The sequence below is a fragment of the Mucilaginibacter ximonensis genome, assembly GCF_042686265.1.
Lineage (GTDB): Bacteria > Bacteroidota > Bacteroidia > Sphingobacteriales > Sphingobacteriaceae > Mucilaginibacter > Mucilaginibacter ximonensis.
The window spans coordinates 1-115,343 of sequence record NZ_JBHUPD010000004.1; the positions used below are offsets into that span (position 1 = coordinate 1).

A 115,343-nucleotide genomic window follows, 5' to 3' on the forward strand; every position below is an offset into this window, starting at 1 on the left:
CGTAAATTTTATGCTTTTACTGTAATTATATCGTATTTATTTCAATCCCAATTATAAAACCATTGCTATAAGCTTGCTTTTTACAAAAAAAATTAAATCGGCAGTGCCTTCAATTATGATATTCCCTCCTGCGCGCCGCTTAGTAATTTATGTTATTAGCGCTGTGAATATTAATACATTTTTCATGGTTTCGACTCAAAAATTGATGTCAGCATTTTATCCATATCCTCTTCTGTACCGCCATAACTATCACCATAGCGGCCTATGATCTTTCCATTGGGGTCAATTAATATCTTTGTCGGGATAGATGCTATTCCGTATTGCTGGTCTAAATCCTCCGGGTTTTTTACACCCTTCATGATCATGTCCATATTAAGGCCCCGTAATATATTATGCCATATACCCACACCATCTTTAACTACTGCAGCATTCCATACATCAAGCTTTCTGTCATCATCTGCTATACCTATCACATCAAGCCCTTTGCCTTTATATTTTTTATAAAGCTCAATCATATGCGGGTTGCTTTTTCTGCAAGGAACGCACCAGCTTGCCCAAAAGTCAAGTATTACATATTTACCTTTAAAATCAGCTAACGAAAGTTTTTTCCCGTTGATATCTGTCTTGGTAAATAGCGGAGCAACAGCGCCCGGTGAACCAGCTTCTATCTGTTTAATGTGGTCATCAATATCTTTGCCTCCAGCCGTAGCTTTCATTTCAGCATTAAATGCGTTGTAGATATGTTTAGCCGAATCAAGGCTCATGTTTGAAGTATAGTACCTCATCATATCCAAAGTTACATAAGAGTTTGGATGATCAAGAAAAAACTGATAAGTGGCTTTTTTTATCCTTGCGTTAAAAGGTTCAAACTCATCATGAATAGCGGCTGCTATATACTTCAGCGAATCTAACGTAGCTTCAGGCTTTTTAGCTTTTTCAGCGGCGATATAAGCCTCATTCGCTTTTTGATATTTTAATTCAAGCGGCTTCTCTTCCTCACGAATAGATTGAGTCTTTCTGTTCAGTACTTCATATTCGCCTTGTGTTTTTGAACCTGTAATTACTAAGGTTTTTACATTTATCGGATCGCCTTTAATGGTAATAACAGCCGGCTCGATATAAAATTCTCGCATACGTTCCTGTTGCTGTTGATATGGGATCACTTCGCCCTTTTTCTTAAAAATAATACGCGCGCTGACAGCGTTAGGCACGTTACCTGTAATAGTAAACTGATTGCCTTTAATGGCTACAGTCTGATGCATATACTTCTGGCCAGCGCCCTCATAATAAAGTGTTGCCGAGTCTGCCTTATCACCTGTTATTGTGCCTTTTATGACAAATGGCTTTGCCCCTGGTGCGGTTTGTGCAAGGCCGTGCTGTAACAACCCCAGCACCATAGCAGTACATAATATTGTTCTTATTTTCATGATTTTAATAATTATATCTGTAATAATTTATTGTCTTTATTTATTAAAAATTGATGCCAGCATTTTATCCATATCGTCATCTGTTCCGCCTAAATTGTCGCCATACCGGCCAATTATTTTACCCTGGGGGTCAATTAATATTTTAGTTGGTAGTGTGCGTACACCGTAACTTCCATTAATATCATTTTTACTGCCGGCCGACCCGGTAAGAACATGGTGCCAAATGCCTATATTATCCTGCAATACAGCCGTTTTCCAGGCTGTATCGTTTTTTCCATCATCAGAAATACTGATAACATCAAATCCTTTACTTTTATAGGTGTTGTATAATTCAATCATGTGCGGATTACCTTTTCTGCAAGGCACACACCAGCTTGCCCAAAAATCAACCATAATATACTTGCCTTTAAAATCTGCAAGCGCTAATGGTTTACCATTAATATCATCAGTTTTAAAGTTTGCAGCGATGGTGCCCGGCGTGCCCAGGCCCGATTCAATTTTTTCAATCTCTTTTTTTAGCTTTTTACCGTAGTTACTTTGTTTGAGCGCCGAGTTATAATTGTTATAAACCTGTTTAATAGAATCAAGCCCCATTACATCTATTAAGGAAGGAATGCTGTATAATATTTTATATGCAGTTACATATGAATTATGATGCGTTAAAAAAAACCGGTATTCTGCTACTTTTTCCTTGTCTTCGCAAGCGGCATACTTTACGTGTGTTTCGGCAATTTTTGTTTTGTTTTTTTCTTTAAGATATTGATCAAACAGCGCTGCCAATTCATCTTGCTGCTGATGAATAGGACTGGTTACCTTTTCAAGGGCGAGATATTCATCTTCGGTTTTTGACCCGGCTAATACCAGGTTAGCCAGATTAACAGGATCGCCTTTAAGTGATAACACACCTGCTTCAAGAAAAATTTCTTTATTAATTTCCCAATAACCTTTTTTAGATGTTATACCCGGTTTGTATTTAAAATGTATTATGGCGCCTGTTGGCTGCTTAAGTGTACCCTTTAAAATAAACTTTCCATTAAACACTTTTGCCGAAGCGCTTTGATATTTACCGGTATCGCTCAAATAATTAATAAATACAGAATCGGCCTTATCAACATAAACACCCCCCTTTATAATAAACGACCGGCCAGCGTTTATTTTTTGAGCAAAAGAATACTGTAAAGTAAAAACCAACACAACTACGCATACAATCTTAATTGCTTTCATAGATTTAAAAGTTAAAACAGTTACGATATTAAGGAAAGATTAAACCGGCAAGCCGGATATATCCGACTTACCGGTTTAACATATTTAACTGCCGAAAACTTCTTTCAGCTTGGCATCAATTTTGGCTTCATCGCCGCTGTAAACCAGTATCTTTCCATCCTTATCTAACAGCACATAAAAAGGGATAAAGGTGGTCATGTATAAGCTGCCAACTTTTGCGGGCATATTCTTTACCGGGAACTCGTCGTCAACCTGGTTCCATGGCATTTTTTCTTCGTCCATGGCTTTGATCCAGTCTTTCCACTTGTTATCATCAGAAACGCTCAGGATATCAAAGCCCTTGTCATGGTATTTTTGGTAAACTGATTTCCAGTGAGGGATAGCCTGTCGACATGGATGGCACCAGCTGGCCCAGAAATCTATCATCACATATTTTCCGCGGAGCGATGACAAGGAAAGCTTGGTGCTATCGCGCTTTAGCAAAGTAAAATCAGGAGCGACCTCGCCAGGTTGCACAGCTTTAAGCATAGTACGCGATTTATCTAAACTTGCATAATAGGTTGATGCCTTTGCCTCGCCGGTAAACTTGTTTAACATACTGTCAAGTGTACCATAACGCATGGTACCCTTAACAAACATGTACAACTGGCTGAACATATAAATACCCGCTACAGACGACGGATCTTTGTCTACATATTCATCGATCTTCTTTTTCTGCCAGGCCTGCAATAATTTTTGCACCGAGTCCATTTGGTCCCTCACCTTATATTCGGCATCAACATCTTTACCTGCAGCTTTGAACTTTTTATCCAGTTGGGCAAATACAGGTTCATATTGCTTCTGTCCCGGATCATTTTGATACTTCATCCAATCATCATAGTTTTTTGAACCGGTTTCGGTGTAGTTCTTTATAACCGCACCTTTGCCCATACCATAAGCAGTGTAATCATAATGCGCAGAGCCGGTAGTATCAGCAGTAAGGGTGATGGGTGCATTTTCAACAAACGCGCTAAAGCTCCAACCACCTGGCTCAACCATAACCGTCACCATTTTTGGCGTACCGATATCGCCCTTCAGTTCAAACTTACCATCGGTAACTTTGCCACTATCAATAGTTTTTAATGTACGGTCGTCATCATTCTGATAAACCAATTTTACGGTCCCGGATGTTACACCCTTTATTGATCCGCTTATTACATACTGCTTATTCTCTGCTTGCTTACACTGCGTAAACGACGCCATGATAACAGAAGCTATCACGCAAATCATAACATACTTTTTCATACCTATAATTTTTCAGACAGGAGATCCTGCGGTTTAAGGGTTTTGTATAACGTTGCCGTTTGTGGTTATTTCACTATTTGGTATCGGTAAGATCAGTTGGTTTACCGACTTAGCAGCGGTTTGAATCTTTGAGATCGCATCGATATTCGGCTGCCCGTTTGTAATTCCAAGCCGGCGCAACGCAAACCAGTCCTGACCAGCTTCGGCAAAAAAGTTTTTAATTTCTTCTTTCACTACCAATTCTTGTAAAGCCGTAGCTGTGGTAGCCGCGTCAATAGCCGAAAAGTCGGTAATACCCGCGTGGCCTTCTATAGTTTTTAACAAATCTTTTGCAGTTGCCAGGTCCCCGCCAGATAAAGTGATCGCTTCGGCCTCAAGCAGATATGCTTCTGTTAACCTGAATGCATAGCATGTTTCAGAAAGTGGAGTTTGACTTGGGTTGGCGGTATCGCCCGAATAATATTTGGTAATTTCATTAAGGCTGCCATAATAGCCGCCATAAACAGTACCTCCCTGATCATCGCGATATAGCCATTGGTTACGAGGATCATTAGCCAATAAGTTAACGAAACCGCTGGAAGCCGGATATTGGCCATAATACTGATTAGTCTGGTATTTCCAGGTTTCTGTGGCAAAAGGCTGTACACCTAAAATTACTTCAGTACTTGTAAAGCCTTTAGTAAGGAACAGGTCTTTTAAGTTAGCTTCGAGTGAAAAACCGCCATTGGCAATAACATCCTTGGTGAGGCTTATCACCTTTGCATAATCGCCGCTGGCGCCACGATTAATTAATACACGCGCCTCTAATATTTTGGCTGCTGAGGCATTTGCATAATAGGCTTTTGTATTAGTTTTTGGCAAATCAGGGATAGCAGCCTCAAGGTCGGCCAATATTGACGTGTAGGTTTGCGCTACAGTGGAGCGCGGTAAAGTAATATTTGTAGAAGTTACAAACTCGTCACGCAAAATTATGCCGTATTTACTTGCCGGGTCATAATACTGTCCGAAATAAAGCAATAAATGAGCATCGCCAAAAGCGCGCAGGAATTTTGCCTCGGCTATCATTTGCTTTTTTGTTGCAGACGGGATAGTTGTTACCGGAGCTACGTTTTTAAGGAAACCGTTAGCCGCGTTTACCAGCTGGTAACCATAATTCCACATGTCAGATGCAACCACGCTTTTAGGATCAGCACCAAGGGAATACACTCTATCGTCGCCACTTGAATTAGATAGTGAGCCGGCAAATTCTGATGGGTAAATTTCATTTATGTCGCTCCATTTTACCGACGGGATTTGGTTATAATCAACTCCGGCATTAGCAAAACGGTAATAAACACCGTTTAACACCGTAGATGCGCTTTTAGCATCAACTATAACATTGCCATCAACTTCTGAAGTTGTGGGGTATACATTTAACTGCTTTTTGCACGACCATAAAAATGCGATGGCTAAAACTGCAAAAATGTATTTAAGATCTTTATGTTTCATTTTACTAGTTATTAAGATGGTAAATACTAAAAACCGGCTTTTAAGCCTACTGAAAATGACCTGATAGTTGGATAATTACTTACGTCAAAGTAACCGCCCTGCACACTGTATGGATCATCTGACGTTTCAGGATCATTACCAGGGTATTTGGTGATAGTAAACACATTGGTAGCTGATGCAAACACCGTAATATTATTAAAGCCGGCCTTCTTCATCCATGGCTTTTTATTAAAGTGATAGTTAAAGGTTAGCGTACGCAGTTTTAAGTAAGATGAGTTAAACAAATCCTGTTGTGTTTTATAATAAAACCCATTGTCATTATTTAATACTAAACGTGGCTGATTGGTGTTTGTATTGGTTGGCGTATATCTGTTAAGCATAGATACGTTAGCATTTGACGACCCAACAAACTCAACGCTTGATACGTGATCGCCCCATAATAATTTACCGCCTTCTGAAAACGTAAAGTAAAATTGCAGATCGAAGTTTTTATAGGTGAAACCCTGGGTGATACCGCCATAATATTTAGGTGCTGCATTACCAATAATGGTATTAAAGTTAGGGTAATGATAACCACCGCCCTCATCCTCTAACTGGTACATCGGGTCGCCTATTGACAGGTATGGAAAATATGCAGCATAACCGCCTAATGCTTTCTTATAAGCATCAAGTTGCGCCTGGTTTTTAATAACACCGGTCATGGTAATACCTGTAATTAACCCTAGCGGTTTGCCTTGTATAAGCGTTGTATTACCGTATTCCATACCGGTAAGGTCGCCTATTTGAGTAAGGTCAGCTTCTGAGCTTAATTTGGTTACCACAGAATTATTCCAGGTAACGTTAAAGCCTGCGTTCCATTTAAAGTTAGGCGTACGGATAATGTCTCCATCTACAGATATCTCAACACCTGTATTTTTAATACCAACAGCATTACTTAGCAATGAACCATATGAACTGCTTGGTGCAACAGGCAATGACAACAGGTCGCCACTGGTTTGCCTGTTGTAATAATCAAAAGTTGCAGTCAAGCGGCTATTAAATAACGATATATCCAAACCACCGTCGGCTTCTTTCGTAGTTTCCCATTTGATATCTTTATTACCTAATTGTGTTGGTACCAACGCGCTTACGCCGCCGTATGACAACGGACTATAAAGCGTGCGGTACATTTGGTCGCCAATGCTTTGCGTACCGGTTAAACCGTAACTACCGCGTATTTTAATATCATCTATCCACTTAACGTTTTTCAGGAATTCCTCCTGTGATATGCGCCAGGCCGCAGCACCTGAGGGAAAATAACTGAATTTATTGCCCGGGCCTAGTTTTGATGACCCGTCCGTACGACCGGTAAAGGTTAACAGGTATTTATCCATCAGACTGTAGTTTGCCCTTAAATAAAATGACAGCAAATAGCTTTGCGGTGCAGATGGGTCGTCACCCCTAACTAACAATGGCGATACAGCTGATGAAAGACTGGTTAACACATTATCATTAGGGTAACCCGTGGCCGTAGCGCTAAAAAAGCTGGTTTTACGGGTCTCGTATGATTGCCCTGCCAATACATTAAGTGTGTTATTTTGATCGAGTTTTTTGTTATAGCTTAAGGTATTTTCAAATATCCAGTTGGTTAAGCGGCTGTTTGAGTTACTGCCTATACCACCATCATTAGCAACACTACCGTAAAAGCTGCCAATTTGTATAAAGCTTGGTGTAAAGTTACGCTGGTTGTAAGCTTGCGAGTTAAGGGATAATGAAGTTTTAAATTGCAGATCCTTTGTAATATCATATATGCCCGATATAGTTCCAAGCAAACTAAATGTTTTGGCATTGTTAGTAGCCTTGAGCAAAGCAACCGGATTTTGGAAACCCAGATATGAATAGCCGACATTTGAAAAATCTGTCAGGTTACCATTCAAATCATATGGTGCATAGTCAGGCCTGGCTTTAAGCGCCTGATCAAACGCACCATCACCTATATTCTGATTTACATAACCTAATATCAGGTTGGTAATAACCCTGAACTTCGGGCCAATTTCATTTTCCAGATTGATCTTTCCTGATATACGGTGATAGTCTGTATTCTTAACCACACCTGGTGTTGAGTTATAAGATATAGAGCTGAAATATTTTGATGAATTACCACCACCTTGTATAGCAACCTCTACATTGTTTGAAACCGTATTGCGGGTTACTTCTTTTATCCAGTCAGTATTTGCTGTACCAAAAAATGATGAAGGATTATTTAATATAGCTGTTGTATTTGCAGGGAAAGTTGTTTTACCTGCTGCTACGCGCGAATCCTTGTCATTTTGTGCAGCTTCGGTAATTAACATCCTGTATTGCTGCGCATTTAAAACTGTAGGTGTTATAGGCGTGCTTACTGTGTTGTAATAGCTTGCAGTAATTACCGGCTTCATATCTTTTTTACCTTTTTTAGTGGTAATAATTACTACGCCATTAGCCGCCTTTGAGCCGTATATAGCCGTAGACGACGCATCTTTCAATATAGTGATAGACTCAATATCGTCAATATTTAAACCTCCCAGACTGTTTAGGCCATTAACAAATGACGTTGACAAACCGGTGCTTACGCCTCCGTACCCTGTAACGTCATTACCAACAGGGCTGCTGACGTCATAACCAGGAGCCTGGAAATTACTTGATACCTGTACCGGGATACCGTCAATTACATACAATGGGTCATTACCACCCAAAATTGAACTTGAGCCACGTACTCTGATACGTACGGCCCCGCCCGGCGAGCCATCACTTTTAGTAACCTGTACACCGGCGGCTTTACCGGCTAAAGCGTTATCGATTGTAGCAAACGGCACATCCTGAATGTCACCAACATTTACGGTAGACACAGCTCCGGTAAGATCCTTTCTTTGGGTTGAACCATACGCTACCACCACAACGTCCTGTAAGCCGGCAACATCTTTTTCCATCTGTACGGTAACTATACTGCTTTTAATAAAAACTTCCTGTGTTTTATAACCTACATAGGTAAACACCAGTATGTCCCCGTCTTTTAAATTTCTGAAAGTAAAAGCACCCCGATCATCTGTTGATGTCACGTTATTTGTGCCTTTAACTCGTACAGAAACACCTGCAAGGGGGCCATTTCCGTCATGTACAGTGCCAAATACATCTTTTGGCGGGGTTAGCATAGTAGTCAGCCTTTCCAGTAATGAGGACTCTTTTTTCTTTAAAACAACATTGTTTTCAATCACTTTAAAGCTTATGGGCAGGTCTTTAAAACATATTGAAAGCGCCTGGTCTAACGATACATTATTTACCTTGATGCTCACCCTGGCATCCTGCACATCGTTGATATCATAAAAGAATGAATAGCCTGTTTGGTTTTTGATAGACTTTAAAACCTTAGATAAGGGCGCGTTATTTTCATTCAAATTTATCTGACTGTAGCTTTTGGCACTTACCTGTACCAAAAATGCGAATAATAGAAAGGTGGTTATCTTCATCGCCAGTATTACTTTAGGGGGTAGCCATCCGCCAAAGGGGCGAACTGTTTTTATAAAAGCATTTAATTTCATTACTTTTGCAAAGTTTGGGTTAATACACTAAATAGTTGTCCAAATTATTTTCCGGCCCGATGCACACCGAGGCGGAGGGTTAACCTGAATATTTTCCGCAGGAGTAGGTCCAAGTACTTCTGCGGTTTTTTATTCCGGCCACCAATAAGCGCTGATTCTTTACTGTTGTAAGTTTTTCTTCATACCTTTCTTTTTTAGGGGGTTGATGATTTGCGTTGATTAATTGTTATTGCGTTATGATAATTTTTCTTCCGTCTACCTTAAAATTCACATCTGCATAATTGAGCAGTTCTAATGCTTTTAAAAGGCTCAAATTCCTGTGTATTTCACCAGAAAAAAGCCTTTTATTTGTGTTGCCATCAAATTCTGCTTCGACATTATACCATCTTGCAAACTGGCGCATAACAGTTTTCAGGTCGGCATTTTCAAATTGAAAAAAACCGTTTTTCCAGGCTACAGCTTCTTCGGTGTTAGCATTTTTTACAATACTTATCTGAGGGTAGCTGCCACTGCCTTTACCAATTTGTGATTGTTGCCCGGGCGCTAACAAAGCAGTATTGTTGCCTGCTAATATCCTCACACTACCTTCAAGTAAGGTTGTTTTAACCACATTTTCATCATCGTAAGCATTGATGTTGAAGTGAGTACCTAAAACTTCGACTGTCTGGTTGTGAGTAATTACATGAAATGGCATTGCTTTATTATGAGCAACCTCAAAATAAGCCTCGCCGGTTAGTGACACTGTACGATACTTGCCCGAAAACGCTGCCGGGAAACGTATGGAGGAATTTGCATTGAGGCACACTGTACTGTTATCAGACAGTACAACAACAAACTGCCCGCCGCGCGGAGTAGTTATAGTGTTGTAACCTGTATCACTATTAGCCGCAACATTTTTAATTTGGTATACCAGTTGCCCACTACTTGCTTTATGAATTTGTATCCCGCCCTGCTGCGCTAAAAAACCGCTTTTTGCATTATTTAAAATAATTTGCCTGCCATTAGCTAACATCAATACCGCCCTGTTACTACCAGGAGCCACGTCATTATTGGAGACAAGATTTACCTTCTTGTATTTGTTAAAGGTTAAAATACCCGCCAGAAAAAATAGCAACACAACGGCGGCCAATTTTAGCCAATAATAAAATTTGTTTGGCTTTGGTGCAGGCTGCTGCTGGGGTGAAGATATTTTTTCTTTAATGTTATCACGGATCTGATTCTTAAGAAAATCTATTTCATGATCATTCAACAATTCAGTAACATCAGGTTCGCTGTCAAATAAATTATAGTACGCAGCCAGGTAAGCTTCCTCCTGTTCAGTAGTTTCACCCAGGCGATGTTTCTTTAAAATGGCTAAAAATTGCTTCTTTTCCACAAGCGGTTTGGTTTGCTTTTATATACATGACAGCCCAAACCAAAAAAGTCCCACGCATTTTTTACTTTATTTCATTTTTTAGTTTATGGAGCGCTTTAGCATCAATATGTCGCATTACCGCACCGGCGCAAATCATAATTAGTAATTAATGCAAAAAACCTAAAGGCAGGCTCTATATAATTTCACTTAAAAATCAACAAAGATTTAGTTTGTAAGATTGTAAATACCTATTGAGATTTTAAGCCGCTTTGGCTATAAATATTGGCAGGCTATTGTCTATTAGTTTATAAAGCAAGAAACTATGAGAAGACGAATAATTATTGGCCGATGAGTATAATTATTGATAGTAATAATAAAGAAGCTCTTAATTGGGCTACCGCCTTGCCTAATTGGTTTTGAACAGTTTTACGCGATATGGATAACACATCGGCAATCTCGCTGGTTGACATATCTTGCTGGTAACGCATGCGAAAAATATGTTGCTGAGAGGTGGTTAAAGTATTAATCAGCGCCTCGCAAGCCGCTTCAAAATCTTTTCTGATCAAGTCGGCATCGGTCTGGTCGCGTGATGATTTAAGTTGAAGCATCAACTCAGGCACTGGTACAAACCTGCGCTCTTTCTCCATACAATTGTAGACTTTGTTCCTGGTAGCAATGTGTAAATAAGCAGGGAGGTTATCAATCCGGCTTTCTTCCCGTTTTAGCCAAAGCTGTAAAAATATATCCTGTGTAATATCTTTTGCTTGGTCTGGGTCTTGAAGACGCTTAAAAGCTGCTGAATAAACGCTTTTCCAATGCTTATCATAAAGCGCGTCAAAAGCTTCAATGCTTCCCTCTTTTAATTTTAAAAGAAGGAGTTTATCCTGAATTCTTTCGTCATCGCTTTTAAACATTAGATCAGTTATGTTTAAATCAAATTTAATAAAAATGAAACATTAAACTAAATTTAATATCACATTCATAATTTTTTATCATTCCTGTTTGCTAATCCTTAAAAAATTACGAAAAAAAAACCGAATAATCCCGGTATGAAACATAGCGCACAATCTTAGTTTTTATATATTATTTGAAATCGGAAATAAATTTCAAATCAACTGATATAATACGCTCCCAGTATAACAGATCAATACAAATTGTAAACTTGTATAAGTACCAAGTTTCATTGTTAGCGTGACCAGTTCCACATCATTTTTATAAAAATCATTATTACAGATATTTATAACAACGTTTTTTTCAATAACCGAAAATTTTATGGAATTTATATTAAAAATTATTTCTATTTACAGAAGGCAACTGCCTATTTTGAGATAATCACTTTAATTTCTCTATACTAATTATTGGTGCAGCGGTCCAACAGACCATGCAGGGGCCATAAGGTCAACCAAGAGCAGGCTAGTGTAAACTGGCGAACAGGCAGTAATCGCGGATGGTTTTAAGCAATGATTGTGGGCATTATTAACATAGCACTGCCATTTATCCTTTCCCGGGCGTTTCCGGTAAATTGGATAGATAGACCTTAAATCTGCTTCGATTTAATCTTTAAATCATTATAAAGTAATTCAAATAACATCGGTGCACCATACGAGATATTAAAGCATAAAACACCCCGGTGCCGATTTCGAGGGTAAAAATTAGTCTAGCTGATCATAGAAAAAGCCTCTCTAAAATCAATTAGAGAGGCTTTCTACTTTTAGATGAACTACAAATAAACGCTCCGATAGTGCAGGAAAGATAAACCCTAAAATCGGTTCGACAGGGATCTTGCTGACTATTGTTAAATTTAATCATCGTCGTCTTTGAAGTGCGGGTCTGCTTTTAGGCCCAAAGCTTTCAGACCTTTGCCATGCGGACCGAAATATTGTTTAGGGAAAGGCACATCGCCATGCACTGTTGACCATAAATATTCGCTGAATAATAACGCATCCTTGTCATTGAGGTCAGGTTTAGAAAAATCCATCCTCGCCGTTAATGGCGCTAATCGTAACGTTGTTTTACTGGTCATTTTTTTCTTTGGCGGGTTCATTTCATTAATGGCAATAGCCGGTGTCAAAAAGCTGTAACCCGTATAATCAGGATTTTCCTGAAAACACTCGGTCATTAAAGGGGCCATAGCCACCATTTGGTTCATAGGCTGAACGCCAAAGATCTGGCAGATGGTATGGAGAACCGACGATTGGTTATAAAACTTGCTTATTAGCGCGTGGCGCTTTGCATAAGGGCTTGCTACAAAACATACCGACCGATGGCCGTCTACGTGGTCTGTTCCGCTTTGCGGATCATCCTCGTTCACAAAAATTGCCATGTCCTTCCAAAATGAGCTTTTAGAAAGCGCATCTATTACCCTGCCTGTAGCCTCGTCGTTATCAGCCACATAAGCGCGAGGTGTAGGTAGGTTTTCACCGTAACCACTGGTATGGTCATTGGGCAAATAAATGATGGTAAAATCAGGAAAACTACCTTTTGCTTCATATTCTTTTAAGGCCTTCACAAATACATCGGCTCTAATCTGATCCGGTATTGTTAAGTTCCACCCGGGGAAACGCAAATCGCTGTAACTTTCCAAACTTTTAATCGGATAGGCGCACTTGTACCATATGGAGTCTGTTTGGGCTTTCCATCCGTTATATAAGTCGGTCCATGATTTTCCTTTCGTTACATCTGCCAGGTCAAACTCGCCAAAGTTCCGAAAGGAAATTCCCTTGCGCAGCAGATGATTCCAGATAAAACCGCAACCGGCAAAACACAGTGGGTCTGTACCGAAATCATAGGCGCAACGCCCGCTCGAAAAATCCTTTTCGTGGTAAGGGGTAGATATGCCCTCTGTGGCCCATTGATGGCCGTCACTGGAGTTAACGCCGTTGCAATAATAATTATCTAACAAAACAAATTCTTCGGCAAGACGGTGTGCGTTGGGCGTTACCTTTCTTGAATATTCCACCAGCGTAGAATCACAATTACCTTTTCCGATATCCCCAAGCTCCTGGTCAAATTTTTTGTTTTCCCTGATAATATAAACAACGTGTTTAATAGCTGAAGGCTCCCCCACCTTTGCCGGCACCGGTTTTGATTTGGCATTAAGATTACCTTCAGACTGTGCGCGCAACATTTCTATAAAATGAAATCCCTTTTTTGCATTGGCAGTATAGGCGTCCAACTGTGCTTTACTGGTGGGCAGCATTACCTTTTGTAAAGAACCTTGTTTCAATGGGGTGACATTACCAATAAAGAGATCATGAGCTGTTACACATACCGCACCGGGGAAACCGCCACCAGCTATAAAACCATACGGGCCTTTCTGTGGCTGTTTAGGGTTGATAAGGGCGATGGCATTATTACCAGCATTAGCTGCATATAACACCTTTCCATCGGGACTAAATGCCAAGCCTGTGGTCAGGCTGCCGTAAGGCAGCAATGGATCAGGTTTGGTATTGATTGTTTGTACTACCTTAAAGCTTTTAACATCTACTATACTAATACCGTCACCGCTATCATCGCTTACGTAAAGCAAGTTACCGTCGGGCGATAAAGCCATAGACTCAGGATAGATACGGGTTTTAATGTCATGGACTACTTTTCTTGTCTGAATATCAATTACCGTAACAGAACCTCGTAAGGCAACTGAACGCTCATCTACGGCAACTTTTGTTCCCGCTGACATTTCAGTTTCGTCTCCGCTTTTGGCGTCAGGACCACCAAAATTGCTAACGAAGGCATATCTCTTATCTCTGCTGATCACGACGGCATAAGGACAAACTCCAACCGGTATTTTGGCTATTACTTTTCTCTTATCAATAGCCACAACGGCAATTTGGTTAGGGATGGCTAATGCAACGTAAGCGGTTTGGTCGTCCACCAATCCAATTCCCAACGGTGTGGTTGTTTTCTTGTTGACTGATAAATCAATCTTTTGGGTTAGTTTAAATTCGCCTGACCGGCCGATCTTTCCAATATAAAGATTTCTTTGGGCGCCGGTAAAATAAACAGTTGAATCGTTGCTGCCAATAGCCAGTCCATACATAGAACCCGACTCGCCTTTTTCATAATCATACTGGTTAACCACCTTAAAGCTGTCTGCCTTGATCACAGCAATCCCACGGTTGCTTTTTGAAACCAGGAATTTACTTTGCCGGGCCAATTCTACATTCATAATACGGGTACCTTTGTCAAGGTCAAGGCTTTTCCCCGCAGGGTTAAACAGCTCGCTATTTGCAAACATTTGATTCCCCGCCGAAGCCTGGTTCCAGGCTGTGTCTACAGGAGACTTGACATCCCGCCTTTTTTCCGGAGTTTTTTTTGATTGAGCATGCAGGTCCTGATAGCCTGATAACAATACGGTTACGCAAAAACCTATAAATAGCTTGGACGATGGGACTTTCATTGCAAATGGATTAGTTTTTTTGGTGTTATACATTTTCGAAAAGGCATGCCTGTCTCCAGTCAATGTAGTCGAAATTTTTCATCTTTAAGTTAAGGTGAGCAAACTTAATAAAACCCGCCAACCTTAATTTTGCCATTGTTAGCAGTTCATACAAATTGGTAATTACTAATGTCTGGTAATTGTTCCGCTAAATCACCCCGTTTGAAGCCGTTATAACGCAAAATTTCAAATTTAAAAGCGGCTATCCATATCGGATAGCCGCTAATCGGTGATTTTTGAAGCAATTTTAATTACACTGTTAATATTGTGTAGTTTTTAAATAAACTATTACGGCTGTATTAGCCACATCATCCCGTTAATGTCATCGCCACCCGGATACTGGCGCTTAATGGCGTCGCTTACATTTTGCTGGTTCAATTGCAGTTCAGTCTGAGGATACATAAAACGCTTAGGTATCATTTTGTTATTTAATACGCCATCGCCCGAAACATCAAAAACCGGGAATCCAGTGCGGCGGTTTTCGTAAAAGGGTTGCCACCCGCTGTTCATAAAAGAGGCAATGTACTTTTGCGTAATGATTTGCTGAATATTATTTGAACCGTTTAATTGCACTGCCGGTTGAGCAATATACGTCGCAATTGTTGTAGCATCAATTGCATAAAAGCTCATGGAGGCCTGAATGCCGTTCTTATAATAGGTATTGGCATCACCGCTTATCCAACCCCGGGTCACCCCTTCTGCCAGGATAAACTGAAGTTCGGGGTAGCCTAAGGCGATACTCGGCTCATTAGTTGGGCTATTGTAAAACCGGGGGTTGATCCTTGATATTTCTCCGCTTACCTGCTGTTTTGCGTTTACATCAACCGGATCACTGCCCTTTATACCACCGTACGCAGTAAAGTCGCCATCAGGTGCCGTTGCGTGGTTTGGCGCTTTTTGAGCAAAACTAAAAAGGCGTGCATCCTTCAACTGCTGCAATAAGGTCACAAACGACTTTTCCATGTAATAAGCGGTTTGAATGCCGTTGCTGTTAAAATAAGGATAACGGTCATTATCCAGATCATAAAATTTCAGTTGAGCGTTATCTGTATTGCTTGTAAAAATGGGGTACTGCGAAGGGTTATTCACAATCTCTGCAAAACGCTGCTTAAAATCGTAAGAGGCATTGCCTGCTTTGATTGAAAGGCTCATCAACACACGCAGGGATAATGAATTGATAGCTTTTTTCCATTGCTGCATATTGCCCCCATAAACTATATCACCCTGAACAGCAGGAGTTGCAGCGGTGATCATGCTGTTGGCAGTCTTCAGGTCGTTTAAAATGGCGACATAGATATCCTGCTGTTTGTCATAAACAGGTTTAAACACATTGCTTTCGCCCATCAGCGCCTGGCTATACGGAATGTCGCCGAAGGTTTGGGTAAGCTGTAAGAAATACCATGCTCTGAAAAACTTAGCAATGGGCTGGTATTGGCTCTGATTCAACAATGCGGCAGATTGTTCCATTTTCAGCACCTGGCGCAATTTGTCATAATTGCCGTAATCGCCACGCTGCCAATTGTAATATTGGTATGAGGATGCCTCCTCTGTCACCACCATCTGCCGTACGGCCAGTGTGATATCCAAACTGGTAGATTGAAAAGCAGATTGTTCGACGTTATTCAACAGCAAATCGGGCGTTGCCGTGGTTGATTTATTAGGATCTGTTTGAAAGTCGCTAAACTTTTTGCACCCGGCCATGGTGATGGCCAGCGCTGTCAGCAACGCAAATATGGATTTTTTCATAAGAATTGGCATTAAAATTTCAAGTTAAGATTTAAACCAAAAGTGCGGGTTGACGGTGTCTGCAGATTGTCAAGGCCTGTATCAGGGTCAACATTTGGGATTTTTGCAAAAAGCAACAGATTGCGTCCAACAGCCGATACATTAAGCCCCTTAACAAACGATTTGCCCAACCACTTATTAGGCACCTGATAGGTTAGGGTAACCTCGCGCAATTTCAAAAAGGTTTGTGAATAATAGTTGTAATTGGTATTAGCCGCGTTGCTGGTGTTAGTCATGTAGTCGATATAGTTAACAGCCTTGGCGTTTGGCGCATATTTCCTGGTATCACTGGTGATGTTGCCATTAGAATCGTAGATAACTGTACCCGATGTGACAACTACGCCCTGGCCAACATAAGTAGCCTTACCTGCATTGGCCTCGTCGCGGTAATGGTTTAAGGTTCCCATATTGGTACCCCCCCACCACATTTTTTGATTCGTGGTTGAATACATCAAGCCGCCTACCTTGCCGTCAACCAATACTTTCAGCGAGAATTGCTTGTAGGTAAAAGTATTTTCCAAACCGTAAACAAAATCCGGATCGCTGTAACCCACAGAACGCTTGTATGGATCATTAACCGGTAAACCGTTGCTGCCATAAATAATCTGGCCCTGGCCGTTGGTTTGATAAACAGAAGCGTAAATCTTATCTGTTCTATCGCCCGCCTTTAAGTAGTTCAAAGTTGGCGCATTGCCATAAATGCCAGTCAGGTAGCGGTGATAGGTGCTGAAGTTTGCGGCTACATCCCACCGGAATCCCGGGATTTTAACAGGTGTACCTGTTAAAACGATCTCAATTCCTTTACGTCTGTAATCATTTCCATTTTCGAGAATAGAGCTGAAACCACTGGTGTTGGAAATCGGAACATTGGTAATATTGTTAAAATCGCTTGTCTGGTAATAGGTTGCTTCAAACCCGACGCGATTCTTAAAGAACTTAGTATCCAGGCCAACTTCCCAACTGTTGGAAGTTTGCGGGTGCACATCCGGGTTCTGGATGGCTGAACCGTAGGTAAGTGAAGGGATGTTATTCCAGCTGGAGCCTTTAGTGTAAGTTGGTAAATAACTATAGGTGTAACCTGAGCCTATTGTACCGCTGGACACCTGCGACCATGACCCTCTGACCTTCAACAAGGTAAACCAATCAGGCAGTTTAGTTAATTCAGAAACTACTACCGAAGAACCAAATGATGGATAGAAGAAATTGTTGTTTTTTACCGGGAGGGTTGAAATCCAGTCATTACGCCCGGTAGCTGTGAAATAGATTGCGTTGAGGAATTCAAGGTCTAAAACTCCATAAACACTGCTCGTACGGCGTTCTTCCAGGGCATTTGTCGCGATAACCGGGTTGGTAGAGTTGCTCAGATTATAAAAACCCGGGATAGTTAAGCCATCAGTCTCTGCGCTGCCATATTTGTCATTGCGGTAATAGTTTGATCCGCCTAACTGTGCATGTAGCTTAAATTTGTCTGTAAAGGTGTGGTTATAATCACCTATCAAATCAGATTGAATATCGAAGTAACTGTCGTTAGTCACCGTAAAATTACCCCTCGATTTATCACCATAACCGATGTAGCTTTTCGGCTCATTATAGGTTCTGTTCAACCCATAACTATTGATACCGTTTCTAAACTGAATGCTGAATGCCGGGCTAACCTTATATGTCAGGTTTAATGATCCAAAAGTATTGTTCTTATCGTACCCCTGTAAATATTGATAGGCCTGAAAATAAGGATTGTTATAATAAGAAGTATTGTAATTTTTCTGCTGAATGCCGACCTGGCCGGGAGCCCAGTAATCTTTAAGATCCCTAACACTAACATCAGCACCGGTCCACAACTCCAGATTGTACAGGTAATTCGTCGGGCCATAACCAACGGCAGGAAAATTCTTGGTATACTCCTTATTATAGCTCAGTCTGCCATCCATAGTCAGATTTTCCGAGAGATTATAGTTGCCGGAAATGCTAAAAGACGAATTGTTCAAATTGGTGTTAGGTACGATACCAGACTGGTAAATATTAGCAGCCGAAGCGCGGAATGATCCTTTATCTGAACTTTGCGTAATACTGATACTGTTAGAGGAAATAACGCCGGTCCTGAAAAAGTCTGGTACGTTATCTTTACCGCGTGAAATCCAGGGAAGCGGTATGCGCTTGCCCGTATTTGGGTCAATCGGGCTGTTATATTGCGGCAACTCAACAAACCCACTTTTAGTAGAAGGGTCTTTCTGATCCAGTTTAGGCCCCCAGATCCAGCCACCGCCTTCCGGGCCGCCGCCCGAGCCATCGACGTAACTGTATTGACCTTTAAAACCGTCACCATATTCAGTTTGCACTTTAGGAATCCTGATAAAGCTTGGCTGAATTTCCATTGTCGAATTGATATCAACCACTAAGTTCTTGCCCTTGCCGCGCTTAGTTGTAATCATTATTGCACCGTTTTGCCCGATTGAACCATACAGAGCAGAGGCATTGGCGCCCTTCAGGATAGACATGCTTTCAATATCATCTGCGTTGATTTTCCAGATATCGGCTGACTGATCAGGAATACCGTCAATAACAATAAGCGGGGTTACGCCACGCAACGTGATTTTAGGATCTTGAAACAGGTCGGTTGAGCTTTGAACGTTAAGGCCGGCGACACGACCGGTAAGGCTCGAAAAGACGTTAGGTTCGCGCGCTTTCACCAAATCTTCCCCTTTAACTTCCTGAACGGCGTAACCCAATTTGGCTTTTTCTTTTTTAATACCTAATGCTGTTACCACCACTTCAGAAAGACCTTTTGCATCTTCTTCTAAGATAATTTGATATACTTTACTTCCTGTTACAGCAACCTCTTTGGTTTTAAAGCCTATGAAAGTAATAACCAATACGTCGCCAGATTTTGCTTTAATAGAGAAATCGCCATTCTGATCGGTAGTTGTTCCGCTGTTCGTTCCTTTCACAAGGATGGATACGCCTGGCAAGGCAACATTTTTTTGATCAGCAATATGTCCTTTGATCACTTCGGCAGGTGCTTCCTTATCGTCTGCAGTTATGTTTGAGGTACTGATAACGGGTTTGTTAGCCGTTAGTACCGGGTGGAGATTTCCTGCAAAAGCGGTATTTACACACAGGTTAATGAGCGCGAAACCGACAAATAATGTTTTGCAAATGCGAGGAAATTCAAAACTTGAGTTAATATTTTTTTGCATATATTAGCAATTCGTTGTTTAAATACTTTGTGATTAATGACGATTTTTAACCGGCATCTTGTCCATGCCGGTTAAGCTTTTCCCCGATGGCCTTGACCGGATAAAACCTTTATATTTTGCTCTTCTTTTGAGGTATTGAATAATTTTAATTAAAGTTTAAAACAGTTTATACTATAGCTGCTGATCAAGCAGCATCATCCCGGCATATTTGTTTGTTCGGTCGCACAGTACCGCCGTGTTATGTTGCCGGTTTATTTCTTTTCCATTTATCCGTGTATATGCCGTATACCGCAATAAATCCCCAAAGGATATTGATGAAGGCCGACGCGAAAGAACGGTCTATATAAGCATTACACCCCAGCAGAAAACCTCCAAGCAGATTGCAAACATGGTATGCATACGAGGTTGATTTCCACTTTTTGGCAATAAGCAATAAGTATGAAACTAAAAAAAGCAGCACGCCGAGCCAGCCTATAGCTTCGTTGACCAAGCTGTTGTGAAACGGATTCATTATGATTGGATACTAACTGTATAAAACATTCCCGGCGCTTTCAAAATCATTCAAAATAACTGATCGAATATTAAGCCCTTGTAAAGGGAAAATTAAATAAATTGAATATTCAGTAAATTTATCTTTACGTTATTTTTTCAATGTTTTTGAATTAGCTTTGAGAAATTTATGGGTAGAAAAAGTTTAAAAGAAGATCAGCAAAAGAAGATCATCGAAGCATTTTATAACATCGCTATAAGCGAAGGGATTGAAAATATCTCCTTTGGAAAAGTAGCTAAAGAACTGGATATGCACCCGAGCCTGGTGGTCCACTACTTTTCTAACAAGGAGGAGATGCTGCTTGGTTTAATTGATTATATAATTGCAAGTTACGCGCAGATTTATCAACCGGTTGATACCAACGTTGACTCGCTGGAGAGATTAGTAGAGATATTGAACAATATATTTTCCAGAAAATGGAATACCTATATTGACGATAGTGTTTTTTACAACTGCTTTGCATTGATCTTTAGAAACCCGCAGATCAAATCGCGCTACAGAGAATTACATTTGTTACTTAGGGAATGGCTTAAGTCTATAATTCAAGAATGTGTTGACAAGAAACAGCTTTTATGTGATGACCCTGCCCTTGCTGCTGATTTAATCTTCGTGATATCAGACGGAGCTTACTATTTTCTCAGTATGGTGGACGATCCACTAGAGTTTGATCGACATTCGCAAAAATATCGAATAGAAGCATTTAAAGTTTTAGGGCTTTCACCAAATTGATTTGCACACTGCTTAATGACGTTTAAACTTCGCAATCTTGCGGAGTTTTTCTATAATGGTTCGATATTGGCACCCCAGAGCTCACGAAAGAAAGCCTAGACTAACTTCAGGCTAAAATAGTGTAATGCGAAAAATCTGTCTTAATAAATTATCATTCAGGTTTATCTAAAGCGCCTTTTACACACATATCTTTATATCAGCTGATTATTTATAGACCGTAGATGTTCTTTGAAACTATAATGCTTTATTGTAAATTAGACACCCATTAACCTAAGAAAATTTAGCTTTTCAAGCCAAATAATAAACCGTTAATTACTGGTGCTTAATTTATACGATAGAGCATACTTATCAACATGAGATTTTTTTTATCAGGGATTGTCGCAACTGTTATATTAACCTTCTACACTTTATTGCCAGCCTGCGCACAATCATACGGGTTGGGCTTTTATAGCCATGAGGTTGTTCAGGATAAACGTACGGCCCTGGAGTTAAACCTGAATAAGGTTTCTGATAAAGACAATCTCGAACTTTCCTTTGATCTATCCTTCTTACCTAATTATCCTGTTTATTTCGGTTACATTTTCCGCCTTATCGGCGACGATAAGCAAAATATCGACCTGGTCTATGACAACCAGGCTAACATTCGCCATTTTAAGATCATCGTAGGCGAACGGCTCTCAAAAATATCATTTAATATTGATGATAAATTACTATTTGAAAGATGGAATAAACTGCGATTGCTGATTGATTATAAAAACAATAAGCTTACCGTTTTTTCAGGCAATGATTCGTTTTCTGAATCGGGACTTCATCTTCAACGTAGTAAAAACTATAAGCTGCTTTTCGGAGCTAATACCTACCGCAGGTATCAAACAACCGACCTCCCGCCGATGAAGCTGCGGGATGTAAATATTATGCAGGAAGGGACCTTGCTTGCTAATTGGCCGCTAAGTGAATATGAGGGTAATGTGGCTGGTGAAACCATAAATCAAAATAACGGCACGGTAGTTAACCCGCTCTGGGTAAAAGCGCATCACCGCAACTGGCAGCTGGAAAAAGAGTTTACCGTACGGGGCGATGCGAGCTTAGCTGTTGATGCCGGCAAAGAAGAGATTTATATAATTTCGCCTGATTCGCTGTTAACTTTCGCCATAAACAACACGCCGCAGTTAAGAAGCGAGGCGTATAGCTTGGGCAAGCAATCTTTGGTGCCCGGCGACCAGGCAATATATGCCAATAACAAGCTGTATTATCTGTATGTTGACCAAAAAGCGGTTGCCACATTTGATTTGAATAGCAAAAGATGGAATAAAGCCTTTAGCAACAACGCCACTGACAATGGTCATCTTAACAAGTTCTTCAGCAAGGCCGATAGCTCGATTTACACAATTGGTGGATATGGACAACTAGTTTATAAAGACAGCGTTAAGCGGTACAACATTGCTTCAGATAAATGGCAGAATATCAAAACTACGGGCGATTTTTTCACGCCCAGATATCTCGCCGGTTTAGGAACCAATGCATCGGGTGATACTGCTTACATTATCGGCGGTTATGGAAGTTCGACAGGCCAGCAGATAGTGAGCCCCAGGAATTTGTACGACATGGTTCGGTATACGGTGAAAGACCGAACCTTTAAAAAGCTATTCGACATCAACACCCATAATAACGAAGATTTTGTTTTTGCAAATTCTATTGTCATCAGCCAAAAAGATAAATCTTATTACGGGCTTATCTTCCCCCAACATAAATTTAACTCTCGTTTGCAGCTTATTCATGGCTCGTTGAGCAATGGCACATATACCTTAGTTGGCGACACGATCTCTTATAAATTTAACGACGTCCACTCATTTGCCGACCTGTATTATATCCCCAAAAGCGGCAGATTTTTTGCCGTAACGCTATTTAGAGAGGCCGAACAGACCCGCATCAAAATATATTCGTTGCTTAGTCCACCTGAGCCTTTAGCCGGCAATTCAAAAATTGCGGCTCACAGCTTCTATTGGCTAATAGCAGGAGCTTTAGTTGTACTGATGATTTTCCTGATTATTTATAGCCGTAATAAAAAGCCTGCAGCTTACTTACAGACAAAAAGGCCTTATCAACCCCTATCGCCTGCTGCTAACCAACAAGACCCGCATGAACTGAATGCGGACGATGACCAAGCCAGGCTTATGCATAAAAACACCATATTTTTATTTGGCGATCTTCAATTATTTACTCCTGACGGCAACGAGATAACTAAATATTTTACGCCGCTGCTTAAGGAACTCTTCCTGCTGATTGTTTTATATTCGATTAAACTGGACAGGGGCATAAGTTCAGAAAAGTTAAATGAAATACTGTGGTTCGATAAATCAGAAAAAAGTGCGCGTAATAACCGCTCTGTAAACATCGCGAAGCTGAAGTTGCTGCTTGATAAAATGGAACATTGCCACCTGTCAAAAGATACGGGCAACTGGAAAATTGAGATCGACTACAGCAAAATAATGGTCGATTATCATAATTACCTAAGCATCGTCTCCAACAAAAACAAGCTGAGCAAAGAAAAGATCATTCAGCTTACACATATCACGCAGCGCGGCAACTTTTTGTCAAACGCTGAATATGAGTGGCTGGACGGATTTAAATCAGAGATATCCAACGAAATTATTGATACCTGCATTCAATTTGCCAATAGTGTGCCGATAGCTGAAGACCCGGAGTTTTTAATCACAGTGGCTAACAGCATCTTTTATTTTGATCCGGTTAACGAGGAAGCTATGATCATTAAATGTAAGGCATTGTCGCAAATTGGTAAGCACTCCCTCGCTAAAAATACTTTCGAGACCTTTAGCCGCGAATATAAAACCATTTACGGTGAAGCCTTTAACCGCGACTTTCATTCAATCCTGGAATAGTTGAAAATCCTCATCTTCTAAAACAGAAAACGGGCGCGATCAATCTGACCGGCCCGTTGTTGTTTGGACGACGCTTTAGAAGAGATATTGCCCCAATTATAGCATAGGTTTAGTTGGCCTTATCGCAGTGAGTTGAATTTGGCCTTTAAACATTTTAGCGCCATCGCCAGTTAGCCGTAGGTAATAGTCAGATGAGCATGGCGTACCGTCTTCGTCAAGCGCTATGAAACCTGATCCGGCCGGTACAAAAGCCTGCGACTCCGCTGTTTTGGCTATCTGATTGCCCTCATTATATTCATCAAACATGGAGATATAAAGTCCTTGTGCGCCAACTCTTTTCATGTTATAAAATTGTCGCCACATAAAGTCGCCATGCGCGCGCTGACGGCTCTGCAGGTCGCCGGGTAATACGCAAGGCTGGTAGTCAATACCATTGCCGTTGCAATAAGCCTGGTCGCCTTTATTTACGTTCACAAAAAATCCATCCGAATCATTAACATTACTAATACGCCCCACCATCCATGGCGAAAGCATATTAAAAGCTTTATAAGTATTCAGAAATTCTGGTCGTGAATCGCTGGTTTGGTCGCGCCAATGGGTGGGCACACCGCCGATCACGTAGCAACCCTGTGCCTGGAACCACTTGATCACATCCAGACAAACGGCTGCACTAAAGTTGTGGTTATCGTCATTGAAGCCAAATCCCCAGATACATACCACTGGTTTGCCATTTTGCTTTGCATAGGCTGACGAGGAAGTATAAGCCGACATTTTACTGGTCCAATCTGCCTTCATTTCGGTTTGCATGTTCGTCCAGCCGCTTACATCATACATGATGTAAAACTTCACGCCATTGGCTTCGGCGGCGGTTTTTACTTTAGCGGCCATGGCATCGCGTACGGGCCCTTCCAGCCCGCTTGGATTAAAGCGCTGCAAGGCGGCACCGTCCATGCCGTATTGCTTCATCCATTTAAACTGCACGTCCACAGTTTGGTCACTAAATGATGAGAAAACCGTAGCTGGCTGACCATTATTTAAATTAGCATACTGCGTTGGGAAAGTGGTGGTGTAATCGCGTACGTCAGGCCAGGACCTTATGGCTGTATTGGTTGGCGATGGTTGTTGTTCCCAGGTTTGCGACCAGTGCCAGTACCGGTTAATAGGCGAGCCGTCACCAATGGCGGCGAACCATCCCTGGTAACCAACAATCACCTTCCCTACTACATCGCCCGGCGGCGATGGCGTGTGTGTGGTGCTGCCACCGGTGTTGGTATCCTGTGGCGCAGCCGGGCCAGCCGATTTTTTGGAACAGCTATAAGCCGTTAAAAACATTGCTGCCAATGCAAAAACTTTTAAACTATTTGTTTTCATAATGGTTATTGAATTGAAATAATTAGGTACTTATTTAGCCGCTATCGGCCCTGTCGGGATAACTTTTTTGATGGTGCCATCGGCATTGTAATAAAGCTTATCCACACAGATAGACCTTAACCAATCCTGGTGCGACAGTGAACTATTGTGATAAAAAGCATACCACTGCCCTTTATATTTTACTATCGATCCATGATTGGTATAGCTGTCGGTTGGGTCCATATATACTCCTTTTGATACCCACGGCCCCAGCGGGCTTTTACTCATGGCATAGCGCATCTGATTATGCTTGCCGTTAACATCGTGATTGTCTGAATAAGAAAGGTAATAAATGCCGTTGCGCTTGTGTACCCAGGTAGCTTCGTGGAAATCTTCAAGGCCTTCCATTTTTTTCATCTCGCCGTCAATCTCCACCATATTGTCCTTCAGCTTGCCGCCTTTACAGGTACCGCCCCCGCCATAGTAAAAATATGCCTGGCCATCATCGTCAATAAAAACACACGGGTCAATCATCGATTCCAACCCCTTGATATAACCTTGCGATTTAAACCCGCTTGCCGGGCTCTTGCTGGTGGCTATGCCGATCTTCCAGGTGTTGTTCCAATCGGTACCGCTTGGGTGCGGGAAATAAAAATAGTAAGTACCGTTTTTATAAGCGCAATCGGGCGCCCACATAAAGCCGCCCTCCTTACGCCCCCACTCAACCTGCGACGAGTTGAGTATTTCACCGTGGTCTTTCCAGTGTACCATATCGTCAGTCGAATAGACGTGATACCTGTCCATCAAATCGCAGCCGCGTGGCGGCGCAACATCATGCGATGGGTAAACATACAAACGGCCATCTTTCCAAACATGCGCCGATGGGTCGGCCGTATAAATATCAGTTACAAAAGGAGTTCCTACCGGAGCAACTTTCTCCTGAGCAAAGCTGTTTATGGACGACATTAGTCCCACACCCGCAATCAATGCAGCAAGCCATCCTTTAGCGTTTAATAGATTATAAATTTTCATCAAAGTAATTTAAAGCGCCGGGCAGTGAAAGCCGGCCGGCGCTAATTATTGAATTGTGTTTACCTGTAATTTAGTTTGCCCCTACGCGTACATCGTCAATGCCATAAATTTGGTCGGATGTAGTGTTGGCTGCTGTCCAGAAAAATATCTTGAAGTAATTCATTGCCGCCAGGTCAGGACCGCCATCGCTGGTGGCCTGTCCGTCAGAAAATTTCAGCTCCAGGTGGTTCCAGCCGTTTTTAAGCGTTGGGATAATCTTATCCATAGCCCAGCCGATGCGGTTTTTATCCGGATCGCCGGAACTGCTGAACTGGATCTGCCCATCTAATTTCAATAAAGAAACGTCCTGAACATAAAGCCAGAATTTCAATTTGCCGCTGGCTACGGTTTCGTTGGTGTTTACCGGGGCAGGCAGCGTTTTGATAAACTGCATAAAGTTATTGCCACTGGTAATAGTGCCTTTAATGTAACCGGTTCCTTCTTTTTGGCCCGTTGTTACTACTGAAGGCGTGCCTACAGTTGCCCATCCGTCTGCTGCGTCGCAATTGTCAATTACAACATCAGGCGGTGGAGGTACTGCCGCCACACGGATATCATCAATACCATAAACCTGGTCGGTCGCGGCATTTGCCGCTGTCCAGAAAAAGATTTTGAAAAAGTTCATGGCGGTAAGGTCGGGGCCACCGTCGCCGGTAACGCCGCCGTCTCTGAATTTTAGTTCCAGGTGGTTCCAGCCGTTTTTCAGCGTTGGGATGATCTTATCCATACCCCAGCCAACACGGTTTTTGTCAGGATCGCCTGAGCTGCTAAATTGGATCTGCCCGTCCAGTTTCAATAAAGAAACATCCTGAACATAGAACCAAAACTCCAGCTCGCCGATGCTCATGGTTACTTTAGAATTAATTGGAGCCGGCAAGGTTTTAATAAACTGCATAAAGTTACTACCCGTTTTAATAGCGTTTTTGATATAGCCAGTGCCTTCCTTTTGACCAGTAGTGGCCAAAGAAGCGTCGCCGGCGCTCGACCAGCCGTCCAGCTTATCGCAATTATCAACTACTACTGATGTGTCAATCACAGGCGGCTTTGTGGTATCAACCGGCGGTGGCGGTTTCAACATCGAGGTATCTCTCGATTTATAGGTTTCCTTTTTACAGCCGATAGCTGTTATAGTCATGATGATGGAACAGGCCATCATTGTCTTTAATAATCTCATTTCCTTTCAGATTTAGGGTTAATTATTTAGGAATGGTTATCTCTATAATGTCAGAAAGATTGGAGCTCTTGTAGCTGTCATTCAGCCTCACACCTACCCTTACAAAAAATATTCGCCCCGGTAAAAGGTTAGGGACGGTTAGGGTAATAGATTTATCAGCCGAGGTCATATCCACAAACTCTTTGTTGATGGTCACTGCATCCACATCCGAGAAATCGCGAATCGAAGCACCCGGGCCAACCAGCTTGGTGGTGTTAACATAAGGTTGCGCATCAATAATAGTTGGTAAACCGGCCACAATGGGTGCATCGATATCAAAATGCAGCGTAAGCGTGGTGCCGTTTAACTCATGGCTGAAGTTTTTGATAGTAAGGTATGGGGTCAACTCAAAATCATGTGAGCTGCCTTGATTGATAGCCATTTTTAAACTATCATAAATTGGCCAGAAAGCGCCGCCTTTGGGTATAATACGATAGGTGCCCTTAAACAGCTTGGTATCTTCAAACGTACCGTCAAATTTACTTGGGATAAATTGGGGCGTTGGGTTTGCGCTCCAGCTAATTTGCTCCAGTTGAATTTGAACACTATTTGATGCTGTTTCAAAATTATTATGCGTTGTAGCGTCGATCAGTCTGCCTTGAAACGAGGCGTTTGGCCCACCATAGTTATCTATCTTTGTACAGGCCGCACCGGTTAATATTACGGCACCTAACATTAAATTTCTAAATATCTTTTTCATCTCTTTTTGTATTAATAGTTAGGATTATTAGGCAATAGATTAGGGTTTTTGCCGATCTCGCCACCCGGAATGCCTTCGTAATAAAATTGCTTTTGGAAAGTATACTCCCGGTTAAAAAGCTCAGGCTCGGCCAGGAAGATATACTTGTTTTCATTGAATACATAGTAAGGCATGAGGCCTTTAAAATGTGCGCGGTCAAGCACTACGTCGGCGGTGCGCCATCTTTTTAAATCCCAGTAGTATTGGTTTTCGAAAGCGAGTTCCATGCGTCTTTCTTTACGCACTTTATCAAGGTCTATAGAACTATAAGCCGCAGCGCCTGCCCTGTCCCTGATCTGGTTAATACAGGTTAATGCATCGCCCGTGTTACCCAGTTCAATAGCGGCTTCTGCCCGGTTCAATAAAATTTCGCCGTAACGCAGATCGATCCATGGTTGCTCGCTGCGGTTTAGGTCGACGGTTGCCTGCGGTTTATTATAGTCGACATACTTACGCACGTAAAAACCGGTTCGGGTTAATTCATCGCCGCCGGTCCATGGGCCGGTGAAGCCGATGATTTGCTTACCCTGATAAAGTGATTTGGTGTCGCCCGCCAGAATGTAAGAGCGTGAGTTAGGTTGTTTAGCTACCTCGGCAGCAGCAGTACCGCTAAAAGAAGGGTAAATGCCTCTTTGCATGTCAAAAGTCAGGCCTCTTAATGTAGCGCCGGGAAAGTAAACCGTAGCCAACAAGCGGGGTTCTAAGCCCTGCATTAAATCGGCACGATTATTAAAGCGTCGTGGTGTACCGTCGGCATTAGTTACCGGCAAATCACCCCAAAGGCTAACCTCATCCAATGTGGGGTATGAACGCGATAAAGCGTTAGCGGTAAAATAGCGCGGCGACATGGTAGCATCCCAACTATGTGCAGTATGGTTAGCAATTGAATATTGTTTTACAAAAATATCCTCATTGTTAGGTTTCAAAAACAGGTCGACATAGTTCTGAACCTTATCAGCATTAGCATTATACAACGAGTATTTGCCGTCCAACAGTTTAGCAGCATCATAAGCAGCCTGGAAATATTTATTTGCCTGATCGGCAGGAATACCTACCAAACCCAGTGCACGGGCCTGTCCGTCGACGAAGTTAGTTGCACCATATTTGGCTACGCAAGCTGCATATAGCATAGCTCTTGATTTTAGCGCAGCAGCTACGTATTTATTTGCACGGCCCACATCGCTGGTTTCAGGCATCATCTGGTAGCCCTGATCAAGTTCTGTGCTGATGAAATCCCAAACGGCTTGCTCTTTGTCGCGATGTACCCGCAGGCTTTCTACACTGGCGCCCGGGTCTTGCGGGACAGTGATAATAGGTACACCACCATAACGTTTAGCCAGGGCGAAGTAATAATACGCTCTTAAAAAATGTGCCTCGCCTAAAAGTGCATTTACGGTTGGCTGGCTTAGGGTTGATACGTGTTTAGGCAATTCGGCTATCAGCGTGTTTACATTTCTGATATCGGCATAGGGCCAGTAACCAAACCCTCCTGCAATGTCGACACCACCCCACGGGCCCACCTCTTCGCCGGTTACACCGGCCGAGTTGTAGAAGTTTTCCCAGTCATTTGAGCCGGTTTTAAATCCCTGATCGGGTCTGTATTTAAAATCCTCAATAGGTAAATTTTGATATATCGTAGCCAGGAACGACTTTACCCCAGCTTCGCTGCTGTAAATAATGTCGGGCGTAACGATGTTGGTTGGCGGGATGTTAAGCTTTTGGCATGAAGACACCAAAACGCCCGCTGCCACACCAAATACAGTAATTATTTTATGTATACTTTTCATATGTCAAATGGTTAAAAGGAAACATTAGCTCCAAAGTTGAAGGTCCGGTTCATTGGGTAAGTGTAACCGCCAAGTGCTACGCCAAAGTTGCCGCCGTCTGTCGGATTTGGTCCCTGATGCTCCGGATCGTAATTTTTAAGGCCGGTAAAGGTTAACAGGTTATAGCTGTTAACAAACACCCTTAATTTTTTGATACCGGCAACTTTTAAAAGGTTCGGCGAGAATGAATAACCAAACTCCAGCGTTTTTACACGCAGGTAACTGGCATTCTGGATAGCTTTGGTACCCTGTGCATCGGGCGAACCCATTGCCGGATAGAAACCAGGCACCCACTGCGTGTTCGGGTCAAACACGTTTGCTGACGGATCAACCGTATGCCAGCTGTCCAGGAAGCGGGTAAGCGCACTCCTGTTATACATCAGCGGCGAGGCAAATTGCTCGCCGTATTGTACATAAACACCGGCAGCGCCTTGCAGCAATAAGGTCATATCAAAACCTTTGTAACTTAAGCCAATGTTTAAACCATAGTTATACAGCGGAATGTCGTTTGTAGCAATCGGGTGGCTGTCTTTATCGTCAATAACACCGTCATTATTCCAGTCTTTGTAATAATAATCGCCCGGTACCACATTGTTGTTACCGCCACCGGTGTTTACACCATAATTGTAGATTTGGTTGTAATTGGTAAACTGACCGGCATATTCAGGCCCCCACCAAATATTTTGATAACGGTTGCTTTGGCTGTTTTTCCAGTTCAGGTATTCGTTACCGGCACGGGCCTCAAGTACCTTAATGCGCTCTAAGCGGGTTGTACCAATGTTACCGGCAAGGTTAACCACCAATTTACCGAAGGTAGTGTGGTAAGCCAGGTTAAAGTCAACACCCTGAGTTCTGTCGCTGCCGTAGTTGATCTGGGGTACATCGGCACCTACAGTGCCGGGCAGTGCCACGGCAGGTTGTGCAGGCAAACCGGTGCGGTCATTTCTGAACACTTCGACTGTGCCATCGATTGCACCATTAAACAAACCAAAATCTAATGCAATGTTTTTGATAGTGCTTACAGACCAGGTTAAGCCTGCGTTTCCTAATTTCGGCGCCGAACCGTTAACCGCGCTGCCGCCAAAAATATAGGTATTGATTGGATAAGTATAACCGTCGACATAGTTAAACGCCGGAGCATTAGCTTCGTCACCTACCTGACCGTAAGACGCTCTCAGTTTTAAGTTGCTGATGATTTTTGGCGATACCAGTTTATTAAAGAAATCCTCTTTAGTAATTACCCAACCTACTGACCCGCCAGGAAAAAAGCCCCATTGATCAGCGCCTGGTTTATACAAGTTGTTACCATCACGGCGGAAACTAAATTCGGCCAGATATTTTCCTTTAAAATCATAATTAGCACGACCGATGATACTTTTGTGTGCACGATCTGACAATGCACCTGCATCCATACCGCCCGACATGTTTGAGTTTTGCAAACCACCAAACAGGTAATTAATCGGGATTTCGATATCGCGATAAGCATTAAAGTTATCAGCCGTTTCATGACTTTGCTCGTAAGCGATAGTTGCCGAGATATTGTGACTTTCGGCAAAAGTATGGGTATAGTTTAAGGTGGCCTGGCTTAAAGTATTCAGGTGCGTATAATAAGCACGGGTAATGCCGGCGGGCGAGTTAACCACACTTGGAATATAAGTTTGGGCGGCGGCATTATAGGTGTATAGTGAATATGACCTTTTGATTTGATTAAAATCATTCACCCCATAGTCAATATTGTACAATACCTTCGCATTAAGCCCCGGAACCCCAGGGATGTCATAAGTTAGGTTCAATTGACCCACAAAGCTTTTATTCTTGCTGGTTTTAAAACCTACTTTATCATCGTCAGTAATTATAGACGGGTTCATATTGTCGTCCATTACTGCCGGATATAGCGGGTTGTCGTTAGCGTAAATCTGGTGTGTAGGGATTTGGTTCCAGGTATATTTGTAAACGGTCCACTCGTCGGTATATGGCTGATTTTTCTGATCCATATAGCCGGATGTTAATACTTGCGCTTTTAAACCTTTAGTAACGGTAGCGGTAACGTTAGAGCGGAAATTATATTTATTATAGTTCAGATCGCCGGTTTTGAAAACACCGTCCTGGCGCTGGTAACCAAAGTTGAAGAAGTAACTGATCTTGTCAGTACCGCCGTCGATATTCAGGTTGTGTGAGATTTGATTAGCCGTTTTGTTAAACACCAAGCTCGACCAATCGGCAGACTTACGTGTACCGTTCAGATAAGGCAACATATCGTTGTATGAAAACTGAGGCGTAACGTTCGATACGAAGTTGTTGGCAAAATCGCGTTTAACTTTTTCGTTGGTCAGCATCATAAAATCAACCGCGCCTACGCCTTGCGGCATTCCCAAAAATGTTTGAACAGCCTCATCAACCGAGTAGTTAATGTTTACCTTGCCGTTTTTCGAGCCTTTTTTAGTAGTAACCAAGATAGCGCCGCCTGCAGCACGCATACCATAGATAGAAGCCGCAGCGTCTTTAAGTACCGAAATGTTTTCGATTTCGTTAGGATCCATTTTACCAATGATAGCCTGATCGTTTCCGGCAATTACCCCATCCACAACGATCAAAGGACTTCCCTGATAGCCGCGGATGTTTAATTTATTAGAAAATGAGCCCGGTTCGGCAGTGGTCTGCACAATACGTACACCCGGTATTTTACCGGTTAGCATATTGGTTACGCTCTCGTTCTTGGTGGTGACAATGTCCCTGCTTTGCAACGTCGCGATAGAACCGGTTACCGTTGCTCTTTTCTGAACACCGTAGCCTACCACTACCACCTCTTCCAGACTTTTATTTGTAGCCGTAAGGGCGATGGTGCCCGATTTAATATCTTTCACCGCCACTTGCTGCGTTTGGTAACCGATATAGGATATTTCCAATATAGCGTCGGGGCTACCAACGGACAGGGTGAATTTACCACTCACGTCGGTGACGGTACCGTTGGTGGTACCTTTTTCATGTACACTTACCCCCGGTAGCGTCGACCCATCGGTGAGGTCGATTACTTTTCCGCTAACCGGTGTTTTTTGTGCAAACACCACCAGCGGAGAAAGGAGGATAAGTATCATTAAGTATTTAATTTTTTTCATATCGTCTCTTTAATGTTTATTTAAGGTTAATTGGTTTGATTGGTTTATGCGTATTGCGGCGCATACCTACGGCGGATTAGGATCATGATTGTACATAAGCTTAATAAGTTTTTCGAGTAATAACGCCTGGCAGTTTTGGCGGCTGACAGGGGCTAATAATTGGTTTTAATAATGACACAAAAGAAGACCTGCGCATTAATAAAAAATAAATAATTGATTAATTTCAAGTATAAAATGGCCCCAAAGACTGGTTTTTTAATAAAAAATGCAATCGATTGCATTTTTTATTAAAAAACAGAGCCATTTCAAGAAATCATAGAAGTTGAACTTCGTACTTTTAGATATGAAGAGATAGGAGGGTAATAAATTATGAAGCAAGGTGCTCTACATCCGAGTCATGAATAGCATACACTGATATTTATTGTTTTAGTTGTAATATCCATCTTACTGGTTGTAATGTTCCAAGCGTGCATTGAGGTTAAACATTTGAATTTTTTTAATCAAACCCATTCAAACCGCGCGGTAAAGTGTCGTAAGAAAGGGGTTTCATACACCATTTTCAAGCCGCGTACCTCATGCCGCTTTGCATAAACGGCTATAATAACTTCTGCCAGGTAATCCATGTGGCTTTGTGTATACGTACGGCGAGGTATAGCCAACCTCACCAGTTCATGTTGTGCATGCTCGCCGAACATCACTGAGCCGATCTCCACGCCCCTTACCCCTCCTTCCAGATACAAGGCGCCACACAAAGCCTGTCCGGGGAACTGATGTGCTGGTATATGCGGCAGAAAAGCTTTAGCGTCCAGGTATAGTGCATGGCCACCCGTCGGTTTCAGGTAAGGGATGCCGCAACCGTCCAGCTGCTCGCCAATATATTCAATGCTGCGTATACGATATTTCAGATAATCTTCGTCTACAATTTCCTGTAAACCTATGGCGATGGCTTCCAGATCGCGGCCTGCCAGGCCCCCATAAGTGGGAAACCCCTCCGTAATAATTAAAAGGTTGCGACATTCTTCGGCGAGCTGTTGATCGTGCACGGCAAGGAAACCGCCAATATTAGCAAATGCATCCTTTTTGGCGCTCATCGTGCAGCCATCAGCATAGGAAAACAACTCCTGAGCTATCGCTTTGATAGTCATTCCCTCAAAACCGGGTTCACGTTGTTTAATGAAATAACAGTTCTCAGCAAACCGGCAGGCATCAATAAACATTGGTATTTGATATTTAACACATATAGCCTTAACTGCCTTTATATTGGCCATACTTACCGGTTGACCGCCGCCCGAATTATTGGTAACGGTAATAATAACCAATGAAATATTTTCCGCACCCTTCTCCAATACAAAAGCTTCCAGTTTTTCCGTATCCATATTCCCTTTAAAGGGCGCTGAAACAGCGGAATCTTTTGCCGCATTGGTTAACAGATCAATACCGGTAGCTCCTGAAAATTCAATATTGGCACGGGTGGTATCGAACAAGGTATTACTGAGCACGTACTTGCCTTCGCCACCTTTAATGGTGAACAATATCTTTTCGGCAGCACGCCCTTGATGAACGGGGATGATGAAAGGCATGGCCGTCAACTCTTTTACGGCGCTTTCAAACCTGAAAAAACTGTCGCTGCCGGCATAACTCTCATCGCCGCGCATCACACCGGCCCATTGCTCGCTGCTCATCGCGCCTGTGCCACTGTCGGTTAGCAGGTCAATAATAACGTCTTTGGCTTTTAATAAAAATGGATTATAATAGGCTTGTTGCAGTAACACTGCACGCTCATGCGCAGTAGTGAAATGAATCGGCTCAACCGATTTAATTTTAAAGGGTTCTATGATGGTTTTCATGAAAAAATAAATAAAAAGTGACTAATAAAACGCTGTTCAAGCGCATTATCAATCGGGCTTTTTAATGATATTTTTCCAGTTCGAAGTCATTAGGTCAAATATAAACATTCGTATAACATCAGCAGAAATTAATTTAGTTATCCTTCAATATACAGTATCAATAGCTTTCTGAATCCTGTCGAACCGGCCAACGGGCTCTACCTTTCGTTTATGACAATTTAAAGTCAGCCTTAACGGCCCGTAGCCATCTTAAACAACCTAGCGTAGTATTCTTGTTACCATCTTGCTACCCAACTGTTCTTTTTATTAGTTTTAGATTTCGAAAAACCTCCAATTTATAAGACCTGTATTAAGTTATCACTAAGTAGCAATGAAAAAAATAAGACGTCTTATTTGGGTTGGCTGCCTTTGGCCGGCCTTTATTTACGGACAAGCCAAAACCCGGCTTACCAATTATGTTAATCCGCTAATTGGTACAACCGTTTTGACAGACTCAGCCGAGCTTGGCTATAACCCGCCCTGGCGCACCTGGAACGGCCTTGTAGGGCCGGCAGCTTGTGTTCCTTTCGGTATGGTAGAAGCTGTTCCGATAACCACTTATGGCAGTGGCAGCGGTTATGAATATGAAGTAAATACTATTAAAGCTTTCACGCAAACCAGCGGGACCGATTGGGAAGCACAGAACATACCGATAATGCCTTTGGAAGGAAAAAACTTTACAGCCGATGATTTTGCTTCGCCCTACACGCATGCCAAAGAAACGGCACGCCCCGGCTATTACCAGGTATTGTTGAGCCGGTACCATATTAACGCAGAACTTACAGCGACGCCACGCGCAGCCTATTATAAATTCACTTATCAAGCCGGCCAGGATAAGAAACTGGCATTTGACCTGGTGCATGCCGGTGGCGGCAGCAGCACCTGGGAAATTAACAAAGCCGGCGACTACATAGTTACGGGTAAACAAGGTAATTTATACTTCTACGCCGTAATGAACCATAAGATAACCAGCATTGACACCTATAAACGCAATCCAAACCAACCGGACATTCCGCGTAGCGGACAGGGCGCCGGCGGGCAGCGGAAACTTACCGGGAACATCGATGTTCCGGTCATCAGCTTTGAAAAAGCCAGCAAGCCCCTTGAACTCAAAATCGCCATTTCAAGCGTTAGCCCTGAAGGCGCTAAGCTTAATTATACCACAGAGATAGCCAACAAAACGTTTGATCAGGTTTATAAAGAAGCAGATGCCAGCTGGGAGAAACTCCTCGGGAAAGTAAAAGTTACCGGCGGGACACCAAAGCAAAAAGTGATGTTTTACTCCTGCCTTTACCGGCAGTTTTGGTACCCGTGTATCACCAGCGATGTAGATGGTAAAATAGCTTTTTATGACCGAAGACGCCGCAGCCCCGGCGAAGTGACAGCTTCGCCGGCTATACGAACCTCAAGAGATACCGTCCCTGGATTTGAAGTGTATCAAAGCCCGGGATTATGGGACGTTTTCCGCACCCAACTTGTTGTTTTGGATATGCTGCTGCCGAAGGTAAGCAATAACATCATTAAATCAATGATCTTAACGGGCGAGCATTCGGGCGGATTTTTGCCGACTTCATTCCACGGCGATTTTGCATCATCTTATATTGCCGGCTCATATTTACGGGGCATTAAAGATTACGACGTGCGTAAAGCTTACCTGCTTATGCTAAATAACGCAAACACGCCTATCAGCGGCAGTGTAAGGACAGCCAGGCCCCACAATGCTGATTATTTGAAGCTGGGTTACGTTCCCGAAGCTGATATTCAGCATCCGACAACTGAAACCGTATCAACTGCAGGCACCACCAAAACGCTTGAGTTTGCCTATTCAGATTACTCAATAGCTTTACTAGCCAAAGCCTTAGGCGATAACGATACTTACGACATCATGATGAAGCGCAGTAAAAACTACAAGAACGTTTTTGACCCGCAGACTGAATTGATGCGCGGGCGCCTGGCCGACGGGAAATGGTGGGGACCATTTGATCCTAATTATCCATATTATGAGTTTATGTATCGCGAAGCAAACGCCTGGCAGGCATCATTTTTTGTACCGCAGGATACCAAAGGCCTTATATCGCTTTATAAAAGCCCTAAAGATTTTGAGTTGAAAGTAGATTCGCTTTTCAGTATCCCTTGGGGCGGCTACGCAAAAGATAACCTTTCATGCTTCCTAGGGCAGTTTTGTATGGGCAATCAGCCCGACTTTAACTATCCTTATCTTTATTACTTTGTCGGCAAACCGCAAAAATCGCAAGCTATTTTGAATAAGCTGATGTCGGATTATTTTGGGATGGGTCCTGAACATCTGGCGCTAGCCGGTATGGACGATCACGGTTCGCTTACCGGATGGTACGTATTTAATGCCATGGGGGTATTTCCTTATTCGCCGGCCGATCCGGAATACCTGGTGTCGGTGCCTGTTTTTGATAAAATTGAAATGCAGCTTGGCGATGGTAAAACGTTTACCATAACCAAAAAAGGTAAAGGCAAAAATATCAGTAAAATCACCGTCGGCAGCCAACCGCTTAAAGGATGGGCGATTAACTACGATGATATGCGCAAAGGTAAAGCGCTGGATATTTATACAAAATAAAGCATTATTGAGGCAAGTTCCCCATATCAGGAACTTGCCTTATAACCATACCTGAAACGATACGCTACACCACCCTACCCATAAACGGATCGGTATAACTGGTTTTACCGGTTTCAACCCTGCCGGCAAAACGTTTTTCAAAACCATTGGCGCCGCTTATTTTCAGGGTAAAATCATACCAGCCCATACTTTTGCTCAGGTCGACAACAATGGCCGACTGTGATTTGGACAGGATGATTTCCTTCTTTGTACCGGTTTTATAAGCATTATCTGTAATGGTTACAGCATGCTGGCCTTTGCTCAGATTTTTAATATATAACACTACATTGCCGGTCAGTACTTTTTTATGGAGGCGATTGCGTTGATATTCCAACCGCGTCTCAATCTCCGGGTCGGCATGGCTGCCTTTAAACTCGCGGTAAAAGCCGTTTGGCCCGTACAGGCGCAGGTGGTAACTGCCATTTTCAAAATCGTTTATCGGCCAGCTGTCACTTAGCGTGTCACCGGACTTTACGCCATAGCTCCAGTTGCGTAATAGCTCATAGCCATCGCCTTTTAACGACTTATAATTATCGGGGGCGTAAACAATAAAAGGCGCGCCTATGGTCCTACTGCCCCAAACTTCGGTAGCGGCGTTTATATCCAGGTCAAAAGCAGTTTTGTCAGCATTTAGCTTACCATCGGCATATAACTGGTAAGGTATAGCATTTGCCGGTTTGATACCCTTTTCCTGTTGCGGTAATAAAGCCGAGCCATGCGGATTTTGCTTTACCTGTTCAATGTCCTGCGGGGTAAATAACTTAAAATTGGCAGGCACATCTTTAAATTTGGCTTTATGTATTCCTTCTAAAAAGCTATCGCGCCCCAAAAAACCAGGCAATGGTGATTGTTTAGCTTCGTACGGACGAAATACCGAGGTCAGGTCGCCGCAAACGGTACGGCGCCAATCGGATATATTGGGTTCAAAAATTTTCTTACCGGTTTTGTGCGACAGGAATTTTTCCAGGAATTGCAAGGTCGACGTATGGTCAAAAACCTCAGAATTCACCCACCCGCCCTTGCTCCATGGCGAGGCGATCACCATCGGCACTCTATAACCCAGGCCTATCGAGCATTCGCGGTCATATTTCACCGGGAAACCCTCGCGGGCCTGCTCCTGCTCCAGCGTCACATAATCAGGGCGGGTATCTATACCGGCCGAAACTTTGCCGGTTCCGGCTTTGTGCGAGTGCGGAGGGGTAAACGGCGGCACGTGGTCAAAATAACCGTCATTCTCATCATAAGTTAAAATAAAGATGGTCTTTTTCCATACCTCGGGATTTTGGGTCAGGATATCCAATACTTCAGACACATACCAGGCCCCATACCACGGCGCCGATGGGTGGTCAGAGAAATTCTCGGGCGCAGTAAGCCATGAAACTGTGGGCAGCTTACCATGCTTCACATCTTCGCGAAACTGGTATAGCACATCGCCTTTAGGGGCTTTCATTGTGCGCTGTGTGCCGTTGTCGTCGTAAGTAAGGTCGGTTAGTTTGCCAAACTCAGGATCGGCATAGTTAACGGTAAAAGCTCTTTTATGCAGGCTTTGCTCACGCTGGGTCAGGTCGTCAAACTTACGGCTGTTTATAAGATTAACTTGCGCCTGTACATTTTTAAGCTCCTTTTGGCGTTGCTCGATTTTCTTTTTCAGGGCAAGTCCGCTGTCTGTCTCGGCTTGTTTTTGCAGCCCAGCAATTTCTTTATTTAAAGCCGCTAATCGCTTATTCATCTGGGCCACATGGCGCGGGTGCAGCTGGATGTTATACTGACCAAAAAACTCCAGGTCGTTATCCTGGAAATTGGATAGCCATGAGTCTTCTTCGCCCTCTAATCCGGTATCAATGCTCATTTCGTTTTGATAGCATCGCCAGTCTATACCCGCATCCTCTAAGCGTTCAGGAAAGGTGGTCCAGTTCAGCGTACCGTAATCCATATCTTCGTTCCAAACCAAAGCACGCGAATTTTCATCTTTATGATCGCGGATGGTACCGGTCCAGAAAAACAAGCGGTTAGGGTTAGTGCCCGTTAATGATGAACAAAAATTCTGGTCGCAAACCGTAAAAGCATCGGCCAACGCATAATAAAAAGGCACATCGCTGCGGTTATGATAACCCAGCGTAAGCGGCATGTTGCGGTAAGCCTTTTCGCCCGAGTGTTTTTCGTCAAGCCATTTGTCATGCCGGCCGTCATTACGCGCATTTACCTGGTTGGCCCACGAGTGCGGCAGCGAGTGCATCCAGGTGGCCCTGGTATTTTTAATATCTAAATGGAACGGTGCATAAGTTTGCCCTTCGGCATTGGTTTGCAGCCATACCGGGTTTTTATCAGCCAGCTGTAATGCACGCGGATCGTTATAACCCCTCACCCCACGCAAAGTACCAAACACGTGGTCGAAAGACCGGTTTTCCTGCATCAGTATCACTACATGTTCAGCATCCAGATAAGTGCTGCCCTCGGCTGCGTTAATGCTCATGGCTTTGGCTATTGATGATGGCAAGCCCGCGGCCAAACCGGCGCTCCCGGTTAATAAAGCGGCTTTTTTGATAAAATCTCGTCTGTTATCCATTAGTGCTAAACTAAGCTTTTTCTGATTGACAAGGATAAAAGTTACATGTAAATAGTCGGGAAAGTTTGGGTTATGATTTGGTTAAGACCTCTCCCCGGCCCTCTCCTTTGGAGAGGGGGATAATTGCGGGTTGACTTTTCGCTGTTGGTCCGGATTTGTAATCCGGACTCGCTTGGTGGGGATTTGAAATCCCCCTCCAACTCGCGGATTGCAAATCCGCAAATAATATAGTCCGGATTACAAATCCGACTAACAAAATCAAACTTACAACGCCAATGTTCCCTCTCCTTCGGAGAGGGCTAGGGAGAGGTCAACTTTTTTACAAATATTTTTAAAATACTAATATTTTTAGCATTATGTTTGTAATGTATTTGTTATGGAAGAGTTTTATATAGATGTAAAATTAAACCAGGGCATGGTTAGGCTACAGGTTGACGAGATCCCGCCCGAGCAGTGGGATCTACCGTTTGTGCCGCAGTTTATTGTAGAGTATCATAACGGACATGAGTTTGTTACGCTCACTTTACGTTTGGAACAGGGCAAGTGGTTTGACAACAATGTAAGTTCTGAAGATGATGCTTACTACATGCGCTATTTTGACGGCCGGCCCGACAGTTGGGACCCGCATTATCAAAGTCCGCTTGAACAGGAGGAGATCAACAACGTCGGCGGCGCCATTGCGCGGCACATGATTGTGCATTTACAGGCCTATATGGCTTTGTTTGTGCCTGTGTTTCCATGCCCGGAGGTTAATTAAAATAAAAGTACTCCCTACCGGGGAGGATTTAGGTGGGGCAAATTGACAGCTATGGAGAGCAGTAAAAAAGATATCATCAGCAAACTGCAAAAAGATATTTTGCTTTGGCAGGGCTTTACCCCGCCCCCAACGGGCGAGGCTAAAGGCATTGGGCTCGGCGAGCTGGAAAATGCGTTTCCGAACGGTGTTTTTCCTACTGGCGCCATACATGAAATGCTGTGCCCAACACCTGAGCATACGGCCGCGACAGGGGGCTTAGTGGGCGGACTGCTTTCATCGCTCATGAAACAAGGCGGGGCCTGCATCTGGATTAGTACCTCACGCAGGCTTTTCCCGCCGGCGCTGAAAGCTTTTAATGTTACGCCCGACCGTATCATTTTTATCGACGTACAGCGCGACCGCGACGTGCTTTGGGCTATGGAAGAAGCGCTGAAATGCCAGGGCCTCGCCGCAGTGATTGGCGAGGTACGCGAGATTAGCTTCGCCCAATCGCGCCGCCTGCAATTAGCCGTTGAAGACAGCAAGGTAACCGGATTTCTATTGCGCACCGATTTGAAAAAGCTGAGCAGTACCATTTGTGTAGCACGCTGGCAGATAAGTCCGCTGCCCAGCGCAGCCGAGCCGGGATTGCCCGGGGTAAGTTTCCCGCGCTGGCAGGTTGATTTGCTGCGGGTGCGCAACGGCAACCCCGGCAGCTGGCAACTGGAATGGATAGAGGGCCGGTTTGTGCCGGTTATGGAGGAAAAAGAAGAACGGGTATTTATTCAGACTGCATAATAACGATAGGTTTAAAACCCATCGCTATAAAATTAAAATCACCGCCTTGTCATCCTGAACGTAGTGAAGGATCTTATACGAATGACAGGTAAAGCGTATAAGATCCTTCGCTCTCGCTCAGAATGACAAATCAAAAAAGGGGGCTGTCACCCTGAGCCTGTCGAAGGGCACGCGTTGGGAATTAAAAGCATTCATTCGACCACCGCCCTCACGCTTCGAGTGCCTCAGCATGACAGCCAATAAAGACAGATTATACAATGAACAGGCGCTTTATTTCTTTATGGTTCCGCCACTTAACCACCGACTGGTTTACCCTGCGTCGGGAGGAACTGAAAGACGTGCCTTTTATTTTGACGACGCCTGTCCGCGGGCGAAATACCATTACTGCGGCCAACCTGCTGGCCGAGCAGCAGGGCATTACCGTTGGCATGGCTGCCGCCGATGCCCGGGCCATCATCCCCGACCTGGAAGTGATTGACGATATCCCGGGGCAAGATTATAAATTACTTAAGGCCCTGGGCGAGTGGTGCATCCGCTACACCCCCATGATTGCCATTGATATGCCCAACGGCCTATTGCTTGACATTACCGGCTGCGCCCACTTATGGGGCGGCGAGCGCGAGTATCTTAAGGATATCGTCACCCGGTTGCGCAGTAAGGGCTATGATGTACGTGGGGCCATGGCCGATACCGTCGGCACCGCCTGGGGCGTGGCCCGGTTTGCCAAAGCTAAACCCATTATTGAGCCCGACGGGCAGTTGAATGCTTTATTATCGCTCCCCCCCGCTGCTTTGCGACTGGACCCTATCATACAAGATCGCCTGCAAAAACTGGGCTTTTACCAAATTAAAAGTTTTATTGGTTTGGGCCGGTCGGTTTTGAGGCGACGTTTTGGACAGGAGTTTTTAACCCGGCTTGATCAGGCTTTGGGTAATGAGGACGAGCCGTTAGAACTGATCCAACCGATTGAACCTTATACGGAGCGACTACCCTGCCTGGAACCCATACGTACGGCCACGGGAATCCAGATTGCCATTCAAAAATTACTGGAAAGACTTTGTAAGCGCCTGGAAGGTGAAAGTAAAGGTGTCCGTACGGCGGTTTTAAAGTGTTATAGAGTAGATGGCGAGGTGATCCAAAAAAGCATTGGCACTAATCAGCCTTCCTATTATGTCGACCATCTGTTTAAATTATTTGAGCTGCAGATAACCAGTATAGAGCCACGACTGGGCATTGAACTTTTTACACTCGAAGCCCCTAAAGTTGAAGATGCCGACCCCGAACAGGAAATACTTTGGGGAGCCGATAGCTGCGGATTGGAAGATACCAGCCTGGCCGAATTACTGGACCGCCTGGCCAACAAGATCGGCGCGGGCAATATACACCGCTACCTGCCGCAGGAGCGTTACTGGCCCGAGCATTCGGTTAAACTGGCTATGTCGCTTAAGGACAGGGCCACCACCACCTGGCGCATGGACAGGCCAAGGCCATCGCTGCTATTAAATCATCCTGAGCGCATTGAGGCAGCCTTTTTAACGCCCGATAACCCACCCATGTGGTTCATTTACAAAGGTGAGCGCCACAATGTTAAAAAAGCCAACGATGCCGAGCGTATTGAACCCGAATGGTGGCTGAAAGACGTACCGCACCGTGACTATTACATAGTTGAAGATGAGAAAGGCCGGCGGTACTGGTTATTCCGCTCAGGACACCACGATGCAGAGAACAAACCCGAGTGGTACATTCACGGATTTTTTGCTTAAGAAGCTATGGAGTACGCAGAATTACAGGTCACTACCAATTTCACCTTCATGCTGGGCGGCTCGCACCCAGCCGAATTAGTTGAACGCGCAATTGAGCTGGGCTATACCAAAATTGCTATAACCGACTGCAATAGTGTAGCGGGCGTGGTGCGCGGGCATATGCGTATAAAAAAACTTATAGCTGAGGAAACCGATCCTGCAAAAATTAAACGCTACGAAGCCTTTAAGATCATCCCCGCTTGCCGGCTGGAACTGGTGGACGGAACGGGCCTGCTGGCCTACCCTACGGATATTGAAGCCTGGGGACGCTTATGTGCCCTGCTTACCAAAGGCAACCTGCGGACAGAGAAAGGCAAATGCGAGCTGTACAAACAAGATGTTTATGAGCATAAGGAAGGTATCATCTTTATCGCGATAGCGCCAAACCAATTGAATGCCCGTTTTGATTTTGATGATTATTTTAAAGATTGCCTGCACGAATACCATACCCAATTTGCTGACAAGCTTTATATAAGCGCCACCCGCTCCTACTTAGGCAGTGATGATAAACGCTTTTATCGCCTCTCAAAATTAGAAGTGCCTATGGTGGCTACCAATGATGTTCACTATCACTCGGCCGAGCGCCGGCAGTTGCAGGATGTGCAAACCTGCGTGCGAGAAAAATGCACCATCACTACGGCGGGCTTTAAGCTGCATGCCAATGCCGAACGGTATTTAAAGCCGCTGGATGAATTAGAGCGCCTGTTTCGCCAGTATCCTGAAGCCATTCACCGCACTATTGACATTGCCGAAGCCTGCACTTTTTCATTAGACACCCTGAAATACCTGGAGCCTGAATGGAAAAGCCCCGATGGGCGCACGGCTGACGAGCATTTGGCTGAGCATACGTGGAAGGGTGTTAAAATATTCTTTCCCCAAGGTATATCGGGTAAATTGTGCGCACAACTTCATACCGAACTGGCTTTCTTTAAAAAGCGCAAGCTTGCTCCGTATTTTCTGCGGATATACGAGTATGTGAACAAAGCCAAAGATTTAAAGATATTGCATCAGGGTCGTGGCTCGGCGGCTAACTGTGCCGTTTGTTATTGCCTGGGCATTACACCTGTAAATCCTGAAAAATCAAATCTGCTGTTTTCCCGGTTCATGTCAGACGCCCGGGATGAATGGCCCGATGTGGATGTAGACTTTGAGCATGAGCGCAGGGAGGAAATTATGCAGTGGATCTACAACACCTACGGACGCGAGCATGCAGCCATCGTAGCCACAGTAACTCAGCAAAGACACAAAGGCGCTATCCGCGACGTAGGTAAAGCCATGGGCCTGTCTGAAGATACCATTAAAAGACTGGGCGGCGCTATCTGGAGTTTTTCAGAAGAAGGATTGGACCGCGAGCGTATTATCTCGCAAGGCCTCAATCCAGACGACCTGCAGTTAAAAAAAGTATTGGAGCTTACCCAACTGATGATGGGTTTCCCGCGGCAATTGGGGCAGCATTCAGGCGGCTTTGTGATTACGCAGTGTAAGCTGTCAGATATTTGCCCAGTAATGAATGCCCGAATGGAGGATCGCACTCAACTGGAATGGGACAAGGATGACCTGGAAGACCTCGGGATTTTAAAGGTAGATGTTTTGGCCCTGGGCATGTTAACCTGCATCCGCAAAGCTTTTGATTTGATTGAATTGCATTATAACGAAACTTACACCCTAGCAAACGTTCCTGAAGAACTACCCGAAGTTTATGATATGATCTGCAATGCGGATACCTTGGGCGTTTTTCAAATCGAAAGCCGTGCGCAAATGTCTATGTTACCTCGGTTAAAACCTCAAAAGTTTTATGATCTGGTAATTGAAGTGGCCATTGTACGTCCCGGCCCTATCCAGGGAGATATGGTACACCCTTACCTGCGTAGACGCGATGGCATTGAAGATGAAGAATACCCTAATGATGAGCTTATACCAGTTTTAAGCCGAACCAAAGGCGTCCCCCTGTTCCAGGAACAAGCTATGGAAATAGCCATGGTAGCCGCTGGGTTTAGCGCTGCCGAGGCCGACCAACTTCGCCGCAGTATGGCTTCATTTAAAGCAAAAATTGGCGAGGTAAAAAAGTTCAGGGAAAAATTGATCAAAGGCATGCTGGCAAAAGGATATGAACTTAAATACGCTGAGCGCATCTTCAAACAGCTCGAAGGCTTTGGTAGCTATGGTTTCCCTGAAAGCCATGCGGCCAGCTTTGCGCATTTGGTTTACATTTCTTCATGGCTCAAATGTTTTTATCCAGATGTTTTTGCGGCATCATTGCTCAACAGTCAGCCCATGGGCTTTTATCAACCTGCACAGATTGTTATTGATGCCGAAAAACATGGCGTCGTGGTTAAGTCGGTAGATGTTAACCTTTCTATGTGGGATAACACGCTTGAAGAAAAGGATGGCAAATACCGGGCATTACGCCTGGGTTTCAGGCAGGTAAAAGGTTTAAACAGAGAGGATATGGAGAAACTCATTGCTGCCCGCGGTCCGGGCTATACCAGCATCCATCAGCTGAGCGACGCCGGCGTGCCGCAATTTGCTATTGAACGATTAACAGATGCCGATGCCTTCCGTTCCATGAACCTCGACCGGCGTCAGGCGCTTTGGGAAGTGCCGGCTTTGAGTGATAAACCTATCGGACTTTTTGCCGGCCAGAAATCTGAAAGCGCAACGGAGGGCCAGATCAGTCTGCCATTTATGTCGCAGGGCGAGCATGTGGTGCAGGATTATGCGGTTACCGGCCTATCGTTGAAAGCGCACCCGGTAAGTTTTGTGCGCCGTGAGCTTGATTTGCTGCATGTAACACCTAATGGTAAACTATCTGAACTTAAGGACGGCGCCCCGGTAAAAGTTGCCGGACTAATCACCGTACGCCAGCGCCCAGGTACGGCAAAGGGCATTGTATTTATTACCATTGAGGATGAAACCGGTTTCTCTAACCTGGTAGTTTGGGAAAAAGCCTTTGCTACCTTTCGACGAGAGATACTGCAGGCCCGCTTATTGATGGTTGAGGGTAAGGTACAAATTGAAGGTCAGGTGGTGCATGTTATTGTAAAGCGCTGCCATAATCTGAATAAGCTTTTAAGCTCGATCACCAAACTTCATGACGAAAATGTCCCGGTGTTAACCTTATCGCGCAGCGACGAAACCACATCCCCGGCTCCTGTTGACAGTAAACGCAATTGGCAAAATGAGCCTTTTCATAAAGGGCGAAATTTCAAATAAGCCCTTCATCGCCATAAAATTACACGTTTCTAAAAATGACTTAAAAGTCATTTTTAGAAAGTAACTATTGCTACAAAGCAAACAAGTTGTTTAAATTAGTTGTACCAATAATCGGGCAGCCTATTTATCAAGACGTCAGCATTTTACAATTGTAGCAAAATCGCTTGCATCTGCGCTAAAAAACTACTTACCCCTATTTTTTGCCGATATGAAAAACAAACGTAAACTAACTATCTCGCTGCTGCTGGTTGGCCTGATTGGGCTAACGCTAAGCTTCATTAATAAAGACGATGATCCGGTAGACCGTATTGTTGCGGCACTGCAAAAATGGGCAGACACCAATCCGCAGGAAAAAGTATACCTGCAAACCGATAAACCTTACTATTTGGTGGGCGATACCATTTGGTTTAAAGCTTATGTAACTACCGGATCCAGGCATCAGCTTTCTGCTATCAGTGGCGCCTTATATGTTGACCTGATCAGCGAGGGCGATTCGCTCACCAAACAGCTTAAGTTACCCATTACTACAGGTATGGCGGTGGGCAATTTTATTTTAGATGATGACCTGGTGCATGAGGGTAATTATCGCATTAGGGCCTATACCCAATGGATGCGCAATGCCGGCCCCGAATATTTTTATGACCGTACGTTTAGCGTGGGCAATTCTATAGCCAATACCGTATTTGCAAAAATTGACTATATATATACCCAAGATGGCAATAAGGTAAAGATTAAAGCAGTACTGAAATATACCGACCAAAACGGGCAACCCCTGGCAGACAAACAGGTAAGCTACCTGCTTCGTAAAAGCTGGGATGTTATTTCATCGGGCGGAGGCAAGACTAACGCTGCCGGCGAGCTAAGTATAAACTTGCCCAACAACAAGCCTAATGAGCTTTTGCAAAGCTATTTAAATACCAAGATCATTGTACAAGGAGCAAATGTAGTTGCTAAAAACTTCCCTATAAAAACAGCATCCAACCAAACCGATGTGCAGTTTTTCCCTGAAGGCGGCAACCTGGTGGCAGGTTTAAAAAGCCGTGTGGCCTTTAAAGCCACCGCACCTAACGGCTTGGGCGCCGGCATTAGCGGCGTTGTTACTGACAACGCCGGTACAGAAGTAGCTAAACTGGAAACCAAACACTTAGGCATGGGGTATTTTACGTTGACGCCCGAAGCCAGTAAAACCTATGCAGCAAAAGTAACCTACCCAGACGGCTCATCAAATACAATTAATTTGCCCCAGGTACAACCCAACGGTTATACACTATCGGTTTTCCAGACATCGAAGCGCGACTCGGTATTGGTTAAAGTCGGCGTGTCGGCGGGTGCGCACAATGGTGGTAGTTTGAGTTTGGTTGGGCAATCAAATGGTAAGGTATATTTTTCAAGCACCGTGCCTGTCAATAAAACCTACGCTCTGCTGTATTTTCCTACCAGGGAGGTACCATCAGGCATCATGCAGTTTACTTTGTTTAATGCGGATGCACAGCCATTGAATGAGCGTATTGTTTTTATACAAAATGAAGACAATATCAACGTCGGCATCAGCAGCGATAAAAAAATATATTCGCGTCGCGAAAAAGTCAGGCTAAATATTGATGCAAAAGATGCCGCAGGTAATGCAACGGGTGGTAATTTCTCCGTGTCGGTGATCAGCGAGACGGCCGTTCCGTCTGACGAAGTAAATGAGAACTCCATCTTCTCGCAGCTTTTACTCAGTTCAGATATTAAAGGATACATCGAGAAACCCAATTACTATTTTACCAACCAGAACGACCAGACACGCGAAAACCTGGACATATTAATGCTTACACAGGGTTATCGCAGGTTTGAGTGGAAAAACATATTGTCGGGCAATATCGCTGCCCCTTATTATACCCCGGAGAAACTGGGAACTGAAATAAGCGGTGTAATTATGGGCTACAATAAAAAGCCAATACCTTACGCTAGGGTAGCCCTGCTTAATAACAAAACCGGCTTTTTCCGGGACACGGTTGCCGACCAAAACGGCCGGTTTAAATTCAGGAGAATACTGTTTACCGAAGGCGCACAGTTTACTATTCAGGGTGCCAAAGCCAGCGGCAAGGGCCGGGTTATTATTAAATTGAATGATTATGAAATGGCCAAAGTTACCCCAAACCCCAATATTGGCGACCTTAACCCTGACATCCTCCAACAAACAAAAGCTACCATTGATAACGATTTGAAGCAAGATCAGGACCTTACCAGCCACGGGCTTATCAGCCGTGTACAGCAGTTAAAAGAAGTTAGGATTCGTGCCGCAAAAGCGCGTTTCGGTACTGCCAATATCAATGAAAACCAGGCCGACGAGGTATACCGTCCGGATAGCCGCCAGCCCTGCAGCTCATTACGCGAATGCCTTGAGGAGATGTATCATAGCCGCGTGCGGTTTAATCAGGTAATGGATCAAACCTACGGCATGCTTTGGATACCGACCTATCAAAACGAGCGCTATGTGGTTTTAATTGATGCCATGCGCGTAACACCCGAACAATATCAGGATCTGCTGACAGACAGCGTGACCAATATCAGTAAAATTTATATGGTGCATGAAAGCCCTGCTATACAAATGAAACTGCTGGGCATGTACTCAGGCCAGTACAGACATGGCCCTCCGCCTGTACTAGCCATTTTCACTAAGAACGGTAACTACAGATACCAAAAGAGCGATGGAACTATTGATTACGCCCCCAAGGGATATGATTTAACCCGGGTGTTTTACTCGCCTAAATATGATGTGCCACAAAACGGCCCAACCGTTGCCGACCTGCGAAGCACCGTATATTGGAATCCGGCGGTGTTGACAGGTGCGGCGGGCCACACCACTATTGGCTATTTTAACAGCGACCAGACCGGCACTTTCAGAGTAACGATTGAAGGCATTAATGCCGACGGACAGCTTGCCCGTAAAGTTTACAGATATACCGTACAATGACGAATAACAAACAACGCCTTTACTAGATCATAATTATAAACCTAAAAGGCCGCGGGCGCGATGCCCGGGGCCTTATTTATTTTGCACCTCGATAGCGGGGTACTATTTAAGAATATCGTCAATTATCCTAAGTTCTTCATCGCTGAATTTGGTATTGTCCAGGCATTTCAACGAGTCAAGCATCTGCTCAGGTTTGCTGGCGCCAATAAGTACCGAGGTAATACGCGGGTCTTTCAATACCCAGGCCAGGGCCATGTGCGCCAGTTTTTGTCCCCGTTGCTTTGCCAGATCATTCAGTTTTTTAGCCTTTTCTACTCTTTCAGGCGTAATACTACTTTCTGTAAGCGAGTCGCCCACTTTCAGCGCGCGCGAGTCGGCAGGGATACCGTTCAAGTATTTGTCGGTTAATAAACCTTGTGCTAGTGGCGAGAATGGGATACAGCCTATGCCCTCTTCTTCCAAAACATCGAGCAAACCACCTTCAACCCAGCGCTCGAACATAGAGTATTTGGGTTGGTGGATGATGATAGGCGTACCCATTTGTTTTAGCATCGTGATGGCCTGCTTAGCCTCAGGTGCTTTATAGTTTGATATACCCACATACAAAGCTTTGCCCTGACGAACGATCAGGTCTAACGCTGCCATAGTTTCTTCCAACGGTGTTTCCGGGTCTGGGCGATGGTGGTAGAAAATATCCACGTAGTCCAGCTTCATGCGTTTAAGGCTTTGGTCAAGGCTTGATACCAGGTATTTTTTGGTACCCCAGTCGCCGTAAGGGCCGTCCCACATGGTATAGCCGGCTTTTGACGAGATGATCAGTTCGTCGCGATGGTCGCGAAAATCAGTATGTAATATCTGGCCAAATTGTTCCTCGGCAGTTCCCGGCGGCGGGCCATAATTATTGGCTAAATCAAAGTGTGTTACGCCGTTATCAAAAGCAGTTTTCAGGATATTGCGACAGTTTTCAAGCCGGTCATAATAGCCAAAATTTTGCCATAGCCCCAATGACACAGCCGGCAGCTTTAAGCCGCTTTTGCCACTGTGCTTGTAAGGCATGTTTTGATAACGTGTTGGTGATGGTTGGTAAGACATGTATTTGTGATGTATTGTATATTGTTATTTGTTTGCTTCGCGATGTTTAATTTTATTAGCCAAACAGCATTAGTCGCTGCTAATTTGTGGCTGTGCTGTCTCGTTGATAAGCCTCCAGCATTTGTTGTACATCGGGCTGGCTCATTACCTGATTTTTTAATCCGTTTACAACTTTGTCTGATAATTTAATTGTCAAATCTATTCCTTTAGTATCAACTATCGAAAAAGATTTTGGTTGGCCAAAATTGAATTTCTTTCTTTCTTCTATCTTCTGATTATAAAACGTTTTCAACGCAGTTAAATAAGCCACCGTATCATTTTCTGCCCGAATACTATCAACAGAATCCGCTGGAATGAACTTCTTTGCAGAGTCGTCAAATTTATCTCCTACAATAGTTAATTTGTACTTATTAAGTTTGCTTTCAGCTTGAGTTTTGTCATCACCATTGTTGGCTTGCGTTTTATTTTGAATGCAACTTTGGCAAAAAAATGAAATGGCTAATGCCAGCATTAATAATTTCTTCATATTTTGATTGTGATAGGTTTACAGCAAGAAAGAGTTACGAAGTTTCTTAAACTTCGTAACTCTGGATATATCTACGCCTTCGGCGCGTTCTTCTTAAAATAAGTATTAAAAAACATTAAATGATACAGCACCGAGTTTGCCCAATACTGCGAGGTATGCGCGCCAGGGCGCGAGGTAAAATCGTGCGCAATGTTACGTTCTACCATTTTGTCGTGCAATATGCAGTTTACTTTGTAAAAGAAATCGTCGGTACCGCAATCAAAAGTTATAGCCAACGAGTTTGGTTTAATCAGGTATAACATATTGGTAACGGTGTTCTTCTCCCAATTATCCGGGTTTTGATCGTACGGACCCAGGCGTTTAGCCATATCCCAGTTATTAGGAAAAGGGCGGATATCCACCCCACCGCTCATACTGCCCACAGCGCCAAAAATATCCTGATGGCGTATAGCCAGGTAAAAAGCACCATGGCCACCCATGCTCAGGCCTGATATAGCACGCCCGGTTTTGTTTTTGATGGTTTTATAGTTTTTATCGATATAACCTACCAGCTCTTTAGTAACATATGTTTCGTATTTAAAAGCCGGATCAACCGGGCTGTCAAAATACCAGCTGGTTACGCCGCCATCGGCACAAACAATCATCAGGTGATAATAGTCGGCCCAGTCGGCAATGGCATGGTTCAATTCATAAAACTGTTTGTAATTACCACCCGCGCCGTGCAGCAGGTATACCACCGGGAACTGTTTGCCCTGCTCATAATCGGCCGGGGTGATAACCAAAGCTTTAATTTTTTTATGCATTGCATCGCTGTAGGTCTCTACCGTGTCAACTTTTGCCGCTTTGGCAAAGCTTACCGCAAATAACAGGTATGCTACCAGGAATATGTTTTTCTTCATTATTGTTGTTTTATGGTGAAACCTCCGCTGGTTCCGGCATTTCCCTTGTAGTCAAAACTAATAGCACGCAGGTTAATATGCTGCCAGTTTTCGGCAACAGGGGTTATGGTAATGGTTGTTATACCGGCCCTGTCAATATTAACGTAACCCAGGTTATTTATTAAATATTTCCCATCGTTACCGGTAGCTTTTACAACGGCTTTTACGGTTTGGCCGCCGACAGTGATATTAAATGCATTACCCTCGCCAATAGCGGCAACAGGGGCTTTAATTGTGTAAGTACCCGGCTTGGTGATCTTTATTTGCCAGGATGCGGTTGCTTTTGGATTGGTCCAGTAACCCAGGTTTGAGGGACTATGTTCTGACTGTACGCCGCCCTTCAAATCGGCATCTTCAGGGCTTAGCACAAACGAGCCATCAGCACTGGCCGACGGGATAATGGTTTCTACGTCAGGCTTTCCTTTAATAATGAGTTTAATCACCGTCGCGTTCGCATCCGGTGCGTTTGCAGGGACATCGACAGACAAACCATCGGCCACTTTTTTAAATTTTAAAGCGGTACCATTTGCCAGCAATGTTGCCGATTTAGCTGCATTCTTTAAGCCAGGTACTGACAACTGACCATTTGCAGGCCAGTCAAATACACTCAGGTATAGCGCAGTAGTACCGTCAGGCGTCTCTTTGGTGGTGCATCTGCCCCAGGTTAATTTGCGGAACGGACTTGCCGTAGTAGCATAAATAGCCTCGCTGTTTACCTTCATCCAGGCGCCTATGTCTTTCATGCGGTCAACAATAGGCTCAGGAACTTCGCCGGTTGGTTTTGGACCAATATTCAGCAGATAATTGCCGCCTTTTGAGGCTATATCCACCAAATTACGAATCAGGGTCTGGCTTGATTTCCAGTGGTCGTCGTAGGTTTTATAGCCCCAGGTATCATTCATAGTCATACAGGTTTCCCAGTTACGGCCCGGTATCCCTGTTGCCGGTATGTATTGCTCAGGTGTTTCCAGGTCGCCCTGTACGCCGCCGCCTAAGCGGTTATTGGTCACAATCTCAGGGTGAGCAGCCAGCAGCGGCGTAATTTTAGCAGCGCGCTCTTTGGTCATATCGGTAGGTACGTCCCACCAAAGCTCTGCCACGTCACCATAGTTGTTCAGAATTTCCTTAATTTGAGGAATAGCTACTTTATCCAGATACTCATCAAAGCTACCATCCTGCTTTTTATCCCAATGGCCACCGGCTGCGGCACCGCCCGGGTTGTTCCAGTCGTTAGCCTGCGAGTAGTAGAAGCCCAGCTTCATGCCGTATTTACGGCAAGCATCAGCCAGCATCTTGATTACGTCTTTACCATATGGGGTCCGTTTAACAATGTTCCAGTCGCTGGCTTTCGAGTCAAACATGGCAAAACCGTCATGGTGTTTGGTAGTAATCACAATATACTTTACACCGGCATCCTTAGCCATCAATACCCACTGCTCAGGGTTGTATTTTGTGGGATTAAAATCTTTAGCATAAGCCTGGTAAGTATCTACCGGTATTTTGGCATCGTGCATCAGCCACTCGCCCAGGCCGGGATATTTTTTACCCTCATAAACACCTGCAGGTACGCTGTATACACCCCAATGTATAAACATGCCGAAACGGGCCTTATTCCACCATTCCATGCGGTTGGTTACTACCAAAGCATGTTTGTTCATAATTTTTTTTGGCGATGGCTTGCCTGGACCGGCATTAACCACCCCTGTATTTAGCAGTAAGGCAACGCTTAACAAAGCGCTGCCCAAAGTATATTTTCTCATTATGATAACAATTGTTTACAATTTAAACTTTTGGCGCCCAGCCCGGCTGATAGGTGCGGCTCCATAACTTCTGCGCTTCAGCATCATTCTGGATATGCGCATTTTTAGGGTCGAGATGCAAATCGCGACCCACTCTCCATGAAATATTACCCAATTGCATGGCTACCACGCTCTTATAACCCAGCTCCACATCGCAGCTTGGTTTTTTGTTATCGCGAATAGCTTCTAAAAAGTTGGCTACGTGCATACTGTCCATACCCAGGCTTGGGCTGGCTGTATTACGGCCCTGAATAGAGGCATCCTCAACCGGACCTTGTTTTTTAACCTCTTTAATCAGCTTGCCATCAAGGTCATATACCTGATATTCTTCACCATCGGTGTTAATACTTCCTTTATCGCCATAAAAAATAACACCGCGCTCCTGCCCTTCAATTTTTTTACCGTTCGAGCTGCGGTTCTCCCACATCAGCATCACCCGGCCGGGATATTCCAACGTTACAATTTGTGTGTCCGGAGTTTCCCAGGCGTCCTGGTATTGGTAGCGGCCACCCATTGACGATACACGGGTTGGCAGGTCAACACCTAAACCCCAACGCGCCAGATCGACCTCATGTGTACCGTTGTTCAAGGCTTCGCCAGTGCCATATATCCATTTCCAGTGCCAGTTATAGTGAATCAAACCGTCCTGATAAGGCTGGCGCGGGGCCGGGCCCTGCCACAACTCGTAGTTTAACCAATCTGGTACAGGCGCTGGTTTTAAATACAGTGGTTTACGGTTATTAGTATACCAGGCCTTGGCAAAACCAACACGACCGATAATACCGTCATGCAACTCCTGCACACACTGTATAGCCAGCGGCGACGAGCGGCGCTGAGCACCCATCTGTACCACTTTATTGTATTTACGTGCGGCCTCTACAGCCAGCTCACCTTCGTGCGGGTTGTGGCTTAAGGGCTTTTCCACGTAAACGTGTTTACCGGCCTGTACACCCATAATGGTCAGGGGTGCGTGCCAGTGGTCGGGGGTTGCTATATAAATGGCATCAAGATCTTTATTTTGCAGCAGCCTACGTACATCACCTTCACCTTTTGGGGCATCGCCTTTACTGGCATCAGCCACCCGTTTCTGAACTTTGGGGATGGTACGTGAGTCGACGTCGCAAACCATTTGCACTAAACAATTTGGCTGTTTGGCAAATGTGGTACACATACTGCCCCCGCGGCCGTTAAGGCCCACTATGGCTACATGAATACGGTCGTTAGCGCCAATAATGCGTTTGTAACTGCTTTTGGTAAAGCCAAAAGTATGGCTGCTCAATGCAAGGCCGCCGGTAGCGATAGCTGCCTTCCTGATAAAATCTCTTCTTTTTTCCATGGTGATTGGAATATGGTGGTTTATTGTTTGGTGTGAGGATACTAATTTACAATTTATCGCATACAGTGGGCAAAAAATGGATGAGAGTTTTGTAATAATTTGGTTAGGTGGTGGTTGATTAAGCGGGTAGTTGAGTTGGAAAAAGCTAATCGATACAAAAATGCACCGGCTTTAAATTTTGTAATAGCTACATGAATTACAAAAAACAAAAGAGGCCACCTTGTTTAAGGTGGCCTCTTTGCATTCAAATATTATTTGATCAATTAAAACCCGGGTTATTTGGCAATAATTTAGGGTTAACGTCGGTTTCCTGCTTAGGCAGCGGGAACAGCAATTGCTTTTCGGTAAATGTTGCACCGAATACAGTTTTGTGCCCTACGAAATTGTCAAAGATACCGGTAACATCGTTGCGTACTTTGCGGGTACGCACCATATCAAACCACATTTTGTTTTCAAAGCATAGTTCCCAATAACGTTCAGACCATACTTCCTGCTCAAAGGCATCTTTGCCAAGCGCACCGATAGGCGCCAGGTTAGCCCGCGCTCTGATTTGGTTAACATAGCCTATAGCGGCTGCATTTGGTCCGCCTTCAGCTTCGTTTGATGCTTCTGCATACATCAGCATCACATCAGCCAAACGGTAAATGGTATAGTTAAGGTCTGATTTAGCGGTGGTGGTAACGGCATTTACATCAAACCATTTGTAGATATAATGATTTTTAAAATACACCGTATCATGCGTAGTGATGCTTGGGTAGCTGGTAAAGAAGAACTGTTTTTCCTGAACCCGCTTGTCTCCTGCCGGATATGAAGCGATAAACTGCGGTGTAGGATACACCGAGCCATATTCATCAGCATACTTAGATATACCCGAATAATTAGGGATAGTAAGTGATGTTAACGGGTTTGTTGCCGGTATTGACGCCGCAAACTGTACCTGAAATATAAACTCGCCTGAATTTTTGTTGGCAGGGTTGATCATATCGGTATAATTAGGGAACAAGGTATAGCCCCCCTTGGTCAATACGTCTAGCGAACGCTTGGCAGATTCAGCATATGCCGAAGGTCCTCCGTTAATAGCAGCGCCCGCATAGGTTAAGTAAACATCGGCCAAAAGCGCTTTTACCGTAGCCATATTAACTTTACCTGTTGGATCTTTATACGGCAGGGTTGACTGCTCGGCAAATAACAAATCGGGGATAATAATGTCATCGTAAATTTGCTTAGCCGGAGTACGCGTAACCTTTAAAGCATTAAGGTCGGTTTGCGGAGCAGTTATCTCAGGCACTGCGCCGAACATACGCACCAGGTAAAAGTAATACAGGGCACGCAAGGTACGCGCCTCTGCCAGTAAATTGGTCTTTTCAGTAGCACTCAAATCGGCAGCGGTAATGGTGGGTATCTTTTGTATAGCCAGGTTGGCTGCTCCAACACCCAGATACATCTGTTGCCACCACGTGTCAAAATAAAAGGATGTGGAATTGTAATTTAAGGTTTGATAATTTACAAACCCGGTTTGACCAAGATCTGAATTGGCTTTGCCGGTCATAAATTCCATCAGGTTCCAGGTGTTACCACCGTACGAGCCGTTTTGACCCGCTACCAGCCCTGTCAGGTTTTGGTAAGCGCCGTTAGCCAGGGCACGTGCTGCCCTTTCGCTTGAAAGTTGCGAATCTGTTCCGTAAGCAGATTTCTGGTCTTCATTCAGAAACTTTTTACATGAGCATACAAGCAACACGCCCGCAATTACTAATATATTTTTAAAGTTTTTCATGTTAATACGTTTATATTGATTTAAAACCCCTTCGTCCTTTTTACTCTCTTTTCTCATCAGCTTAAGTTTTAAAATCCAACTTGTACACCCAAGTTCCATATACGCGGACGAGGTACTGAGAAAAAGTCAAGGCCCTGCGAAAACGCATTGTTAGAGCCAAAGCTTGAATTAAAGGTATCAACCTCGGGATCATAACCGGTATACTTGGTGATCAGGAACAAGTTTTGTACGCTGGCATAAATACGCAAACGGTTGATGCTTGCTTTTTTCAGCATGGCTGACGGGAAGTTATAACCCAGCACAAAGTTTTGTCCGCGGATGAAAGAACCGTCTTCAACCCACCAGCTGTCAAAATGCGAATCTTGCGCATATTTATAGTTACGCACTTGCGAGATATAGGTGTTTTGATTATTGGGCGTCCAGGCGTTTAATACCGTAGCTAAGCTGTTGGCAATGGTCTGCCTGTCTTCGCTTGAGTGTTTGAAGTTAGCTGCGGTGCTATTTCCTTGGACAAAACGGATATCAAATGAAAAATCCCAATTCTTATAGCGCATGGTACTGCTGAATGTTCCTGTCCAATCAGGATTAGCGTGACCTAACACACTATAATACGGGCTGCCATCTGCATTATAGATATATTTACGATCGCCCGGTTTTAAACCGTGGCTTGCAGCCTCGGCCACGTCAGCAGCGCTGGTGCTGTAGGTACCCACACGGGTCATACCATAAAATGCACCAATTGGCTGGCCTACCCTAAGTACATAATTTTGCCCCAAAAAGTTAGGCCCCGGAAAAATATCGGCGTTACCATCATTAAGATTCAGGATCTTGTTCTTATTGTAAGCAGCCAGTATAGTAGTGCTCCAGGTAAAGTTTTTACTCCTTACGTTAACAGTATTCAATGTTAACTCAACACCACTGTTTCTTACAGAGCCAACGTTTTGATAAACGTTAGCTGTGGTATAACCTGCTGTCCAGGGTACCGGTGTCTGTAGCAACAGGTCTTTTGTGGTACGATTATAATAGTCGGCTTCTAAGTTTATCCTGTTATTCAGCAACCCTAATTCTACGCCTCCATCAACCTGCGTGGTACGTTCCCATGCTAAATTTTTATTGCCCAGGTAGCCCGGTAGCAGGGTAACAGCTGCCGCGCCATTTAAGGTGGTTGTACCTGTCGAGTATTGAGGTAGTGAACGGTAGTTACCAATTTCCTGGTTACCGGTTACACCTATACTTGCCCTTACTTTTAAGTTTGAAATAGTTTTGCTATCCTTCAGGAAATCTTCCTGCGACACGCGCCATGCGGCGCCTGCAGATGGAAAGAAAGAAAATTTCTTATTTATCCCAAAGCGCGATGATCCATCATAACGCCCGGTGGCAGTGAACAAATATTTTTCATCGATATTATAACTGATACGACCGTAAACAGAATTTAACTTATTGTCGCCAAACCCAGAATCTGCACCGCTTCTTACCGAACCTGAACTAAGGTGATTAAAACTTAGCGCATCGTCAATAAAGTTTTGCGTTTCAACATAAACGCTTTCCTGAGAGTTTTCACTTAAAGAGAAACCCAGCAAAGCAGTAAAATGCTGCCTGTCATTTACCTTCTTGTTCCGGGTCAGGTAGTTTTCTGACTGCCAGTACCAGTTTGAATATTCATTGATATTGGCAATACCGCCCTGGTCGGCCGACAGGTGCTGTAAGGTTAATGATGAATAGAAGTTATTTTTGAGCGTATTCAAATTAAAACCAAAGTCTGATTTAAATTCCAGGTCTTTAGTGATCTTGAAAATGGCATATATATCACCCAACATTTGGGTAGTATTGTTAATGGTGTAACGGTTATTGGCCACATTAATAGGGTTTGGCGCACCTTCTAAGCCGGCAATATCATAGTTATTGGCATAAGTACCGTCCGGATATCTAACCGGTAAAATAGGCACCTCTTCAACCACGTCGCGCGGCACGTTCAGGCCCCCGTTACCATCTGTCACCATGCGCTGGCGGCTCGATACCAAATTAACGCTACCGCCAACTTTAAGCCAGTCCCTGATATCATTATCCATGGTGACTTTAACAGAGTAGCGTTTAAAGTTAGATGTCGGGGCTAAACCGTTTTGATTAAGATAGCCCAGCGATAAGCTGTAAAGCGATTTATCTGTACCGCCCTGAACATTTAATTGATGGCTTTGAGAAAAGGCAGGTTTGTAAGTTTCTTTTTCCCAATTGGTATTATAAAGAGGTTTGTCATTGGCATCAAACAATAACGGAAAATTGGCATGATTCAAGGCTTTGGCCGGAGTTTGTACAGAACCATCAGTAGCAAATTTTTGTCCGTTAGCAAAAGCCTCGTTATAAACCTGCACAAACTGATTAGCATCTAAGGTTTTAAGGTGCCTGTATAACTGGCTGACATTGCCGTTAGCCTCATAGCTAATTTGAGCCGGCCCTGATCTGCCGCGTTTGGTAGTTACCATGATAACGCCATTGGCGCCGCGTACACCGTATATAGCGGTAGATGACGCGTCTTTCAATATTTCTACTGAAGCTATATCATTTGGGTTAAGTGTATTGGGATCAACGCCTACTACGCCATCGACAACATAAATAGGATCGAGATTTGAGTTGATGGAACCTATACCCCTTACCCGAACTTTGGCTGGCTGACCCGGAGCGCTGCTGTTCACGCTTACATCAACACCTGCAACTTTACCCTCCAATGCCTGCGTAAGGTTAGGCGACGGCTTATCCATTATTTGCTCAGATTTGAGGGTAGAAACCGCCCCGGTAAGGTCTGACCTTTTGGCTGTACCGTAACCAATTACAACTACTTCGTCTACGGCCTTGGCTTCACCGGTCAGTTGGACATCAAGTGTAGTCTTTCCCCCTAACGCAACTTCCTTGCTGGTATAGCCGATATATGAAAACACCAGTGTAGCGTTAGCATCCGCCACATCAAGGCTATATTTACCATTTACGTCGGTTTGTGTGCCGCCCTGTGCGCCCTTAATGCTCACAGACACGCCCGGCAGCGGCGAGTTATCCTTCGCATCGGTAACCGTGCCGGTTATTTTGTTTTGCGCCATTGCCGATAACGACAGCAGCATAAACATGATGGAATAAATTAAATATTTGTTCATAATAGTTAGTTAAGTGTTTATAGTTTTTGCTAAAAATGCTGTTGGCCCGCAAAATGTAATTGCGGTAATGAGGTACTCAAGGAGCCCTGCAGTTTTCGCGCGCGCATGCAGTAACCCAAAATTTAGGCAATAGCATTCCCGCTACCTTGACGATATTATTTTTTTTCATGATTTACTATTACTATTTAGATGTTACTATAATTGGTATGATTCATATTGGTTATTGCAGATTGAAGCTGAAACTACTGTGTTATAAATAGTTACAAATAAACCAATAGTAAATATTAGGGATAAAATTTAACTACAAAGAGCTATAGGTTTAGTTTAAGAACAAACTATTTACACAATGGTTTATAAAATTTTAGTTTTTGCAGCTGAAAATGAGCCGCCGGTCAAAAAAAATGTGCAAAAGATAGTCCTTGCACATTCTATTCATCAATTTATCTGGCAGTTAACAGTTAGTCGTCTGCCATTAATTTCCCCTGTTTAATCAGGTCAATTTGCTCATAAGTGTAAGGTTTATAAACGGCTCCTAAACGCCGGGCATTGGCCTCAACGGTTAAATTAAACCCAGCTTCCTCGCGACGTTTGTTTACGTTCGACGCATCGGCAATAGGCACTACATAACCAAACATTCTTTTTTTACCGGTTTTAGCATCAGTAATTTGAATAAAGTGGATTTGGCTGCCGTACATCTGTTCCTTATTTTCATTGCAAAGTTTTCTGTCCAGCATCAATGCGACATCCGTAAACGGCAATTCACCTTTTTTCCCCGCCTCTTCAATCAGCGGGTAATACTTTTCTATTTTGTTAGAGTGCTGAATTACATAAAAAACAGCCTCGTTCGCCGGTTCGCCAACCATCGACTTACCTGGGTAGCCATATTGCATAATAATGTGCTCAACCTTAGCCACATTGCCGGGATCTATCCTGTACATAGCGCCAAACATTCCTATTTTTTTTAGTGTGTCTTTGGGATAGCCCAATATCAAGGCTAGTGTATCTTTTCTTTTCTCGCTGGTTTCTGTGTCGAAAAACTCACGTACGCCCTGGTCGGTTTGTAAAATAGTATCAAGCTGCGCTTTTAGTTTGAGGTTGATTTTTGATTGAGCGAAGCTGCTGTTAATAAACAGACAACCGCTTATAAACAGGATTTTTTTCATAAGATGTGAAGGTTAGTAATGAAATAATTGATTGATTGAATATAAATCTACGAATATTTCGTAGATTAGTATGTAACGATTTTATACACAAAAGGCTGCCCGTGTTGGGCAGCCTTTTGTCCTATCATATACAGATTATTTCATGAATCGCGACGCGAGATTATCTTAAAGTGACACTCCCCTCTTCCAGGGTATAAAATCATCCTGCCCCAACTGTACCGACTTGGGCTGCACCACACCGCTGGCCACGTCGATGACATAATTGAGGATACGCTCGCCGGTTTGCTCAATAGTTTCTGTGCCTTCAACAATAGTACCGCAGTTAATATCGATAATATCAGGCATACGCTCAAAAATACGTGTATTGGTCGACAGCTTGATTACCGGCGTTATGGGGTTGCCGGTTGGGGTACCCAGGCCGGTAGTGAATAATACAATGTTAGCGCCCGAGCCCACTTCGGCCGTGGTACTTTCTACATCGCTGCCCGGGGTGCATAATAAATTAAGACCGGGCCTGGTAACCTTTTCGGGATAATCTAATACCGCAGTCACTGGCGAATTACCACCTTTTTTAGCTGCACCGGCCGACTTGATAGCATCGGTTATCAAGCCATCACGGATATTACCCGGCGAGGGGTTAGCGTAAAAGCCCGAACCATCAGCCTCTGCACGCGCGTTGTAGGTACGCATCAGGTGCATAAATCTTTGGGCGGTGTCTACGTCAACACAACGGTCGCTCAACTCCTGCTCTACGCCACAAAGTTCGGGGAACTCGGCCAGGATGACGCTGCCACCCAGGCTCACCAGCACGTCAGACACATAACCCAAAGCCGGGTTGGCCGATATACCCGAAAAACCGTCAGAACCGCCGCATTCCAAGCCTATACAAATCTTGTTGATAGGAGCCGGCTTGCGTTCAATTTTGTTGGCCTCGATCAAGCCAGCAAAGGTTTGTTTCAGGGCTTCCTGCATCAATACGCTCTCCTTGCCTATTTTTTGCTGCTCAAGCATAATAAGCGGTTTACTGAAGTTAGGATCGCGTTTTTTGATCTCAGTTTCCAGGATACTGGCCTGGGCATGCTGACATCCCAAACTTAAAACGGTAGCTCCGGCTACGTTAGGGTGGGTAATGTAACCGGCCAGCAGCCCGCATAAAGCGTCCGAGTCGGTTTTGGTGCCACCGCAGCCCATATCATGCGTCAGGAACTTGATACCGTCTATATTTTCAAAAAGCTTAGTCTGTTTGTCTTCTGCCGATTTCATTTGCAAATCAGCATTCAAAATAGATTCGACCGAACTACCTGTTTTATACAGATCAATCAGGCTGTCTACCTCGCTCTCATAAGTCTTAGCCTTACGGAAACCCAGTTTCTCAACCAAAGCATCCTTCAAAACCATAATATTGCGGTTCTCGCAAAACACCAGCGGAATCACCAGCCAGTAGTTAGCCGTACCTACCGAACCGTCGGCCCGGTGATACCCCAGAAAAGTACGTTGTGCAAACTTATCAACCTCAGGTTTATGCCAGTTAAGCTTACGCTCACCCAGTTTAAAGTCGCCGGCAGCGTGGTGTATATTTTCAGTGGTTATAGCGGTACCTTTGGCTATCGGCTGATTAGTTTTGCCCACCAGCACGCCATACATGTAAATTTCGGCCCCGGTATCCAGATCGCCTATAGTAAACTTATGTTTGGCAGCTACGTTGGTGACCAGTGTAATGTTGTCGCCATTAAACGGAACAACCGTACCGGCCTGCAGGTCTTGCAGCGCAACTAACACATTATCATGCGGATGTATTCTTAAAACAGTTTCTTTTTGAACAGACATTATCAGTAAGGTATATTATTACGCGATGGGTTACAAGCTAAGCTCCACAACCGGCACCTCGTAAGGGGGTTTCTTTTTCGGCAAAGTTACAACCAAATCTTCACTATTGCCTGATGAAGGTTTATTGGCAATCTCTGAATGATCATTCAAAAACTGAACATATTTAACCCTGGAAGCATAACCCGGCAACGTTAGCACACCATCAGCCGGATAATTGAACAAGTGTACGTAAAGCTTTTTGGTTTTTGCATTGTAAGTAAGCCTGTCGCCTTCAGGAACTGCAAAGTTGCTTGGCGCGTAGGTACAATTGTGAATAGATATGTTGTTGGCGTGCATCCAGTACGACAAACTATCCAATGCATTATTAGCACGGTAATCAAACTCGCCGCGGGCAGTCGGACCGACATTCAGGATCAAGTTACCACCATTAGCTACCGAGGTGATTAGCAGATCCAGCAACTGCCGATGTGTTTTCCAGGTGTTCTCATCACGATAGTATCCCCATGAGCCAGAGAAAGTCTGGCAGGTTTCCCAGGTATGGCCACGGTATTTTTCCAGTTCTTTGGTGCCAACCTGCTCGGGTGTTTCAAAATCGGCGCCGTCTTTATATTCTTCCAGATTCAGGCGGTTATCAATGATAATACCCGGCTGCAACTTTCTGATCAGTTTAACCAGCTCAACAGCGCCCCAATCATCAGCGCCTTTGCCATGCGATGGATCTTTTTTATTCGGGAATGAAAAGTCTAACCACAGGATGTCAATCTTACCGTATTTGGTCAGCAATTCAGTGATCTGGTTGCGCATATACTGGCGATATTTAGCCATATCGCGGCCTTTGTTTAGCTCGGCATAGTGTTCTTTGCTTTTGTCTTTTTGCATCAGCGGATGAATATCATCCATCACATAATCAGGATGGTGCCAATCCAAAAGCGAATAATAAAACCCAACTTTTAAACCCTGAGCGCGGAAAGCGTCGACATACTCCTTAACCAAATCGCGTTTAGCCAGGGTATTGGGCGCTTTATAGTCAGTATATTTTGAGTCGAATAAACAAAAGCCTTCGTGGTGCTTGGTGGTTAAAACCGCATATTTCATACCTGCGGCTTTAGCCTCTTTTGCCCACTTGGTTGGGTCAAACAGGTCAGGGTTAAACTGGTCAAAATATTTTTGATACTGCTCATTACTCAGGGCCTCGTTATGCTTTACCCACTCGTGGCGCGCAGCGCCTGAGTACAAGCCCCAATGAATAAACATGCCGAAACGGCTATCGGTCCACCAGGCCATGCGCTGTTGCTTTTGCGCATCGGTTTCTGTGCCTATCATTTTCTGCGCACGCGTCGCCGAAAAACAAAGCATTGCGATTAATAATGCCGGTAATAGTTTTGATCTTCTCATGGTGTGTTTAGTTTGATGATCTGGCCACGTTAGTAGTGGTTTGGTTTATAATTCGGTTATCTCAAAGAACGCACAATACTGCTGTTAAAAAATTTACGTTATTGTCTAATTATTCAACGTTTTTGGCATTTTATGCAAACGATATCAATAATTAAGAATATATTAGATAATATTAAACCCCAATGAAACCGCAACTGCTCAAAGTATCTAATGACCTGGTGCACTCGTTCAGCTCGAGGCAGGACAAGGTGCCTTATGTAAATAACCACTGGCATTACCATCCGGAGGTTGAGCTTATTTATTTCAGGCAAGGCAACGGCACGCGCTTTATTGGCGATAGTATACAGCACTTCCAGTCGGGCGATGTGTACTTGGTAGGCTCGAACCTGCCGCATTACTGGCGTTTCGATAATATTTATTTTGAAGACGAAGAGAACAACCACGCTGACGTTAGCGTAATCCATTTCAACGAGAACTTTTGGGGCGACAGTTTCCTGCAGCTACCGGAAAACACCATCATCCGCAACATACTCGAAAAATCAAAACATGGCATTAAAGTTAACGGGGACGACCAGTTGCCATTAGGCAAACTGATTGAGGCAACCGTTAAAGCCGAAGGGCCGCAAAAGATCATGCTGCTCATGGAATCGCTGATGCGTGTTGGCAATGCCAAACAGGTTGAGGTGATCTCATCCATAGGTTCGCGGGTTGACTTTGCAACTTCAGAGAACGACCGCATTAATGCTATTTACAATTACTCAATAGCCAACTTTAAGCGTAAGATCCAGATTGAAGAAATGGCTGAAGTGGCAAACATCTCGCCTAACTCTTTTTGCCGCTACTTTAAATCGCGTACCAGTAAAACTTATCTGCAGTTTATTAATGAGATACGTGTGGGACATGCCTGCAAGCTGCTTATTGAAAACAAAATGAACCTGAAACAGATCTGCTATGAAAGCGGTTTTCATAACTTCACCAGCTTTCATAAGTACTTTAAAAGCATTACAGGTAAAAGCCCGCTGGTTTATCAGAAAACGGTGTTTAAATAGTATCTAGGACTCTTTCTTTTGTTCCTGCTCCTCTTTTTTTACTTGCAGGCGTTCCAGGTTTACATCCACTTTTATCAGTGCAAAAATGGCCATATACAGGTTGGCTATCCAAACCAGGGCAAAGCCGGCTAACAGGTAGCCGCGCCAGCCGTCCAGCAATAATTTATAATTGGTGATAAACAGCATCAAGGCCGTTACATAGTGGCTAAAGCAGTATTCGCAGGTAAACAGGTAAAAAAACTTGCGTCGCACAATTGTCTTTCCCGTTTTGCTTTGCTTCACGCAAAACTCGCGGGGCTCCCGAAATACTTCTTCGTGGGTCACCGTCCAGGCAATGCAGGCTATTGGGATAGCGATAAGAAACAACCAGGCTACTTGAGTTTGTAAAGACATCATACTGTATTATTTACAATCTCTACTACAAACAGAGTTTGTGAAAGGTTTTGGCGGACCCGGTTAATTACAAGACACGCCTCGCCGATGCTTATCACACAATATTATTCAACGCAGATTTCACTGTTTCCCTGTTCTGCCTGGATATAGGCACCTTTTGCGCATTGATAAGCAGCAGTGTTCCGCCATCTTCGCTCAGATAGCTTTTTATAAAATTAATATTCACCAGGTGCGATTGGTGGCTGCGGATAAAATTATAAGGTTTGAGCAGATCGGCAAACTCCCTAAGCGTTTTGCATACCAGCACCTGCTCGCCGTTTTGCAGGTAAAACAGGGTGTAGCTGTTCGAGGCCTCGCATCGTACAATATCCGTAACCTTTACATACATAATTTCTTTGAGCGTAGGCAGCGCTATTTTGGGTATTGCGGTATTACCGGCTTTGATGTAATGCAGCAGGTTTTCAATACTAAGATTATGCTTTTTGCTTTCAATCTTCTTTCGGGCTTTTAAAACTGCCGCTTTAAACTCATCGATATTGATGGGCTTCAGCAAATAGTCGAGTGCAGAAAATTTAATGGCGCGAATGCCGTACTTATCGTAAGCAGTGATAAAGATGATCTCAAAATCTATCTGCGGGATTGCCGCCAGCAGATCAAAACCCGAACGCTGCGGCATCTGGATATCCAGAAAAAGCAGATCGGGCTGATACCGTTGGATCATCGTCAAACCCTCATCGGCATTTTGAGCAGTGGCTATGACATCAACCTCAGGGCAATAGGCTTTGATAATGAGCTGCAGGTTTTCGATATTATTGGCTTCGTCGTCAACGATGATAGCTTTAATGCTCATGATATCCAATTTGATAAGCGGATGTTTACCCGGGTGCCGGGCTTTTGTGCCGCAATGTGCAAAGTTATACTTTGGCCCGGATAATTCTCATTCAGCAGGGCCACCCTGTCCAGGCTCAATTTGATACCGTAACCGTCAGACTTATCATCGTGATCAAAACCTACACCATTGTCGGTTACCGACAACAGCAGGTCTTTGTGTTCCTGCGATATGGTTATCTTTATCTCGCCCTCGTTGCCGAGCGTTGCTATACCGTGTTTAATGGCATTCTCCACGAAGGGCTGCAGCAGCATTGTGGGTATTTCAATATTGGCGGCATCCAGCGTTTCATCAGCGGTTATGAGGTATTTAAAATTAAAGCGCAACTGTTCCATTTGCAGGTAATCATCAAGTATCCGTAATTCATCCTCCAGACTGATCATTTCCTCGTTGGCACCATCCAACACCTGGCGGGTGAGGCCTGCAAATTTCGACAGGTAATAATTGGCGCCGCTGATGTTGTTTTTATTGATGAGGTTTTGTATCGATGTAAGGGCATTAAACATAAAATGCGGGTTCAGCTGCGCGCGGATCGATCTTAATTTCAAACCTACCATTTCCTTATCGCGCTCGGTACGTTGCAACCTGGCCCTGCTTTGACGGCGGTATACATAAAACACCGTTGCAACCCCTAAAAGGGCTGCAACGGTGTAAGGTATAAGTTGTTTAATGGAGACTTTTTTCTGCCCCAGCGGCGGCGGTTTTACCTCGAAGGGTATATGTATCAGTTGATCTTCTTTTCCGCTGAAGGTTGATTGTATGCGGATCTCGTAACTGCCCGGCTCTTTGAAGTATTTGCTATCCAGATCAAAATGATTGTCCAGAATATAGTATCCGGCCTGTGTATCGTCCACATCCTTATCCCTATAATGTACAACGCTTACAATGTAGGGCACCGTTTCATGGCGCGCAAAATCAAACCGGATCATTGATACGCTGTCAACCGGAAAACTGAAATCGGCTGGGATGATACCACCGGCGTCAAACTTTTTTGCGTAGCCCCTATTGGCTTTAACGTTGCTCAGGTTGAAGGCCTCGCCATAGGGTTTGTTGGTTTCCAAAGAAATGGTTATTTGTGTGAGTACCGGCTTGAAATTGCTGCGCCAGTCGAATAAGATCCCATCACGGATACTGTAATTTTTGATATTCTGTACCTCTACCAGCAACTGCTTTCCGGGCGAGCGGTATTTTCCCGCAAAACCATAAGGTTTTAAAGCGCCATAATTTTTTTGCAGCGGGATTTTTGACCAGGGGACGATCACTATACTATCATTCTCAATTACCCGGTAGCGGTAGTCGTTAACATTATCGCTGCTGATGCCCATTGCTACAATTTCGGCAGAGGCCGAATCTTTGATCGTGTAACTGGTATAAGATTTTGAAAGAGACTTTACCGGCACAGAAACGGCCTCGCCGTCAGGCGTATTTATCTTAACGCCCAGCATAATTGGGCTATGAAATACCTCATCTTTTGCGAGGCCCATGTTCAAGACCAGGGTGGTATTTTTCTCTTTAAAATAAATCTGCTTCTTTTTTGAATTGTGGTAAGGAATCTGGTACAGGGCCTCCTCTGCAATGGAATAAGAAGCCGGGCTCCTGATCAAGGTTTTTTTATCGGTTTCTTCGATATCAAACATAAAACGGCCCTTTTGTGCATAACCGGTTCTCAAGAACCCGTACCCGCAGACAAGCCAGGTAACCAGGAGTAATTTTTTACTTTTCATGTGCATTTAAGTTTAGTGTTTTTTAATTACATCACAAAAATGCATTGGCCAGGCAGGTAGAACAATGGCCGCATAGTGGCCGGTATAATTGAGGCAGGATTTGGTTGGTATGGTGTAGCGGTTAGTTTGCCAGGCATTTTAACCCCAATCAACGTGTATGTTACCGGCTCAATATCTGCAGACTTTGCTTAAATTTGACTTTAAAATCAACAATGAGCGACTTACCCGTATATACTAAATCGCAACTGGCCCTGCGTAACGGGCAGGATAAGCCCGAGGTTTGGGTGGCTTATAAGGGCTTGATTTACGATGTTAGCCGTAGCCGCCTTTGGCGCAATGGTAAGCACTACGAGCATTGGGCCGGCCAGGACCTTACCCACGAGCTAGGCGATGCTCCACACGACGAATGGGTGTTCCAGAATTTTGACCCGATAGGTAAATTAGCCTAGTATTTACCGTCATATGTCCGGTGCCATTTACCGGCATCAGATATTCAATTTTTATTTCTTCGCTGTTACCCAACGTTTTGCAAATCTTTCCCGATGATGCAAATAGAAGGACGTCCTAAACCTTTAAAACTTAAAAGAAATGAAAAACTTAATTTATTTATCGGCAGCAATATTACTATCGACAGCGTTAATAATAGGATGCAAAAAGGAGATCGGCCAGCAGCCATTACAGCTTATTGCAAGCCAGCATACTGTAAAGCTAAATCAATTTGACACCCTGTATTTATTAGGTACAACTTCGCACGACTCAGTTAGATTTAGTGTCAGTCCTTCAAATCCCGGGGGCAGCGACACTTATTATTCTTACTTCCATATGTCTAACAACAAAATGATATATGCATTTTTTAAACCCGGCACTTATACTATAAGTGCTACCAGCAATGGCGGCGCATCCGTATCTACAACAGTTACAGTGTTAAATCAACAATACACACCACCGCCAACAAACACCAATCCTCCGCCGCCACCGCCGCCTGCACAACATGATACCACTACTATTATTCCTGTAGCCGGCGATCTGTCAATCACAGCCAAGCTTTGGAAACTACCGAATACTGACTCGCTTGATGTGATATTCACCATCAATTCTGTCAATACGTATCCATGCGGCAACAGTTCATTTAACTTACAGCAGTCGCAGTTCAATAATAACTTTGCCATAGACATTCCAAACGTACTTCAGCCTGGCGCAAGCGCTTGCGCCAAACCTAACCAACCAATAATGGCCAGAATAGAATTTTTCCCTCAGGTTAATTCGCCGGTAGTGGTGGGCACGGTTTACCCGTTAACCATTAAAGTTGGCGGTACAACCTATACGGGGTCAATGGTGTATGGCCATAATTATGTGGATATTACCTGGAATTATACATCAGGGGTTACATTTACCTCAACACACATCACGCTGTAATGATAAAAATTTAAATTTATTAATACAGGGGTTTGGCGCATAACTACGGCCAAACTCCTGTATATTTAAAATACTTTAAGATGAACCCAACGTTTCGATAACTCGTTTCGAAGAGCAACAAAACGAAGCTCTGTAAGCGATAATTTTTGAATGAATATACCTAAACACCAAGTTCAGGAATTGGTTGCCGGTTGTATAAATAACAACCGGTCGGCGCAGGAGGCTTTATACAAGCTTTTTTATGCCGACATGCTGCGGGTTTGCCATAGCTATCTACCTGATAAAGAACTGGCTAAAGAAGCGTTCAACAACGGCTTCCTGAAGGTTTTTCAATCCATCAAAAATTTTGACAGCGAAAAAGGCGAACTGGGTGGGTGGATACGCAAGATCATGGTATTTACATCAATCGACCTTTGCCGTAAGGAGTTAAAATTTGTTTCGCTCACGGTAGTAGGCCAGGAACATGATGACGATTTTTTTATACCGGCCAAAGTATTGGAGAATCTGTATTATGAGGACATTTTGGCAAAAATACGAACGCTTCCATTTGCCACTCAAACTGTTTTTAACCTCTATGAAATAGATGGCTTTAGTCATAAAGAAATAGCCGAGCAATTGAATATTAGTGAAGGTACCTCGCGCTGGCATTTGGCCGAGGCTAAAAGAAAATTACGAACGTTGTTAAATACCCCTAATCCCGGCAACGGCTCATCAGAAAGGAGTGACAAAGCCATATGAGAAATTGGAACCAATACCTCAAGCTTTGGCAGCAAAAACGCAATGAGCTGCACATTGACACTAAAGTGCAAGATGATTGGTCTGCCATGCACCAGCTTTTAGATAAGCACATGCCGCTAACTAACCAACCTGCTAACGGTAATAAAACAGGCAACAGCAGCGGCGATGGCGGCTTAAGTACCGGCGCCAAACTGTTAAACCTGGCTAAATTCAAGCTGCTGTACGCAACGGCCGGGCTGATTATAGGGAGTGGTATTACCTATTTTGCCATACATTATATCAATCAAAAGCCACCAGAAATTCATAAAGAAACCAAAGCCCGGATTGACAAGGATAGTATAGTAAACAGCAATGCTTTAAAAACAGACGATCAGAAGCATACAACTGACGATAGTAGTACAGATAATTCAAAACAGGAGCCGGGCACTCCTTTAGGTGTTGACGAGACTGCAAAATCAGCTGCCGGGTATAATGCCCATTTAAATAAAACTGCCAATAACGACATTACAGATAAGCGACTATCATCATCAGTAAAAAATAACGGGGCGAATAGCGGACTGATACCTGCCAATCACACGCACTTGCAGCCTAATCATGCTACATACGGTAATAACTCAGTTAGTGGCGCACACCGGGGGGCATCGTCATCGGCAAAAAACAGCCGTATATTGTTAGCTAAAAATGCCGCCCGTTGGGTAAACAACGGTGCTACGGGAAGCCATGGCCGCCAAAACGTTTTATCGCCGGGCGATAATCGGCCAAACCAGACTAATAACGTTAATACCCGGTGGCAAAACAACGGTTATGATGGTAGTAAGTTAGCTATTAACGCAACACCGCCCTTAGCTGCCTTAATCTGGGATGAGATAACAGCCGGCACCGACAGCCGGACAAGCGCCGAAGCCATATTTAACAAATCAATAAACGCTTCAAGGCAAGGTGCCGGAACCACCAGCGCGTATAGAAACTTGAAAACAAATTTACCGGCCACTAAGCGGGCAAAAGCTGCTAAAGCTGCATGGAGTACCAAGCTCGACTGGGGTATACTTGCCGGTACCGATGGTTTAGGCACCTGGACACCAAAATCGCAAAATCATAATTTCTATGGTAGTTTGCCAGCTGATATATATTTAGGATTATTTGGCACCTATAACGTTAACGACCGTTGGGCTGTAGGCTTGCAAAGCCGGTTTTTGGTACCGCATGCCGTAAGCGGCACATATACCTACCCAGGCGCATCAGAAACCATACTGATAAGTGATTCACGCAAGGTTTATACTATTGATGTTCCGATACATTTAATTTACAAACCTGTATCAAATATCAGTTTAAAAGCAGGGCCGCTTTTAAGCATCCAGGCAAAAACAGCTAACGGCACATTCCCTAACGCGGCTAATGATTCTACCGGAACAAAAAGCCCGATAACCCAAGCCCTTAATGCCACCAGTATGTCCAATAAGGTTCAGTTAGGCGCCTCTGCAGGTGTAGGTTTCAGCTATAAATTTTTATGGCTTGATGCTACCTATAACTATTACACAAAGGGGCAAAAAATAAGTTCATCTTTAGGAGGTTATTCGGCCAATATGAATAGTCTGCAACTTACCATCGGCATTAAACTTAACAAGAGTAAAAAATAAGTTGCTCGTGTTAAACAAAAAGGGCGGAATGATCATCTCATCCCGCCCTTTTTCTATGCAGCGATTTAGTTACGCAATTTCAAAAGCCGACAGCTGCACAAACTGCTGAACACGATTACTAACTTCGGCCTCTGTTAGATTCTTAATTTTCTCGGTACCAAACTTTTCTACGCAGAATGAAGCCAGTGCCGAACCAAAAATGATAGCATTTTTCATATTGTGGAAACTAATAGTACCCACCTTGGCCATATAACCAATAAAACCACCTGCAAAAGTATCGCCTGCACCGGTAGGGTCAAACACCTCGGCCAACGGCAGGGCCGATGCCGAGAATATCTTGTCTTCATGAAACAATAGCGCACCATGCTCGCCTTTTTTTATGATAAGGTATTTGGGGCCCATGGTTAAAATTTTAGCTGCCGCTTTAACCAATGAATATTCGCCTGACAACTGGCGCGCCTCTGCATCATTGATAGTTAATACATCAACCAGCTTTATGGTTTCCAGCAAATCGTCCATTGCGATATCCATCCAGAAATTCATGGTGTCCATCACAATTAATTTTGGCCTGTTTTTAAGCCTTTTAATAACTGTTTGCTGTATTTGCGGTGTAAGGTTACCCAGCATCAAATACTCGCAGTCCTGGTAGCTTTCCGGAATAACCGGATCAAAATCTGCAAGCACATTCAGCTCAGTTACCAGTGTATCGCGGCTGTTCATATCGTTATGGTACTTACCGCTCCAAAAAAAAGACTTCTCGCCTTTTTTAATCTGCAAACCTTCGGTATCAATGCCATGAGCATTAAAATCGGCAATCTCGCTCTGCGGAAAATCATCGCCCACTACGGCAACAATTTTAGTTTTATCGTAAAAGTAAGAAGCGGCTAAACCGGCATAGGTAGCGGCGCCCCCAACAATTTTATCTGTCTTACCAAAAGGTGTTTCAATAGCGTCAAACGCCACCGTACCAATAACTAATAAACTCATCTATATCTTATGATTTTTTTTCGCAAATATCATTAAAATCTGTCACTTATCATATGGGCCTTTCGTGCTATAATTTGCCGGTTAAAGCTGCACTAAAGAAATCGCGAAAAATAATCGGTCTCATATTTAGCTACTTATATTTTTTTTAAAAAAACATTGCGAAATAATCGAAGAAATTATACTTTTGCACACTCCAAACCGGAAAACACTCCTGAGTAGCTCAGCCGGTTAGAGCATCTGACTGTTAATCAGAGGGTCGCTGGTTCGAGCCCAGCCTCAGGAGCAAAATAACACTATACTATAATGGTGTTAAAATTATCCAAAAATTTTTTTATGAAAGCCGTATCAATTCGATGCGGCTTTTTTATTATTTTGTCGGTTACTTCAACATTATTTCTGCTTGAGCCCTATTTTCTCCTTATAAACAATTAGTTTTTTAAAAGTTTATCTAAGTTACTTTTGCTACTACTTGACTTCTTTTTCAATCACTTTGATACGTTCCAGGTGCAACTGAAGCGTTGGCAACATTTGCCGGGCAAACGTGCGCACGTCAGGGTCTTTCCCGGTAGTCGCATAGTTCTGAAAAGTCTGCACCGCATTTTCATGCCCCGCCAACATCGCATGAACAAACAGTTGGTCAAATTGCGCACCCGCATTTTTTAGCATAGGGTCAGGCTGGATACCACCGCTGGCTGCTGGCGGGATGGTGATGTTTTTTCTTTTAGCCAACTGTAGCAATTCCTGCTCTGCATGGCCATGGTCAGTCACCATCATTTGCCCGAAGTTGCGCACTTCCGCATTTTTAGCCTGCTGCACTGCTAGCTGCCCAGCGCTTACCTCTTGCAAGTTCTTGATGCTGGCGACGATCAGGAAGTGCCGGGCCGTCGTATCGGGGTCGGGTTGCGGGATCTGTGCCACGGCTCTCTGGCAACATATTGCTACCAGTGTCATAAAGCATATTTTTCTCATCATTTCTGTATTAAGGTTGTCCAACACCGCCGGATGATCCATACACCTGCCCGGAAGCAAAGCTGGCATCGGCAGCCGCCAGTTGCACATAGATCGAAGCCAGCTCCGCAGGCTGACCCGGCCGGCCAAGCATCGTCCAGCTACCAAACATTTGTTGCTTTTCGGGCTGTGCGCCGCCACTGATCTGCAGGGCCGTCCAAATCGGTCCCGGCGCTACACCATTTACGCGTATACCCTTTGGTCCTAATTGCTTGGCCAGCGATTTTACATAGTTCATCGTCGCTGCTTTGGTTTGGGCATACGCATACAGGTCGGGCGACGGATCATAGGCTTGCTCTGATGTGGTGCCGATGATCGCCGAACCCGGCGGCAGATGCGGTAACGCTTCTTTGATGATCCAGAATGGTGCGTAAATATTAGTTTTCATAGTTGCATCGAATTCTTCGGTGGTCACATCCGTGATCGAATTGATCGATTGCTGCCGGCCGGCGTTATTGACAATAATGTCGAGCCCGCCCAGTTCGCTGATCGCCCTTTGCACCAGTTGCTTACAGAAGGCCTCTTCGCGCAGGTCGCCGGGGATCGCAACCGCTTTACGGCCGGCCTTTCTGATCAGCGCGATGACCTCGCGGGCGTCTGGTTCTTCGCTCGGATAATAGTTAATAGCCACATCGGCACCTTCCCGGGCATAGGCGATCGCTGCTGCACGCCCCATACCCGAGTCCCCGCCGGTAATCAGCGCCTTGCGGCCCATCAGGCGTCCCGACCCTTTGTAACTTGTTTCTCCGCAATCAGGCACCGGGTCCATTTTGCTTTGCAAACCAGGCCAGGGCTGCGGCTGGCTTTTAAATGGCGGTTTGGGATACAACGGCCTGGGGTCGATCAGTTTTACATCTCCGTCCGCTTGCTGCGATGATGCAGCTGCCCCGAAGGCAGGTGTGATAGCCGCGGCTGCAAGGGTTGTGCCTAAACCGGCTATGACCTGGCGTCGGCTCATTTGGTTCTTTTTGTCCATAGCTGTTAAGTTTTATAAGTATTTAGTGATGCTGACCTAACGCTCAGCGTTCTGAGCAGATAAGCGTCGAAATTTACCTATGATCTTACTGGTAAGATTGATACAATCATCGTGCAGCAATCCCAACTATGGATAAAATCAGGTAATTACCGGATGAGATCGCGTATTTATCTCAGTGACCCGATCTTTTTTATGCGGGATGCTCAATGGAGCTATATCGAGCTATTGAACATTTTGGAGTACCGCTCGGATGATCGTGTACAGATCGATCACCCAAAAATACTAATTGTCATAGATCGGCAGGTAAGCGTCATTTTTTTGGCTACAACATCAGTGGATTTGGCTACTTCTGTTTTTCCCGGTCTCCCGACCTTTACACCATCCAAAAAAATAGAAACATATGAAGATCACCGTAATGGGCTCTCTGGGCCACATAGGCAAACCCCTAACCGAACAATTGGTTAAACAAGGCCACGAGGTAACCGTGATTACCAGTAGTGCCAACCGCGTAGCCGAAATTGAAAACTTAGGCGCCAAAGCTGCAGTAGGCAGTGTTGAAGACGCCGATTTCCTGAACAATGCATTTACCGGCGCAGACGCCGTACACACCATGGTACCGCCAGATATGACTGCTCCTGATCTGGCTGCACGTACACACAAAATAGGAAAGGCCATTACACAGGCCATCAAAAAATCGGGCGTACAAAATGTGTTGTATGTGAGCAGCTATGGCGCACATTTGCCAGAGGGTACTGGTTTAATCAAGGATCACCACTTTATTGAGAACGACCTGAGCGACCTTAACCTGGAATCACTGATATTACTACGGGCTTGCTATATTTACTACAACACGTTTGCCTATATCCCGATGATTAAAGCAACAGGCAATATCTACACCAACTACGGTGGCGATGACCTGGTGACTTTCGTATCGCCAAAAGACATTGCCGAAGCGGCTGCCGACGAGTTGACATCAACCAAAAAAGGCCGCCGTATACGCTACGTAGCCAGCGACGAACGTACCTGCAACGAAGCTGCAAAAGCGCTGGGCGACGCCATTGGCAAAGAAATTCAATGGATCATCATTAGCGACGAGCAGTTTAAGGCTAACCTGGAGGCAAACGGGGTGCCGCCGGCGCTGGCAGAAGAACTGGCCGAGCTATATGCCGCCTGCCATACCGGCTTACTGCATGAGGATTATGAAAAGCACAAACCGGTATTAGGCAAAGTTAAACTGGAAGAGTTCGCCAAAGAATTTGCTGCGCGATATAATCAGCAATAACCGTATCTTGTAAAAGAGACGCAAAATATTGCGTCTTTACGTTTTATCGTATTCGTAGAGACACAACATTTTGTATCTCCTGTTTAAATAAAAAAATTGGGATGACACCACACCGCATAAAAACCATCAGCGAATACCACCAGATCATGGGTCTTCCTGCGCCAGAGCATCCGCTTATCAGCGTGATCGATCTGTCGACGTTTAATATGCCGCCGGCGAATGAACATTTTGTAATGGTGTTTGATTTCTATTCGATCTCGCTAAAGCGCGATTTTAACGCTAAGCTAAAATACGGCCAGCAACAGTACGATTTTGACGAGGGCATTATGTTCTTTATTTCGCCGGGCCAGGTTTTTGGTATTACTATAGAGAACGGCAAACCCGTACAAAGATCGGGCTGGCTGCTGCTGGTACACCCCGATTTTTTCTGGAACTCGGCACTGGCTAAGGATATCAAAAAGTATGAGTTTTTTAACTACTCGGTACATGAGGCGCTGTTTGTGTCTGAAAAAGAAGAAGAAACAATCATCGGGATGATGAAAAGCATCCAGCAGGAATACCAGGCGCGGATAGATAAATTTAGCCAGTCTATTATGTTAGCTCAACTGGAACTGCTGCTTAAACATGCCGAGCGCTTTTATAACCGCCAGTTTATTACCCGGCAAATTGTTAACCATCAGATGCTGGACAGATTAGATAACCTGCTCAATGCTTATTTTAATAGCGAAGACATCCTAAAGAAAGGCCTGCCGACAGTAAGTTTTGTGGCCGAACAGCTTAACGTTTCGCCAAGCTACCTGAGCGGACTACTCAAAGTGCTCAGCGGCCAAAGCGCCCAGCAACACATTCACGAAAAGCTCATTGCCAAGGCTAAAGAAAAACTGTCAACTACCGGACTATCAGTAAGTGAGATTGCTTATCAGCTGGGATTTGAGCATCCGCAATCCTTCAGTAAATTATTTAAAACGAAGACGAGCCTTTCGCCATTGGAATTTAGAGCGACGTTTAATTAGCACCCTTTCCGGCCTCCCGCCAGCTGGCGGGAGGCCGGAAAGGGTGTTTATATCGCCATTCCGAACACAATCGTATTTCCATCCGGATCATCTACAGCGAAATCGCGTATGCCATATATACGGTCGGCCATCGCCACGGTTATATTGGTGCCTTTGCGCTGTAGTAGTTGGTAGTAATCATCTATCTCATTCAGATCAATGCAAAAATGTGCGCCGCCCGGGGGTTTCTTTTGTCCCTCGTTATTGGGGCCGCTTAGATGTATCAGTACATCATCTAAAAGTAATCCGGCGTAATCGCCAAAACGAAAATCCATTGTAAACCCTAACACATCAATATAATACGACAATGAAGCTTCAAGGTCTGTTACATGTACAACAATGGCAATGCTAAGTGCTTTCATAAGGCCTATCTAGGTATTTTAACCAAGATACTATTTTATCGACACCACCGCCAGCCTTAATCTTAATAAAGAAACTAACTAAACAATTTAAGCTCAGCTTCTCTCCGCCAGCTGGCGGGAGGCCGGGCGGAGTGGTTTCAACAACAACGGCAATAAAAGCAATGACAGTATTCCGCAGGCCACCGCTATAAAAAAGCCCAGATGATGGAAACTCTGATCAGTCACCCCGTGTGCAAAAACCGACTTTAATTGCGTGCCCGACAAGATAGCGCCGATGTAAGCCGCCGTACGGTACAAGCCAAAGGACACGCCTTTTTGGTCAAGCGGCGCTTCATCGTTCAGCAAAGTTTGGTTGGCGATGATATTAGTGCCCTCGGCCATACCGGCAGTAATGCCAATACAAACCACTACCGGCAGCGGGATCTCTCCGTTTAAAAACAATATGCCGAAGCAAGCCACAATAAGCAGGGCCACGCCAAGCGTATTTTGAAGTTTCGAGCTATTAATGCGGGCTACCAGCAACCCTGCGGCAATAGCGGTGATTGAATTTGGCAGCATAATCAAGCCGGTATGTACTGGTATCAGGCGCCTTACGGCTTCAAGCCATTGCGGCAGGCCATAAAGCACCAGATACAAAATATAACTGGTTGCCAATCCGCGTACGTAAACCAGCGATAGCGAAGGTTTGCGCCACAAAAGTTTTACATCAATAAATGGCGCTTCGTTTTGCCACTCCCAAAGGCAAAGGCCGGCGAGCGCGATGATGGTTGCTATGACCAAATACACATTCAAATCTTTAGCTAACAGCACAGCCAGCAGGCAACCCAGAAACAAGCAAAACAGCAGGATGCCTTGTATGTCTATCCGCTGAAAAACGTTGCGCTTTTTATCGTTTGGTGCAGGCGGGTAGTCTGGCAATGTGTTGGACAGAATAAGCCCCACGATGGTCCAGGGCACATTTACCATAAAAATGCCGCGCCAGCCGAGCCATTGGGTCAGCGCCCCGCCGAGTGTTGGGCCCAAAACCAACGTTACCTGCGCCGATACGGCGATCATAGCTAATATTGGCCCGGGTACTGGGCGTTTTTCCAGCGCATAACGTTTACCCACCAGCGCCATCCCCGAAGGGTAGGCCGCCGAGGTACCCAGGCCCAATAAAATCCTTGAAGCTACCAGCCAGGCAAAACCGGGGGCAAAAATACCCACTAACGCGGCTATAAAAACCAATACAAAACCCAGGTTATTTACCCGCTTGGCGCTGTAGATATCGGCCAGGCGGCCCATTAAAGGCTGGGCTATAGTAGCCGTTACATATAACGAGGTTATCAGTATAGCACCCTGCCCCGGGGTAATTTTGAACGCGTTGCATAAGCTAGACAGTGCCGTTGCCAGCATGGTTGAGTTAAGCGGGTTCATCATGGTGCCCAACAGCAGTGGCGCCATAAATTTCCAGGGGATAGGCTCTTTTTCTTTTTTAGCCGTCATTAAGCCAGCTCCCGTACTTTCGCAACAATAGCCTCAGTAGTATCCACCTCACCAATACGCGGGAAGATGCGGGCTATGCTATTATCATGCGCTTCCAAAAACATATCGGTCATAGCATCATTGGCGAAGGTGAGGTTGTAGCCCAAAACACTCGCATCGCGGGCCGTACCTTCAACACCGATGCTGGTAGCTACACCTGCCAGCACAATACCGGTGATGCCACGTTTTTGCAGTTCGGACTGTAGATTGGTATTCGGGAAAGCGCTCCAGGTATGTTTGGTAACCATAATATCGCCTTCTTTAACTTGCAGTTGCGAGATAATATTACCCAAGCCGTTTTCTTCCCAGTTCTTTTTAGCTGCGCGGATGCCTTCCTCATCTTTAGGCATTTGCGACGGCTGGTCGGCACGCTTTTGTGTCCAGGCCTGTCCAATAGGGTTTACATTTACAAATACTATCGGCAGGTCCTTTTCGCGAAAGGCGTCAATCAGTTGTTTTGTTTTTTCAACGATACCATCAAAGGCATGTGCGCCTTTAATGGCGGCGATGGCATTTTGCATGTCAATTAAAACCAGCGCGGTTTTAGGGTCAAGTGCAGTAATCATAGGTTTGTTGTTTTGTTAGATGTTTGGTTCGTAAGCAACTATTTTGTTGAGTATGGCAACAGCAGCTTCCAGTGTCTGCTTTTCTTCGGCTGACAGCGTATTGTCTATCGCCCTGGCCAGCCACTCGTCGCGCTCGTAACGGGTATGTTCTACAATTTCCCGCCCTTTTTGAGTTAAACTGATTAGCGATTTGCGCTTATCCACCTCATGCGGTGTTTTTTCGACAATCCCCAATTCTTTCAAATTGATCAACAATTCAGACATCGACTGCGGCTTAACCCGCACAATCGTCGCCAGTTCACTGGCAGAAAATGCTTGGTCAGGATACAAGTACGATAAAGTTTGAAATTCAGAAATTGAATATGAATTGGCCGATTTCACCGAGCGCCGCAAGCGCTTAATGATCAGCGAGGTGGCCATTCGAAATGCAGATGCCAGTTGTGATGTTTCCATATTTGCACAGGTAAACTTATCAGGTTACCTGTGCAAATATACGTAATGAGATATGGAATGTGGTATTATTTTTTTGTAAAATCTGAGTGTAAGTACATTAAGTTGCTGGTGATAGCGTAACAACGGCGAAGTATCATTCAATAAAAAAGGTGTCATGCTGAGCTTGTCGAAGCACGCGGGCAAAGGCCTACGCCCGCCCTTCGACAGGCTCAGGGTGACACCCTATTTTTTAAAAATGGTATATTTACTTCTCCACTCTTACAGTCATCACTCCCTTCGCCGGTATAACGAAATTACCGGGCAGTTCGGCTTTCTTATCCTCCATTAAGTTACTGTTCCAGATCTTCACAGCCGGTACGGCTTGCGGCGTAATACTTACGCGAGAGTCTGTATCCCCGCTGTTTACTAATTGCACAACTATGCCTTTGCCGTCATCGGCAGGTTTAATGGCTTCTGCATAAACGTTAGCGCCGCTAAGCTTGAAGAATAGCTTGCCTGCATCGGCTGTGGCAGGGGCGGCAATGAGCGGCTGATGATTTTCCTGTCCGGTTTGCTCTGTTTTAAAGTTGTTAAAGGCTGATGAATGCGCACTGAAAATATAACGGAACGTCGCCGGTCCTTCCTCCTGCTCTACGCGGAAATTGGTATGCCACAGGTTATTCATCACCCATGAATATATTTTTGACGATTGCGGGGTATACGATAGCCATTGCGGGGCGTGGTGCAAACCTCCCAGCAGATCGGCAACGGTTATCTTACCAATCTCAAACAGCGGTGCATCCGGGCTCGACCAGGTTATGCCGAACGACGCGTTTGATACATCAACCCAGCGCTGCATGGTATACCAGTTGCGGTTAGCATATTGCAATTGCTGCTTTTCGGCCTCCACACTACCCCATGGTATACTGTAACGCACCTGCGCGCCCGGCACCTGGAAAGGAAACTCAAAATGCACGCTTTCTTTTCTGCGGATAGCGCGTTTGTCGATGGTATTGATCAACTCTACTTTATCCAGTCCGCTTACCAGGCGAATTTCGCGGGTAAGGCCATTGGCGCCCGGCGCTTTTGAGGTCACCAGTAAACTTACTACCAGCGGACCGTTTTCTTTGATATTGAGGGACACGCCCGATGTGGTTTCTATTTTTTGCAGCGAGTCGCCGGGCATGTAGGTGTATTTATTGAAGCCCGCCGAGTCAACCAAGATCAACTCCTTGCCGTTTTGTATTTTTGTTATCCTATCGATATCGCCGGTTCGCCTATCAACCTTAATCGAATAAACGCCATTGCTTAAACCACTTTGTGATATTTTGGCTAATCCGCCCGATAGCGCCTTTCCGGCGGTAATAGTATAGGTTTTTTTGCCAAAAGCCGGAACGCCGTTTGCTACAAAAGCCAATTCGCCGGTGCTTAACCGTTGCGACGGCACTGCCTTACCCGCTGCATCTTTAACCAGGTCGCCCGCTTTACTCAAATCCGCAGCAATATAAACCACATCGGTACGTGGCCACGACAACGTGTTGTAGACGTTTACAGCATTGGCCCTGGTTTTGATATTGATTGCCGAAAGGGCAACTCTGGTTATGGTATCGGTCAGGCCTTTGGCGTGAAGGGCATAGTTACGCTTTACCGCCCACTCGCTTAATACTTTAGCGTTTTCGGGTTCGCTGGTGCTGTTGTAGGCGCCCCAGGTATGCTCGTTATACAGCAAAAGGTTGGTCCACACATCGTCCACTGCTTCTACCGGATAATATTTTTGATTGCGAATGGCCCAAATAGCTTCGGCCTGTTTTAATCTGTCAGATGTTTCGCGGGCCATAGCTGTTTCTTTGGCTGCCGAGGCCACGCCGTCCGTCCAGTATTCGGTGTAGTCGCCTTTTATATACGGGATCTTGTCGCGGTATGCGTTTTCAAAATCGGTAAAAAACTGTTTGGTTGAGGTGATGACGAGTTTTGGCGATGCAAATTTTTCGTTCCATGTTTTTACCGCATCCGGCAGTTCGGGGTCAATCGGTGCGTTATCACTCATGGCCCAGGTAAGGATCGTCATATTATACGGGAAATTATCTTTTTCCAGTCCATCCAGGTAGCCAAACAAATGCGGGTTCAGGAAATTTTCAGAAGGATGGCCGGTGTAGAATGGCTTCGGATCTTCCACACTAAAAAAGTTCGGAATTTTAGAACCCTTTAAAGCATAGCCGATAGAATACGGCTGGCACTGCCAGAACAGCAATTGCTCCTTACCCGATGGCGACACCCAGTAAAATGGTTTATCCTGCCATTTGGCTAAAAAGCCAATACGGTCGGACGCGTTTGGCCCCGACAGGAAATATTTAATATTAGTTTGCGCCACCTGTGCCGACAGCCCCCATGAGGCGCCCGGCACATCGCCCTGAAACATAGTATTGATATTTAAACCGTGAGCCTTAGCCAGCTGCTGCGATTTAGCAAACATCACCATCAGTTGCCGCGAATCGGTCATACTGGTATTGGTATTGCCATAAGCACCATCCAGGCTTATCCAGCCTTTCTTCACCGCGTTCCAAAAGCGCTGGCGTTTGGCAGCGTCGGCGCGCTTCAGGTAGTTGTCTACCACCCACATAGCCTCTGTCGTCCATTTAAATTGAGCCTCTTTAGGATAGTTAACGGTTTTCTTCGCCAGCTCAATCGACTCGTCAATATTATCCATGTGCAGTTTCAGCACTTTTTCCTGCACATTGGTATAACCAATATCCACATGCGAGTGCGGCAGCACATAAACCTTCCAATCGGACCGGCAAGGTTTTACCGCAGCTTTGGCGGTGTAGGTTTTATCGTCGGCCTTTAGCGTAATAGCAGCCTCGGTAACGGTAGTTACCGGTGCGCCCGGCAAGGCAACTTCAAAAGCGCCAATACCCTCTTTGCTGGCCGCAATTTTATAATGTACTGTTTGGCCGTTAAACTTTATATCAGCTTCTGCTTCGCCAAAGTTTTTACCATCGGTGAATACCAGCCGGGCCATACGCTTGGCACCCCCAGGTGTTTTTAAATAGGCCACTGTGGGTTGCAGCGTGATACCGGTAAAATGTTTAGCAGGTTCTTGTGCATAAGCGGCCATAATGGTACACACGGCTACCAACACTAAAGCAGAAAGCTTTCTCATAGTTAGTTTTTATCAGTCAAATAATTGGGCCGGCAAAGTTAGCCGGTTGTTTTAACAGGTTATCTGCAGATAAAATTAAAACAATTCTATGAAATGTATGCACATATGTACATATTAATTTAAGTATGATTTTAACGCTTGTCATCCTTCGCTTTGCTCAGGATGACAAATTATTTAAATTTTCACTTTCTGTCACCGCTGGGTCTCTCGAGAGGACCCTGCGCTGCTATGCCCTACTTCTCAGGGTCCCTTTCAGGAGACCTGCGAGGACCAAAAGCATAGCGAAAGATCTTATTTAAGCGATGAGTAAGACGCATAAGATCCTTCGCTATCGCTCAGGATGACAAATTATTTAAATTTTCACTTACTCCTCGTCCGCGTCATCATCGCGGTCGGTAAAGCGGGCAACATCTTCGCCTTTATGCAGATGGCGGTTGGTGTGCCTTAACTCGGCCTGCTCTATATCTATATCTTCATTACTTACCTCGTCAATGCCATCATTGATGTCGTTAAGGTTATCCAGATCTTTTTCGCTGCCTGAGGGCTTGCCTTTGCGCGGAAAAGTACTTACGTTTTCTCTTTTTGCCATAGGTTGTTCAATTAGTTAGATATATCAGCAAAAAGACAGCCAAACCTTCAAGGCGGTGCAGCTGTTAACTGGCAGGCTATTTGTGCCGTTTTTAATAACCAAAATTGATCTGTTATGGAAAACAGAAAACAAGCACCAGGCAGTCCGTCAAAGACCGGCACCAACAGAGAACAACGCATTCAAAAAAAAGCTAAAAGCGCTTCGACCATGGAAAGCAGCGTAGCTGCCGAATTGAAAAACCGGGAGCACGGCGGTGAGAAACCGGCGCGGTAAGTCATCAAATCCTGTCATGCTGAACTTGTTTCAGCATCCCATCATAATAGTAACGCGTCAACTTAGCGCGTGGGATGCCGAAACAAGTTCGGCATGACGATAGTTCTTAGTTAACATCTTATTCGCACCATGACGCAAAATACCGCTCCCACCTACTGGCTCACGCGCTTTGTATTATTGCGCTTGCTGGGTGCGGTATACGCCGTAGCTTTTCTGGTAGCGGTTAACCAATTGGTGCCGTTAATTGGGTCGCATGGCTTATTGCCGGTGGGCGATTTTTTTGATCTGATAAGCGCCAGTTATGGCTCTGTCAGCGCCGGTTTTTTCAAGCTACCGTCGTTGTTTTGGTTTTGGCACACCGATACGGCTTTGCTTACCGTATCGTGGTTAGGGTTAATTCTATCATTGATAGTGATGGCAGGGTATGCCAATGCTCCTTTAATGGCGGTGTTGTGGGCTTTATATCTGTCGATAGTACATGCCGGGCAAGAATGGTATGGCTATGGATGGGAAATTCAGTTAACCGAAACAGGTTTTCTGGCGATATTCATGTGCCCGCTGATTGATATGCGGCCTTTCCCCAAGCGACCAATGCCACTGGCCATTATCATATTGTTTCGCTGGCTTACCTGGCGCATTATGGTGGGCGCAGGTATGATCAAGTTTCGGGGCGATAAGGTTTGGCGTAATGCTACTGCGCTTTATTATTATTTTGAGACGCAACCTATTCCCGGTCCGCTAACGCGATGGTTTCATTTTTTACCGAGACTGATGCTGAAAATGGGGGTATGGTTTAACTGGCTGGCCGAACTGGTGGCTCCGTTTTTTGTTTTTTGGCCGAGAGTTGGGCGGCACATCGCCGGTGTAATCATCATCGCTTTGCAGGTATTTATCATTGTAAGCGGTAACCTGTCTTTTTTAAACTGGCTTACCATTGTACCCGCCTTAGCGTGTTTTGACGATGGCTTTTGGACGAAAATACTCCCTAAAAAACTAACTGTAAAAGCACGGGCCGCCGAAGAACAGGCCGAAGAGTCAAAACCGATGGTGGTAACAGCCTGGGTAATAACCGGCATTGTCGGCATTTTAAGTTTACAGCCGCTTTACAATATCCTGTCCCCTAACCAGGCCATGAACCGCTCGTTTGAGCCTTTTGAACTGGTGAATACCTACGGCGCATTCGGCAGCGTGGGACAGGAACGTTACAACGTAATTTTTGAAGGAACTATGGATGATACTACCGGCAATAAGGCTAATTGGAAACCATATTTGTATAAAGGCTTACCGGTTGAACTTGATAAACGCCCACCCCAGGTAGCCCCTTACCAACTACGGCTCGACTGGCAGATGTGGTTTGCCGGCATGGGTACGGCTGAGCAATATCCCTGGACCTATAATTTAGTGTGGAAGCTGCTGCATCATGATGCCCTGGCGCTGAGTCTTTTCGCCGGCGACCCATTTAACGGCAAAGCCCCGCGCTACATCAGGGCCAGTATTTACAAATACAAATTTGCCAAACCCGGCAACCCGCAGCACCTGTATTGGAACCGCGAATTGCTGGGTTTATGGATGCCGGTGCTGTCTGTAAACGACGTCCGGCTCACCAAATTTCTTCGGTATGAAGGCTGGATAAAATAACCGGAGACGCAAAATATTGCGCCTCTGCCTTTAAACTGTTACTCGCTAACGTGATCAGCAACAGCTTTCACCGTGTGTTTGGCAACCCCTGTTTTATCGCTGATAAACGCCGATACCAAACTTTTAAACTCATCTTTAATGTTATGGCTCAGCTTGTCGATTGCTTCACTCAATGAATCGGCAGCTTTATTGCGGGCGTCGTTACCGTTGTCGGTGAAATAAAAATAAGCAATAGCACCAGCTGCTGCTGCACCGGCCACGCCCAGGGCTATAAGCGCCGTGTTATTATGGTGTTTTTTAAAGGGGTTGTGCTTTAATATTTCTTTTTTTAATTGCTTTTTCATAGTTGTATGTTTTTAGGTTTAACATTAGGCAGCTGTTTTAGTTTGTGATTGTTGATAATCTTAATCTCAGTTTTGGTTTGCACTACGCATTTGGCATCGGTACGTTAAATTTAGGTGTTTCAAAAAAAGTGTTTCACTGCTTTTTTATCAAAATTTAAAAAATCATTTAAGCTACTGATAAACAATAGTATATAACAGGTAACTAAAGTATTGGTACTGTTTCAAAGTGTTTCACCCGTTTTTATCAATTCATTTATTATCAATAACTTAACCCTAAATAGTGTTTCAAAGTGTTTCATATTTTAAGTGAAACAGTACGCGTTGCCAATCTGGTATTTAACAAAACAATCAAAGGGGTTTAAGCCTTGTTCTTATACTATGAAAAAGGAAACATTCCCCAACGAGCCCGAAGAAAACCCGGTAGACCCAAAGCGCCCGGAGATTGAGCAACCCCACGATCCGCGCAATCCGGACATCCCTCAACGCGAGGTGCCCGACGTGCCGCAGGAGCTACCGCAAACGCCCGCCCAACCTAACGAAACGCCCAACCCGCAGCCGGGCCCCGGGTTTTAGGTACCCTTTTTATGTTTAATATTTTGGCGTATCTTGCAATCCATTGATTGAGAAAGCCAGGATAATGAGCACTATTGCCTTAAGCCAAACGGAGGCCAAAACTAAAAGTAATACCCGCGCCACCGCACATACAGGTGCGCTGCCGGTATATGTATATGCCGTTGTGTTTTCCTCGTTTTGCATCGTCATAGGGCTGATATGGGATATCTCCTGGCACATGAGCATTGGCCGCGATGGCCTGTTTGCGCCGCCGCACATGGTTACCTACCTGGGCGCCGTTACCTCCGGACTGTTTTCGGGCTATTATGTACTTAAACTTACGTTCGCAGGCAAGCAAGCCGAGCGTGAGCAATCCATCCGGTTCTGGAAGATCTTTTATGGCTCACTGGGCGCCTTGTTTTGCATCTGGGGCGCCTTTACCATGATAACCTCTGCCCCGTTCGACGACTGGTGGCATAACACCTTTGGGCTTGATGTACAAATACTTTCGCCACCGCATACCGTGTTGTTACTGGGGATGATCAATATTCAATTTGGCGCCATGGTAAGTGTTATGGCCCTGCAAAACCGTGAGGGATCGGCCTCCAAATATTCGCCTAAAGCGCTGGCTGTTTGCTTTATGTTGTCGTCAGGCTTTTTACTGGTGATGCTGTATACCATCGCTTCAGAATACCTGATCAGGCATGATATGCATAAGGTGTTATTTTACCAGGTAGCATCGGGTTTATTCCCTTTATTTTTAGTGGCCATATCGAGGGCATCAACCAGTAAATGGGGCGCTACCCGTATGGCTGCCATTTATATGATGGTTATGGCGGCCCTGGTTTGGATATTACCGCTTTTCCATGCCGAACCAAAACTTGGGCCCGTTTATAATCATTTCACCCATTATCAAAACTTCCATTTCCCCCTGTTGCTGATCTTCCCGGCTATGGCTATTGATATAATTAACAACAGGTTAAATGCCGCACCTGTTTTGAAAGCACTAGCTTTAGGCGCAGCCTTTACACTGGTGTTATTAGCGGTACAATGGCCATTTGGCAGTTTTCTGGCATCGCCATATGCCAGAAACTGGTTCTTTGGTACAAACTCCTGGTATTTTGGTCTCGACCCTAATTATCAATACCGTTTTGCCCTCGCACCCTGGAACGTTGATACAGGCGCTGCGCTTATCAAAGGTTTAGCTATCGCGATGCTATTTGCGCTGGCATCAGCCTGGTTGGGTTTGGCCTGGGGCCGCTGGATGAAATCAGTTAAACGTTGAGCCCCTGATGAAGAGACTTATATTTTGCCTGACCCTGCTTTTGATAACCTGCAACTGCTTTGCACACGTGGGCAGCCCCGGTGTAACGTTTGAAGGCAATGCCGGTAGGTACAAGGTAATCGTCAGCATTACCCCGCCCGATGTTATTCCCGGAACTGCACAGGTTAGCGTCTTTCTGGAAGAGTCGACCAAAGGTATCACCGTGAGCGCCAAACCGGTTTACTGGGCGGCAGGCACCGACGGCACCCCAAAAGCAGACATCGCCCTGCCTGCCGAAAACCAACCCGGCCGCTTTGATGTCAAGATCTGGTTCATGAACATTGGTGCCTCAAGCATTGATATCACTATTAATGGCCCTAAAGGCACAGGCACCGTGTTGGTACCCGTAATGGCCATATCCACAGCTAAAAAGACAATGCCTGCGGGCTTGGGCTGGGGTTTGCTGGCCATGGCCGCTTTCCTGGTAATACTCATGGTTACCATTATAGGCTCAAGTGTGGGCGACAGCCAGTTGGAACCCGGCGCCCGGCTAACAAAAAGCATCCGCCGCCGTAAGGTAATTGGCGGCGCTAGTGCGCTGGTGATCTTACTGTTAATTTTATGGGGAGGCCGCGCCTGGTGGAATGCGGCTGCCAATAAATACAATGAATTCCTGTATCGTCCCTTGCAAGCTACAACCACTGTTGATGCTGAAACGGGTACACTCAGGTTTACGATAGACACCAACGAGCTTAACAATATGGGCCGGGTTAAGCGGATGAACATTACCCGCAAAATGAGCTACCTGATCCCCGATCACGGCAAGCTGATGCACCTTTTTTTGATCAAGGCTAACGATCTGGAAGTTTTTGCGCACCTTCACCCCCGTCGTATAGACTCGGTAACCTTTGAGGCTAAGATGCCCAACCTGCCGCCCGGCAAGTATTGGGTGTATGCCGATATTACTCGTTTGAGCGGTTTTGCCGAAACGATTGTAGACACGGTGGATATTAAAAACCACATCTTCCACAACGTAGGTTTAAACAATAGCAGTGCTGCCTCTGATGCTGATGACACCTTTTACATCACCAATCCGGTAAACAACAATGCACCCACACTTAGCGGAGCGGCTACTTGCGGCCTTCCCGGTGTAGCCACCAAACTGGCCGACGGCTCGACCGCCATCTGGATGCAAAGACCGGGAGTGCAGCTAAAAGCCAATGAGCTTACACAGTTAAACTTTGAGATACTCGATCCAAACGGCCGTCCGGCGCAATTAGAACCTTATATGGGTATGTTGGCCCACGCTGTTATTTTGAAGGATGATGGCAGCGTGTATATCCACCTGCACCCGGCCGGCAGCTATTCTATGGGCTCGCAAAAGGCACTGCTCGACCGGATAGCTTTTCATGAGCCACTGGATAAATACCTGCCCCAACCCAAAGAATTTGCCGACAGCATAGACCGGTTTGTGGCCCGTCTCAACGCCATGCCTGAAGCCGACCGCAACAAACTACTCATGGCTGGTATTCCTGCCATGTCAACGGCTGATATGAACGGCATGCAGCACCAAATCAGTTTTCCGTATACTTTCCCACAACCGGGTAAATACCGCATATGGGTACAGGCAAAACGCAACGGGCAGATCATCAATAGCGCCTTTGACGCCGATGTGAAATAATTTAAGGAGACAGGTCAATATCGCCGCAACATTAAAGCTGTCAAAAACGTATTACTATCCCCCGGTTAAGCATAAGCTGATAGCTCACAATACATTTCTGACCCTATGTTTTATTTATTGATCCTGGCGGCTGTGGCCTTTTTTATTGCCCATGTTGGCTTTCTCATCGCGTCCTTTACCGGTCCGCAGTTTGGTAGCCGGCGCTACTTTTATTCGCACCTTACCTTATGGGTAACCGGCGTAATTATTTTTTTACTGGCGATATTGTATACCGGCAAGGGGCAGTCACAATTTCTCGATTACTTTAATACACCAACCAAACTGGCTATGATTTTGGTGGCTACGGCGGCGCTGTCCTTAGTGGCGCATTGCGTTGTAAAGTTTTTGATTTTGCCGGCGGTTCGGAAGAAATAAATTATACGATATTAAAGGGAAGGCGTCACCCTGAGCTCGTCGAAGGGCGAACGTCGGCCTTTACACACCATGCTTCGACTGGCTCAGCATGACAGCCAGGTTGTGCCGTTGTTGTGTTGTCACCAACAACCTACTAATCGTTATTGATACTGCTGATAACAACACATAACGGTGTAAAATAAACTAAGTGTTGATAACAGTTAGCTGAAAGACGTTGCCTTCGGGATCTTCGCCGTCGCAGATGAAATACGGCACCGATGAAAAATCTTTTACCTCGCGCATTTTGACACCCTGATCAATCAGTTTTTGCCGAATTTGGCTGATATCCCCAGACAAGCGAAATACCATTTTCATGTTTTTAGCTGAGGGCCGATCTGTGTGATCGGCGTTGTCAATTTTATGCAAGCCAATTTCCACATCACCCGCTTTAAGTACCGTCCACTCAGGGTGAATTTGCCCAACAACTTCTAAACCCAGTTTTTGCGTGTAGAAACAGGCGAGAGTGTTAACATCCCTGCAAAAAATAATCAATTGGCTAAATGCTGGTTTCATTTGTTATTTGTTTTTAAAATAGTTTGCGCACGATACAGGTTATCCGTCGCCTGCAATATCTTATCCTTAAGCTTCGGATTATAGTTTGGATGCGCTTTCAGGAAATCAGCTACTACCTGCCAGGCCGCCTTGCTCTGGTAGCTGCCAAAAACCGCAGCCAGCCACGATTGCGGGAAGAACACGTCGCCCGTACGTTGTATTTCTTCGACCAGATCAAGGCTTTTAGGCAGATACTTAATCGAGGTGCTTTGTCTTAACGGATGGTTCAGGTAGGCCAGTGCTACCGTAACCCAGGCCTCTTTTGCACGATTTTTACGGTCGCCCAGACTGGCAAAAAAAGCATCGCGTTCCTTAACATCCAAAGACAAGGCCGGCATCAGGAAGGCAAGCCTGTTTTTACGGTCGACGTTGGTGACACGGTCCTGCTGTTGTTTGATGACACTAGTTGCGGTATCGCTTTTTAAAGCAATTGAAAGCGCCAGGCTGGTATAATCATCCTCTGTAAGCTTAATACCCGCCGGGGCTTGCTGCGTTTTCCAGATCTGGTAAATGCGGCTTTGGGCGCCATGGCTCAGGTAAATATCCTGGTAGGTTTTAAATAATATTTTTTTGTTATTAGCGGCTGTTTGCTGCTCCATGGCCGACCACAGCAGTTGCTCTAAACCCGCCGTATATTTAGGGCGATCATCAGCCTTTACAAATCCCCAGTAGATACCTGAAATGTAGCCATTAATAAGGCGCAGGTTCATTTCATCTTTCTCCACCGTCAAACCTTTCTCCAACAACGTCATTAACTCCGCAGGTTTAAATGAACGCCCGGCCAGCATATCCTCATAAGCAATAATATAGGCCGATGCCCGTTCAAGCGGACTTTTCATCGTAAACAACCCATCAGCTATATTTTTATCCGTCGGGAACAAACCGTAACCCATACCATCGGCATTAAATAAAATATACTGCGGCTTAGTCAAACCTTTTGCTGCCGCGATGCTGATTTGTTGCTTATCCATATTTACGGCAATCACCTTATCGTAACTTGGGTAATGCAGTTTTATCGTAAACACCTGCGGCCATAGGCGTGCTGCCCCGCTTTCGGGGTGCTGCGATAGCGTAAAACTACTGATCTTGCCAGCAGCGTATTTCACCGAGTAATCAAACACCGGCCGGCCGGGTTGATTTACCCAAACTTTGTTCCAGGTGTACAAGTCGGCTTTGCTGTATTTACTCAGTATGGCAATCATATCGTTCCAGGTGGCATTGCCGTAGGCGTAGGTTTTTAGGTATTCGCGCACGCCCTTCTGGAAGTTATCTTTACCCATCAGCTTTTCCAGCTGGCGCATCATAATGGGAGCTTTATGGTAGATGATATTACCGTAAAGCGAACCGGCATCCTGTAAATTATCCAATTGCTGGCGTATAGGGTTAGCCCCTGCCGTGCGGTCGACGCCGTAAGCCGCCGGATAATGATCCTGCAAAAATTTCTGGTTAAAAGCCTCGGCGCCCTGTAGTTTCTCAGCTACCTTATCGGCCATAAAATTGGCGAACACCTCCTTCATCCACACATCATTGAACCAGCGCATGGTTACCATGTCGCCAAACCACATGTGGGCGGTTTCGTGCGAGATCACATTGGCGCGCGAGATAAATTGATCCTTTGTCGCCCCATCATCCAGAAACAAAGCATTGGCTTTATACTGCACCTCACCGGGGTGTTCCATCCCGCCAAACTGAAAATCAGGTATCGCTACAAAACCTACCTTTTGGAAAGGGAACGCTATGCCGGTCCATTTTTCCAGGAAAGCAATAGCATCGGCATGGGCTTTAAATATCGAGTCGACACTGAGTTTTATCTTATTGGGATCAGTTTCGCGGTAAAGCAACTCGGCTGTACGCCCCTCGCCAACAGATTGCTTAACATCGGTATATTTGCCGGCTGTGAATGAGAAAAGATAGGTGGGTAGTTTATCAGTTGCATTAAAGAAATAAGTATTGATTTTATCTCTTTTCAACGAATCTTTTATAGTAGCGTTTGCCAAAACCTTCCACCCTTGCGGAACTTCTAAGGTTAAAGTAAACACCGCTTTCAGATCGGGCTGATCAAAACATGGGAACACCGTACGAGCACGGTCAGGAACGAAAAGTGCATACAAAAAGTCATCATTACGATTAAGCGATTCATTACCTGCGGTGAAATATATCGTAAAATCATTATGCCCTTTTTTCAAATATTCAGCGGCTATAACAATATGCTCTTTCTCTACCTTAAAATCAATGGCACGATCGCCACCTGCTCTAACCGTTTGGATATGATCTGCAGCCTGTTTAAAATCTATTTGCAAAGGCTCGCTTACATCTTTCAGATCAAATTGTAAAAGCAAACTACCGAGAATCTTATCATTGCGCTTTTTAGGTATGTGAAAACCTACCGAATAAGTAATATTACTAATAACTGAATGCCGATAGGTAGCTAACTGCAAAGATACACCCGGTTCAATTGCAACAGGTTTTTGCTGCGCGACAACAACGGTATTCAGGCCCAGGGCCAGTAAGGTTAATTTGTAAAATAACTTCATCTAAAAAATATTAATGGCCAAACATCTGGATAATGGCGCCGCAGCTCATCCAGGTCATTACTCCTATTACGGCGGCGCCCAGCGCCGTTAGCCACAGCGGCTGTTTGTAATTTGCTATAATTTTGGTGCGATAAGCAGCTACCAGCATCACGCTTAGCGCTATGGGTAAAATCAATCCGTTAATGGCGCCTACGGTTATCAGCGTTTTAACAGGTTTACCTATAATTTCAAAAATAATACACGATATAATAATGAAGCAAATGATGATCTCGCGATTTAGCTTCATGATTTTAGGATGGAAACTCTTGATGAACGATACCGAAGTATAAGCCGAACCCACCACCGACGATACGCCCGCAGCCCACATAATTAACCCGAATATTTTGTAGCCCCACTGGCCAACTGCTAATTGAAATACCGAGGCAGCGGGATTATTAGGGTCTAATTTTCCGCCTGCCGAGATGACGCCCAGGGCGGCGATAAATAACAATAAACGCATCAACGAGGCCAACCCGATAGCGCTTAAGGCACCCCGGTTAGTTTGCTTTAAATGCTGCTGACCGGTTTGCCCTGCATCGAGCAGCCTGTGCGCACCGGCAAAGGTGATATAGCCGCCAACCGTTCCGCCCACAATAGTGAGCACTGCGGCAAAGCTAAACTGCGTTGGCGCGACGGCTCGCACGGCCGCTTCGGCCAGCGGTGGTTTGCTGATGTAGGCCACAAACAGCGCCAGGCAAATTTTGAACAGGCCCATGCATTTGGCAAAAAGATCCATCGCCTTGCCGGCTTCTTTATAAATAAATATGCCGATGGCCAGTATAGCGCTGATGATAGCACCTTGCTGAACGCTCACACCCAACAATACATTTAAACCCAGCCCCGCCCCTGCAATGTTGCCAATATTAAAAGCCATGCCGCCGAGGAAAACCAAAAACGAGATAAAATAGCCAAGGCCAGGGAAAACCATGTTGGCAATGTCCTGTGCCGGTTTGTCGGCAACGGTAATAATGCGCCAGATGTTAAGCTGCGCGATGGCGTCCAGCACCACCGAAAGCAGGATGACAAAACCAAAGCTGGCGCCTAACTGCGCGGTAAACACAGCCGTTTGTGTTAAAAATCCAGGCCCTATGGCCGACGAGGCCATCAAAAAAGCCGCACCCAGTAAAACGCTCCGGTTGTATTTTTTCTCCATTTACAGGGCAGGCGCTTTAACGGTAATGCCTTCGCTTTTTAATTTTTGATTAATCATTCTGGCAAACTCAACCGCGTGTACGCCATCGCCATGCAGACAAAGGGTTTCGGCCTTAAGCTGGATGTGATTATTGTTTACGGAAATAACCTGCTGCTGTTTCACCATCAATAACACCTGCGCTACGCTTTGCTGCTCATCGGTGATCATGGCGTTAATCTGGCTGCGCGGGGTGAGCGAGCCATCGTCCTGGTAGGTGCGGTCGGCAAATACCTCAGATGCGGTTTTTAGTCCGGATTTCTTCGCGGCTTCAATCATCCGGCTGCCGGCCAGTGCATACAGTATCAGCGAAGCATCAAAATCATGTACAGCCTGCACAATGGCTTGCGCTAAGGCGGCGTCTTTTGCGGCCATGTTGTATAATGCGCCATGAGGCTTCACATGGTGCAGCTTGCCACCGGCGGCTTTTACAAAAGCGTACAATGCGCCTATTTGATACAATGTCATTTGATAAGCCTCGTTTGCAGTTATCTTCATTTCACGGCGGCCAAAGCCTTGCAAATCGGGCAGACCGGGATGCGCACCGATAGCGACGCCTTTTTTAATGGCCATGGCCACGGTGTGCTGCATCACCTCCGGATCGCCGGCGTGATAGCCGCAGGCAATATTGGCCGAGGTAATGTGGTCCATCAAAATATCATCATTAGGCATGGGGTAATTGCCAAAAGCCTCGCCCATGTCGCAATTCAAATCAATGCTTTGCATTTGTGTAGATTGTCAAAATTTATACTGAACAGCCATGCGCAGTTGTCGCAATTGCTGTTCACGTTCAAGATACAGCATTTCTGCTTCATCTCGGGTTATCTCTTTAAAATAAATAGTGTCGCCGGGTTTTAGTTGAGCGCAAAGGGGCAGGTCGACGGCTGCAACCTGTGCTATTCGAGGGTAGCCGCCGGTAGTCTGGCAATCGGCCATTAACAAAATCATGCTGCCACTACCGGTTACCTGTATAGTGCCGGGCATTACCGCGGTACTTAGCAATTCATCTTTTCGTAAACGGCTCAAAGCCGCCCCTTCCAGGTGATACCCCATGCGGTTACTTTGTTTGCCGATTTTAAAAGGCGCGCTTAAAAAGTCGACGATGGCTTTGCTATCAAACCAATTAAACTCATGGGCAGGCACTACGCGGATATTTTTTCTGTCGCCGGGTAATAGTAATGACCGCGGCGCACTCCACCGGGTATAGTTAATTTCATCACCCGCCAACTTATCCAATAGTTTTTGAGCACCGGCAGATGGCTTAGCGCTTGGAAGCACATCGCCGGCTTTTAAAGCCCGGCCATCGAGGCCGCCAAACGCTGCGGTAACAAACGTGCTTTTGCTACCCAAAACCTCAGGTACGTCAAAACCTCCGGCAACAGCCAGATAAGTACGGCTGCCCTGGGGATTGTTATGGAGCCGTATATTTTTTCCTTGCGGGATGAATAGCGGGCGTTCGGCAGGTAATATTTGATCACCGGCCATCAAAACTGTGCCGTCACCTGCGTAGGCGATCAGCAAATCGGCTTCGGCTTTAAATTCGGCATCGGCATAGGTAAATTCAATCACCGCGGCCTGATCATCATTCCCTATAACTATATTGGCTATGCGGGCCGACAGTGTGTCCATCCCTCCAGACACCGGTACGGCCTGCGACAGGTAACCGCGACGGCCCAGATCCTGCACGGTGCTCAACAAACCAGGTTTTATGATCTTGATCTCCATATCAGCCGGTAATGAGTTGACTAAATTCTGCTTCGGTTATCGGCTTGAAAACTACTTCGTCGCCCGCTTTTAAAAGTGATGGTTGCGCGCGCTTTACATCAAACAACTGCAAAGGCGTACGCCCTATGAGTTGCCAACCACCCGGTGTTTGCAACGGATAAATGCCGGTTTGCATACCGGCGATACCTACCGAGCCTGCGGGCACACTTTTACGTGGGGTAGTTTTGCGGGGCGATTCCAATCGCTTATCCATGCCACCTAAATAGGCAAAACCGGGTACAAAGCCTATCATGTAAACCTGGTAAACGGCTTCGCTGTGCAGCTTCACCAACTCCGCAGTATCCATTTTTAACAAACTGGCAAGCTCCTGTAAATCGGAACCGAACTCGCCGCCATAGCAAACAGGGATAGTGATTCTTGAAGCAGTGGTTTCTTCGTTAGCAAGCTTTTCACTATTCAAACCAAGCAAATAAGCCGATACCTTTTCAAAGCAGCTTTTACCACGCAGATCGCTTTTAGCTACGATCAACGGATCAAAGAGCACAGTAAGCGTCGCATAAGCCGGAATAGTAGTTTTAAAACCGGGAAATGGCTTTTGCTGCAATAAATGGTTAAAAGCGCTTACTGAACTAAGCAAACGCGGTGTTATGTCATTTCCAAACTCCAGCGTCAGGGCTTGCTCGCTCAGATAGTAAATAGAAAATACTGGCTCCGATACTGTATCGCTCATGCTCAAAACTACTATAATGATTTGAGCTTATGAAGCATAATCAACCATAGATTTTACTTTATATATGTATAACAGACCGATATGTCAGCCATCTACATTTGTCGTGGATCGAACTGTGCAAGTCCTTACCGACTGATATACAATCATAAATCGCTCCGTTTTATATTGTTTAGCAAATATTAAAAGTACTTATAAGTCATTTTTCATGTAGCATAAATCATCTATTCTTTATTCACATACTTATTAATAATGACTTAAAAGTCATTATTAATAAGTATGCTCTTTTATTTAATACATCTAAGTCATTAAATTAGTAGTCAATAACCAGTAGCCTTTATATAAACCTTCTAGTCTATCAAAAAGCACCTAATACCCTTTAATGAAATGTATGCTGAACCTGATCACCTATGAAAACCTCTGCCCTAACCTTTATCGCTGCGTTATTTGGTGTTATTTTCTTAGCCTTTATCCCGCGGGACGATCTTCCGCTGGATAAACTCATAACCAACCTACAGCGCTGGACAGACAGCATCCCGCAGGAAAAAGTTTACCTGCATATGGACAAACCCTATTACGCCCTGGGCGATACCATTTGGTTTAAGGGTTATTTGACTATTGGTGCGAGGCATCAGCTTTCAAAGCTGAGCGGTGCAGTTTATGTAGAATTGATCAATGAGAGAGACTCGTTATTACAACAACTTAAGTTGCCCGTAACCTCGGGAATGGTGATGGGTGATTTTATTTTGGGCGACGATTTTGAACAAGGCAATTATCGAATTCGCGCCTACACCCAATGGATGCGCAATGCCGGCGATGATTATTTTTATGACCATACTTTTTTAGTAGGCGATGCCGGCGGCAGTATCATCGCACAGGCCAATTTTAATTACAGAAACAATAACGGCAAGCCTGAGCTCTCGGCCCTTTTGAATTATACTAACGATTCAGGCAGCGCCATCGGCGAAAAGGATGTGCGGTTCGAGATCAGGCAGAAAGATAAAGTCTTTTGGCAGCAAAATGCCAAAACCGACGCCCTGGGCAGTTTGAAAATCATTATTCCTGAGGATGTGCGGAAAAATCCGTCAGGAGCATATATACACACTATTGTGCGTGCCAATGCCAAATACCCGGCCATACGCGATTTCTCTATTAAGTTTGGCTTTTCGCAAAGCGATGTGCAGGTTTTTCCAGAAAGCGGCAACCTGGTAAACGGAATTCCGTCGCACGTTGCATTCAAAGCTGTCAGTATCGACGGTTCAGGTATCAACATTAGAGGCAGTGTTACCGATAACGAGCACCAGGAAATAGCTAAAATACAAACCTTGCATGCCGGCATGGGCAGTTTTAGCCTAACTCCGCAACAGGGTAAAACTTATACCGCCCACATTACATTTGACGATGGCAGCACCAGAATCATCCCGCTTCCCCCTGCCGCAGACCAAGGCTATGTGCTCAGCGTCTACCAGCCTAACAAAGACAGCGTTTTGGTCAGAATACACGCTTCGGCAGCTTTGCTGCAATCTTCGGTAAGCCTTATTTCGCAAACCAACGGCGAAATTGAGTTTTCATCGCCCATAAAAATTGAGAAGCGTATTACTTCTCTGTGGCTGGATAAAAAGTCCTTCCCCACCGGCATTACCCAGTTTACACTGTTCAGCAGCGCAGGCGAGCCTCTAAATGAGCGCCTGGCTTTCATCCGCAGTAACGACCAGATGGCGCTGGATATTAAAGCCGGCAAAGCTACGTACAGTAGTAAAGAGCATATACAAATTACGGTGAATGCCAAAAACAGCAAGGGTTTGCCAACAGTTGGTAATTTTTCGGTAGCGGTGATTGACGAAAGCCGGGTACCCGTTGAGGAGAACAGAGAGTATACTATTTTTTCCAGCCTCTTGCTGACATCAGACCTGAAAGGTTACGTCGAGCAGCCTAATTACTATTTTGCACAAAAAGGTGATGAGGTTGACAAAGCGCTGGATAACCTAATGCTGACACAGGGCTATCGACGTTTCGTCTGGAAACACTTGGCCGGGACGGTGAGCATTAAGCCTAAGTTCGCGGTTGAGAACCTTGGGAGTGTTATATCTGGAAAAGTAAGTACGTTGGGCCACAAACCCCTGGCCAATGCCTCAGTCATGCTAACCTCGTTAAGAGCAAGGGTTACCAAACTGACTACGACCGATAGCGCAGGCAGATTCAAGTTTGACAAACTGTTTATTACCGACAGCATGAAAATAACGGTACAGGCCCGTAACGGTAAAAGCGACAAGGTGATTACCACAATGGATACCGTGCCGCGCATAACCATAAACCCTAACCCCAATTGGCCTGAGCTAAGCACCAATATTAACAACAGCCTTAAAGCGTACATGACCACGCTTAAGCAACAGGACGATATTTATGAAAAATCAGGGCAGCTTGATAAAATGCACCGGCTTAGAGAAGTGCGTATACGCATCCGCAAACCTGTGCCGCCGCCCTATAAAGATCAAATGGGCTACAAAATACCCGAGGAATTCGTCAGCTTTAGCTATTTAATGCCCGAAGGTGTCGATTATCCAAATTTCGGCATCTACCTGCAGGCACATGTACCCGGGATGATTGTAAAGCCGGTAGGTACAATTGTCAGCTACCCGTTTTTGCTGTATCAACCACCAGTGGGTACGCCGCATTATGCCCCGGCAAGAGTGATGGTAGATGGTCGTTTATTAACCACTAATGAACTTGGCGATATGATGGACAACGATTACATTGAACCCGAAGGGATATTTAAGGTTGACATTGTCAGATCGGGCGCCGGGCCTATTGCTTATCTGGGGGGCCCGGCTATATTGATCTATACCAAACGCGATTATATGCGCAAGCCATATACGCCTAGCGTAGTCAATTTTACACCTAAAGGATATAACAAGGTGCGTGAGTTTTATTCGCCAAAATATGATACGCCGAATGCTAACCTCACACTGCCCGACCTGCGCAGCACCGTTTACTGGAGCCCTTACATTAAAACCGACGCCTCGGGTAAAACCACGTTCAGCTTTTTCAATGCCGACGGACCGGGCAGATACAAGGTAACCATCGAAGGCATCAACGCCGACGGGCAGTTGGGGCGGCAGGTATACCGCTACACCGTAAACGAAATGCAAGCAAGTACAGGCAAATAACTAACCAACCTAAATAAAATGAAACAGTCACTCAAACTCATCCTTAAAACTTGCGCCTGCTGCCTGGTTATCGGGCTGATGGCCTTTATTCCGCGCGATGACGACCCCTTCGCTAAAATCATGGCTAACCTGCAACGCTGGACAGACAGCATCCCGCAGGAAAAAGTTTATCTGCACACTGATAAGCCCTATTATGCCCTGGGCGATACTATTTGGTTTAAGGGTTATTTGACCGTTGGCCCGCGGCATCAGCTTTCATCTTTAAGCGGAGCCATGTATGTAGAGCTCATTAACGACAGAGACTCGTTACTGCAGCAGCTTAAACTGCCGGTAACCGCAGGTATGGTAATGGGCGATTTTATTTTGGGCGATGATTTTCAGCAAGGCAACTACCGCATACGTGCCTATACCCGATGGATGCGTAACGCAGGTGAGGATTATTTTTATGACCATACTTTTTTAGTGGGCGACGCCGGCAGCAGCGTGATTGCCAAAGCCGATTTTGATTATACAAACAACGGCGGCAAAACCCAACTCTCGGCCCTGCTCAACTATACCGACAATACTGGCAATGCACTGAGTGAAAAAGACATTCGCTTTGAAATAATGCGCGGAAAGAAAACTCTTTGGCAGCAAAATGGCAAAACAGATGCTATGGGTAATTTAAAAATTACCATACCAGCCGATGTTCAGAAAAACCCCGCAGGAGTTTTTATACATACCGTTTTTCAGGGCAGCAATAAAACAGCAGTTGTACGCGACTTTGCCATTAAACCAGGGTTTTCGCAAAGCGATGTGCAATTTTTTGCCGAGAGCGGCAGTTTGGTCAATGGCATTACTTCGCATGTGGCGTTTAAAGCCGTTGGCACCAACGGCTTAGGCATCAACATTAAAGGCAATGTTACCGATAACGAAAGCAACGAGGTAGCCAAAATAGAAACCCTGCACGCAGGCATGGGTAGCTTTTTATTAAATCCGCAGCCGGGCAAAAGCTATACCGCCAATGTTACTTTTGACGATGGCAGCACCAGAGCCTATCCGTTGGCACCCGCCGCAGCGCAAGGGTATGTTTTAAGTGTATACCAACCCTATGCTGATAGCGTATTGGTGCGCATACATGCGTCAAAAAGCCTATTACAAAGCAATGTAAACTTTGTTGTGCACACTAACGGTGAGGTTGTGTTTTCGGCGCCAATAAAAATCGAAAATACAATGAGTACTATTTGGCTATCTAAAAAATTGTTCCCATCGGGCATTGCGCAGTTTACTTTGTTTAGTAACACAGGCGAGCCATTGAATGAGCGACTGGCATTTATCCGCAGCAACGACCAAATGGTTTTGGATATCAAAACGGCTAAGCCGGTGTATAAAAGTAAAGAGCGGGTACAAATTGCGCTAAACGCCAAAAACAGCACCGGGGAGCCAACATTTGGCAATTTTTCTGTTTCGGTTGTTGATGAGACAAAGAGTCCGGTTGATGAGAATAAGGAGAGCACGATTTTCTCAAATCTGTTATTAACGGCCGACCTTAAAGGTTATGTAGAGCAACCTAATTATTATTTTGCACAAAAAGGCGAACAAGTTGATAAAGCGTTAGATAATTTAATGCTTACGCAAGGGTATCGTCGCTTTACCTGGAAAGCGTTGGAAAATACGATAAATACCAAGCCCAGGTTTGCGGTTGAAGGTTTAGGCACTGCTATTTCAGGCAGGGTGACCACATTAGGGCACCGGCCTATTGCCAACGCCTCAGTTATATTAACATCGTTAAAAGCAAGGGTTACTAAATTAACTACTACCGACAGCCTCGGCAGATTTAAATACGATAAACTTTTTATAACCGACAGCATCAAATTCTCCGTACAGGGGCGTAACGGGCAAAGCGACCGCGTTATTGTGGAGATGGATACTGTAGCCGGCATTAAAGTGAGCAAAAATTTAAACTGGCCCGACCTGAGTACCGACATCCGTGCCACTTTAAAGGCATATATGAACAAGATGAAACAAGACGATGACCTATATGAAAAGCTGGGCATGTTTGATAAAATGCATAGTTTGCGCGAAGTGAATATCAGGGCTAAAACGGCCGCACGTATACCGCAAAGCCAGATCACGCCGCAAGGCATGTATAAACTACCCGACGAGCAATCGGCAGACCAACTCATCAATGTTGACGCTAACGAGGCTTCGCGGTATCTAAGCTTGGCACAATACCTGCAGGCCAGGCTGCAGGGTATTGCCGTAGTAAGCGGGCCTGCGGGCAGTACATTGGTTCCGCTGCAGCAAAATTCAAGCTATCGGGAGTCATCAAAGGGAATCACCTTGTTCCTGAATGGCAGACGCATTAATAATAGCGATGAAGAATCTGAAATATTAGACTATAGTGTAGCGCCTGAAGATGTTGCCAAAATCGAGGTGGTAAGAACCAATGCAGCAATGGTTAACTATTTGAGTGGCCCAGGCGTGCTGATACTTACCAGGCTGGGCACATCGCGCAGAACGTATAATCCGGGTATTGTCAACATTAGCCCCAAAGGGTATAATAAAGTACGCGAGTTTTATTCGCCACGATATGACCGCCCCGGCAGGGCCAGCTCGCAGCCTGATTTACGCACTACCGTTTACTGGAACCCATATTTAAAAACCGATGCAGACGGCAATACCACCTTTAATTTCTTTAATGCCGATGGGCCAGGCACCTATCGCGTGGTGATTGAGGGTATTAATGCTGACGGCCAGTTAGGCCGCCAGGTATTCAGATATACGGTAGATGAAACGCAGGCTGCCGGTCGCCCGGTTGGCATATCGACAGATAAAAATCTGGCAAAGATCATTGCCCCGGTTGACAGTTTTAACAAGCGACTGCCTGTTGAAAAAGTTTATCTGCATACCGATAAGCCTTACTACAACCTTGGCGACACCCTTTGGTTTAAAAGCTATGTGTTAGACGGTGTAAACCTTAGCCCTTCGCATTTAAGCGGCTTGCTCTATGTCGAACTGGTTGATGATAGCGCCGAAGTAGTTAGACGTGTTAGTATGCCTGTTAAAGACGGACTGGGCCACGGTCAAATTTTATTATCGCCGGGGGTATTTAAAGAAGGCGGATACACGCTGCGGGCATATACCAACTGGATGCAAAACTTTAACGGCGCCTATGTTTTTAGCCAGCGGTTTTATCTGGGCCTGCCATCTGCCGGAGCGTGGCTGGCAAAACCGGTAGCAACTTTGCAGCAGGAGGGTAATAAAACTATGGTCCAGGCCAATATCAGGCTTAGCTATGCTAATGACCCGGGGCGGGCGGTTGCTTATAAAAAAGTAGAAGTTAAATTATATGACGAATGGCATTACCTTTCAAAAGTAGAATTGCAGACAGGTGCCAACGGGATTGTCAATATTAATGAGGAAGTAAGCAATAGCTCAGACGGACGGCGCATGAGGGCGCAGATAACCAGCCTTGAAAAAGACGACAATTTTAAAGTCACCCAGGTACCGCTCGTCATCAACCGGCCGCAAAAAATTGAGGTGCAGTTTTTGCCCGAAAGCGGAAACCTGGTTGCGGGCATTAAGTCGATAGTTGGCTTTAAGGCTATTGGCGAAGATGGCCTGGGCGCAGGGATTGTTGGTGGTATATATGACAGCAAAGACAAACAGGTAGTTTCATTTATGACCCTGCACAACGGCATGGGCTCATTTGAATTTACCCCGCAAGCCGGCGAAAATTACCAGGCACGCATTGCACAGCCTGTTGTCAAAACATTCAATTTACCCAAAATACAACCCACTGGCACGGTAATGCACATTGATAATCCTGAAAAAAGTGATGAGCTGAAGATCAGTATTGCAGGCGTACAATCATTACCTGCCGATAGTGCCTGTTATGTAGTTGGCTTGTCCAGAGGCTCTGTTTACTATAGCCAAAAGGTTGATCAGAATAACCCTTCCTTAACTGTAGCTAAAAATCAGTTTCCGACGGGTATAACCAGGTTTACTTTTTTTAGCGGGCAAAAGCCCCTTAATGAGCGTGCCGTGTTTATAGAAAATAATGACAATTTAAACATCAGCATAAAACCAAACAAAGACATGTTTTTAAAACGCGATAGTGTTGGCCTTGACATTGTGGTGAAGGATAAAAGCGGCCTGCCGGTACAAGGTAGTTTCTCGTTAGCAGTTACAGACGATTCGCAGGTTAAGGCCGATAGCCTGGGCGACAATAATATAGGCACCAGCCTGCTGCTTAATGCCGATTTAAAAGGGCATGTTGAGTCGCCGGGCTATTACATCAACAGGAAAGATAAACAAGCCTGGCGGGCGCTTGACAACCTGATGCTTACCCAGGGGTGGACCGGCTACGTGTGGAAAGACATATTTGCGCAGGCCAGGCCTGTTAAATATAAAGCAGAACGCGAGTTCAAAATAACAGGTATGGTCAGGAACATTTTAAACAAGCCGGTTGCAAATCAAACGGTGCTCCTGTCTTCGCAAAAACCAAGTTTTGTATTAACTACCACTACTGATGCCAACGGCCGCTATGTTTTTGAGCATCTACCTCCTGCAGACAGTGGCTCCTATTTTATACAGGGGCAGAAAGCCAATGGTAAAAGCATGAGCTTTGGCAGCATTTCTGTCGATGATAAGTTTGTACCGATGCGTGTATTCGACATTGTTAATGTACTTGCTATGCCATGGTACGTTAATACTGATAGTGTACAATTAAACTATGTTAAAAAACACAGCAAAAAGCTTGACGAACAGTTTAAAATGACAGGCCATGTTTTACAAGAAGTTAAAATAAAGGACAAGAAAATAATTAAGAATTCGCAAAATCCTTTAGGACCAGGGAATGCCGACTTAATTTTTGACGAACAGGATATCAAGGAATCGGAAACTACTGACGTATACGAACTGTTAAAACAAAAGGTACCCGGTTTTAGAGTATTGGGAGCACGTTACGTTAACTATCAGGATGGCCTTGTCGTTGAGCCTATCGTTGCCTTTAATGGCTTTGAAACGGTGTTAAGAACAGACGGCAGCCCAATGATACTTGACATGGATGTTAATCCTGTTAAAATTCCGCGTGGAACGCTTTATGGAGCTATACAATCAACCCGTCCTAACAGGCCGCATCCTGAGTATGATCTGAATGCACCCGAAAGTGAAGTTATAGAAGCAATGAGGCAGCTTAAAATTCCGGCTGTCTCCGGGCTGGAAATCGCCTACAGCAAAAAATATACTAACAATTCAGGCTACCATGCTGACGATGTTGCTTTTATACAAATAACCACCAAAAACGGCATCGGTACTTATAGAAATAAAACCCCGGGCACTATAACCTACCGCCCATTACCTTTGCTGGAACCTAAACAATTTTATAGCCCGAAGTATGATGTGAGTTCAAAGGTAAACGTAGATGATAACCGCGCAACCATATTCTGGGAGCCCAATATCACTACCGATCAGAACGGACGCGCCCGGGTATCATTTTATAGCAGCGATATACAAAGCAAATACACCGTAAAAGTGGCAGGTATTGATGGCAACGGCGGTTTAGGCGATGCCAGTATTAAGCTCACACCTAAAAATAATAACGCCACTATGAGCACTTTAAAAAATTAGTAAGTTTGACATCAGCATATAAACCTGATGTCTCTCTGATATGAAAAAATTTGCGGTACTATTCGTGCTGGCCGGTATGCTGGCTGCTTTTGCACCTCAGCAACAAAAAAACTGGATGGCCATTGGCGACTCGATCACTTTTTTGAACGACAAACCCAACCTCACCAAAAACCGCATTACCAAAGGATACATGGACAGGGTAGTTGAAAAACTACCCTACATGCATTTTGCCAACAAAAGCTATCCTGGCTTAACCATTAAAGGCATTGCCGATAATATTAATAACCTCGGTCTTGAAAAAGCCGACTTTTATTCTGTTTTTTTGGGAACAAATGACTGGTGGACCAACCTGCCCATAGGTAAATACGACGATTATAAAAACGCTACCGGCAATGGCACGGCTTACGGTTCGTATCGTACGGTTATCAACAAGATAAAAAGCCTGAACAATCATGCGGTAATCATCCTGATCACGCCCTTTCAGCGGGCCGATTATGTGGATATTAATAACATCCACAGTTTTATTCATGGGTCGTATAGTGCCAACAACAGTGGCGTGATGCTATCGGCCTATGCCGATGCCATTATCGACATCGCCAAAAGAGAACATTTTGAATTAGTTGATCTTTACCATAAAAGCGGGGTTACCTCTGCCAATGCGGTAAACTTTAAACGCCTGCGCGACCCAAAAACCGGCGAATACAAAGACTATAAATATCCCGACTATATAAACATACCCTTTAACCCAACCGATACTACCCAATACCCCTACCCTGTTGAGGCCATGAACTGGTGTTACGACGGCCTGCATCCGTCAGACAAAGGCCACCAGCGCATAGCCGATATGCTGGTTAACATCATGAAAAAGTATTAAGGCATGATTAAAGGTTTAAAAGCTATTATAGCACTGCTGTCGATTTTAATATTTGCCGGTTGCGCGGTTGATACCAAGATCATGCTATCCGTTATGACCGACAATAGATTCCGGGCGATGAAATCCGAAGGAAATAATGAATATCAGGCCAGCAGCTATGACCGCCGCTCGGTAGCTTTTGACCAGCCGGGCTGGTTCACCAATCGGGATGCCTCTCAATACATTCGTACCGAGGAGGTGGATGGCCGCAAAGAAAATGTGATGCTGGATGTTGACGGCCCCGGCGCTGTAGTGCGCTTTTGGCTCACTACATTTAAACGCGATGGTGTCATCCGCATTTATTTTGACAACCGTGCAGAGCCGGAGATCACTATTCCTGCTTATGATTTAATGAAGATAGGTTTGCCTTTGGGCCGCGCTTTGCTACAACCGCATTCAAGCTATGAGCCGAAGGAAAAGGGCGGCAGCACACTTTATCTGCCTATGCCTTTTGCCAAACACTGCAAGGTAACTTTTGAGGATAAGGATCCGGACAATCAACCCCGCTATTACCAGATCAATTATATTAAGCTTGGCCGTGCCGAAACATTTACCAAGGAAAACTTTGCCGGGCTGATGAAAAAGGTCGATGAGGCCAATGACAAGCTTTTGCATCCCGATAGCGTTATTACCGGCCCAGCTACCGGCATCGATCAGGTCATTGCGCCGAATAGCGAGGCTTCAGTCGATTTGCCGGCAGGCTCGTCAAGTATCAACATGCTATCTATCCGCCTGAAAACTGATAACCCCACCGATTATGCCCAGGCATTGCGCTCTACCGTTTTAAAAATAGATTTTGACGGCGAACAAACCGTTTGGTGCCCTATCGGGGATTTCTCGGGCTCGGGTGTAGGTGGCAAGCCGTTAAAAAGCTGGTACCGCGCGGTTACTGCAGACGGCGAGATGCTTTGTCGCTGGGTAATGCCATACCAGCATACTGCCAAAATAACGCTGCTAAACCTGAATGATAAAACTGTGCGGGTATCACTTAAGGCACAAACCAAACACTGGAACTGGAACAAATATACCATGTACTTTCATGCCGACTGGAAAAACCAGGTAAATGTGCCGTTAAGGCAAGTTGACGTACCGGTATATCCGACAGATAAAAACTACCCGATGGACTGGGACCTGAATACCATTGAAGGCAGCGGCGTTTTTGTGGGCGAAACCTTTGCCGTTTATAACCGCATGCACGTTTGGTACGGCGAGGGCGATCAGAAACTTTGGGTAGATGGCGCAAAATTCCCGGTGGAATATGGTACCGGTACCGAGGATTATTACAATACCTCGTGGGCGCCGGTGGTGCTTTACCAAACCCCTTTTGCCAATGCGCCGCGCGCAGATAATGCCGACTCGTTTGGTTATAACACTTTTACCCGCACCCGTAACCTGGACGCTGTACCATTTAAAAAATCGTTCCGTTTTAGTTTGGAAACCCTGGGCTGGAAAGATGGTTTCGCCGATTTTGCTGCAACTACCTACTGGTACGGCTTTAAGGGGGCTAAAAGCAGCGCTGCGGCGCATCAAACTTTACCCGGAAAATTACCTCAATAACCTATGGCTGATATTAAATTTAGATTGTCCCTGTAAAGGTGCAATACTTTGCGTCTCGGCTAGATTTTCTTAAGTTTAGGCCCAAATTATTCCCTTTCTATGAGACGTTTCTTTGCACTGGCTATTGTGGCCGGTTTAGCTATTGCTCCAAAAACAGGCCGTAGCCAAAATTATACCCTGGCTAAAGCGCCATTAAAGCAAAATCCATACATACAGCTGCCCTTAGGCGCTATTACGCCGCATGGCTGGCTGCGCGAAATGTTGCTTAAACAAGCACAGGGCGCTACCGGCAACCTCGACAAATTGTATCCTTTGGTGATGGGCAACCGCAACGGCTGGTTGGGCGGCGACGGCGACCAGTGGGAACGCGGGCCCTACTGGATAGACGGTTTGCTGCCGCTGGCTTACATCCTCAAAGACAAAGAATTGATTGCTAAAGTAAAGCCCTGGGTTGAGTGGAGCATTAAAAGCCAGCAGCCAGATGGTTATTTCGGTCCGTCGAAAGATTACTCATACGAGCCCGGCATACAGCGTGACAACAGCCGCGACTGGTGGCCAAAAATGGTAATGCTGAAAGTTTTACAGCAATACTATACCGCCACCGGCGACAAACGCGTGATAACGCTGCTTACCAATTATTTTAAATACCAGTTGCAGCAGCTACCTAAAGAACCGCTTAACCACTGGACCTTTTGGGCCGAATGGCGCGGCGGCGACAACCTGATGGTGGTTGAGTGGCTGTACAATATTACCGGCGATAAATTCCTGCTTGACCTGGGCGATCTGATCCACAAGCAAACCTTTAACTTTACCGAAGCTTTTCAAAGGGGCGACATGCTGACCCGCCTGGGCAGCGCACACGGCGTAAACCTGGCCGAGGGGATGAAAGAACCGCTGATCTATTATCAGCAGCATCCCGAACAACAATACCTGGATGCCATGGAAAAGGGCCTGCACGACCTGACCAAATATAACGGCATGGCTCACGGTCTTTTTGGTGCCGATGAATCATTGCATGGCAACAATCCTACCCAGGGCTCAGAACTTTGTACCGCTGTCGAAATGATGTTTACTTTAGAAAACTCATTAGCCATAACCGGCGGTGTTGATTATGCTGATCGTCTGGAAAAGATTGCCTTTAATGCCCTGCCGGCGCAAACTACAGAAGATTATATGACCCGCCAGTATTTTCAGCAGGCCAACCAGGTGATGCTTACCCGCGCCGCGCGCAACTTTAACGTAAACCACGCCGGCACCGATGTTTGTTACGGACTATTGTCCGGTTATCCATGCTGCACATCAAACATGCACCAGGGCTGGCCAAAATTCACCCAAAACCTGTGGTATGCAACGCCCGATAATGGCTTGGCGGCATTAGTATATTCGGCCAGCGACGTTGACGCTAAGGTGGCTAATGGCGTACCGGTTACCTTTAAGGAAGAGACCAATTATCCATTTGACGAAAATATACGGTTTACACTCGTGTTAAATAAAAAAACCAAATCGGTTACCTTCCCTTTCAGCCTGCGTATACCGGCCTGGTGCAAAAATGCGATGGTAAAAGTTAATGGGGCTGAACTACAGCAATCGCCGGGCAATCAGATTGTGAAGATAAACCGCGAATGGAAAAACGGCGACGTAGTTGAACTGCAACTGCCGATGCACATCTTTAAAAACACCTGGTATGAAAACTCGGTTTCGATTGAACGCGGTCCGCTGGTGTATGCCTTGAAGATTGGCCAGGAAAGTAAACTGGTTAAAAACACCATTGACCCGGTAGCTTATGGCAGCGAGTACTATGAAGTTCGCCCAACTACGCCATGGAATTATGGTTTATTAGAAACACGCAACAATCAGTTGGAAAAAGCTTTCACTATACAAAAGAAAGACCAGGTAGCTGCTTACCCATGGAACCTGACCAATGCGCCGTTACAACTTACTGTAAAAGCGCGGCGCATCCCCAACTGGACCTTGTACGATGACATGACCGGCCCAATGCCCTATGGCGTAATTTATAATGAAGGCACACCTAAAGAGCAAGATGAGGATATAACACTGGTGCCTTATGGTTGTACACAGCTGCGCATTTCGCAGTTCCCGGTGGTGGGGAGATAACAAAAAAGATAGTCATGCCGAATTTATTTCGGCATCCCACGCGCTAAGCAGACAACCATTAAAGATGATATACAAACAAGGTCATGTATATATCATGACAAACCAATATAGAACGACCTTTTATATCGGTGTAACAAGTGACTTAAAAACACGCGTTTGGCAGCATATCAATAACGAAGGATCGGTTTTCGTTAAAAAATATAAATTGTATGACTTGGTTTATTATGAATATTTTGAAAGAATAACTGATACCATTGATCGGGAAAAGCAATTAAAACGATGGCATAAAGACTGGAAGATTAATCTGATTAAAACAGAAAACCCTGAAATGAGAGATCTGAAATCAAAATTAGAGCTGCCCTGATTAAAGGTCTACCTTGTAGCGACCAGACCTTGCAGGTGGGATGCCGAAATAAATTCGGCATGACTAAACTTAAATAAAAAAGAGATTTTAAAATGAAAAAGATCATCCTGGCTTTGGCAGCCGTTTGTGTGCTGGCCTCATTCAAACACAAAGAGATAACCTGGGTAGCCATCGGCGACTCGATCACTTATCTGAACGATCATAAAAATGAAACGCAGGATCGCCTGACGAAAGGCTATCTGACACAGGTTACCGAAAAACTGGATTATATCCATTATGTCAACAAAGGATATAATGGCTGGACATCGGGCGGTATTGCCGAGAGCTTCGATAAACTGGAAATCCCGAAAGGCGATGTTTACACTGTATTCCTGGGCACTAACGATTGGTGGCAGGGACGCCCCATCGGCACTATTGATGACTATAAAAACAAAACGGGCAATGGCACTGTCAATGGGTCATTCAGGATTATTTTAGATAAGATCAAGGCGTTAAACCCGGATGCTAAAATTGTGCTGATGACGCCCTTGCAGCGGGTTGATTTTGTGTATGTGCTTGATAAAAGGAATAACGCTTACGGCTCATACCGCGAGAAGAACGGGCAGACCTTAGCAGCTGTTGCTAACGCTATAGCCGCTATTGGCAAACTTGAAAACATTACGGTGGATGATCTGTACCATAACGCCGATTTCACCCTGCCAAAACTGGTAAAATATAAACGCCTGAAAGATGTGCAAAGCGGCCGGTATGTTGATTTGCCTTATCCAAAATTTATTGACGTACCGTTTAACCCGGCTACTGATGACTACCCATATCCGGTTGACGCCATCGGTTTAACTTATGATGGTCTGCATCCGTCGGACGCGGGATGTGCCATCATTGCTAAAAGTTTGGTTAAGATCCTGAAAAAGCTGTAAAATAAAACAAGGCGTCCTGCTAACACAGCAGGACGCCTTATTCATACCATTCGTTTTATAAGCCCACTTTAAAACCGCCGCCTACGTATCTGCGGTTCTCGGTATACTTGGAATAATCGCTTTGCAGCAAATTACGCGCATTTACGTAAACCTCAAGGCTTTTTACTGCTTTTACGGGTATTTTATAACCCAGGTCGATATTTTGCAGATCGAAGATATTGTCTTTACCATTTAGCTGATAAATGGGCGCATAGGTTGGATGTGCCGTCTTAGCCTGGTTAAGGCCGTAAACAAATCCAAAATCAAGGTAAACATCTTTGTAACTTAAATTATTGACAAAGCCGCCGGTAACAAATGGCTTTCCCGGATAACCCAGGCGCATAATTTCAGGTATATAGTTTTCTATCTTGTAGTTGTCGCGCGTAACCAACAGGGTACCGTTCAAATTGGTACGCCAGGTAAAATCACCATCGGTTGGAAGTTTAAAATCAACACCAACACGATGCAGCTCTAAACGTGCGTCGGTATTTGAATACCTGCTTGTTATGGTCGGCAACATAATTATAACAACCTGCCCCGCGTTGAACTGCTTCATGGTATAGTTATAACTCAGCGATAGCTTGTTCTCTAAAAAAGAAAAAACCGCACCACCTTGAATCTGAGTATAAACACGGTAAGGGTCAGGGCGAACGCTAAAGTCGGCGTTGTTTCCGGGGTGGGTATACAGCTGATCCATTAAGGTGCCATACAAATCATTGGAATAATTAAAGTTTTTAGCGTACGATCCAAATATCGTCAAACGCATCTCGTCAGTGTCCAGATCCATCGGTGTAAATAAATCAACGCTCAATGTAGCAAATGGCAGCGGTTGTGTCTGGTCATGCTCCTTAACAGTTGGTTGAGCGTTGCTGTTAACATAGGTTTGAAAACCGCCTTGCAGCGTGAGCCAGTCTTGATAACCAACCGTTAACGACGGGGTTAAAATTGCCAGTTTCTGTTTAGTAGGATAATGATTGTCGATGAAGGTACGAAACACCCCGCCCTGAACGGTGGCCAATTGGGCGCTGTGTGGATTATCTACCTGCCGGTAAGTAAAATTAACATTTGGCTGTAATGACAAGTCATCACTGATATTGACATGATAAGTGATATCATCCCTGGCAATAAAACTATTTATCAGCGCGGTTGAATCCTGCCGGCTACCGCCGGTTAGCTGGGTTGCGCCTGTGTAACTGGTATACAGATATTCGCCATGATCGCTCATTCTTTGAAAACCTGCGCTTATTTTGTTGGTGAGGCCCTCGGTTATTGTGCTGGCCAGTTTAACATCGGTATAAAACAAATTCTGGCTGTTGTAAAAATTGTCGCTGTTTTGCGTGCCTTGCGAGCCTACATATTCTTTATGATAATGATCTCTTTGCGGCACATAGCCGGCATTTACGCTTAACAGTGTACCTTCGCCCAGTTTAACATCCAAAAAGCCGTTAAACTTAAAACGGTTGGTGGCTATTGGCGTCGCGGAATATCCGTTTGCAATGGATAATAAATAGGCGCCTGCCGGGATGGTATTATGTAATATTTCGGCCGATACACCTGCTCTAATGATATCAGAATTGCCATAAGCCGAAATATAGTACTGATGATACATATCATTACTTTTAGGATTTGGCGAATACGGATTCAGGTTGGAATGCTTTGTAAGCCTTATGAATTCTGACTGTCCGGCCACGGTAATGCCTTTATCCTCATTGCCGCCATGTTTTGTTTTTACGAGGATGAGCGTGCCGGCCGCGTCTGTACCGTTTAATACAGCCGCAGCGTTTTGTACAAAAGTTATCTCATCAATATCGTAAATACTGTACGCGTTGATATCGGCATTCAGGATACCGTCAATCACATACACATATTTTTGATGTGCGCTGTAAACGCCATTAACGTAAACGTTTATTGCGTCTTTCAGATCAGTAAAAGGCGTCTTTTCCAGATCGGCACCTTTGATGGTTACCGCTTGTACATTTCGTTTTTTGATGCTAACGCGACCAAGGTCGTAAGTTGAGGAGTCGGCCACTACTTCGTCCGATTCAGATTGTGCTTTTGCCAGGTTTAAAAGTCCTGAAAATAAGCAGAAGGCACATGCAAGTAAAGCTGTTCTCATAGGCACTGCGATAAGATGATCTCCACTAATACAGCTTTTGCCAAACAGCAACATGCAGCTTAAATCAGGGGATGATTATGTTTAAGAGGATTACAGGTTAATTGGTTTGTTTATCTAAGTACGTAATTATTAGCCAATAAATCAAATAACAAAATATCTTGTTGCCAAAACAAAAAAGCCGCCCGTCGGCTGACGGGCGGCTTTTCACCATTATCATATCGTAAAATATCGATAATTATTTTTTATTGTGCATTTTGTAATCCAGCAGTTTCATAAAATAACCACCTACAACGCTGCGGGCCTGGAAGCCTGTTTGTTTACCGTTGGTAGTTTCGTGCCAGTCGCTCAGCGGTACGCGGGTTGGGGTTTCTAAAGCGTATTTATAAACCGGATCAATCAGCTTATCAAAATCTTTCTGCGTTGGCGCAAATGTAGCGGTCCACAAAATCCAGTCAGATTTAGTATAAGTTTTGCGGCTATCCAAAGGCAAACCATATTCGTTTTGTTTGCTCAGGTAGTATTTAGTCTCGGTGTCGTAAACTGACTGCGGGAACAGGTCAAGATCCAGCACTTTATCCCAAACCAGGTTATATTTCTGGCTCCAGGTACCCGGGTTTTCAAAGGTCAGGGTGAAGTGATCTTTGTCGCCTGCCATTTTTTGCCATCTGCCTACCATATCTTTTGCTATCGCACGATATTTTTCGGCAGTGGCTTTATCGCCTAATGATTCGGCCAGTTGAGCATAGCAACCAATGCCTACAATAGCCTTCACAGACAAGTTTGCATTACGCGCCAGGTGACCCGCAAAGTCGTCGGTACATAACTGGTTAGCAGGGTCAAAACCTTCTTTGGTTAAATAATTAACCCAGGTGCTCAGGGTTTTCCAGTGCAACTTAGCATAAGCCGGGCTGCCTTGTGCTTTGCAGATCGCATCGGTTAAAATAATCATGTTGCCTG

78 protein-coding genes and 1 tRNA gene (1 of these 79 running past the window's edge) are annotated in these 115,343 nt (G+C 44.8%); 29 read left to right on the forward strand and 50 right to left on the reverse strand.

What is annotated here, in order from left to right; all coding sequences use genetic code 11:
* Positions 1–182: 182 nt before the first annotated feature.
* The 11 genes from ACFS5N_RS17225 to ACFS5N_RS17275 all read right to left on the reverse strand — a co-directional run bounded on the left by ACFS5N_RS17225 (position 183) and on the right by ACFS5N_RS17275 (position 20,262).
* Entirely contained in the window at positions 183–1,427 is a 1,245-nt protein-coding gene (locus ACFS5N_RS17225) for a redoxin domain-containing protein (protein WP_377188501.1), read from the reverse strand.
* A 36-nt stretch (positions 1,428–1,463) separates the two neighbouring features.
* Positions 1,464–2,651 carry a redoxin domain-containing protein gene (locus ACFS5N_RS17230; RefSeq protein WP_377188504.1) on the reverse strand — a complete coding sequence of 396 codons (1,188 nt, stop codon included), beginning with the start codon at positions 2,649–2,651 and terminating at the stop codon, positions 1,464–1,466.
* A gap of 84 nt (positions 2,652–2,735) precedes the next feature.
* Positions 2,736–3,935, reverse strand: coding sequence for a redoxin domain-containing protein (locus tag ACFS5N_RS17235; protein WP_377188507.1), 1,200 nt, complete (start codon positions 3,933–3,935; stop codon positions 2,736–2,738).
* A gap of 33 nt (positions 3,936–3,968) precedes the next feature.
* Entirely contained in the window at positions 3,969–5,423 is a 1,455-nt protein-coding gene (locus ACFS5N_RS17240) for a RagB/SusD family nutrient uptake outer membrane protein (RefSeq protein ID WP_377188510.1), read from the reverse strand.
* Positions 5,424–5,449: 26 nt separating this feature from the next.
* Entirely contained in the window at positions 5,450–8,980 is a 3,531-nt protein-coding gene (locus tag ACFS5N_RS17245; protein WP_377188513.1) for a SusC/RagA family TonB-linked outer membrane protein, read from the reverse strand.
* 226 nt (positions 8,981–9,206) lie between these two features.
* Positions 9,207–10,355 carry a FecR family protein gene (locus ACFS5N_RS17250; RefSeq protein ID WP_377188516.1) on the reverse strand — a complete coding sequence of 383 codons (1,149 nt, stop codon included), beginning with the start codon at positions 10,353–10,355 and terminating at the stop codon, positions 9,207–9,209.
* A 317-nt stretch (positions 10,356–10,672) separates the two neighbouring features.
* Positions 10,673–11,248 (reverse strand): RNA polymerase sigma factor, encoded by a 576-nt coding sequence (locus ACFS5N_RS17255; protein ID WP_377188519.1) that lies wholly within the window; start codon positions 11,246–11,248, stop codon positions 10,673–10,675.
* Positions 11,249–12,135: 887 nt separating this feature from the next.
* Positions 12,136–14,733 carry a bifunctional YncE family protein/alkaline phosphatase family protein gene (locus ACFS5N_RS17260; RefSeq protein WP_377188521.1) on the reverse strand — a complete coding sequence of 866 codons (2,598 nt, stop codon included), beginning with the start codon at positions 14,731–14,733 and terminating at the stop codon, positions 12,136–12,138.
* A gap of 327 nt (positions 14,734–15,060) precedes the next feature.
* Positions 15,061–16,518 carry a SusD/RagB family nutrient-binding outer membrane lipoprotein gene (locus ACFS5N_RS17265; RefSeq protein WP_377188524.1) on the reverse strand — a complete coding sequence of 486 codons (1,458 nt, stop codon included), beginning with the start codon at positions 16,516–16,518 and terminating at the stop codon, positions 15,061–15,063.
* A gap of 11 nt (positions 16,519–16,529) precedes the next feature.
* The gene (locus tag ACFS5N_RS17270) at positions 16,530–19,751 is read right to left on the reverse strand and encodes a SusC/RagA family TonB-linked outer membrane protein (protein ID WP_377188527.1); all 3,222 of its coding nucleotides are present in this window, start codon (positions 19,749–19,751) and stop codon (positions 16,530–16,532) included.
* Between the two features lie 238 nt (positions 19,752–19,989).
* Positions 19,990–20,262 carry a CBU_0592 family membrane protein gene (locus ACFS5N_RS17275; RefSeq protein WP_377188529.1) on the reverse strand — a complete coding sequence of 91 codons (273 nt, stop codon included), beginning with the start codon at positions 20,260–20,262 and terminating at the stop codon, positions 19,990–19,992.
* Positions 20,263–20,430: 168 nt separating this feature from the next.
* Between ACFS5N_RS17275 and ACFS5N_RS17280 the strand changes: the two genes are divergently transcribed.
* Both ACFS5N_RS17280 and ACFS5N_RS17285 read left to right on the forward strand, forming a co-directional pair.
* A complete protein-coding gene (locus ACFS5N_RS17280) occupies positions 20,431–21,030 on the forward strand; it encodes a TetR family transcriptional regulator (RefSeq protein ID WP_377188532.1) in 600 nt (199 codons plus the stop codon).
* A gap of 353 nt (positions 21,031–21,383) precedes the next feature.
* Positions 21,384–23,930 (forward strand): galactose oxidase, encoded by a 2,547-nt coding sequence (locus ACFS5N_RS17285; RefSeq protein ID WP_377188535.1) that lies wholly within the window; start codon positions 21,384–21,386, stop codon positions 23,928–23,930.
* Positions 23,931–24,026: 96 nt separating this feature from the next.
* On the opposite strand, the gene ACFS5N_RS17290 is transcribed toward ACFS5N_RS17285, so the two are convergent.
* From ACFS5N_RS17290 to ACFS5N_RS17320, 7 genes are all read right to left on the reverse strand, one after another.
* On the reverse strand, positions 24,027–25,301 hold the full coding sequence (locus tag ACFS5N_RS17290) for a glycoside hydrolase family 71/99-like protein (protein ID WP_377188538.1): 1,275 nt from the start codon (positions 25,299–25,301) through the stop codon (positions 24,027–24,029).
* 30 nt (positions 25,302–25,331) lie between these two features.
* Entirely contained in the window at positions 25,332–26,312 is a 981-nt protein-coding gene (locus tag ACFS5N_RS17295) for a family 43 glycosylhydrolase (protein WP_377188541.1), read from the reverse strand.
* Positions 26,313–26,382: 70 nt separating this feature from the next.
* Positions 26,383–27,525, reverse strand: a complete 1,143-nt coding sequence (locus ACFS5N_RS17300; protein ID WP_377188544.1) for a hypothetical protein — start codon at positions 27,523–27,525, stop codon at positions 26,383–26,385.
* Positions 27,526–27,547: 22 nt separating this feature from the next.
* Entirely contained in the window at positions 27,548–28,264 is a 717-nt protein-coding gene (locus ACFS5N_RS17305; RefSeq protein ID WP_377188547.1) for a DUF3823 domain-containing protein, read from the reverse strand.
* An 11-nt stretch (positions 28,265–28,275) separates the two neighbouring features.
* Positions 28,276–30,090, reverse strand: a complete 1,815-nt coding sequence (locus tag ACFS5N_RS17310; protein ID WP_377188550.1) for a RagB/SusD family nutrient uptake outer membrane protein — start codon at positions 30,088–30,090, stop codon at positions 28,276–28,278.
* Positions 30,091–30,101: 11 nt separating this feature from the next.
* Positions 30,102–33,245 carry a SusC/RagA family TonB-linked outer membrane protein gene (locus ACFS5N_RS17315; RefSeq protein WP_377188553.1) on the reverse strand — a complete coding sequence of 1,048 codons (3,144 nt, stop codon included), beginning with the start codon at positions 33,243–33,245 and terminating at the stop codon, positions 30,102–30,104.
* 500 nt (positions 33,246–33,745) lie between these two features.
* Positions 33,746–35,092, reverse strand: a complete 1,347-nt coding sequence (locus ACFS5N_RS17320) for a tryptophanase (RefSeq protein WP_377188556.1) — start codon at positions 35,090–35,092, stop codon at positions 33,746–33,748.
* Between the two features lie 370 nt (positions 35,093–35,462).
* Between ACFS5N_RS17320 and ACFS5N_RS17325 the strand changes: the two genes are divergently transcribed.
* Positions 35,463–37,724: a GH92 family glycosyl hydrolase gene (locus ACFS5N_RS17325; RefSeq protein WP_377188559.1), complete on the forward strand. Its 2,262-nt coding sequence runs from the start codon at positions 35,463–35,465 to the stop codon at positions 37,722–37,724.
* Positions 37,725–37,788: 64 nt separating this feature from the next.
* Here the strand turns inward: ACFS5N_RS17325 and ACFS5N_RS17330 are convergent, their stop codons facing one another.
* The gene (locus ACFS5N_RS17330; RefSeq protein ID WP_377188561.1) at positions 37,789–40,329 is read right to left on the reverse strand and encodes a phosphocholine-specific phospholipase C; all 2,541 of its coding nucleotides are present in this window, start codon (positions 40,327–40,329) and stop codon (positions 37,789–37,791) included.
* Positions 40,330–40,705: 376 nt separating this feature from the next.
* Here ACFS5N_RS17330 and ACFS5N_RS17335 point away from each other — a divergent pair, with 376 nt between their 5' ends.
* From ACFS5N_RS17335 to ACFS5N_RS17355, 5 genes are all read left to right on the forward strand, one after another.
* Positions 40,706–41,086, forward strand: coding sequence for a hypothetical protein (locus ACFS5N_RS17335; RefSeq protein WP_377188564.1), 381 nt, complete (start codon positions 40,706–40,708; stop codon positions 41,084–41,086).
* A gap of 51 nt (positions 41,087–41,137) precedes the next feature.
* Entirely contained in the window at positions 41,138–41,863 is a 726-nt protein-coding gene (locus ACFS5N_RS17340) for an ImuA family protein (protein WP_377188567.1), read from the forward strand.
* 257 nt (positions 41,864–42,120) lie between these two features.
* Positions 42,121–43,626: a Y-family DNA polymerase gene (locus tag ACFS5N_RS17345; protein ID WP_377188570.1), complete on the forward strand. Its 1,506-nt coding sequence runs from the start codon at positions 42,121–42,123 to the stop codon at positions 43,624–43,626.
* Between the two features lie 6 nt (positions 43,627–43,632).
* Entirely contained in the window at positions 43,633–46,878 is a 3,246-nt protein-coding gene (locus ACFS5N_RS17350) for an error-prone DNA polymerase (protein WP_377188573.1), read from the forward strand.
* Positions 46,879–47,086: 208 nt separating this feature from the next.
* On the forward strand, positions 47,087–49,837 hold the full coding sequence (locus tag ACFS5N_RS17355) for a carboxypeptidase-like regulatory domain-containing protein (protein ID WP_377188576.1): 2,751 nt from the start codon (positions 47,087–47,089) through the stop codon (positions 49,835–49,837).
* A gap of 102 nt (positions 49,838–49,939) precedes the next feature.
* Here the strand turns inward: ACFS5N_RS17355 and mgrA are convergent, their stop codons facing one another.
* The 10 genes from mgrA to ACFS5N_RS17405 form a co-directional block, all read right to left on the reverse strand.
* On the reverse strand, positions 49,940–50,929 hold the full coding sequence (gene mgrA / locus ACFS5N_RS17360; protein WP_377188579.1) for an L-glyceraldehyde 3-phosphate reductase: 990 nt from the start codon (positions 50,927–50,929) through the stop codon (positions 49,940–49,942).
* Positions 50,930–51,008: 79 nt separating this feature from the next.
* A complete protein-coding gene (locus tag ACFS5N_RS17365; RefSeq protein ID WP_377188582.1) occupies positions 51,009–51,455 on the reverse strand; it encodes a hypothetical protein in 447 nt (148 codons plus the stop codon).
* A gap of 71 nt (positions 51,456–51,526) precedes the next feature.
* Entirely contained in the window at positions 51,527–52,354 is an 828-nt protein-coding gene (locus ACFS5N_RS17370; protein WP_377188585.1) for an alpha/beta hydrolase, read from the reverse strand.
* Positions 52,354–54,153, reverse strand: a complete 1,800-nt coding sequence (locus tag ACFS5N_RS17375; RefSeq protein ID WP_377188588.1) for an alpha-L-fucosidase — start codon at positions 54,151–54,153, stop codon at positions 52,354–52,356. Before ACFS5N_RS17375 ends, ACFS5N_RS17370 begins: the two co-directional genes overlap by 1 nt.
* 22 nt (positions 54,154–54,175) lie before the next feature.
* Positions 54,176–55,528, reverse strand: coding sequence for a Gfo/Idh/MocA family protein (locus tag ACFS5N_RS17380; RefSeq protein WP_377188591.1), 1,353 nt, complete (start codon positions 55,526–55,528; stop codon positions 54,176–54,178).
* A 259-nt stretch (positions 55,529–55,787) separates the two neighbouring features.
* The gene (locus ACFS5N_RS17385) at positions 55,788–57,359 is read right to left on the reverse strand and encodes a RagB/SusD family nutrient uptake outer membrane protein (RefSeq protein WP_377188594.1); all 1,572 of its coding nucleotides are present in this window, start codon (positions 57,357–57,359) and stop codon (positions 55,788–55,790) included.
* Between the two features lie 11 nt (positions 57,360–57,370).
* On the reverse strand, positions 57,371–60,445 hold the full coding sequence (locus ACFS5N_RS17390) for a SusC/RagA family TonB-linked outer membrane protein (RefSeq protein ID WP_377188597.1): 3,075 nt from the start codon (positions 60,443–60,445) through the stop codon (positions 57,371–57,373).
* A 458-nt stretch (positions 60,446–60,903) separates the two neighbouring features.
* Positions 60,904–61,608: a DUF6624 domain-containing protein gene (locus ACFS5N_RS17395; protein WP_377188600.1), complete on the reverse strand. Its 705-nt coding sequence runs from the start codon at positions 61,606–61,608 to the stop codon at positions 60,904–60,906.
* 165 nt (positions 61,609–61,773) lie between these two features.
* Positions 61,774–63,435 (reverse strand): UxaA family hydrolase, encoded by a 1,662-nt coding sequence (locus ACFS5N_RS17400; RefSeq protein ID WP_377188603.1) that lies wholly within the window; start codon positions 63,433–63,435, stop codon positions 61,774–61,776.
* 30 nt (positions 63,436–63,465) lie between these two features.
* Positions 63,466–64,830: an alpha-L-fucosidase gene (locus ACFS5N_RS17405; RefSeq protein ID WP_377188606.1), complete on the reverse strand. Its 1,365-nt coding sequence runs from the start codon at positions 64,828–64,830 to the stop codon at positions 63,466–63,468.
* A 182-nt stretch (positions 64,831–65,012) separates the two neighbouring features.
* Between ACFS5N_RS17405 and ACFS5N_RS17410 the strand changes: the two genes are divergently transcribed.
* Positions 65,013–65,879 carry an AraC family transcriptional regulator gene (locus ACFS5N_RS17410; RefSeq protein ID WP_377188609.1) on the forward strand — a complete coding sequence of 289 codons (867 nt, stop codon included), beginning with the start codon at positions 65,013–65,015 and terminating at the stop codon, positions 65,877–65,879.
* 3 nt (positions 65,880–65,882) lie between these two features.
* Here ACFS5N_RS17410 and ACFS5N_RS17415 read toward each other — a convergent pair whose 3' ends face one another.
* The 3 genes from ACFS5N_RS17415 to ACFS5N_RS17425 form a co-directional block, all read right to left on the reverse strand.
* A complete protein-coding gene (locus tag ACFS5N_RS17415; protein ID WP_377188612.1) occupies positions 65,883–66,275 on the reverse strand; it encodes a hypothetical protein in 393 nt (130 codons plus the stop codon).
* 91 nt (positions 66,276–66,366) lie between these two features.
* Positions 66,367–67,122, reverse strand: a complete 756-nt coding sequence (locus tag ACFS5N_RS17420) for a LytR/AlgR family response regulator transcription factor (RefSeq protein WP_377188615.1) — start codon at positions 67,120–67,122, stop codon at positions 66,367–66,369.
* Positions 67,119–68,885: a sensor histidine kinase gene (locus tag ACFS5N_RS17425; RefSeq protein WP_377188618.1), complete on the reverse strand. Its 1,767-nt coding sequence runs from the start codon at positions 68,883–68,885 to the stop codon at positions 67,119–67,121. The genes ACFS5N_RS17420 and ACFS5N_RS17425 overlap by 4 nt, the downstream gene beginning before the upstream one ends.
* A 212-nt stretch (positions 68,886–69,097) precedes the next feature.
* Here ACFS5N_RS17425 and ACFS5N_RS17430 point away from each other — a divergent pair, with 212 nt between their 5' ends.
* The 4 genes from ACFS5N_RS17430 (at position 69,098) to ACFS5N_RS17445 (ending at position 72,676) form a co-directional block, all read left to right on the forward strand.
* Positions 69,098–69,334: a cytochrome b5 domain-containing protein gene (locus tag ACFS5N_RS17430; RefSeq protein WP_377188621.1), complete on the forward strand. Its 237-nt coding sequence runs from the start codon at positions 69,098–69,100 to the stop codon at positions 69,332–69,334.
* A 139-nt stretch (positions 69,335–69,473) separates the two neighbouring features.
* Positions 69,474–70,301 (forward strand): hypothetical protein, encoded by an 828-nt coding sequence (locus ACFS5N_RS17435; protein ID WP_377188624.1) that lies wholly within the window; start codon positions 69,474–69,476, stop codon positions 70,299–70,301.
* Between the two features lie 150 nt (positions 70,302–70,451).
* Positions 70,452–71,039 carry an RNA polymerase sigma factor gene (locus ACFS5N_RS17440; protein WP_377188628.1) on the forward strand — a complete coding sequence of 196 codons (588 nt, stop codon included), beginning with the start codon at positions 70,452–70,454 and terminating at the stop codon, positions 71,037–71,039.
* The gene (locus tag ACFS5N_RS17445) at positions 71,036–72,676 is read left to right on the forward strand and encodes a hypothetical protein (protein WP_377188630.1); all 1,641 of its coding nucleotides are present in this window, start codon (positions 71,036–71,038) and stop codon (positions 72,674–72,676) included. Before ACFS5N_RS17440 ends, ACFS5N_RS17445 begins: the two co-directional genes overlap by 4 nt.
* Positions 72,677–72,745: 69 nt before the next feature.
* Here the strand turns inward: ACFS5N_RS17445 and ACFS5N_RS17450 are convergent, their stop codons facing one another.
* Positions 72,746–73,663 carry a PfkB family carbohydrate kinase gene (locus ACFS5N_RS17450; RefSeq protein WP_377188633.1) on the reverse strand — a complete coding sequence of 306 codons (918 nt, stop codon included), beginning with the start codon at positions 73,661–73,663 and terminating at the stop codon, positions 72,746–72,748.
* Between the two features lie 209 nt (positions 73,664–73,872).
* Between ACFS5N_RS17450 and ACFS5N_RS17455 the strand changes: the two genes are divergently transcribed.
* Positions 73,873–73,946 (forward strand) — tRNA-Asn (locus ACFS5N_RS17455).
* 182 nt (positions 73,947–74,128) lie between these two features.
* Here ACFS5N_RS17455 and ACFS5N_RS17460 read toward each other — a convergent pair.
* Positions 74,129–74,635 carry a DUF4142 domain-containing protein gene (locus tag ACFS5N_RS17460; protein WP_377188636.1) on the reverse strand — a complete coding sequence of 169 codons (507 nt, stop codon included), beginning with the start codon at positions 74,633–74,635 and terminating at the stop codon, positions 74,129–74,131.
* 7 nt (positions 74,636–74,642) lie between these two features.
* Positions 74,643–75,647 carry an SDR family oxidoreductase gene (locus tag ACFS5N_RS17465; RefSeq protein ID WP_377188639.1) on the reverse strand — a complete coding sequence of 335 codons (1,005 nt, stop codon included), beginning with the start codon at positions 75,645–75,647 and terminating at the stop codon, positions 74,643–74,645.
* 400 nt (positions 75,648–76,047) lie between these two features.
* Between ACFS5N_RS17465 and ACFS5N_RS17470 the strand changes: the two genes are divergently transcribed.
* Both ACFS5N_RS17470 and ACFS5N_RS17475 read left to right on the forward strand, forming a co-directional pair.
* Positions 76,048–76,929 carry an NmrA family NAD(P)-binding protein gene (locus ACFS5N_RS17470; RefSeq protein WP_377188641.1) on the forward strand — a complete coding sequence of 294 codons (882 nt, stop codon included), beginning with the start codon at positions 76,048–76,050 and terminating at the stop codon, positions 76,927–76,929.
* Positions 76,930–77,030: 101 nt separating this feature from the next.
* Complete coding sequence (locus tag ACFS5N_RS17475) at positions 77,031–77,942, forward strand: helix-turn-helix domain-containing protein (RefSeq protein WP_377188645.1); 912 nt, start codon at positions 77,031–77,033, stop codon at positions 77,940–77,942.
* Between the two features lie 47 nt (positions 77,943–77,989).
* On the opposite strand, the gene ACFS5N_RS17480 is transcribed toward ACFS5N_RS17475, so the two are convergent.
* From ACFS5N_RS17480 to ACFS5N_RS17505, 6 genes are all read right to left on the reverse strand, one after another.
* A complete protein-coding gene (locus ACFS5N_RS17480; RefSeq protein WP_377188649.1) occupies positions 77,990–78,343 on the reverse strand; it encodes a VOC family protein in 354 nt (117 codons plus the stop codon).
* 93 nt (positions 78,344–78,436) lie between these two features.
* Positions 78,437–79,828: an MFS transporter gene (locus tag ACFS5N_RS17485; RefSeq protein WP_377188652.1), complete on the reverse strand. Its 1,392-nt coding sequence runs from the start codon at positions 79,826–79,828 to the stop codon at positions 78,437–78,439.
* Positions 79,828–80,433 carry an isochorismatase family protein gene (locus ACFS5N_RS17490; RefSeq protein WP_377188655.1) on the reverse strand — a complete coding sequence of 202 codons (606 nt, stop codon included), beginning with the start codon at positions 80,431–80,433 and terminating at the stop codon, positions 79,828–79,830. The genes ACFS5N_RS17485 and ACFS5N_RS17490 overlap by 1 nt, the downstream gene beginning before the upstream one ends.
* A 15-nt stretch (positions 80,434–80,448) precedes the next feature.
* Complete coding sequence (locus ACFS5N_RS17495) at positions 80,449–80,886, reverse strand: MarR family winged helix-turn-helix transcriptional regulator (protein ID WP_377188658.1); 438 nt, start codon at positions 80,884–80,886, stop codon at positions 80,449–80,451.
* A gap of 244 nt (positions 80,887–81,130) precedes the next feature.
* Positions 81,131–84,025 (reverse strand): glycoside hydrolase family 38 N-terminal domain-containing protein, encoded by a 2,895-nt coding sequence (locus tag ACFS5N_RS17500; protein WP_377188661.1) that lies wholly within the window; start codon positions 84,023–84,025, stop codon positions 81,131–81,133.
* A gap of 364 nt (positions 84,026–84,389) precedes the next feature.
* A complete protein-coding gene (locus ACFS5N_RS17505; protein WP_377188664.1) occupies positions 84,390–84,614 on the reverse strand; it encodes a hypothetical protein in 225 nt (74 codons plus the stop codon).
* 114 nt (positions 84,615–84,728) lie between these two features.
* Between ACFS5N_RS17505 and ACFS5N_RS17510 the strand changes: the two genes are divergently transcribed.
* Together ACFS5N_RS17510 and ACFS5N_RS17515 are read left to right on the forward strand one after the other, a co-directional pair.
* The gene (locus ACFS5N_RS17510; protein WP_377188667.1) at positions 84,729–84,887 is read left to right on the forward strand and encodes a hypothetical protein; all 159 of its coding nucleotides are present in this window, start codon (positions 84,729–84,731) and stop codon (positions 84,885–84,887) included.
* Positions 84,888–85,016: 129 nt separating this feature from the next.
* A complete protein-coding gene (locus tag ACFS5N_RS17515) occupies positions 85,017–86,525 on the forward strand; it encodes a lipase maturation factor family protein (RefSeq protein ID WP_377188670.1) in 1,509 nt (502 codons plus the stop codon).
* Between the two features lie 38 nt (positions 86,526–86,563).
* Here the strand turns inward: ACFS5N_RS17515 and ACFS5N_RS17520 are convergent, their stop codons facing one another.
* Positions 86,564–86,869 carry a hypothetical protein gene (locus ACFS5N_RS17520; RefSeq protein WP_377188673.1) on the reverse strand — a complete coding sequence of 102 codons (306 nt, stop codon included), beginning with the start codon at positions 86,867–86,869 and terminating at the stop codon, positions 86,564–86,566.
* Between the two features lie 378 nt (positions 86,870–87,247).
* Between ACFS5N_RS17520 and ACFS5N_RS17525 the strand changes: the two genes are divergently transcribed.
* The 4 genes from ACFS5N_RS17525 (at position 87,248) to ACFS5N_RS17540 (ending at position 90,780) form a co-directional block, all read left to right on the forward strand.
* The gene (locus tag ACFS5N_RS17525; protein ID WP_377188676.1) at positions 87,248–87,442 is read left to right on the forward strand and encodes a hypothetical protein; all 195 of its coding nucleotides are present in this window, start codon (positions 87,248–87,250) and stop codon (positions 87,440–87,442) included.
* Positions 87,443–87,506: 64 nt separating this feature from the next.
* Positions 87,507–88,706, forward strand: coding sequence for a hypothetical protein (locus ACFS5N_RS17530; protein ID WP_377188679.1), 1,200 nt, complete (start codon positions 87,507–87,509; stop codon positions 88,704–88,706).
* 7 nt (positions 88,707–88,713) lie between these two features.
* On the forward strand, positions 88,714–90,366 hold the full coding sequence (locus ACFS5N_RS17535) for a hypothetical protein (RefSeq protein ID WP_377188682.1): 1,653 nt from the start codon (positions 88,714–88,716) through the stop codon (positions 90,364–90,366).
* A gap of 105 nt (positions 90,367–90,471) precedes the next feature.
* Positions 90,472–90,780 carry a hypothetical protein gene (locus ACFS5N_RS17540; RefSeq protein ID WP_377188685.1) on the forward strand — a complete coding sequence of 103 codons (309 nt, stop codon included), beginning with the start codon at positions 90,472–90,474 and terminating at the stop codon, positions 90,778–90,780.
* 183 nt (positions 90,781–90,963) lie between these two features.
* Here the strand turns inward: ACFS5N_RS17540 and ACFS5N_RS17545 are convergent, their stop codons facing one another.
* From ACFS5N_RS17545 to pxpB, 6 genes are read right to left on the reverse strand one after another with little or no spacing between them, the layout of a single operon-like run.
* Positions 90,964–91,332: a VOC family protein gene (locus ACFS5N_RS17545; RefSeq protein WP_377188688.1), complete on the reverse strand. Its 369-nt coding sequence runs from the start codon at positions 91,330–91,332 to the stop codon at positions 90,964–90,966.
* Positions 91,329–93,905: a M1 family aminopeptidase gene (locus ACFS5N_RS17550; RefSeq protein WP_377188690.1), complete on the reverse strand. Its 2,577-nt coding sequence runs from the start codon at positions 93,903–93,905 to the stop codon at positions 91,329–91,331. The genes ACFS5N_RS17545 and ACFS5N_RS17550 overlap by 4 nt, the downstream gene beginning before the upstream one ends.
* 10 nt (positions 93,906–93,915) lie before the next feature.
* Entirely contained in the window at positions 93,916–95,097 is a 1,182-nt protein-coding gene (locus ACFS5N_RS17555) for an NRAMP family divalent metal transporter (RefSeq protein WP_377188693.1), read from the reverse strand.
* The gene (locus ACFS5N_RS17560) at positions 95,098–95,859 is read right to left on the reverse strand and encodes a LamB/YcsF family protein (protein WP_377188696.1); all 762 of its coding nucleotides are present in this window, start codon (positions 95,857–95,859) and stop codon (positions 95,098–95,100) included.
* Between the two features lie 12 nt (positions 95,860–95,871).
* On the reverse strand, positions 95,872–96,858 hold the full coding sequence (locus ACFS5N_RS17565; protein WP_377188699.1) for a 5-oxoprolinase subunit C family protein: 987 nt from the start codon (positions 96,856–96,858) through the stop codon (positions 95,872–95,874).
* Position 96,859: 1 nt separating this feature from the next.
* Entirely contained in the window at positions 96,860–97,588 is a 729-nt protein-coding gene (pxpB, locus tag ACFS5N_RS17570) for a 5-oxoprolinase subunit PxpB (protein WP_377188702.1), read from the reverse strand.
* 407 nt (positions 97,589–97,995) lie between these two features.
* Between pxpB and ACFS5N_RS17575 the strand changes: the two genes are divergently transcribed.
* From ACFS5N_RS17575 to ACFS5N_RS17605, 7 genes are all read left to right on the forward strand, one after another.
* Positions 97,996–100,752 carry a carboxypeptidase-like regulatory domain-containing protein gene (locus ACFS5N_RS17575; protein ID WP_377188705.1) on the forward strand — a complete coding sequence of 919 codons (2,757 nt, stop codon included), beginning with the start codon at positions 97,996–97,998 and terminating at the stop codon, positions 100,750–100,752.
* An 18-nt stretch (positions 100,753–100,770) separates the two neighbouring features.
* Positions 100,771–106,365: a carboxypeptidase regulatory-like domain-containing protein gene (locus tag ACFS5N_RS17580; RefSeq protein ID WP_377188708.1), complete on the forward strand. Its 5,595-nt coding sequence runs from the start codon at positions 100,771–100,773 to the stop codon at positions 106,363–106,365.
* 40 nt (positions 106,366–106,405) lie between these two features.
* Positions 106,406–107,239: an SGNH/GDSL hydrolase family protein gene (locus tag ACFS5N_RS17585; RefSeq protein ID WP_377188711.1), complete on the forward strand. Its 834-nt coding sequence runs from the start codon at positions 106,406–106,408 to the stop codon at positions 107,237–107,239.
* A gap of 3 nt (positions 107,240–107,242) precedes the next feature.
* On the forward strand, positions 107,243–108,835 hold the full coding sequence (locus ACFS5N_RS17590; RefSeq protein WP_377188714.1) for a glycoside hydrolase family 172 protein: 1,593 nt from the start codon (positions 107,243–107,245) through the stop codon (positions 108,833–108,835).
* A 99-nt stretch (positions 108,836–108,934) separates the two neighbouring features.
* Positions 108,935–110,950 (forward strand): beta-L-arabinofuranosidase domain-containing protein, encoded by a 2,016-nt coding sequence (locus ACFS5N_RS17595; protein ID WP_377188716.1) that lies wholly within the window; start codon positions 108,935–108,937, stop codon positions 110,948–110,950.
* 64 nt (positions 110,951–111,014) lie between these two features.
* Complete coding sequence (locus tag ACFS5N_RS17600) at positions 111,015–111,314, forward strand: GIY-YIG nuclease family protein (protein WP_377188719.1); 300 nt, start codon at positions 111,015–111,017, stop codon at positions 111,312–111,314.
* A gap of 92 nt (positions 111,315–111,406) precedes the next feature.
* Positions 111,407–112,231 (forward strand): SGNH/GDSL hydrolase family protein, encoded by an 825-nt coding sequence (locus ACFS5N_RS17605; RefSeq protein WP_377188722.1) that lies wholly within the window; start codon positions 111,407–111,409, stop codon positions 112,229–112,231.
* A 55-nt stretch (positions 112,232–112,286) separates the two neighbouring features.
* Here ACFS5N_RS17605 and ACFS5N_RS17610 read toward each other — a convergent pair whose 3' ends face one another.
* Both ACFS5N_RS17610 and ACFS5N_RS17615 read right to left on the reverse strand, forming a co-directional pair.
* A complete protein-coding gene (locus ACFS5N_RS17610; RefSeq protein WP_377188725.1) occupies positions 112,287–114,386 on the reverse strand; it encodes a hypothetical protein in 2,100 nt (699 codons plus the stop codon).
* Positions 114,387–114,621: 235 nt separating this feature from the next.
* Positions 114,622–115,343: the final stretch of a glutaminase family protein gene (locus tag ACFS5N_RS17615; protein WP_377188727.1), read on the reverse strand. Its footprint extends 1,738 nt past the window's final position; 722 of the gene's 2,460 nt are visible here — the last part of the coding sequence; the start codon falls outside the window, past its right edge — the gene reads right to left on this strand; it ends in the stop codon at positions 114,622–114,624.

Bases quoted from the DNA above. Each gene is read 5' to 3' on its own strand.
- ACFS5N_RS17225 (WP_377188501.1), bottom strand. From the start codon at position 1,427: ATGAAAATAAGAACAATATTATGTACTGCTATGGTGCTGGGGTTGTTA.
- ACFS5N_RS17230 (WP_377188504.1), bottom strand. From the start codon at position 2,651: ATGAAAGCAATTAAGATTGTATGCGTAGTTGTGTTGGTTTTTACTTTA.
- ACFS5N_RS17235 (WP_377188507.1), bottom strand. From the start codon at position 3,935: ATGAAAAAGTATGTTATGATTTGCGTGATAGCTTCTGTTATCATGGCG.
- ACFS5N_RS17240 (WP_377188510.1), bottom strand. From the start codon at position 5,423: ATGAAACATAAAGATCTTAAATACATTTTTGCAGTTTTAGCCATCGCA.
- ACFS5N_RS17245 (WP_377188513.1), bottom strand. From the start codon at position 8,980: ATGAAATTAAATGCTTTTATAAAAACAGTTCGCCCCTTTGGCGGATGG.
- ACFS5N_RS17255 (WP_377188519.1), bottom strand. From the start codon at position 11,248: ATGTTTAAAAGCGATGACGAAAGAATTCAGGATAAACTCCTTCTTTTA.
- ACFS5N_RS17260 (WP_377188521.1), bottom strand. From the start codon at position 14,733: ATGAAAGTCCCATCGTCCAAGCTATTTATAGGTTTTTGCGTAACCGTA.
- ACFS5N_RS17265 (WP_377188524.1), bottom strand. From the start codon at position 16,518: ATGAAAAAATCCATATTTGCGTTGCTGACAGCGCTGGCCATCACCATG.
- ACFS5N_RS17270 (WP_377188527.1), bottom strand. From the start codon at position 19,751: ATGCAAAAAAATATTAACTCAAGTTTTGAATTTCCTCGCATTTGCAAA.
- ACFS5N_RS17275 (WP_377188529.1), bottom strand. From the start codon at position 20,262: ATGAATCCGTTTCACAACAGCTTGGTCAACGAAGCTATAGGCTGGCTC.
- ACFS5N_RS17280 (WP_377188532.1), top strand. From the start codon at position 20,431: ATGGGTAGAAAAAGTTTAAAAGAAGATCAGCAAAAGAAGATCATCGAA.
- ACFS5N_RS17285 (WP_377188535.1), top strand. From the start codon at position 21,384: ATGAGATTTTTTTTATCAGGGATTGTCGCAACTGTTATATTAACCTTC.
- ACFS5N_RS17290 (WP_377188538.1), bottom strand. From the start codon at position 25,301: ATGAAAACAAATAGTTTAAAAGTTTTTGCATTGGCAGCAATGTTTTTA.
- ACFS5N_RS17295 (WP_377188541.1), bottom strand. From the start codon at position 26,312: ATGAAAATTTATAATCTATTAAACGCTAAAGGATGGCTTGCTGCATTG.
- ACFS5N_RS17300 (WP_377188544.1), bottom strand. From the start codon at position 27,525: ATGAGATTATTAAAGACAATGATGGCCTGTTCCATCATCATGACTATA.
- ACFS5N_RS17305 (WP_377188547.1), bottom strand. From the start codon at position 28,264: ATGAAAAAGATATTTAGAAATTTAATGTTAGGTGCCGTAATATTAACC.
- ACFS5N_RS17310 (WP_377188550.1), bottom strand. From the start codon at position 30,090: ATGAAAAGTATACATAAAATAATTACTGTATTTGGTGTGGCAGCGGGC.
- ACFS5N_RS17315 (WP_377188553.1), bottom strand. From the start codon at position 33,245: ATGAAAAAAATTAAATACTTAATGATACTTATCCTCCTTTCTCCGCTG.
- ACFS5N_RS17320 (WP_377188556.1), bottom strand. From the start codon at position 35,092: ATGAAAACCATCATAGAACCCTTTAAAATTAAATCGGTTGAGCCGATT.
- ACFS5N_RS17325 (WP_377188559.1), top strand. From the start codon at position 35,463: ATGAAAAAAATAAGACGTCTTATTTGGGTTGGCTGCCTTTGGCCGGCC.
- ACFS5N_RS17330 (WP_377188561.1), bottom strand. From the start codon at position 40,329: ATGGATAACAGACGAGATTTTATCAAAAAAGCCGCTTTATTAACCGGG.
- ACFS5N_RS17335 (WP_377188564.1), top strand. From the start codon at position 40,706: ATGGAAGAGTTTTATATAGATGTAAAATTAAACCAGGGCATGGTTAGG.
- ACFS5N_RS17340 (WP_377188567.1), top strand. From the start codon at position 41,138: ATGGAGAGCAGTAAAAAAGATATCATCAGCAAACTGCAAAAAGATATT.
- ACFS5N_RS17345 (WP_377188570.1), top strand. From the start codon at position 42,121: ATGAACAGGCGCTTTATTTCTTTATGGTTCCGCCACTTAACCACCGAC.
- ACFS5N_RS17350 (WP_377188573.1), top strand. From the start codon at position 43,633: ATGGAGTACGCAGAATTACAGGTCACTACCAATTTCACCTTCATGCTG.
- ACFS5N_RS17355 (WP_377188576.1), top strand. From the start codon at position 47,087: ATGAAAAACAAACGTAAACTAACTATCTCGCTGCTGCTGGTTGGCCTG.
- mgrA (WP_377188579.1), bottom strand. From the start codon at position 50,929: ATGTCTTACCAACCATCACCAACACGTTATCAAAACATGCCTTACAAG.
- ACFS5N_RS17365 (WP_377188582.1), bottom strand. From the start codon at position 51,455: ATGAAGAAATTATTAATGCTGGCATTAGCCATTTCATTTTTTTGCCAA.
- ACFS5N_RS17370 (WP_377188585.1), bottom strand. From the start codon at position 52,354: ATGAAGAAAAACATATTCCTGGTAGCATACCTGTTATTTGCGGTAAGC.
- ACFS5N_RS17375 (WP_377188588.1), bottom strand. From the start codon at position 54,153: ATGAGAAAATATACTTTGGGCAGCGCTTTGTTAAGCGTTGCCTTACTG.
- ACFS5N_RS17380 (WP_377188591.1), bottom strand. From the start codon at position 55,528: ATGGAAAAAAGAAGAGATTTTATCAGGAAGGCAGCTATCGCTACCGGC.
- ACFS5N_RS17385 (WP_377188594.1), bottom strand. From the start codon at position 57,359: ATGAGAAAAGAGAGTAAAAAGGACGAAGGGGTTTTAAATCAATATAAA.
- ACFS5N_RS17390 (WP_377188597.1), bottom strand. From the start codon at position 60,445: ATGAACAAATATTTAATTTATTCCATCATGTTTATGCTGCTGTCGTTA.
- ACFS5N_RS17395 (WP_377188600.1), bottom strand. From the start codon at position 61,608: ATGAAAAAAATCCTGTTTATAAGCGGTTGTCTGTTTATTAACAGCAGC.
- ACFS5N_RS17400 (WP_377188603.1), bottom strand. From the start codon at position 63,435: ATGTCTGTTCAAAAAGAAACTGTTTTAAGAATACATCCGCATGATAAT.
- ACFS5N_RS17405 (WP_377188606.1), bottom strand. From the start codon at position 64,830: ATGAGAAGATCAAAACTATTACCGGCATTATTAATCGCAATGCTTTGT.
- ACFS5N_RS17410 (WP_377188609.1), top strand. From the start codon at position 65,013: ATGAAACCGCAACTGCTCAAAGTATCTAATGACCTGGTGCACTCGTTC.
- ACFS5N_RS17415 (WP_377188612.1), bottom strand. From the start codon at position 66,275: ATGATGTCTTTACAAACTCAAGTAGCCTGGTTGTTTCTTATCGCTATC.
- ACFS5N_RS17420 (WP_377188615.1), bottom strand. From the start codon at position 67,122: ATGAGCATTAAAGCTATCATCGTTGACGACGAAGCCAATAATATCGAA.
- ACFS5N_RS17425 (WP_377188618.1), bottom strand. From the start codon at position 68,885: ATGAAAAGTAAAAAATTACTCCTGGTTACCTGGCTTGTCTGCGGGTAC.
- ACFS5N_RS17430 (WP_377188621.1), top strand. From the start codon at position 69,098: ATGAGCGACTTACCCGTATATACTAAATCGCAACTGGCCCTGCGTAAC.
- ACFS5N_RS17435 (WP_377188624.1), top strand. From the start codon at position 69,474: ATGAAAAACTTAATTTATTTATCGGCAGCAATATTACTATCGACAGCG.
- ACFS5N_RS17440 (WP_377188628.1), top strand. From the start codon at position 70,452: ATGAATATACCTAAACACCAAGTTCAGGAATTGGTTGCCGGTTGTATA.
- ACFS5N_RS17445 (WP_377188630.1), top strand. From the start codon at position 71,036: ATGAGAAATTGGAACCAATACCTCAAGCTTTGGCAGCAAAAACGCAAT.
- ACFS5N_RS17450 (WP_377188633.1), bottom strand. From the start codon at position 73,663: ATGAGTTTATTAGTTATTGGTACGGTGGCGTTTGACGCTATTGAAACA.
- ACFS5N_RS17460 (WP_377188636.1), bottom strand. From the start codon at position 74,635: ATGATGAGAAAAATATGCTTTATGACACTGGTAGCAATATGTTGCCAG.
- ACFS5N_RS17465 (WP_377188639.1), bottom strand. From the start codon at position 75,647: ATGGACAAAAAGAACCAAATGAGCCGACGCCAGGTCATAGCCGGTTTA.
- ACFS5N_RS17470 (WP_377188641.1), top strand. From the start codon at position 76,048: ATGAAGATCACCGTAATGGGCTCTCTGGGCCACATAGGCAAACCCCTA.
- ACFS5N_RS17475 (WP_377188645.1), top strand. From the start codon at position 77,031: ATGACACCACACCGCATAAAAACCATCAGCGAATACCACCAGATCATG.
- ACFS5N_RS17480 (WP_377188649.1), bottom strand. From the start codon at position 78,343: ATGAAAGCACTTAGCATTGCCATTGTTGTACATGTAACAGACCTTGAA.
- ACFS5N_RS17485 (WP_377188652.1), bottom strand. From the start codon at position 79,828: ATGACGGCTAAAAAAGAAAAAGAGCCTATCCCCTGGAAATTTATGGCG.
- ACFS5N_RS17490 (WP_377188655.1), bottom strand. From the start codon at position 80,433: ATGATTACTGCACTTGACCCTAAAACCGCGCTGGTTTTAATTGACATG.
- ACFS5N_RS17495 (WP_377188658.1), bottom strand. From the start codon at position 80,886: ATGGAAACATCACAACTGGCATCTGCATTTCGAATGGCCACCTCGCTG.
- ACFS5N_RS17500 (WP_377188661.1), bottom strand. From the start codon at position 84,025: ATGAGAAAGCTTTCTGCTTTAGTGTTGGTAGCCGTGTGTACCATTATG.
- ACFS5N_RS17505 (WP_377188664.1), bottom strand. From the start codon at position 84,614: ATGGCAAAAAGAGAAAACGTAAGTACTTTTCCGCGCAAAGGCAAGCCC.
- ACFS5N_RS17510 (WP_377188667.1), top strand. From the start codon at position 84,729: ATGGAAAACAGAAAACAAGCACCAGGCAGTCCGTCAAAGACCGGCACC.
- ACFS5N_RS17515 (WP_377188670.1), top strand. From the start codon at position 85,017: ATGACGCAAAATACCGCTCCCACCTACTGGCTCACGCGCTTTGTATTA.
- ACFS5N_RS17520 (WP_377188673.1), bottom strand. From the start codon at position 86,869: ATGAAAAAGCAATTAAAAAAAGAAATATTAAAGCACAACCCCTTTAAA.
- ACFS5N_RS17525 (WP_377188676.1), top strand. From the start codon at position 87,248: ATGAAAAAGGAAACATTCCCCAACGAGCCCGAAGAAAACCCGGTAGAC.
- ACFS5N_RS17530 (WP_377188679.1), top strand. From the start codon at position 87,507: ATGAGCACTATTGCCTTAAGCCAAACGGAGGCCAAAACTAAAAGTAAT.
- ACFS5N_RS17535 (WP_377188682.1), top strand. From the start codon at position 88,714: ATGAAGAGACTTATATTTTGCCTGACCCTGCTTTTGATAACCTGCAAC.
- ACFS5N_RS17540 (WP_377188685.1), top strand. From the start codon at position 90,472: ATGTTTTATTTATTGATCCTGGCGGCTGTGGCCTTTTTTATTGCCCAT.
- ACFS5N_RS17545 (WP_377188688.1), bottom strand. From the start codon at position 91,332: ATGAAACCAGCATTTAGCCAATTGATTATTTTTTGCAGGGATGTTAAC.
- ACFS5N_RS17550 (WP_377188690.1), bottom strand. From the start codon at position 93,905: ATGAAGTTATTTTACAAATTAACCTTACTGGCCCTGGGCCTGAATACC.
- ACFS5N_RS17555 (WP_377188693.1), bottom strand. From the start codon at position 95,097: ATGGAGAAAAAATACAACCGGAGCGTTTTACTGGGTGCGGCTTTTTTG.
- ACFS5N_RS17560 (WP_377188696.1), bottom strand. From the start codon at position 95,859: ATGCAAAGCATTGATTTGAATTGCGACATGGGCGAGGCTTTTGGCAAT.
- ACFS5N_RS17565 (WP_377188699.1), bottom strand. From the start codon at position 96,858: ATGGAGATCAAGATCATAAAACCTGGTTTGTTGAGCACCGTGCAGGAT.
- pxpB (WP_377188702.1), bottom strand. From the start codon at position 97,588: ATGAGCGATACAGTATCGGAGCCAGTATTTTCTATTTACTATCTGAGC.
- ACFS5N_RS17575 (WP_377188705.1), top strand. From the start codon at position 97,996: ATGAAAACCTCTGCCCTAACCTTTATCGCTGCGTTATTTGGTGTTATT.
- ACFS5N_RS17580 (WP_377188708.1), top strand. From the start codon at position 100,771: ATGAAACAGTCACTCAAACTCATCCTTAAAACTTGCGCCTGCTGCCTG.
- ACFS5N_RS17585 (WP_377188711.1), top strand. From the start codon at position 106,406: ATGAAAAAATTTGCGGTACTATTCGTGCTGGCCGGTATGCTGGCTGCT.
- ACFS5N_RS17590 (WP_377188714.1), top strand. From the start codon at position 107,243: ATGATTAAAGGTTTAAAAGCTATTATAGCACTGCTGTCGATTTTAATA.
- ACFS5N_RS17595 (WP_377188716.1), top strand. From the start codon at position 108,935: ATGAGACGTTTCTTTGCACTGGCTATTGTGGCCGGTTTAGCTATTGCT.
- ACFS5N_RS17600 (WP_377188719.1), top strand. From the start codon at position 111,015: ATGATATACAAACAAGGTCATGTATATATCATGACAAACCAATATAGA.
- ACFS5N_RS17605 (WP_377188722.1), top strand. From the start codon at position 111,407: ATGAAAAAGATCATCCTGGCTTTGGCAGCCGTTTGTGTGCTGGCCTCA.
- ACFS5N_RS17610 (WP_377188725.1), bottom strand. From the start codon at position 114,386: ATGAGAACAGCTTTACTTGCATGTGCCTTCTGCTTATTTTCAGGACTT.